This window comes from Pseudoxanthomonas sp. z9 (genome assembly GCF_006542425.1).
Classification (GTDB): domain Bacteria; phylum Pseudomonadota; class Gammaproteobacteria; order Xanthomonadales; family Xanthomonadaceae; genus Pseudoxanthomonas_A.
In genome coordinates this window covers 222,456-321,168 of the sequence record NZ_VFID01000014.1, presented here as the reverse complement: position 1 = coordinate 321,168, position 98,713 = coordinate 222,456, and the positions used below count along the sequence as shown (strand labels likewise).

Here is a 98,713-nt window from a genome sequence, read left to right as displayed (position 1 = left end):
CCGCGACTTCAACCAGTCGCTGGTGCGCATGCTGCAGTTGCGGCTGGGCTCCTACGACGACGCCTGGGAGGTCGCGCAGGAGGCCTATGCCAAGCTGCTGAACCTGGGCAACGAAACCACCATCAGTTTCCACCGGGCCTACCTGTTCCGGATCGCGCAGAACCTGGCCACCGACCTGCTGCGCCGCCGCGCCCATACCGAGCAGCCCGCGCCGGACGGCGTGGACCTGTGGCCGGATCCGGGCACCAACCCGGAACGCTCCGCCAACGCGGCGCAACTGGTGGAACGGCTGCCCGCCCTGCTGGCCGAGCTGCCGTACAACTGCGCCGAGGCTTTCCGGCTGGTGAGGGTGCAACAATTGAGCTTTGCCGATGCGGCCGGCGTGCTGGGTCTGACCGAACGCATGGTCCGCATCCATGTGGCGCGCGCATTGACGTACTGCCAGGAACGCCTGGACGGCATCACGGACGAGTGGGAGGAAGAACAATCATGAACCCGACATCCACGGAGCCGCGCAAGACGGCCCTGCGCGAGGCCGGCCACTGGCTGCTTCGCATGCAGGAAGAGGATGTTCCGTCGACGGAACTGGAAGCCTGGTGCGACTGGATGGCCTCGCCGGCCAACGCCGCGGCCTTCGACGATCTGGCCGCGTTGTGGGAAGCGGCGGGAACGCTGGATTCGGACACCGTGTTGCGCGCGCGGGCCGCGCGCAGCGTCCAGCCCGCGGCCTCCCCGTCCCGGTCCGCGCCTTCCGTCACGGCGCCGGCCCGGCCCTTGCGTCGCCGCTCACGTCGCGGCTGGGCATGGGCCAGCGCCGCCTGCGTGGCGTTGGCCGTGACGCTCGCCTGGTTCCTGATCCCGCGCGGTGCGCCGGAAGACCCGTCGCAGTCCTTCGCCACCGGCATCGGCGAACGCCGCCAGATCACCCTCGCCGACGGTTCGATCCTGGAACTGGATGCGGCGTCCGAAGTCAGCGTCCGCTACCACCCCGACCGGCGCGACATCGAACTGCGCAACGGCCGCGCCTACTTCCAGGTCGCGCACGCGCCCGATCGGCCGTTCGTGGTCGATGCCAAAGGCGTCCTCAGCCAGGCGCTGGGTACCCGCTTCAGCGTGGCCGAACATGGCGATCGCGAAGTGACGGTGGTGGTCGACGAAGGCCGCGTCCAGGTCAGCGCAGCCGGGGACGGGCATGTTCGCCGCTACCTGGCCACCGGCAACCAGCGGATCCGCTACAGCCTTGCCAATGGCCTCCAGCCCCCGCAGGCCGTCAACGCGCCGCTCGCCACTGCGTGGCGGCAAGGCGCCGTGGTCTACCAGGGCGAACCGCTGGACAGCGTGATCACCGATCTCAACCGCTATTCGCGCGTCCCGATCCGCCTGCAGGATCCCGCCCTGGGGCAACTCAAGGTCACCGGACGCTGGGAGGTCGCCAGCATCGACCGCTGGATCGACGGCCTGGCCAAGGCGCTGCACCTGGACGTCCGGCGCAGCGAAGGCGAGATCTTGCTGTCCAGCGACGAACCGCAGAACAATCCGGTGAAGCGTCCCGCAGTGCCTCCCGGAGACGGCGCTCCCTGATCCGGAACACAGTCCTTGCCAGCCGCCGTTGCCGCCACTGTCCGCCATTGCATGCGCCCTCCGGCGCCGGCGTGGTGGACGGAGCTTTCCGGCTGGCGGCGGCGGGGCGGACTGGCGCTGCTGTGGCTGGGCTTCTGCCTGTCGGCGTGGGCGGCGCCCTCGCCACGCGTGGCCTTCCGTATTCCCGCGCAACCGCTGGACGAGGCCCTGCTGAGCTTTTCACAGCAAGCCGGCCTGCCGCTGGCGGCCGTCGGCGATCTGGGTGGCGCGCGCCGCAGCCCCGGGGTCAGCGGGGTGATGACGGTGGAGGCGGCGCTGGAACGCCTGCTGGAAGGCAGTGGCTACGCCTTTAGCGTGGAAGGCGGGGTGATCACCGTGTCGCCGCGCGCACCGGCACGCGCGGAACAACCCGCACCGCAGCCGATCGCGCTGGTCGCGCCCACCAGCACCCTGGCGCCGCTGGTGGTGTCGGCGCGCAAGCGCGACGAGCGCTGGATGGACGTGCCGATGGGATTGTCGGTGCACGAGGGTGAACGCATCGAGGCGCTGGGCCTGCAGAACGCCACCGACGTACTGCGGCTGACGCCCGGCGTGGCCGCGGTCGACGCCGGCGCCGCCTTCACCCAGGTGCAGATCCGCGGCATCTCCAGCTCATTGGGCGGCAACGACAACGGCTACTACCTGGACGACATTCCCTTCACCGGCGTCACCGTGCCGTGGCATCCGGACACGCGCGCGTTCGATCTGGAACGGGTGGAAGTCTTGAAGGGCCCACAGGGCACGCTGTTCGGCGAAGGATCGATGGGCGGCACCGTGCGCATCCTCACCCGCGCGCCGGAACTGGATCGGTTTTCCGCCGCTGTGCAAGTGGGAGCATCCAGCACCGAAGGCGGCGCCGACGGGGGCATGGGCAAGGCGATGGCCAACCTGCCGCTGGTGCCGGACCGGCTCGGCCTGCGCCTGATCGCCACCCGCGAAACGCTGGCCGGCTGGGTGGACACGCCCGACGGCGGGCGCGACATCAATCCGCAGCGCGTCACCACCCGGCGCGCGCGCCTGCGCTGGTCGGCCAGCGACACCTGGATGACCGATTTCAGCCACATCGGTTCCACCACCCTTGCCGAGGGCGGCGGCTACGCGGCCACCGATGTCCTGCAGACCAACGCCTATCAGGACACGCGGTCCCGCTGGCGCGCCAACAGCATCAACAGCAGCCTGGAACTGCCCGCCTCGCGGCTATTGCTGGTGGTGTCGGATGCCCGGCTCGAATACCTGATCGACGGGATGCTCACGCCGACGTCCACGCTCGGGGGGACCCTCGACATCAACGTGGACAGCGCGGAGCTGCGCTGGAGTTCGCACGGCGCCGGCCCGCTGGAGTGGATCGTCGGCTATTCGCATCGCGAAGCACTGCGTCGCGATGCGCTGTTCGTCGATGGCGAATACGCGGTGGCGCGGCAGTCCAACCGTGCGGACGCATTGTTCGGCGAACTCACCCTGACACCCCGGGATTCCGCCTGGTCGACCACCGCCGGATTGCGCTACTTCACCGACGAGGTCAACGGAACGGCACTGTCCTCGACACGCGACACGCGCCTGCGCTCGACCTTCCATCGGCTTACGCCGCGGATGAGCGTCAACCGACGGTTTTCGGATCAACGCACGGTTTATGCCAGTGTCGCTGGCGGATTCCGCTCGGGTCAGTTGCAGCCGGCCGACTCGCAGGCCGCCGCGCTCGCCGCCGGGATCACCCTGCCCTCCACGCTGCCACCCGATTCGCTGGTGTCCTACGAAATCGGACTCAAGCAGATCACCGCCGGTGGCCGCCTGCTGGTGCAGGGCGCTGCGTTCCACACCCGTTGGCATGACCTGCCGGTGCGGGTTCCGATCGACGGCACACATAACGGATTGATCAATTCGAACGGCGCGATCGTGCGGGGCGTGGAACTGGGGATGAGCTACGCGCCCGCGGCGCAACTGCGGCTGGAACTGGGTGCGACCTGGCTAGACGCCCACTATGCCGCCGACGTACCGGGCACGCCGCTGCACCGCGGCACCCAGATCTACAACGTGCCCCGCACCAGCCTCTCGGGCACCGCCACCTATGCCTGGCCGATCGGGCCGGACATGAACCTGACCGCGGCCAGCCGCGCCAGCTATCACTCGCGCCGCCAGACCGGCCTGGTCGAAGGCGATGAAGGCGACGCGATCCTGGATCTGGGCCTGCGCCTGGGCCTGGAATCGGCGCGCGGATGGAGCAGTTATCTGTACGCGGACAACCTGCTCGACGAACAGGGCGCGGTGGATGGCCGCGCCCCGTACGGCAATGCCACCCGCCTGCGTCCTCGCAGCTACGGCATGGAACTGCACTACCGCTTCTGACCTCCCGCCGCCGGTGCGTGCGCGCCGTGCCCATTTCACTTTTGTTGCACCGGTTCGTCATGGCGAAGAGTGACCTGCAGGCGCGAGGGGATATCCGCGCCTGCCGGCCTCGCCGACCGTCATCAACCGGAGCCCATCCATGTCGTCCACGAAGCCACGTGCCACGTCGCGTCCCGTTTCCCCGATCCGCAATCATCTGGCCGCCGCGATCCTGCTGTCGCTGATCGGCGCGCCCGTCCACGCCCAGCAGGCCACCGCGACGCCCGATGGACAGGCGTCGGCGCAAACCTCCGAAGCGGTCGATCTGGGCGCGGTCACGGTCACCGCGCGCAAGCGCGACGAGCGCCAGATCGACGTGCCAATCGCCATCACCGCGGTGACCGGCGAGCAGATCGATGCGATGGGCCTGCGCAACGTGGTGGATGTCATCAACATCACCCCCGGCGCTTCCTCCATCGATAGCGGCGGCGCCTTCACCCAGGTGCAGATCCGCGGCGTTTCCAGCTCGCTGGGCGGCAACGACAATGGCTACTACGTCGACGAGACGCCGTTCACCGGCGTGACCGTGCCCTGGTATCCGGACACGCGATCCTTCGACATCGACCGGGTGGAAATCCTCAAGGGTCCGCAGGGCACGCTGTTCGGCGAAGGCTCTATGGGCGGCACCGTGCGCATCCTCACCCGCAAGCCGGAGTTCAACCGTTTCGGCGCCGGGGTGGAACTGGATGGTTCGCGCGTGAGCGGCGGCGGCGATGGTCGCGGCGCCAAGGCCTACGTGAACATCCCGCTGGTGGACGACCGCCTGGCCCTGCGCCTGGCGATCACCGACGAGCGCACGCCCGGCTGGATCGACAACACCAACACCGGTGCGAAGAATGTCAACGACAACGACATCCGCACCTGGCGCGCCAAGGTCCGCTTCGCGCCGACCGAACGCTGGAACATCGACCTCGCCTACTGGAAGTACCGCTCCGATTCCGAGGCCGCCAGCAACAGCGCCTACGACGACGGCACCAACAACTCGTTCCTGGCCAGCCACAACGAATGGGACTCCGCCAGCCTGACCAGCACCTACGAACTGGATACCTCGCAGATCGTCTACACCTTCTCCGACGGCAACCTCAGCTATCCGCAGACCGGCGAGCTGGCGGCGGGCATTCCGCTGGACGCGGCGATCGACATCGGCGTGCGCACCCATGAGCTGCGCTGGGCCTCGACCGGCGAGCATCGGCTGGATTGGACGGTCGGCTATTACCTGCGCAAGGCCGATCGCGCGGACGTGCTGGACATTCCCGGCATCCTGACCAGCAACTCGCGACAGACCAACGACGCCCACGCGATCTTCGGCGAGGCCACGCTCAAGCTGCCCAATCCGGCCTGGGCGGTGACCGCCGGCCTGCGCTACTTCAAGGACAAGGTCGACGCCGCCGACGCCGCTTCCGATGGCAGCGTGTCCACGCTCAACGCCACCTTCGACAGCTGGAATCCGCGCCTGAGCCTGTCCTACAAGCCGTCGGACAGCACCACCTTCTATGCCTCGGCCGCGCGCGGATTCCGTTCCGGACAGTTGCAGCCGATCGGATCCATCAAGCTGGCCGAACAGTACGGGATCGCCCTGCCCTCGCAGATCTCCGCCGACTCGATCTGGACCTATGAACTGGGCGCCAAGTCGGTGCTGGCCGATGGCAAGTTGCTTCTGGAAGGCGCGGTCTTCTACAGCGACTGGGAGGGCGTCGCGGTGCGCGTGCCGATCACGCCGGAGATCAACGGCCTGACCAACTCCGACGGCACCCGCAACAAGGGTGTCGAACTAAGCGTGACCTACAACCCGGTCCGCGCGTTGACCCTGCAGTTCGGCGGCAGCTGGGTCGACGCGACCTACTCGGCCGACGTGCCCGGCACGCCGCTGCATCGCGGCACGGCGGTCTACAACGTACCCAAGACCAGCCTGAATGCCTCGGCCGCCTACAACTGGGACGTCGGCGCGAACCTGCGCGGCGTGGCCTCGGTCAACGTGCACCACGACTCCGCGCGCGAAACCGCGCTGACCGCCGGCACGCCGGGCGACGCGCTGACCCTGGCCGGCGCGCGTATCGGCCTGGAATCGCCCGCCGGCTGGGGCGTGTACCTGTACGGCAACAACCTGACCGACGAGGACGGCGCGATCAACGCGCGCGGCGCGAGCGAGTTCGATTCGGACGGAAATCTGATCCGACTCGGTGCATCCAATCGCCCGCAGCCACGCACCTTCGGCGTGCTGTTCCGCTACGACTACTGATGCGTCCCATTTCCCATCACACACTCGCTCACCGGAGATCCGATCCCATGACGATCACGCAACGAATGCTGCCCGCGCTCGCGCTGGGCCTCGCGCTTTGCCTGCCCGCGGCATCCCGCGCCGCCGATGCCGACGCGCTGCAATGGCTGGAAGACCCGCACGGCGCCCAGGCGCTGGCCTGGGCCCGCCAGGCCACCGATCAGGCACGCACCCGCCTGGGCGCGCTGCCCTCGCACGCCGCCGTCAGCCGCGAACTCGGCTCGGCGCTGGCGCAGGCGCCGGCCGAACCGGACCAGTACCTGCTCGGCGAACGCGCGGTGCGCCTGTATCGCGACGCCGCGCATCCCTATGGCCTGCTGCAGACCGCCGCGCGCGATGCGCGGGGCGTGGCCGGCGCGTGGAAGACCGTGCTGGATGTGGCCGAGCTGCGCAAGCGCGAAGGCATTCCGTTCGAGCTGCAGGTCTACAGCTTCGGCTCCAGCTGCCTGGCGCCGGAATACGCACGCTGCCTGCTGCGGCTCTCGCCCGGCGGTGGCGACGAAGTGGAAATCCGCGAATTCGATCTCGCCACCGCGCGCTTCGTCGACGGCGGTTTCCGGGTCGGCAAATCGCGCGCGTTCGCCGAATGGATGGACGCGGACCAAGTGCTGGTCGGCCACACCCTGGGCGACCAGCCCAAGTCGCTGGCTGGATGGCCGGCGGCGTTCGGCCTGTGGAAGCGCGGCCAGGCGCTGGCGGACGTGAAGCCGGCGTTCCAGGGCCAGCCGGGCGATGCGATCGTGCAGGCCACCACCGTCGGCACCGATCAGGTGCAGGCCGTATTGACCCGCGCAATCGACTATTCGACCTTCGAGGTCAGCCTGGTGGACGCCAGCGGCGCGGCACGCACGCTGCCGCTGCCACAGGCAATCAAGCCGTTCGGCGTGCTGGCGACCTCCGCGCGCCACATCGTGGTGCAGTTGGCCAAGGACGCGACCATCGAAGGCCGGCCATATCGCGCCGAAACCGTGATCGCCTATGACGCCGATCCCGCCACGCCGGAAGGCAAGCGCGTGTCGGCGGTGTACGTGCCGGCGGCGGACGAGTTCGTCGACGCCGGTTTCGGCGGGCTGGCGGCCACGCGCGACGAGGTATTCCTGATCATCAACCAGCACCTGCGCCAGCGCGTGGTCGCCGCGCGCGACGACGACGGCGATGGCCGCTGGACCACCCGCAAGGTGCTGGACGTGGCGGCCGGCGACACCGTGAACCTGCGCGCGGACGAACGTGATCGCCGCGAACTGGCGATCTCGGTCGCCGGCTTCGTCACGCCGCGCAGCCAGTACCTGCTGCGCGACGACGAGCCGCAGCGCCTGCTCGCCCAGGACCCGGTGCTGATGGACGGCGCCGGCTTCGTCACCGAAATCGGTTCGGCCACTTCGCGCGACGGCACTTCGGTCGACTATTTCCTGCTGAAGCCGCGCCATCCCAAGTCCGGTCCGCAGCCGCTGCTGATGACCGGCTACGGTGCCTTCGGTATCTCGGTGCGTCCGGGCTACTTCGACGCCACCGTCGGCGGTCCGGCCTTGAAACTGTGGCTGGAGCGCGGCGGTTCGCTGGCGATTCCGGCGATGCGCGGCGGCGGCGAACGTGGCGCAGCCTGGCACACGGCGGCCATCCGCGAGAAGCGGCAGAACTCGTACGACGATTTCATCGCCGTCACCGAGCACCTGATCCGCAGCGGCTTCACCGCGCCGGACCGGATCGGCATCTTCGGCATGTCCAACGGCGGCCTGCTCACCGCGACGCTGGGCACGCAGCGACCGGATCTGTTCGCGGCCGTGGTCAGCGACGTACCGCTGACCGACCTGGTGCGGATGCGCCACATGGGCATGGGCGCGGCATGGATGAACGAGTACGGCAATCCCGACGTGCCGGAACAGCTCGCCGCGATGCTCAAGTATTCGCCGTACCAGAATATCCGCGCGGGCACGCGCTATCCGCCGTTCCTGGTCACCATCTCGACCGAGGACAACCGGGTCGGCCCCGGCCATGCGCGCAAGCTCGCCCACCGGCTGGCCGATGCCGGCGCCACCACCTACTTCTACGAGGACGAGGAAGGCGGGCATGGCGTCAGCGACGCCCTGCGCAATCCGGAACTGATGGCGCTGCGGATGAGTTTCCTGATTGACCGGCTGATGCCCGCGAACTGACGGCGCGCACCGCACTCATCCGGAAAAAAAGGGGCCCGCGCGATGCGGGCCCCTTTCTGCATTCACCGCAGGAACCGGCTTGCCTCACACCACCGGCGTACGCACCAGCAACTGCTTGGCCAGCCAGCCATGCACCTTGCCCACGCCGCGCGCCAGGTGCAGGGTCGCGAACAGCAACAGCACACCGGAAGCGCAGACGAAAGGCAGCAGCCAGGGAGCGTCGTAGGCCAGGTTCCAGTCGTCGAACCAGATGCCGGCATGCGGCAACAACAGCGCCAGCGGCGCGGCGGCCAGGCCCAGCGACAGGCTCAGCAGGGTCACCGCCACGGTGAAGTACAGCACGCCCAGCGGCTGCATCAGCAGGAAGTACAGCATCGCCGTCCAGGTGCCACCGTCGGTGAACATCTCCTTGATCCGGGTCAGCCAGGGCTTGTCGCGCTGCGTGTACAGCGGCCGGCGCGGCATGCGTTCGCCCAGCAGGGCTTCGACGATGCGGCCTTCCACCAGCGACAGCACCCGCACCGAGGCCAGGAACAGCATCAGCAGCGGGATGCCGATGATCAGGATCAGCAGGCCGACCGACAGGCTGGCGCCGGTGACCACCCAGGTGAAGTAGAAGATGCCGGTCGCCAGCGACAGCAGCATGTAGAACAGCGCGCCATAGGTGCGCGGATCCGCCGCCACGCCGAAGAAGCGGCCAATCGCCGAGCGGCGCTTCGGCGGTGCGGGCGGCTTGAGCGCGCGGGTGACCGTCACTTCGGTTTCCCGGTAGATATCGGCGACTTCCTCCGGGGCACCGTAGCTCCCCGCGACCGAGGCGATCACCTCGGCTTCGCTCTTGCCGGCCTGCTCGGCCAGTTCCGAACGCAGGTACTCCTCGGCGTCATACAGGGCGTCCTGGATCAGCGCCGGATCGGCGCCAGCCAGCGCGGCCCGCAACTGCTCCAGGTATTCGGGGATGGAAGTGGGAAGACGCGGCGTGGTGGTGGTGTTCATGCGGATATCCCCGACAGGACGGAATCGACGGAATCACGGGTGGCGCGCCAGGCGGCCGCCCAGGTCTGCAGGGTCTCCCGCCCTGCCTCGGTGATGCGGTAGTAGCGTCGCGGCGGACCGGCGATGGAAGGCTCGACGAAACTGTCGAGCAGCGCGGCCCCCTCCAGGTTGCGCAGCACCGGATACAACGCGCTCTGCTTGCCGCTGAGCACGCCGTCGCCGACCCGCTCGAGTTGCTTGGCGATCAGGTAGCCATACATCGGTTCGCTGGCCTGGGCCAGCACCGCCAGCAGGGCGAGCGACACCGTACCGGCGCTCAGCTCCTTCTGGAACTTCTTCAGGTAGGTATCGGCTTCCACCATGGCGGTCTCCGGGTACTAGCGTGGAGACGATGCTATTGCGAAGTTGACTATAGTGAATGTGCTATTAGTCATTGGGCCGGATGGAGCCCCTGTCGTGCCACGCCGACCGGCGCTGCCTCAGGTCCGGCGGCGCCATGTCCGCCCGCAGGCCCGGCATACGCTGGCCCGGCCACCCCGTCCGTCCATTCGTTCCGGCCCCAGCAGGCCGCCGCACTGGCACAGCAGTCCGGTCGCCTCGCGACGTCGCCACAAGCGGAGCGTCGCTCCCGCCCCCAACAGGCAGGCCAGCGCGAACAGGGCGTAGGCCGCCCAATTCCAATCGGCGCTCGCGTCCACACGCGTCGCGCCGGCCCGGACCTCCGGCATCGCCAGCGATGCCAGGAACGCGGTCATCAGCGCCAGCGCGGTCGGCAGGTAGGCCCGCACCACGCTCCAGTCCCATCGTTGCATCCCGCTTCTCCTTCGCGAACCGGATGCCGATTCTCCGCAGGCGGGTCGCGCGAGTTGAGACTGGATGCTCGCACCGACCACCGGGACAGGCCGCCAAGGACAACCGCTGTGCGTAGAATCCGGACATCCCATTACCGGAACGGATCGCCCATGTCCCTGCGCACCACCCTGCTGGCCTCCGCCGTGGCGCTGGCCGCCGCCCTGCCGCTGTCGGCCGCCGAACCGGCCAAGTACCGCAGCGCCCAGGAAATCCTCGACGCCTCGCCGGCCGGCGACTGGCGGACCCTGGATCCGGCCAACACGCTGTACATGGAACTGGAAAGCGGCCGGGTGATCATCGAGCTGGCGCCGGCGTTCGCGCCCGAGCATGTCGGCAACATCCGCACGCTGGCGCACGAGGGTTTCTGGAACGGCCTCAACATCTACCGCTCGCAGGACAACTGGGTGGTGCAGTTCGGCGATCCGACCGAGGATGAAGCCAAGCGCAAGTCGATCGGCACCGCCAAGGCCAAGCTGCCGGCGGAGTTCGAACGCAAGGCCGAAGGGCTGCGTTTCGATCGCCTGCCAGACGCCGACGGCTGGGCGCCGCAGGTCGGCTTCGTCGACGGCTTCCAGGCCGGCCGCGATCCGGCCACCGGCCAGGCCTGGATGGCGCATTGCTACGGCACCCTCGGCGCCGGCCGCGACACCGCGCCGGACAGCAGCAACGCGACCGAACTGTACGTGGTGATCGGCCAGTCGCCGCGCCAGTTGGATCGCAACATCACCGTGGTAGGCCGGGTGGTGAAGGGGATGGAACTGCTGAGCGTGATCAAGCGCGGCCCGGATCCGATGGGCATGTACGACAAGCCCGCCGACTACACGCCGATCAAGGCGATCCGCCTCGCCAGCGACGTGCCGGAAGCCGAGCGCACCGCGCTGCAACTGCTGCGCACCGATTCGAAGACCTTTGCCGAGGCCACCGAGGCGCGCCGCAACCGCCGTGACGCCTGGTACGTGCGGCCGGCCGGCCACATCGATCTGTGCAACGTGCCGCTGCCGGTGCGCGCGCCGAAGCAGGGCTGAGGTTTCTCCGGCGCCGGCTGACGCCGCCCGCCGATGGCCCCTCTCCCTTCCGGAGAGGGGCTTTGCATTTCAGGACGGGACGCCGCGCCGGCATCCGACCAACGGCCGGGAACAGGCTTGACAATGCCGGTGGGCGCACCCGATATTTAACCAATACGTTAATTGGTTAAATCATTACATGGCCGTCGACCGCATCTTCGAAGCGCTGGCTTCCCGCCCCCGCAGGGAAATCCTCGCCTACCTGTCCGCGCAGGAACTGACCGCCGGCGAGATTGCCGAGCGCTTCGAGATGAGCGCCCCGGCCATCTCGCGGCATCTGTCGGTACTCGAGAACGCCGGGCTGGTCAGCAGCGAGCGGCGGGGCCAGTACGTGTTCTACCGGCTGGTGCCGGACAGCCTGGTCAATACCCTCACCGGCTTCGCCTTCGAGATCTGCCCCACCGCCGGGCCGCTGAAACGCGAAGCGCGCCGGCGCACCACCAAGGCCCGCTGAGTTCCCCTCGCCCGCAGCACGACAGGATTTCACACCATGGCCAGCCCCCCCGAACCGGTCGCCACCTTTCCCCATGCGCGCATCCGCTCGCGCACGGGAGGACTTCCGGTGGAGGTGTTCCTGATCGCGCAGCTCGGTCACGGCGCCGGTGACCGCATGTATGCCGAAGCCGCCGCGCGCCAGCGCGCCCATCCCCATTTCATCGACGAACTCGACGAACCCTCGACCAAGCTGGCCGGCACCGATTTCGACAAGGGCGACGCCACCGCGCTCTATACCTTCGCGGTGGGCCCGCAGGGCCATCCCTTCCACCGCCACGCCGGCCACCGGGTGTTCACCGCGGTCACCGGCAGCGCCGGCGCGCTGCTGCGCTTTTCCACCGCTTCCGACACGCAGATCGCCGCCGATCCGCACAGCTTCATCGACGCGCTGCATCATGTCCGGCTGCCGCCGGACAGCCTGTTCACCGTCCGCTTCGGCGATGGCGCCTGGCACCAGTTCGCCGCGCCGCACGCCGGTTCCACCCACCCGGTGTTCTTCGCGCTGTCCTGCCATACCGACGAACTGGGTGGCCCGTTGCCGCAGGCCGAACGCGAACGCGTACTGAGCGGCGAGGCCAATCTCGCTTCGCTGACCGAGTTGCTGCCGGATGCGGTGCTTGCATTGCTGGAGGACATGCCGCCGGACACCACCACCATTCCTACCGTCGCGCTGGCCTTCGACGCCGCGCCCGGCAGCTCCCGGCAACGCCTGTGCGCGCGGTTCCGCGGCGTGCTGGGCAACCTGCGTGGCGCGCTCTCCCGCTGGCGGCATGCACGCGGCTACATCGCCGGACGCGGTCCGCGCGTGAGCGCGCTGGCGGAACCTCCCCCGCACTCGCTGCTGCGCGGGGAGCTCGCGGATGAATTCCACCACCAGGACACCTTCGTGCTGAGCGTGCGTGGAGAGGGATTCATGGGCCTGCGTGCGTCGCGGGTGCTGGCCGATGTGCTGGACGGCTTCCTGCAGCATCGGCCTGCGGGCGTCAGCGCGTTGATGACACTGCGCAACGTGCTGGTCAGGCCGCTGCGTCTGCGCACCTCGCCGCTGGGCTGCCCGGTGTCATCGCTGCTGTCGCCGCAGCGTGATCGATTGTTCCTGGACCGCTTCCCGGTGCTGGCGCAGCAGGTGATACAGGGCGACCGCCTCGCCGAAGTGGTGCTGGGCGCGGACGATCGCCATCTGGTGTTCCGCTCCTGCGTGGGTGTGCGGATCGTGTCCGACGATCGCATCGACATCAGCCTCGGCACCCGCGTCCGTTGCAGCAACCTGTTCGGCCATGCGTACCTGACCTTGATTGACCGCGTGCACCGCAACTACGTGGCACCGGCGATGCTGCGCGCGGCGGTGGAGAAGGCGGCCGAGCGCAGTGAAGTGCTGGTCGCCAGCGATGGGTTGTTTGCCTGACTTCCGGTCCAGGCCGGGTTACTTCGCCAGCGCCTCGTCGATGGCACGCTGCGCCAACGGCGCCATCACCGCATAACCTGCAGGCGTGGGATGCACGCCATCGGCGGCCAGGCGCGCATCCATCCCGCCTTCGGCATTGCTCATCGCGCCGTGATAGTCGAGGTAGACCGCGCCGATGTCGCGCGCATAGCTACGCATCCAGGTGTTGAGATCGCGGACCTTGCCGGCCGGATGCAGGCCGGGTCGCCACGGATAGTCGCTGACCGGCAGCACCGAGGCCAGTACGACGCGAATGCCGTTGGCCCGCGCCAGTTCAGCCATCGAACGCAGGTTGTCCTCGATCATGTCCAGCGTGGCCGGGCCGGTGTTGCCGGCGATGTCGTTGGTGCCGGCAAGGATGACGACAGCAGCCGGCTTCAGGGCGATCACGTCCTGGCGGAACCGCACCAGCATCTGCGCGGTGGTCTGCCCGGAGATGCCACGATTGAGATAGGGCTTGCCGGGAAAGAACGCGGTGCCGTCCACGCGTCCCCAGCCATCGGTGATCGAGTCGCCATAGAACACCACCCGCTGTTCGCCAGATGCCGGTAGCGGCAGCGCCGCGTTGTCCTCGCGGTAGCGCGCCAGTTGCGGCCAGTCGACCAGGCGCTGCTGGAGCGAGGCGATCTGTTCCAGATTCAAGGATGCCGATGGCGCCACGAACAATGGATCAACCGCCTGTGCGGTTGCGTCCTTCCCGTCCTGCGCGCTCACCGGCACCTGCGCCAGCAAAGCGAGCGCGAGCACCGTCCATCCCCCTGCCAGCCAACGTTTCATCGCATGTCCCGGAAACCGATTCCGCCGGCAGTGTACGCCGGCACAGCCGGAACCGGTCGGGCCTGTTGTCAGGCGTCGCCTTCGGCCCGCTTGTGCGCTTCCCGGATGATGCGTTTGTTGCGGATGCGCACCGCGCCAACCATCAGCAGGCGCAGATCGCGCACGATGTAGTCGGCCAGCGCGGCGTCCTCGATGTCGTCGCCGTGTAGATCCAGGCGGAAGTCCTGCCCTTGCAGGCCACCGCCATTGCTGAAGTCGATCTCGAAATCGAACACCACCCGCTTCTGCGCGGCCGTCGCGATGTCGTTCATGGCTTCGGCGCCCGCTGGCTGAAAGCGACGCTGCCCAGGATCAGCAGGCCGGCGGCCAGCATCGCCGGGGTCACCGGCTCGCCCAGGAACAGCCAGGCGAAGGCCGCGCCGAACAGCGGCACCAGGTAGGTCACGGTCGCCGCGCGGGCGGCGCCGATGCGCTGGATCAGGCGGTAGTACAGCAGGAAGGCATAGCCAGTGCAGAGCACGCCGATCGCGATCGCGCTGCCCCAGGCCAGCGGCGAGATGGCGTTGGTCGGCCAGTGGGTGGCGGCGAACGGCGCCAGCAGCAGCGCCGAGCACCCCAGCGTGGCCGCGGCCGCGGCCGCTGGCGGAATGCCGCCCAGGTGGCGGCGGACCAGGTTGACGCCCACGCCATACAGCAGCGCGGCGGTCGAGCCGGCGATCACCGCCATGCCGACACTGATGCCGCCCGCCTTGCTGGTCGCCAGCAACACCACGCCACCGAAGCCGACCAGCAGCGCGATGGCACGGCGGGTGCCAATCTTTTCGCCGAAGAACAGAAAGCCGATCAGCGCGGCGAACAGCACCGTCATCGCGTTGCAGATCGCGCCGATGGCGGCCGGCGAACGCTGCGCGGCCCAGGCGAACAGCAGGAACGGGATGGCCGAGTTGATCAGCCCGATGATCGCCAGCTTCGGCCACATCGCGCGGGTGAACACCGCGCGGTCGCGCCACAGGAACGGCAGCAGCACCAGCGCGCCCAGGGTCAGCCGGATATCCACCAGCGCGAACGCGCCGAAGGGTTCGGCCGCGATCCGCATGAACAGGAACGAGCTGCCCCAGATGGCGCCCAGGACCAGCAGTTCGATCGGAGTCCGCCAGTCACGTGCCATCCCGCCTCCCAGCGAACCCGCCTTGCCCGCGTCCGCCACCGCGCCGTCGCCCGCCATCGCCGTTCACCTGTTTTGTGTCTCGGCCATTCTGGCGCGTCCCACATCGCCCGCAAGCGCATATTATGCGAGTGAGCCACAAATCTGGTTGATGCCTCCCATGAACCTGCGCCCTGCCCTGTTGCCCGCCCTGGGCGTGTTCGCCGCCGCCGCCCGGCACCAGAACTTCGCCCATGCCGCGGAGGAGCTGCACCTGACCGCCAGCGCGGTCAGCCACCACATCCGCAAGCTGGAATCGCTGCTGGGCGTGGCGCTGTTCCAGCGCCATGCACGCGGGGTCAAGCTGACCCAGGAGGGCCGGCAACTGGCGGACGCGGCCACCGCCGCGCTGACCGATATTGAAGGGGTCGCGGCCAACCTGCGCCATGCGGACGGCGTCTCGGTGCTGCGGGTGACCACCCTGCATTCGCTGGCCTATTGCTGGCTGGTGCCGCGGCTCCCGCGCTTCACCGCCCTGCATCCGCATATCCGCCTGCAACTGGACACCGGCACCGCGCTCACCCGCTTCGACGAGGGCGGCCCCGACCTGGGCATCCGCCACGGTCCGGGCCAGTGGCAGGGGCTGACCGCGCACCATCTGATGGATGACGAGTTGTTCCCGGTCGCCTCGCCGGGCCTGCCGGGCGTCGATGCGGTGAAGACGCCGCGCGACATCGCCCGCCTGCCGCTGGTCACCGACCTGGCCCTGCAAGGCTGGCGCGACTGGTTCCGCGCAGCCGGCGTGCGTGGCCTGCATCTGCCGGAAATGCACAGCTTCAGCGACAGCACCGACGTGATGCGCGCCAGCGTCTACGGCGTGGGCGCGGCGCTGGCGCGCAGGATCATCGCGCAGCCCTACCTGCAACGCTACGAACTCATCCGCCTGCCCGGTCCGGCGCTGAAGGCGCGCTTCGCCTATTACGTGGTGCATCCCTCGCACAAGACGCCGCGGCCGGCGGCGCTGGCCTTCATCGATTGGCTGAAAGCCGAGGCCGAGGACGAGCGCACGCCGTTGCCGCCGATTCCGGCGGATCTGCTGGGCCGCTGAAATCCACCCGCCCGCTCCGGCTCAGAAGCGGTACCAGAAGCGCGCGAAGTAGGACGCACCGTTGAGGCCGAACTGCACGCTCTCGTAGATGTGCCCATTGTCGGTCTCGTTCGGGTCCTGCCGGGTCGGGAACACGTCGAACACATTGGCGCCGCCAAGGGTCAGCTTGGCGTTGTCGGTGAAGCTGTAGGTGATGCTCACATCCGCCGAAGTCTTCGCCTTGTAGTGCTGGTCCGGCACCGGCGGGCCGGAGAACGTGCCCAGGGTCTGCGAGCCGAAGTGGATGATCTTCATCCCGAAGTCCCAGCGATCCAGCGCGTAGTCGAATCCCAGCACCGCCTTGTTGCGCGGCGCGCCGTTCTCCACGAACAGGCGATCCCGTGGCGACAGCAGCACGTCCTCGCGACCGGCCAGCGAAGGCGGCGTATGCACCTGGGTCACCTCGGTCTTGCTGTAGTTGGCGGCCAGGTAGGTGCTGAGCTTGCCGGCGCCCGCCTGCGCCTCCCACGACAGGGTCAGGTCCACGCCGGTGGTGCGGGTGTCCACCGAATTGAAGAAGAAGCGCGCCAGGCCCACGTCCAGCGCTTCCAGTGCGGCGCCGATGACCGGATCGCTGTTGTCGAACTCGCCGCTCAGCACCACCCGATCATCGATCTCGATGCGATAGGCATCCAGGGTCATCGACACCGCCGCGCTAGGCGACCAGGTGAAGCCCAGGGTGCCGCCGCGCGAGGTTTCCTCCTTCAGCGCGGGAATCCCGGCCAGGTTGGCGAGCGCGCCGCCGTTGGGCGCGATCACCACGTCCACCGGTTCGCCGCTGATGAAATCGGTGATGGTGGAGGAGAAATATTTCTGTTGCAGCGAGGGCGCGCGGAATCCGGTGCTCACCGAGCCGCGCAACAGGAACGCGTCGCTCACCCGGAAAGCCATCGCCAGCTTGCCGTTGAGGGTGTTGCCGAAATCGCTGTAGTCCTCGTAGCGCGCGGCCAGGCCGAGCATCAAGCGCTCGGTGAAGTCGATTTCCACGTCGGCGTACGCGGCCCAGCTGTCGCGATGCTTGTCGGTCACGTCGCCCGGCTGGAATCCGGGGAAACCCTGGCTGCCCGGATTGCCGCCCTCGCCCGCGCCGTCCACGTCGAGGTAGGAGCCCGGTTCGCCCGCGCGGATACGGTAGTCCTCGCGCCGGTGCTCGGCGCCGAAGGCCAGGTTGAGGCCATGCAGCACGTTGTCGAAGTAGCGCGACACGTCCGCGTTGATGGTCTTCTGCTTGAACGAGAAACCGCCGGCGTCGAAGCGGCTCGGGCTGATACCGGCGCCGCCGTTGAGCAGGTCCTGGTTGGCGATGGACGCGTTGAGGGTATGGTCGATGGTGTAGCGCAGTTCGTTGTAGCCGTAGGTGTGCGAGACATCCCAATGCCACTGGCCGATGTCACCGCGCAGGCCGGCGATGCTGTAGCGATCCTGCAGATCGCCGTTGATGAAGGGCACGAAGCCGTCCGGATACATCGCCGCCGAATTGCGCGAGGGAATGTCCTCCGAACCGATGCCCTCGCGCGCGAACGCCGCCGATGACGCGTCGCGATCCTGCATGCCGGCGGTGAAGTAGAACTCGGCCGATTCGGTCAGCGGCAGATCGCCGTTGAGGTAGAGGGTTTTGTTCTTGACCTGGCTGTCGCCGATGATGCGCAGCGGATTTTCGGCGGTGGCGCGGTTGGAGCGATCCCGGTCCTGCCATTCGCCGGTCACCGCGAAGTGGCCGCCGTTGGACAGGGCCAGGCCGCAGTAGGCCGAAGCGATCCAGTTCTCGCCGTCGCCGCGCGAGTACTGGCCCCAGCCGGCGATCGCCTCGCAACCGGGACGACGCTTCAGGGCGATGTTCATCACCCCGGCGATCGCGTCGGAACCATACTGCGCGGCCGCGCCGTCGCGCAGCACCTCGACCCGGTCGATGGCCAGCATCGGCAAAGAGTTCAGGTCGGTGCCGGTGTTGCCGCGATCGCGCGCGCCGTAGATGTTCACCAGCGACACCGTGTGCCGGCGCTTGCCGTTGACCAGCACCAGGGTCTGATCCGAACCCAGCCCGCGCAATGCGGCGCCGTCGATCAGGTCGGCGCCATCGGCGCCGGTCTGGCGCGTGGAAATCAGCGAGGGGGCGGTGTATTGCAGGGTCTGGGCGAGGTCGAACTGGGCGCCCTGCTCGGTCGCCTGCGCCATCGGGATCACGTCCACCGGCACCGGTGACTGCGTATCCGAACTACGCACCACCCGGCGCGAGCCGAGCACGGTGACCTGATCCAGGGTGGTTGCTTCCGTCTGTCCGGCGTCCGGCGGCGCCTGCTGTTGCGTGGTGGCGTCCTGTGCGGCGACGCCCTGCGTGGCCGCCATCAACACCAGGGAACAACGCACGAAGAAGGACAGACGGTTCCGTTGCATAGGCGATCCCCGGTTGGCGTATGGAAGCGCGTTGCGCGCCTGCCCGAATCTACGCCCGGGTCCGCATGAGCGACCAGAGACAAAACCGTTTACACGCGAGAACGTAACCCGCGCTACCGCACCGGCGCGGCGCACCTCACAACCTGAGCGCGACCGGCTTGGCGAACTCACGCCGCCTTCACGGCACCGCCTTGATCCCCGCCACCACCGCCGGCTTGAGCGCCTGCACCTTCGCATCGGCGGACTGATCCGCTTCCAGGTAAAGACTGCCAAGGAAGGCGATCAGATCATGCCGGCGCGCCAGCCAGGCGACGTCGCGATACGCCTGCTCGGGATTTCCCAGGCGCTGCGGCAGGCCGGTGAACCAGGCCTGCCATTCCGCATCGCTCAGTACGCCGCGACGGGCGATGAAGATCACCGGCCGGGCCAACCGCCCGGGTTCGCCGAACACGTAGGCATGCGGTTGCTCGGGGACGATCTGCAAGGTGAGCGCCGCCAGGATCTGTTCGACCTGATCGCGATTGACCTGTTCGTTGGACGCCAGTTGCAGCAGCCAGTCGGCGCCGTGCGCCACGCCATGGCGCCAGCCTTCCTTCGCGTCGTAGCCGCGATAGTCGTTCACCGAGGCCAGGTAGCGGGTCGCGCGCTTGACCATGTCGGCGCGCTCGTCCGCGCCCAGCCAGGGTTGCAGGCGATCCGTGCGCGCGACCTCGGACAGCATCAGCGCCGCGAACGGATGGGTGAAGCCTTCGGGATCCTTGCCGTCCAGTTGCGCATACAGCCGCTCCAGCAGTTGCCGGCGCACCGGCTCGGCCAACTGGTCGCCGCGCAGCCAGGTGGTGATCGTCTCGTAGGCGATGCCGTCGCGCACCTCGGGATCCGGATCGGACAGGCAATCGACCAGCCCGATCGCCAACGCATCGCGCGCGGCCGCATCCTCCATCGCGAACTTCTGTTCTTTCAGCAGCCGGAGCGACGCCGCGTCGGTACCCTCCGGCGGGCAGTCGGCCCAGGCCGGCGCGGACACGAGGAATGCTGCCGTCAATGCGATGCGGTGCCACATGTCCAGTTCTCCGTGAGTATTTGAAAAGCGAAGCGGTGCCCTGATCAGGCTTTCCTGCGCCGCCAGCGCCGCACCAGGCCGATCAGCACCCACAGCACCAGCCCGACCGGGATCAGGAACGCCACCGCCCGGATCGTCCACGCGGTGCCGGTGGACAGGGTGGCGGTGAAATCGCGCAGCGCCTGGCGGATCTCGCCGCGCCCGCTCTGTCCGCCGGGCGGGACGAATCCGAGGGTGACACGCTGGGTGTCGATGCGGTGGCGATGCTGGGCGCCTTCCTGCTGCGCTGCCTGCAGCTGCGCCTCGACCTGGGCCAACTGCTGCGACAGCGCGATCATGTCGGCCACCGCCAGATCGCGGCGCTGCTGGAATTCAATCAGGCGCTCGCGCTCGCGGCCAAGCCGATCCTGCAACAGGTGGTTGTCGCCGACCGCACGGGCCAGATCCTCGGCGCGGGTATTGCGGCTGCCGATGTCCGCGCCCTGCGCCGCCTGGGCGATGAAAGGCTCCACGCCCGCAGGCGCTATCCGCACGGTCAGGCTGGCGCGCGGATGATCTCCACCCTGCTGGCTCACCTCCAGCACGCTGCAATCGCCGAACCTGCCGCTGGCGCAGGCCTGCTGGCTGGCCTTGAGTCGCGCGGGGATCGCCTGTTCCTCCAGCAGGATTTCCAGGTCGTGCTCATAGGCGAGCATGGCGCCGTCGGGATTGCGCACGGCCGGCGCCGCGGCCGCCACGCCCGTGCTTTCCTGGCGCGCGCATCCGGTCGCGAGCAGCAGCGCCAGCATCGCTCCCGCGCCCACGCGCAGGACAGGTTTGCCGGTGATCATGGGTGTCCTCAGAAGCTCGCGCCGTCGATCGGCACCACTTTCAGCGTCGCCAGCTCCACGTCGGGCAGGCAGCGCACGTTGATGGCGATCATCGGCCCGCTCTTCGGGTTGTCGCCCTCGCCGTAGACGGCGATGCCGCAGTTCGGGCAGAAGCGGTGCTGGATGGCGTGCTTGTTGAAGGTGTAGGTGCCCACGTCGCCTTCCCCGCGGGTCAGCTGGAACGCGGACCGCGGTCCGAACCACAGCAGCCCGCCGCGGCGGCGGCACATCGAACAATTGCAGTCGTAGACCTCGGCGATGTCGCCTTCCACCTCGAACGCGATGCGGCCGCAATGGCAACTTCCCTGGTGTTTCATCTTTCGTTTGCTCCTGCTGGTGGGCATCGGAGCCACAAGGGTAATCGAATGGCAGATGCGGCGGGGCGGCCCAGCGGCTAAGGTGTCGGCCCCGTCCTTTGTGCACTGCCGCGAGAATGTCGATGCGCCACAGCCTGCTTGCCCTTGCCCTCCTGACCAGCCTGGCCGCCTGCCAGAAGACCGATGCACCCGCCCCCGGCGATGCCCCCTCGGCCACGGCCGCCGCCGCCGACGCGCAGGCCGACGCGCGTTTCGCCGACCTGTCCAAGCGCGCGCTTGAAGGCTGGCTGCAGTTGTCGCCGGTCAGCGCCACGCAGATTGGCGAGCACCGCTACGACAGCGAGGTCGATGATCTGAGCGCCGAAGGCCGGCAGAAGAGCCTGGACTTCAGCCGCAAGATGCTGGCCGAACTGGGCGCGATGGATGTCTCGAAGTTGTCACGCGAGAACCAGGTGGACGCGGCGATCCTGCGCAACCAGCTGGAGTACGACGCCTGGGGCAACGAGACCCTGCAGTCCTGGGCCTGGGATCCGCAGGTCTACAGCGGCCTGGCCGGCGGCGCCCTGTACAACCTGATGGCGCGTGAATTCGCGCCGCTGCCGGAACGCCTGAAGTCGGCGATCGACCGCATGGAGAAAATCCCGACCCTGCTGGCGCAGGCCCGCGCCAACCTGGATCCGGCGCGGGTGCCGAAGATCCACGCCGAGACGGTCGCCAGGCAGAACGCCGGCATCCTCAGCATCGTCGACAGCTTCATCACCCCGCACGCGAAGGAACTGCCGGAAGCCGAGCAGCAGCGATTGGCCGCGGCCACCGGGACCCTGAAGAAGGCGGTGGAGGAACACCAGCAATGGCTGGACAAGACCCTGGTGCCCAACGCCAAGGGCGATTTCCGGGTCGGCGAGAAGATCTACGACCAGAAGCTCAAGTTCGCCCTGCTCTCCTCGCTGTCGCGCGCGGAGATCAAGCAGCGCGCCGAGGGTGAGCTCAAGCGTGTGCGTGGCGAGATGTACGCGATCGCGCAGCAGGTGCTGAAGGACAAACCGGGTGCGCCCGCGCTGCCGGCCTCGCCCAGCGACGAGCAGCAGCAGAAGGCCATCGAGGCGGCGCTGGAACTGGCCTATGCCGAGCGCCCGGCGCGCGACAAGGTCGTGCCCGATGCCGAGGCCGCGCTGAAGTCGGCCACCGACTTCGTCCGCGCCAAGGATCTGGTGACCCTGCCGGACGCGCCGGTCGATATCATCCCGATGCCGGAATTCCAGCGCGGCGTGGCGGTGGCGTACTGCGATTCGCCCGGTCCGCTGGACAAGAACCTCAAGACCTTCTACGCGATCTCGCCGATTCCGGAAGACTGGAGCCAGGCGCAGGTCGACTCGTTCCTGCGCGAATACAACAGCCGGATGATCCACCTGCTGAGCATCCACGAAGGCACGCCGGGGCACTATCTGGAAGGCTGGCATTCGGCCAAGTTCCCTTCGACCCTGCGCGCGGTGCTGCGTTCGGGCCTGTTCGCCGAAGGCTGGGCGGTCTACACCGAGCGGATGATGGCCGACGCCGGTTACCTGGACAACGATCCGCTGTTCCGGCTGGTGCAGCTGAAGTTCTACCTGCGCACCATCGGCAACGCCATCCTCGATCAGGGCGTGCACGTGGACGGCTGGAGCCGCGAACAGGCGATGGACCTGATGGTCCGGCAGACCTTCCAGCAGGAACGCGAGGCCGCCGGCAAGTGGACCCGCGCGCAGCTCAGCTCGGCGCAGCTGCCGACCTATTTCGTCGGCGCGCAGGAGCATTTCGATCTGCGCAAGGCGATGGAGGCCAAGCTCGGCGACAAGTTCAACGCCAAGGCCTATCACGATCAGGTGCTGTCCTACGGCGCGCCGCCGGTGCGTTTCGTGCGCGAGCTGATGCTGGACGAACCGATCCAGTGATCGATGGCGGGCGGGAGGATGCCCCTTCCGCCCGCTTCTCTCCCTGTAGGAGCGACGTAAGTCGCGACCGTATCCTATGCAGTCTCCTTGGGGCGACGGTCGCGACTCACGTCGCTCCTACAGGGGAATCAGGAATTTTTTCAGGTCAGCGCACGAGTACTGACAATCACGCCATTGGCATCCGCATACAGCCAGTGGCCGGGATGGAAATCGACGCCGGCGAATGTCACCGGCACGTCCACCTCGCCCAGGCCGCGCTTCTCGGTCTTCATCGGATGCGCGGCCAGCACCTGCACGCCCAGATCCAGCTGCGCCAGCACTTCCACATCGCGCACCGCGCCATGGATCAGGAAGCCCGCCCAGCCGTTGCGCGCCGCGTTCGCCGCGATCTGATCGCCCAGCAGCGCGCGGCGCAGCGAGCCGCCGCCGTCCACCACCATCACCCGTCCCTGCCCCGGCGTGCCGGCCAGTTCGCGCACCCGCGAATTGTCCTCGTGGCAGCGCACGGTGACGAGGGCGCCATGGAAAGCCACCCGGCCACCGAATCCGCGGAACAGCGGTTCGGCGATCTGTACGTGGGGGTGGGTATCGCAGAGATCCGGCGTGGTCCAGTCCATCGCTGTCTCCAAGGCGCCGCTCAGAAGGTGCGGCTGATGGTGAAACTGCCGAACACCGGCCGTTCCTTCTGGCCGTCGAATTCACGGGTGCTGTGGTAACGCGCCAGGGCGAATTTCCAACGGCCGTACATGAAGGCCAGGCCATAGCCGTACTCGCCGACGAAGGCCCGCTTGTCCACGCTGTGGCTGTCCTTGAAGGTGTTGCCGTCCAGGGTGATGTCGCGCAGCACCCAGCGCGCGTCGGTGGTCAGGAACATGTGGAAGCCCAGCACGTCCGGCGGAATCCGGCTGCCGGTGGGCGCGGTGTTCTCGCCGGCCGGGCGCAGCGGCGTGCTGCCGAAATCGTTGGGCAGGTAGCGGCCGAAACGCACCTCGCCCCCCACGTTGGCATAGGTGGTCAGCGTGCCGAGCGTGCCGCCGTAGTGGCCGACCGCGTCCCAGCTCCAGATGCCTTCCTGTTCCGGGGCGAACCGGCGCATGCGCTCGTGCACGATGCGGAACACCGGCTCGTCGCGCAGCTGGTTGTCCCAGCCTTCGAACTTGTCGCCGCCGGTGATCTTGTGGACCTCGTTCTGCACCTGCTTGCCCAGGGCGGACGGGCCGACGATGCCGAACTGCAACTGGGTGGTGCGCAGATGATCGCCATTGCGGGCGTTGTAACCCAGGCTCGCCAGCAGCACGCCGGCATACGGGCGATCATCGGGGATTACATCGCGGCGGGTCGGATCGGTCGGGGTGAAGATGCCGTGGGCGAAGCTGACCACCATGTTCTGCTGCTCGAAGCCTTCCGGCGTCAGCGCGTCCAGGTGGCGGTTGATCCAGCGGGCCAGCCGCGGCAGGCAGGGATCATCGGTGTAATCCTTGAGGTTGGGCGAGACCAGCGTGAGCATCACGCCGTTGCTGTAGCCCTGGTCTTGGTGGCCGAACAGATCGTTGTCGACCCGGAAGTTGACCGTGGGCGGAAGATCGGTGGATTCGTTGCAATAGTCGCGGGCGGCGGCGGAGAAGCTGCACAGTGCCATCGCAGCCAGCAGGAGGGTTCCTGTCGAGCGCATGGGGAGTTCCGGTACGGGAGGGAGACCGGGCGATGGGTGGGGGCGTCCGGGACGGCGACACGATAACGCAAACTGAATGCTTTCACAGGGGTCCCGGCGGCACGGACTATCCTGCCGGTCGACCCTTGTCCCCGGAGCACCGCATGAGCCTGGCAGCCTCCACGAACTCGACCATCATCCCCTGCCTGCGTTACCGCGATGCCCGTGCCGCCATCGACTGGCTGTGCGAGGCGTTCGGGTTCGAGCGCCAGGCGGTCCATGCCGATGGCGACACCGTCCACCACGCCCAGCTGACCTTCGGCAACGGCATGATCATGCTCGGCTCCGCCTCCGGCGGCGGCGAGTGGGGACGGCACATCGTCCAGCCCGGCGACGCCGGCGGGCGGGAGACCCAGAGCCCCTGCGTGATCGTCGCCAATGCGGACGCCCACTACGCCCGGGCCAGGGCCGCCGGCGCCGAAATCGTCATCGAACTGGCGGATCAGGACTACGGCGGGCGCGGCTATGCCTGCAAGGATCCGGAGGGTCATCTGTGGTGGTTCGGCAGCTATGATCCCTGGAAGACCTGACCGGACCGACTGCCCGCATGACTGATCTGTTCTCCGCCGCCGACGGCGCGCCCCAGGCCATCCGGGTCGGCATCGGCGGCTGGGTGTTCGCACCCTGGCGCAGCAACTTCTATCCGGCCGGCCTGGTCCAGCGGCGCGAGCTGGAGTTCGCCAGCCGCCACGTCACCGCCATCGAGATCAACGGCACCTACTACGGCGCGCAGCAGCCGGCCACCTACGCCAAGTGGCGCGACGAGACCCCGGACGGCTTCCTGTTCTCGGCCAAGGCACCCAAGCGCATCGTGCAATCGCGGGCGCTGGCGAAGACCCGGGTGCAGGTCGAGGACTTCATCGGCGGCATCGCCGAACTCAAGGACAAGCTCGGCCCGCTGGTGTGGCAGTTCGAAGCCGGGCGCAAGCTCGAGGCCGACGACTTCGCCGCGTTCCTGGACCTGCTGCCGCGCGAGGCCGCCGGCCGGCGCCTGCGCCATGTGCTGGACGTGCGCGATCCGGCCTTCATCACCCCGGACTTCCTCGCCCTCGCCCGTCGCCATGGCATGGCGACGGTGTTCACCGACTCGCCGGATTATCCACGCTTCGCCGACCTCACCGCCGACTTCGTCTACGCGCGCCTGATGGGTACCCGCAGCGACATCGCCAGCGGCTACCCGGACGCGGAACTGGACACCTGGGCCACGCGCGCGCGGCAGTGGGCCGATGGCGGCGATCCCGCCGAGCTGCCGCATGTCGAAGCGCCCGGTTCCGGCGATGCGCCGCGCGACGTGTTCGTCTACTTCATCAGCGCCGCCAAGGAACGCAATCCCGCCGCCGCGATGGCGTTGATGGCGCTGATCGAGCGGCTGTAGCAACGTCTTGCTCGTGGGAGCGACGTGAGTCGCGATACCCCACCGATTCGCGACTTACGTCGCTCCCACAAGAAGGTCAGCCACGCCGCATCGACAGCCACGCCATCAGCACGCCGACACAGTTGCAGCGCGCCGCCTGCATTGCCTGTAGGAGCGACGTGAGTCGCGACCCGGCCAGGTTTCCGATCGCGACTCACGTCGCTCCTACAAAGGCCTTCGTCAAACACGCCGCATCGACAGCAGCGCCACCAGCACGCCGACGCCGCAGGCAAAGGCCACGTAGTGCGCCGGCGCGGTCTTGCCCAGGTGGGTGGACAGGTAGGCCACCAGCGGCGGGGTCAGGCCGCCGAACAGCGCGTACGCGACGTTGTAGGAAAACGACACGCCGGAGAACCGCACCGCCGGCGGGAACGCCGCGATCATCAGCGCCGGCACCGCGCCGACCACGCCGATGCAGAAACCGGCCAGCGCATAGCGCGGCACGAACTGCGAGGCATCCCCCGCCGCCAGCGGCAGATACAGCGCATAAATCGCCGCCGCCAGCGCGAGTGAACCGAACAACAGGGTGGCCGCCACGCCGAAGCGGTCCACCGCCCAGCCCGCCGCCAGGCAACCGAAGATCAGCGCGGCCGTCGCCACGCTGCCCCCCTGGAACGCCAATGCCGGCGGCAGTCCGAACGAGGACTGCACCAGGTTGGGCGTGAGCAGCACGCCGACCACGATCGCGGCGGTCAGCAGCCACGAGGCGAGCATCGAACGCAGCACCGCGCCCGCGTGTCCGGCCAGCGCCTGCCGTACCGGCAAACCCTCCGCCAGCTGCCGGCGCGCGCGCATCTCCACGAACACCGGCGTCTCCTGTAGCCAGCGGCGCAGGAACACCGCGAACAGGCCGAACGCGCCACCGAGCAGGAACGGCAGCCGCCACCAGCCGCCGGCGACCTCGGCCGGGGTCATCGTCGTATTGATCCAGGCCGCCAGCAGCGAACCGATCAGGATGCCGGCGGTGAGTCCGGCGGTCAGGCTGGCACAGGCGAAGCCCACGTGCCGCGCCGGCACGTGTTCGGCCACGAACACCCACGCGCCCGGTACCTCGCCGCCCACCGCGATGCCCTGCACGATGCGCAACAGCAACAGCAGCAGCGGCGCCAGCAGGCCAATCTGCGCATAGGTCGGCAGCAGGCCGATCAACAGGGTCGGCACCGCCATCAGCAGCACGCTGAGGGTGAACATGCGCTTGCGCCCGCCGCGATCGCCGAAATGCGCCATCACGATGCCGCCCAGCGGCCGCGCCAGGTAGCCGGCGGCGAAGATGCCGTACACCTGCAACTGCGTCAGCCACGGCGCGGTCCCCGGCGGGAAGAACAGTTCGCCCAGGATGCGGGTGAAGAACACGAACACCACGAAGTCATAGAACTCCAGCGCGCCACCGAGCGCGGCCAGCCCGAGCGTCTTGCCGTCCTGCCGGTTGAACGCCCGGTGATGCTGCCCTTCGATGGAAGTCATGCGCGGTCTCGCGTTCGCCGAAGGCGGCGAACATGGCATGCCCGGCGGCCGCTCGTCCACCGCCTCCACAAGGACGGAAACACGCCCCTCCTGTAGGAGCGACGTAAGTCGCGACCCTTTCGAAGGGTCAACTCGAAAGCCAGGAGCATCGCGACTGACGTCGCTCCCACAAGGGCGGGGACGGGCGAATTCCTCTCCTGTGGGAGCGACGTGAGTCGCGAGCTTTTGCCTTTCGCGTGTTGTCCCGTCGCTACCTGGAATGAGGCGGTCGCGACTGACGTCGCTCCCACAAGGGATATCAGGTATCCGGGCGCCGCGACAGCAGGCGATCCAGGGCCAGCAGGATGCCGCCCAGCAGCAGGAAGACGGCCAGGATGCCGGTCGCGTTGATCGCAGTGCGGGCGTAGCCCAGTTCGCCCGCGTTGACGAAGGGATAAGGGTATTCGCCCAGCCAGGCGCCACGCAGCAGCACCCAGGCCAGGTACAACAGCGGGAACAGCAGCCAGGCCACCGCGTCGCGCAGGTTCAGGCGGCCATGCGGCGCGGCCAGCAGCCACCAGGCCACGTACAGCAGCGGGGTGGCGTAATGCAGTCCGGTGTCGGCCCACCATTGCAGTCCCTGCGGCTGCCACAGGTGGCGCAGGATCAACAGGTAGATCAGCCCGGTCACGCCGATGTACAGCGCGATGGCGCCACGCACGCGCGGCCGCGAAAAGAATCCGTCGGCGCCGCGCAGCGCGGTCACGCACACCACGACCACGCCCAGGTTGCTGAGGATGGTGAAGTAGCTGAGGAAGCGCAGCGTGCCCAGCGCCACCCCGACATTGTCGCGGGTCAACTCGAGCAGCAGCAGGTACTGCAGCACCACGGATGCCGCCGAGACCGCCGCGACGATGGCGGCGAACGCGCGTCCTTTCGGGGTTGGGCCAGGTTCCATCGGCGAAGTGGTATCGGGAGACGGGCGACAGCCTGTCATGAAACCGGGCGGAACTGTGCGGCTTGGCGTGCGTTTGCGGGTTGGGAGCGCGGGCCTGTCCGTCTTTTGGATGAAGGATGCGGGCTTCGGATTGTTGTCCGGTTGTCAGGGGGTATCGGCTTCGGTTGCCCCCGCCCAGCCCTCCCCGCTTGCGGGGGAGGGGCGGGCGGGATGTCGGCGGTCCGCCGGCTGGCGGGATCAGCGCCTTCGGGCGGGCCGTCGCCGCGCGGCTTCCAGCGCCCGCTGCGCCCACGGCCGCATCGCCGCCGCCGACTCCAGTGCCTCGGCCGGGGGCGTCCAGTAGCCGGGCACATGGCCGTCCCGCACCGGCCGGTAGACGAAAGGTTCGCCGCCGGCGTCGCGGAACGCGTCGACGCTGGCCGGATCGGTCTTCAGATACAGGGTTTCGTCCATGACCAGGCCGAACATGCAGTCGTCCAGGTAGACGCCAAGGCCGCCGAACATCGGCCGCAGCCGCACCGTGCCCACGCCGGCCAGCAGTTCGCGCAGGTGTTCGGCGAATTCGTGATGCGCGTGCATGGTGCCTCGTGCGGGTGCGGGCGCGGCGGCGTCGCCAGTGCGTGCCGCTTCGGCCACAATACGCGCATGCCGATGACCCCGCACGCCAGAGCGCAACTGCAAATCCACTTCTGCGTGCTGCTGTGGGGCTTCACCGCCATTCTCGGCAAGCTCATCACCCTGCCGGCGCTGCCGCTGGTGTGGTGGCGCATGTTGCTGGTGGTGCTCGCGCTGGCGCTGCTGCCACGGGTCTGGCGCGGACTGCGCGCGATGTCCCCGCGGCTGATGCTGGCCTATGCCGGCATCGGTGCGCTGGTGGCGCTGCACTGGTTGACCTTCTACGGCGCGATCAAGCTGGCCAATGCCTCGGTGGCGGCGACCTGCATCGCGCTGGCGCCGGCGTTCACCTCGGTGCTGGAACCGTGGCTGGCGCGGCGTCCGTTCTCCGCGCGCGAACTCGCCTTCGGCGTGGCCGTGCTGCCCGGGGTGGCGCTGGTGGTCGGCGGCGTGCCGGACGGCATGCGCCTGGGCGTGGCGGTGGGTGCGGTGTCGGCGGTGTTCGTGGCCCTGTTCGGCTCGCTCAACAAGCGCCTGGTGGAACATGCGGATCCGCTCACCGTGACCGCGCTGGAACTCGGTGCGGGCACCTTGCTGCTGACCGCGCTGGCACCGCTGATGCCGCTGCTGTTCCCCGCCTTCGCCGGTGATCTGCTGGTGGTGCCCGGCCTGCGCGACGGTGCCTATCTGATCGCCCTGTCGCTGCTGTGCACGCTGTTGCCGTTCGCGCTGTCGCTGGTGGCGCTGCGCCACCTGACCGCCTACGGCGTGCAACTGGTGACCAACCTCGAACCGATCTACGCCATCCTGCTGGCCATCCTGCTGCTGGGCGAACAGCGCGAGCTGACCCCACTGTTCTATCTGGGCGTGGCGATCATCCTCGCCGCCGTGTTCCTGCATCCGCTGCTGGAACGGCGCAAGGCCACCGGCGCGGTGCATCACCCGGAAGTGCTGGGGACCTCCGAGGCCAAGAACCTGGTGGATTGAGTAACCGCCTTTGCATTCGATAGCCCCTCTTTTTCAAAGGGGGCGGTCACCTGCGAAGCAGGTGACCGGGGATTTGCTTTTTCGGGTCACTCACCCAGAAGGATCATTCAGACACAACAGCAAGGCGCAGGCCGAACGAACCCTCAGCGCACCACCATCACCGGTACCGTGGCGGTAGCGATGACCTTGCTGGCGACGGAACCCAGCAACAGATTCTTCAGGGTGCCGCGGCCGTGGCTGCCCATCAGGATCAGATCGGCGCGATCGGCTTTGGCCAGCCGCACCAGGGTCTCGGCCACCGGCCCCACCGCGCGGTGTTCGGTGAACGGCAGGCGATTGCGCTTCATCGCCGCGCGCACCTTGCGCAGCACCGCCGCGGCGGTGTCGGCGTAATAGGCTTCCGAACCATCCACGCCCAGTTCCTTGGCCACCGCCTTGGGCAGCGGCAGGTTGACATAGACCAGGGCGATCGACGGCGGCGCCGACAATTGCTTGGCCAACTGCGCGGCATGCTTGACGACCTGCAGCGCGGTCTCGCTTTCATCGACGGCCAACAGAATCTTCATCGCGCGGCTCCTTGGAAAGATGCCGGTGGGATCCCGGCCCATCCAAGCTATCGGGTCCGCGCCGGCGCGACCTTGATCGCGATCAAGCGGCGCCGCATGTATTCAGCGCTCGGGCCAGTGCCAGGCCGGCCGGTCCAACAGGCCCTGTCCGGCCACACCGGTCTGGCCCAGCGCCTTTTCAAGCTGGACCGTATGGCAGTCCTCGTGTTCCTCCAGCGCGGCGATCAGCCGCGAGGCGTGCGACACCACCCACACCTGACCACGTTGCGCCGCCTGCGCGATCAGCCGCGCCAGCGCCGGCAGCAGGTCCGGATGCAGGCTGGTCTCCGGCTCGTTGAGCACCATCAGCGGCGGCGGGCGCGGCGTGTGCAGGGCCGCGATCCACAGCAGGTAGCGCAGGGTGCCGTCGGACAGTTCGGCCGCCGACAGCGGCCGCAGCAGGCCGTGCTGCGCGAACACCAGCTGGAACCGTCCGTCGCGGACGTCCACCTCCACCTGCGCGCCGGGAAAGGCATCCTCGACCGCCGCATCCAGCGCCGCGCGATCGCCGATCTCGCGGATGGTCTGCCAGGCCGCCGCCAGATCGTGGCCGTCGTGGCTCAGCACCGGCGTGCGGGTGCCCAGTTGTGGCAGCCGCGCCGGCGCTTCGGCGTCGGTGCGGAAATGATCGTAGAAGCGCCAGCCGCGAATCCGCTCGCGCAGGTCCAGCACTTCCGGCGCGCTGACCGGATCGGCGATCTGGGTGAACAGGCTTTCGAACGGGGTCAGGTGTTCGGCCACGATCCGCCATGCGCGCCCTTCGCGGATCCGCGCCATCGGCCCGCGCCGATCCACCAGCGCGTTGGCCTCGCGCAGGAACGGCCCGCTCCAGATCACCTCGCGCTTGATTTCCGGATCCAGCGCGAACGCCGACATCGACGGAACCGGCAGGCCCAGATCGATGGCATAGCCGAAGTCCTCGCCGGCGAATCCCAGCCGCAGCGCCACCGGCGCCTGCCGGGGGCCGCCCTGCACCGGCACCTCGCCGCGTCGCATGCCGGCACTGAACTGTTCCGGCCCCGCCCACAGCACCGAAGGCAGGCCGCCTTCCCGCGCCAGCGCGCGCACCACCCCGCCCTGCGCGGTCTCGGCCAGCAGGCGCAGCGCGCGATAGAGATTGGACTTGCCGCTGCCGTTGGCGCCGGTGATCAAGTTGAGCCGCGCCAGCGGCATCTCCAGTTCGCGCAGCGAACGGTAGTTGCCGATGGCCAGCGTGCGCAGCACGGCGCTACCAGTCCTGGTGCTGCGGCAGCAGGCCGCGCAATTCGGCGTCGGTCAGGTTGCGCCACTGGCCGGGCTTGAGCGCGCCCAGCTTGAGGTTGTCGATGCGCACGCGGCGCAACTGGGTGACCCGGTAGCCGAACTCGGCCGACATCAGCCGGATCTGCCGGTTCAGGCCCTGGGTGAGGATGATGCGGAACCCGAACTTGGCGATCCGGCTGGTCCGGCACGGCAGGGTCATCTGCCCGTGGATGCGCACGCCGCGCGCCATCCCGCGCAGGAACTCGTCGGTGACCGGCTTGTTCACCGCCACCAGGTATTCCTTCTCGTGGCGGTTCTCCGCGCGCAAGATCTGGTTGACGATGTCGCCGTTGCTGGTCATCAGGATCAACCCTTCGGAATCCTTGTCCAGGCGACCGATCGGGAAGATGCGCTGTTCGTGGCCGACGAAGTCGACGATATTCCCCTTCACCGAGCTCTCGGTGGTGCAGGTGACGCCGACCGGCTTGTTGAGCGCGATGTAGACATGCCTGCGCTTTCCGGCCTTCACCGTGCGCGCCTTCAGCGGCTGGCCGTCCACCCGGACCTCATCGCCCTCGCCGACCACCGCGCCGACACCCGCGGGCTGGCCGTTGACGGTGACGCGGCGCTCGGCGATCAGCCGGTCGGCCTCGCGGCGGGAACAGAAGCCGGTTTCGGCGATGTGCTTGTTGAGGCGGGTGGTCATGCGCGAATTATCGACGATTCCCGGCCCGGCCACAGCGGTTCAGCCGGACATCGCCCCGATCGGATCCGGCCGGGTCGCCTTCCACTCGCGGATCAGGCCCGCCAGCGGCATCGGCGCGTGGATGGCGTAGCCCTGGGCGTAGTCGATGCCCACTTCCGCCAGCCGCACCATTGCCGCCTCGTTCTCCACCCATTCGGCGATGGTGCGCTTGCCCAGCGCCCGGCCGACCTGCGCCATCGAGCGGACCAGGGCGAGATCGACGTTGTCCCGGCCCAGGTCGCGGATGAAGGCGCCGTCGATCTTCAGGATGTCCACGTCCAGGCTCTTGAGATAGGCGAACGAGGACAGGCCGCTGCCGAAGTCGTCCAGGGCGATGCGGCAGCCACGCGCGCGCATGGCCTCGATGAACAGGCAGGCATCGGTGAGGTTGCCGATCACCGCGGTCTCGGTGATCTCGAAGCACAGCTTGTTGGCCACGCCGGGATGGCGATCCAGCTGCTCGCCTGCGAACTGGCGGAACAGCGGATCGGCGATGGACTGCGCCGACACGTTGACGTGGCACAGATCCAGGCTGAGCAGGTGGCGGGTGTCGCGGCTGATCAGTTCCAGGGTGGACGCCAGCACGTGGCGATCCAGCATCATCGCCTGGCCGTAGCGCTCCAGCGGCGGCAGGAAATAGCCCGGCCCGTGGATGCGGCCCTCGTGATCGATCATCCGCACCAGCACTTCGTACTGCAGCCGTTCCTCGCCGCGCAGCGGCTTGATCCGCTGGGCGTACAGCAGCAGGCGATCCTCGGCGATGGCCAGCTGGACGTGCGCCACCCAGTCCAGTTCGGTCTGCCTGCGCGCGAACGCCTCGTCGGTCTCGCGGTAGCAGCGGATGCGGTTGCGGCCTTCCTCCTTGGCCAGGTAGCAGGCGGTGTCGGCGGCCCGCAGCAGCCAGTCGGCGTCGCTGGTTTCCGGATTGATCTCGACCACGCCGATGCTGCAGCCCAGGCCGAACTTGCGATCGTTCCAGTGGAAGGCCGACTGCGCCAGGCGCGCGTGGATGCGCTGCGCGACCCGCTCGGCATCCTCCAGGGTCGCGTGCGCCAGGAAGATCGCGAACTCGTCGCCGCCCAGGCGTCCCACCCAGTCCTCGCCACGCAACTGCGAGGCCAGCGCGTGCGCGAACTGGCGCAGGAAGCGGTCTCCGGCGGCATGTCCACAGGTGTCGTTGACCAGTTTGAGTTGATCCAGATCGACGAAGCACAGCGCATGCCGGGCCTGCTGGCGCTGCACCGCCAGGGTGATCTGGCCCAGCCGGCGCTCGATTTCACGCCGGTTGATCAGGCCGGTGAGATCATCGTGGCTGGCCTGGTGGGCGATCTCGCTGGCCAATTCGCGCGCTTCGGATACGTCCTCCACCACCGCGAAGATGCGTTCGCCCTCGCGGTCGCCGCCTGTGATCATCGAGGCGCTCCAGCGCACCCAGCGGCTGCTGCCATCGCTGCGGCGCAAGCGGCGTTCACCCGGTTCGATCATCCGCGTCCAGTCGGGACGGCCGCCGGCATCGACGTGCAGATCCTCGGCGTGCAGCAGATCCTGCAGGTGTCCGCGTCGCAGTTCCTCCACCGGCCGCGCCAGGATCTGCGCCAACGCTTCGTTGGCCTGGGTGATGCGGCCCTCGCGATCCAGCTTGAGCATGCCGACCGCGGCCTGGTGGAAAGCGGCGCGAAACTCGGTTTCCGTGCGGCGGATCCGGCGCAGGGTGTGGCGCATGACCGCCAGCGCATATGCCGCCAGTGCGAAGAAGGCGAGCACCGCCAGCGCGGTCAGCGCGCCCCGCAGGAAGCGCGCGCCATCCACCAGCGACTGCGAGAACGCGATCTCGGCCACGCGCAGGCGCGCGTCCATCGCCAGCAGCGTGTGCTGGTGGCGGCGGATTTCGGCGTCGTCGATGCGGCCGGCACGGCGGCGGCGCTCGATGTCGTCGGCCAATGCCTGCAGGTGCAGGATGTCCACTTCCGCCTGCTTCCACAGGCGCACCGATTCGCGGAAGTAAGGCGCGCGCGCGAACAGCCGGTACATCCGGATCAGGCGATCGATGTCGGCCGGCGCGTTGCCGCCTTCGAGGAATCCGCGCCGCGCGGCGGGAATATCGATCGGCCGCCGATCCAGCGCCTCGCGGCCGGCGCGATCGCCCAGTGGCACCCGCAGGGCCTGGCGGACCCGGGCCAGATCCGACGGTTCGCCGTGCGCCGCGTAGCGGTACAACGCGGACACCGCGGTCTGCTGGGCCTTGGACCAGTGGCTTTCGCCGACGATATAAGCGGTGGCCCCGGCCTGGACCTCGAGCACCATCGCGGTCAGCAGCGCGCCCAGCGCGGCGAACAGGATGATCGCGCCCACCCGCGCGGGCAGGCCCTTGCCACCGTCGTCCCTGACCATCTCGTGATTCGCGCGCGAACGCCCCTTCACCACATCGCTTCCCCTACGATGCCCGTCCCGACCTTACGTGCCACGATCACGGCACGCAAGCTCGCCCCCGGCCATGCCGCCTCGCCTGCGCCGCGGACTCGGGATCCGCCGGCGCCGTCCCCTGGCGACGGCGGTACGGTCGCCAAGACATCGGCGTCCGGAGCCAGGACTTTAACCGTGTCGCCATCGCCGGGGAGGATCGCGCCCCCCGCCGTGCAGACCGCTCATCGGAACGCCGGCGGCGGACGGGTGCAGCGACGGTCCGCCTGCCCCTGCAGGCTCAGCAGCGCCTCGCCTTCGCTGACCACCCAGAACAGGTTGCCGGCCCCGTCGGCGTAGCGCGCGCCCGCTCCCGACGGCCGGCGCGGCAATTCCAGCACGCGGCCGTTGAACGAAATGTCGACCCTCTCCTCGCCGTCGAAGTTGGCGGTGACCTGCCAGTCCCCGCATTGGTACAGGTAGGTGGTGGTGGCGTCCGCGTCGGCCGGCGGCTGCGCCCGCGTCGTCACCGGCGGCACGGGTGTTGCCGGCGCTTCCGCATGCACCGCCTGCCGCGCCTCCCGGTCCTGCCCGCAACCGGTGAGCGCCAGGGCGGCGGCGAGCAGGACCGGTGGAAAGGTGCCCGTATGCATCGCGACCTCCTGGAGGGATGCCCGACGCAGGAGGGTATGCGGACGGCGTTCGCGTGAAGTGAAGGCGGGCGTGAGGGGGATGCGATGGCCGGAGCGCGGATGTGCCCGTCCACGGTTCGGCGCAAGCGCCTACCCGTTGACCGCATACCGCCCGCCAGGCCCTGCCGTCGCCGGGCGCCTGCCCGTGTAATGGCACGTCCTTTCCTCGCGCCGGAACCGCCCATGATCCTCCCACGCACCTGCCTCGCCTGCCTGCTGTCGCTGGCCGCCCTTGCCATGCCCCCCACTGCACATGCCCAGGCTGCCCCGGCGGCGGTGTCCATGACCGGGTCCACCCCGATGTCCGCCGCCGACAGGGCCGCGATCGAGCAGGTGGTCGAACGCTTCCGCACCGCCATCATCGCCAAGGACAAACCGGGTTTCCTCGCCCTGTTCCTGCCCGGGACCGTGGCGTGGGAAAGCGCGATCGGCGATGAAAGCCTGCAACGCCTGCGCGGCAAGCGGCCCGAAACGCAGAAGGTCAAGCCAGACCCGCGCCACAATCCGGTGTCCTTCATCGACGGCATCGTCACCGAACCCCAGGCGACCGAGGAGACGTTCCGCAACCTGCGCATCGACGGCGATGCCGATGTCGCCTCGGTGGTGTTCGACTACGCCTTCCACGAGGGCGGCCGCGAAACCAACAGCGGCGTGGAGGCGTGGCATCTGGTGCGCACCGAACAGGGCTGGCGCATCGTGTCGGTGATCTGGTCGATGAATCTGCCGCCGAAGCCGGCGAACGCCGGCTGATGCCGGAGCGCGGCGGTGGCATGATGGCGCCGCCCGCCTCCGCAACATTTTCACCATGGCCGTCGCCGAGCCAGTGACCAACCGCCCTTCCGCCGAACCGCCTTTCTGGCTGCCGCTGCTGGCCGGCCTGCCGATCGGCCTGTGCCTGGTGGTGATGGCGCTGCCGGCGCTGGGCCACGGCCACGCTACCGCCTACCGGACGCTGTACCTGCTGGCTTTCCTGGCCTGGCTGCCTCCGCTGGTGGCGCTGCAACGCGGACTGTGGCGGCGGCGCCTGCCGATCGCCCTGACCGCCGGCGTCCTGCTGCTGGCGACCTACGCGATGTCGGTGTTCAACAACCTGCTCGGCGACCTGATGGCGTTGTCCGCCGGCTGGACGCGCACGGACGAATTCCGTTTCACGGCCCTGTTCAATGGACTGGAGAGTTGCTGGCTGGCACTGATCGCGTTCTGCGCGATGCACGCGGTCATCGCCTACTACGTGGAGCTCAAGCACGAGAAGCAGCAGCGCGAGCAGGCGCATCTGCTGGCGCGCGACGCGGAACTGCGCGCGTTGCGCTACCAGCTGCATCCGCACTTCCTGTTCAACACCCTCAACGCCATTTCCACCCTGGTGACCGAGGAACGCGGCCATGACGCGCGCCGCATGATCAACCAGTTGGCCGAATTCCTGCGCGCGACACTGGCCGGCGACAACCGGCATGAAGTCAGCGTGGCCGAGGAAATCGCCCTGACCGAGGCCTATCTGGAAATCGAGAAGGCGCGGCTGGGCGAGCGCCTGCAGGTGGTCTGGCGCATCGAAGCGGAGTTGCTGCATGCAGCCATGCCCTACCTGCTGCTGCAGCCACTGGTGGAAAACGCGATCCGCCACGGCATCGCGCCGCGGGCGACCGCCGGCCGGCTCGACATCCATTTCTCCCGCCGTGGCGATCGCCTTCTGCTGCGATTGGACAACGACGTCGCGGCGCCTCTTCCTGAAGCGTCGGCACGCGATGGCGCCGTCGGCCAGCGCAATGTCGCCGAGCGGCTGGCGCGGCTGTATCCCGCCGACCATCACTTCCAGGCCGGCCCGTGCGCGGACGCCGGTGGCTACCGCGTCAGCCTCGATCTGCCTTTCCGGGTATCGGTCATTCCCCGGGCCTCCACACGGGAGGCCGCATGATGCGGGTCGCGGTGGTGGATGATGAGCCGCTCGCCCGGCGCGGCGTGATCGCGCGCCTGGCCGCGCATCCCGACATCGTCCTGGCCGGCGAGTACGCCGATGGGCGGGTCGCCCTGGAGGGCCTGCGCGAACACCCGGTGGATCTGGCCTTCGTCGACGTGCAGATGCCGACCCTGGACGGTTTGTCGATGCTGGCCGCGCTGCCCGCCGAACAGCGGCCGCTGGGCATCCTGCTGACCGCCCATGACCGCTTCGCGCTGCGCGCGTTCGAACTCAAGGCGATTGATTATCTGCTCAAGCCGATAGACGACGAACGCTTCGCCGACGCGCTGGCCCGCGCGCGCCAGTTCCACCAGTGGCGGCAGTCGGGCCATGCGGCGGGTCCGGATCCGGGAAGCGGATCGGCCGATGACGACGCGATCGGACCGGTACACCGATTCTCGGTGCGCATCGGCCGCCGGCTGGCCTTCGTGGAAGCCGGCCAGGTCGAATGGATCCAGGCCGATGGCGACTACGCCGTGCTGCATGTGCGCGGGCAGCGCCATCTGCTGCGCGAGTCGCTGCAACGTCTGGCCGGACGCCTGGATCCGCAGCGGTTCCTGCGCGTGCACCGCTCGGCGATCGTACGCATCGACTGCGTGGCCGAGTTGCAGGCGCTGCCCAACCGCGACGCGCTGCTGCGGCTACGCGACGGCACGCCTCTGCGTGCCAGCCGGACCTATATCGACGCGCTGCTCGCCCACCTCCAGCCCGCGCGCTAAGTCCGTCACCCACGACGCGGCGCAACCACGGCACGGTCCGGCGCAGCGGCGCACCGCATGCGGGCGCCGCCGCCTACAGTCAGGTTTCCCCGCATTGGAATCCCGACCGCATGCGTATCACCATCCTCCCCCTCGCGCGTCCCTACCCGCGGATTTTCCGCTCCGCGTCTGCCATCGTCCTTCCCTTGCTGGCGATCCTGGCGCTGCTCGCCGCGCCGGTCCGCGCGGCCCCGCCGGCGATGGGGTCGGATGCACCATCCAGTCCATTGGCGGCGCTCGCGCACGGCCTGCGCCCCAACCTGCTGGCCAGTGGCGAGCCGCTCCCGCGCTGGTCCCTGCGCGAACGCATGGCCCATCACCAGGTGCCGGGCGTGGCGGTCGCGCTCCTTCGCGATGGCCGAGTGGTGGCCGCCGCGGGCTACGGCCAACTGCGCGCGGGCCATGCGGGCGCCGTCGACGCCGACACGCTGTTCAATGTCGGTTCGATCAGCAAGGTGGTGACCGCCGCGACCTCGCTGCGCCTGGTCGCGCAGCGACGCCTGGATCTGGATGGCGACGTGAACCGGACCCTGACGTCGTGGCGGCTTCCGGCGCGGCCCGGCCACCCGCGCGAGACGGTCAACCTGCGCATGCTGATGTCCCACACCGCCGGCCTGAACGTACACGGGTTCCCCGACTATCTGCCTGGCGAAGCGACACCCACCCTGCTGCAGACACTGGAAGGACAGACGCCGGCGCGCACGCCGGCGATCCGGCTGAAACACCGGCCCGGCACGATGGTCGACTACTCCGGCGGCGGCACCGTGATCGAGCAGTTGATGATCGAGGACGCCACCGGCGCGCCGCTGGAAGCCGCAGCGCGCGCGGAGGTGTTCAGCCCGCTCGGCATGGCGCGCAGCACCTTCCAGGATCCGGCGGAGGCCGCGCGCGCCAATGTCGCCTACGCACATGACGCACAGGGAAACGCGGTCGCCCTGCCGCGCGGCTGGCAGCGCTTTCCACAGCAGGCTCCTGCGGGTCTGTGGACCAGCGCGAACGAACTCGGCGCGTTCGTCGGCGCGCTCATCCGCAGCTATCAGGGCCGCGATGACTACCTGCCGCGCGCACTGGCGATCCAGATGATGACCGAAGTGGCGCCGGGCAATTTCGGCCTCGGGCCACGCTTGGAGGGCGAAGGCGAACAACGGGTGTTCCATCACGGGGGTTCCAACGACAGCTACCACGCCTGGATCGAAGGCTATCCGGAAACCGGCGACGGCTTCGTCATCCTCACCAACGGTGAAAACGGCTGGGCGTTGCGCGGCGAAATCCGCAACGCGCTGTCGGATGCCATCGGGCGCGGCGTCAATCCGTTGGTGCGCACGATTCCGCTGGACGCGGCCAGCGGGCGGTTCGGCGACTATGCGGGCCACTATGTCCGCGACGCCGGAACCGTGGAAGATCTGCGCGGCGCCCAGGCGGATGCCTTCGACGACGGCGCCGCCACCCTGGACATCCGCTTCGACGGCAAGGCGCTCTCCGTGGTCCTGCCGGACGAGACCGGCGTGCTGCGCGCGCTGGCGCCCAACCGCTTCATCGCGCTCACCGTGTTCTCCACCGGCTACACCTTCCATCGTGACGCCGAAGGCAACGTCCGCGCGCTGACCCTGTCGCTGGGTGAATCGCGTGTCTACTACAAACGTTCCGTACCCGCTCCCCCCGTCGCGGGCGCGTCTCGATAGGCGCCCCCCGCCCGCCTTCGCCTCCACACCCCTGCGACGTTCGGCGCGTCCGGGGCATCCCCTTCGGGGAATTCCCTGGAGTCCGCGCATGACCGTTCGAATCCTGCTGCTGTTCGCCTGCCTGTGGGCGACCTCCGCCAGCGCGTCCGAAACGGAGCGCTGGCGGGTGGTGATCGATCTGTGGGGCAATCCGGTCCACCAGACGCTGGAACTGAATCGGGACGGCGCGCGGCTCAGCGGCACGCTCGACGGCGATCCGCTGACCGGCCGCGCGGAAGGAGCGCAGTTGCGGGTGACCGCCACCGCCAATGACCGGCACTACCACCTGCACGGCACCCGTGACGCCGACGCACTGATGGGCACCGCCGATTTTCCGGATCCCAACCAACCCGAACGCCGGGCCGAACATGCCTTCACCGCGACCCGGCTGCCGTCGCGCCCGCCGGGCCCTCCCCGGCTGATCGACTTCGTTCCGCGTGACTACGCCAACCTGTTCAGCGCGGACCGCGCGCCCGTTCTCACGATCTGGCCCGGCGACACAGTGCGCACGCGCACCCTGGATTCCGGCGGCGTGGATGAGCACGGCGTCACCCGCGCGCTGTTCGGCAATCCGCAGGTCGGTCCCTTCTACGTCGATGGCGCCGAACCCGGCGATGTCCTCGCCGTCACCCTGCATCGGCTCCGCCCCAATCGCGATCATGCGGACAGCCTGGACGCACTGGTCGGACGCGCGCAGGGCCTGGGGCTGGCGACGCAGGCCGGCGCGCTCGGCAAGCCGGTGCGCTGGCGCCTGGATCGCGTGCGCGGCATCGCGCTGCCGCCACCTGGCAGCGGCCTGGATGGCCTGACGATTCCCCTGCGGCCGATGCTCGGCGGCATCGCGGTGGCGCCGGGCTTCGGTTTTCCGCCGATGTCGGCCGGCGACAGCGGCCGCTTTGGCGGCAACATGGACTTCAACCAGATCGTCGAGGGCACGACCGTCTACCTGCCGGTCGCGCAACCCGGCGCGCTGCTCTACCTGGGCGATGCGCACGCCGCGCAGGGCGATGGCGAGATCTCGCAGTACGGACTGGAAACCTCGATGGACGTGGAATTCAGCGTGGCCGTCATCAAGGAGCGGGCGCTGGCCACGCCACGGGTCGAGTCGGCCACCCGCCTGATGGCGATCGGCCAGGCCGGTTCGCTGGACGAAGCGGTGCGCGCCGCCACCCAGGGCCTGATCCAGTGGTTGCAGCAGGACTACCGGCTCAGCCTGTCCGAGGCGAGCCAGTTGCTGGGCGCGGCGGTCGAATACCGGATCATCACCCTGGCCGGCCGCAACGCGGGCGTGGCGGCGATGCTGGACAAGACCAGCCTCGCCACGCTGCGAGCCTCGCCAAAGCGCGAGTGAAGGACGGCGCGGTCGCCGCGTTCAATCGTCGCGCGCCAACCCCGCCAGGTTCTGTCGAATCCGTTCGATGCCGGCCCAGGGGTGTTGCTTGAGCCGGCGCAAGCGCGCCGGGACCGAATCGATATCGAAGGCGTTGCCGCCTTTCACCCGCCCCAGTTCCTCCCAGCGCAACGGCATCGCCACCGGCGCGCCGGGACGCGCACGCAGCGAAAACGAGGCCACGCTGGTGGCGCCGCGCCCGTTGCGCAGGTAATCGATGAAGATGCGCCCCTTGCGCAGCCGCTTGCTGGAGGTGGCGACATACTTCAGCGGTTCCATCCTCGCCATCGATTCGGCGAAGGCATGCGCGAACGGCTTGACCTGTTCCCAGTCGCAGGCCGGCTTCAGCGGCACCACCACATGCAGGCCCTTGCCGCCGGACGTGCGCACGAACGATTGCAGGCCCGCATCCTCCAGCAGGCCGCGCAGCCGTCGCGCGGCGGCCACGGTTTCAGACCACGGCACGCCGGCGCCGGGATCGAGGTCGAACACCACCCGGTCCGCGCGATCCGGATCGTCCGCGTGCGCGCCCCACGGATGGAACTCCAGCGTGTTGAACTGGACCAGTTCGCGCACCGCCCGCGCGTCGCGCACCACCAGGTAATCCTCTGTCTGGCCGCTCTCCTCCACCAGCGGCACGCTGTCCACGTAGTGCATGCCGGCGGCCAGATGCTTCTGGAAAAAGCATGGCCGCGTGGACCCCTGCGGGCAGCGGATGATCGACAGCGGGCGCCCGCTGATTTCCGGCAGCAGCCACGCCATCACCGTGTCTTAGTAGTCGGCCACGTCCTGCTTGGTCCTGCCACTGTCCGGATAGACCTCGCGGTCAGGATGGGTCAGTTCGATACGCTCGTCCGTGGCCGAGGCGCGTCCGGTACTTCGCTTGCCCGCCGTCTTGCCGTTCGCCTTGTCCGCCATGTCCGCCCTCCGGTCCGATGAGCGCAGATCCGCCGCGATCCTGCCCGGCCGCGGCATTTGGGTGACGGCCTTGTCGAGTGCCGTGCAGGGGTCCACGCGCTTGAACAACGGCCACCGCGGTCTGACCGAGACATGCCCGGTACGCACCGGGGTCGGTACGCGGACGCCCGAAGTGCCGCTGGCGCGGGTACTCCACCAGACTCATCGGTGAACCTGATCATCACACGGGGTCCACTATGGTCGGGATTCCGTCAACGGGATGTATGAAGATGACTCCACTGGACAAACCCCTGCGCCGTGAGTTGCTCCTCAACGATGTCACCTACACCCTGGTGATCGATCCGGTCGGACTGAAGCTGACCGAGAAGGGCCGCAGGCGCGGGGTCGAACTGCGCTGGACCGAACTGGTGTCCGGCGATGCCGGCCTTGCCGCCGCGTTGCAGGCATCGGTGGAAGACGAACGCGGCTGACCGCCGCGCGGCGCCCCGGGCGTGCCGCGCATCCGGAGCGATCAACGCTTGCGCGTGGCCGTCTTCTTCGTCGCGCGCTTGCTGGCGGCCTTGGTCGCCGTCTTGCGTGCGCGCTTGCGCGCGGGGGCCTTCTTCGCCGCCGATTTCTTCGCCGGCGTGCGTTTCTTGTCCGCCAGGCTTTTCTGCAGCAGGGCCATGAAGTCGACCACGTTGGTGGCGGCCTCTTCCTCGCGTTCCGGTTCCTCCACGCGCGCGGTCGCGCCCTTGGACTTGATCCGCTTGCGGATGATCGCCTGCAGGCGCGCGCGGAACTCGTCGTGGTAGTCGTCGGGTGACCAGTCGCCGGCCATCGATTCCACCAGTTGCCTGGCCATCTCCTCCTCCTTGGCCGAAATGCGATAGGACGAGGCGCTGCCGGTGGGCAGCTTGTATTCGTCCGGTTCCACCAGTTCCTGCGGATAGCGCAACAGCATCAGCACCAGCGCGTCGCCCAGCGGCATCACCGCGGACAGGTATTCGCGGGTGCGGATCACGACCCGGGCCACGCCGATCCGGCCGGTCGACTCCAACGTGCAGCGCAGCAGCACGTAGCCCTTCTCGGCCTTCTTGCCGGGCACCAGCACATAGGGTTTCTCGAAGTAGCGCGGATCGATCGCGTCGCGCTCGATGAAGGCCTCCACCTCCACCGTCTCGTGGCTCTCCGGCGCGGCGGCGCGGATGTCCTCTTCCTCCACCACCACGTAGTTGCCCTTGTCGTACTCGTAGGCCTTGACGATGTCCTTCCATGGCACTTCCTCGCCGGTCTCGGCATTGACCCGCTCGAACCGGATCGGCTTGCGATCGCGCGAATCCAGCATGCGGAAGTGCAGATCGACCTTGCGCTCGCCGGACATCAGCGAAACCGGAACGTTCAACAGGCCGAAGGAAAGCGTGCCTGTCCAGATGGGGCGTGCCATGACGCGTCCTCGCGGCGGGTATCCATTCCTTGTTAGTGCCTGCGCGATGATGGGCAAGTGAACGCAAGCCCGCGCTGGGGCAGTGCAAAAACGCGACGTCCGTCGAGACTTAATGTTTTCTCCATGCGGCGTTTACATTCGTGACGAGCGCGACGGCCATGATGGGCGCTCTCGTCAGAAAGGAGGACATGCATGGGCAGCATCCATCGGTATCCCCCGCGGCAGGCCGTCCCCGGCAAGTGCGAGGTGGTGGACGTGAAGGCCGAACTGGAAGAATGGCGCGAAGGGATTCCTTCATCCGGGTTCTATCAGCCGGGGACCTCGTTCAGCCGCTACGAACCCAGCCTCATGTTCGCGTACGACTGCTATCTGCAATACCACCAGGTCCCGCTGGCGGGCTTGCTGCATACGCTGGAACAGCGCTACGAGGAACGCTTCGATCATTTCGAGCGGCTCGACTGGCACCACATGGAAAACCTGCTGCGCGAAGTCTGGCAGCGCATGGGGGCCCCGCTAGGCGATGTCGGACAGGCCCGCGCGGCGGGCGGGCGTCCGCTTCCACTGCGCCAGCCCTACGGTTGACCCGCCTTACGGTTGATTAGACCCGCCGATGCCGCGGCGATCAGTCGCGGCGCGGCGCCGGCTTTCCCTTGCGGTGCGGTTTCGGCGGCGCGCCGTCGCGCGCCTTCTTCGCGAAACCGCCGCCCAGCTTACCCGGCGGGCGTCCTTCCGGACGCTGGCGACGCGGCGGCGCGTGGCCGCTGTCCTCGCCCATCCGATGGATGCGCAGTTGCTGGCCGGACACCCAGACCTTCTTCAGGTGCGAGAGGATCTCCGACGGCATGCCTTCGGGCAGATCCAGCACCGAGTGATCGTCGTGGATGTCGATGCGGCCGATGTAGCGCGCTTCCAGGCCGGCCTCGTTGGCGATCGCGCCGACGATGTTCGCCGGCTTGACGCCGTGCATGTGCCCCACCTCGATGCGGAAGGTCTCCATGCCGACCTCGGGTTCGGCGCGCGGCGGCTTGTCGAAGCGCGGGCGCTCGATGCGCGGCGGGGCCGCCTCGTCATGCGCGCGCTCGTACCCGCCTTCGTGGTGCTCGCGGCGGGCCGGACGCTCGCTGCGTTCACCCCGTTCCGGGCGCGGCTCGCGCACCGGCCGTTCCTCGCGCACCGGCCGATCACCACGCGCGCGCGCGTCGCGCCGCTGTTCCGGCGGCAGCAACAGCGGCGTGTCGCCCTGCAGCAGGCGCGCCAGCGCGGCGGCGATGTCCACCGCCGGTACGTTGTGCTCCTGCTCGTAGGCCTCGATCAGGCCACGGAACTCGCCCGCGTCGCCGGCGGCCAGGGTATCGGTGATGCGACCGAGGAATTTCTGTACCCGGCGATCGTTGACCGCCTCGACGCTGGGCAACTGCATTTCCTGGATCGGCTGGCGGGTGGCGCGCTCGATGGCGCGCAGCATGCCCTTCTCGCGCGGCGTGACGAACAGGATCGCGTCGCCACTGCGGCCGGCGCGGCCGGTGCGGCCGATGCGATGCACGTAGCTTTCGGTGTCGTACGGGATGTCGTAGTTCAGCACGTGGCTGATGCGCTCCACGTCCAGGCCGCGCGCGGCCACGTCGGTGGCCACCAGCACGTCCAGCTTGCCGTCCTTCAACTGCTGGATGGTCTTCTCGCGCTGGGCCTGCTGCATGTCGCCGTTGATGGCGGCGGCGGCCAAGCCGCGCGCCTGCAACTTGCCGGCCAGTTCCTCGGTCGCCGCCTTGGTGCGGGCGAAGATGATCATGCCGTCGAACGGCTCGGCTTCCAGGATGCGGGTCAGCGCATCGAGCTTGTGCAGGCCGCTGACGAACCAGTAGCGCTGGCGGATATTGGCCGAGGTGGTGGTCTTGGCCGCGATGGTGACCTCGACCGGGTCCTTGAGGTAGGTCTGGGCGATGCGCCGGATCGCCGGCGGCATGGTCGCCGAAAACAGCGCGACCTGGCGCGATTCAGGAGTCTTCTTCAGGACCGTCTCGACGTCGTCGATGAAGCCCATCCGCAGCATTTCGTCGGCTTCGTCCAGCACCAGCGTGGTCAGGCCGGACAGATCCAGCGAGCCGCGCTCCAGGTGATCGATCACCCGGCCCGGCGTGCCCACCACCACGTGCACGCCGCGCTTGAGCGCCTGCAACTGCGGGTAGTAGCTCTGGCCGCCATAGATCGGCAGGACGTGGAAACCGGGCATCTTCGCCGCGTAGCGCTGGAACGCCTCGGCGACCTGGATCGCCAGTTCGCGGGTCGGCGCCAGCACCAGCGCCTGCGGCTTGTCGGCTGCCAGGTTGATGGAGGACAGCAGCGGCAGCGCGAACGCCGCGGTCTTGCCGGTGCCGGTCTGGGCCTGGCCCAGCACGTCGCGGCCGGCCAGCACCGCCGGGATGGTGGCGGCCTGGATGGGGGACGGGGTTTCGTAGCCCACTTCGGTGACCGCGGCCATGACCGGCGCGGACAGGCCGAGATCGGCGAAAACGAGCGAAGACGGGGAAGGTTCGGGGGACATGGAGGACTCCGGGCGTCGCGGAGTGCGCACGCAAGCAGCATATTGTGCGCTTTCCGGGCCCCTCCTGTCCTGTCGGTCCGCGGGTTGTCCCGCCTCGCCGTTCAGGCAACCCCTTGATTTGGCGGGGCTTCCGGCCGATTTTGCCCCCTTGGGGCGGTCCCGCGTGATTTTTTCCCCGCCGCCGCGAATCACCCTTCCGACACGCACAATCGGCACGGGCGGGAAATGGAACACGTGGCAGTCATGGCGGAACACGCGCGGCAGGGGTTCGCGGAACAGCTGGAACGGCACCGGGGCATCGTCTTCAAGGTGGCCGGCACCTATTGCCGCAATCCAGACGACCGCGCCGAGCTGGCGCAGGAAATCGCCAGCCAGCTCTGGCAGGCCTATCCGCGTTTCGATCCCGCCCGCCAGTTCTCCACCTGGATGTACCGGATCGCCTTGAACGTCGCGATCTCGTTCGTGCGCGACAACAGCCGGCGCCACCGCCACGCGGTGCCGCTGGACGACCAACTGCACGACATCGCCGATCCGCACGCGGCGGACCCGCAGGCCGAGCAGCAGATCCGTGCCCTGCACCGCTTCATCCACATACAGGCGCCGCTCGATCGCGCGCTCCTGCTGCTGTACCTGGAAGACCGCGGCTACCGCGAGATGAGCGAGATCCTGGGCATCAGCGAAACCAATGTCGCGACCAAGATCAGCCGGCTCAAGCAACGCATTCGCAATGAACTCTGACCCCACATGGACACGCTCATGGAAACCGACGAACTGAAGGCCGCCTGGCAGGCGCTGGAGCGCCGCATGACCCTGCAGGATCAACTCAGCCTGCACCTGTTCCGCGAAGGACGGCTGGAAAAGGCACGCAGCAGCCTGCGTCCGTTGTTCTGGGGACAGATCATCCAGATCGTGTTCGGCGTGGCGATGATCGTGCTGGGCGTGGCCTGCTGGACCCCTCACCGCGACCTGCCGGTGCTGCTGGTGTCCGGCATCCTCGTGCACGCCTACGGGGTCGCGACCACCGCGATGGCCGGGCTGACGCTCGGCCTGCTCGGCCTGCTCGACTATTCCGCGCCGGTGCTGACCATCCAGCGCCACCTGGCCCGGCTGCGGCGCTTCTACATCTGCAACGGCATGATCGCCGGCCTGTCATGGTGGCTGCTGTGGCTGCCCTTCGTCATCGCCCTGGGCGCCGTGGTCGGCGGCAACCTGACCCCGGCCGCGCCCGGCATGCTGGTGGTGTGCCTGGCGATCGGCATCCCCGGCCTGATCGCCTCCGCCTGGATCCATCGCTGGCGCCGCCGGCGCGCCGGGTCGGATGCCTGCTTCGAGGACGCACTGGGCGGCGGCAGCATCCAACGCAGCCAGCGGGTGCTGGACGAGCTGGCCCGCTTCGAACGCGAGTAAGGCGGAGCGGCCGGGATTGCGACTAAACTGCCGCGATGCAGATATTCGATTTCGAACTCGACGGCGAATACGTCGAACTCAACCAGTTGCTCAAGCTGATCGGCGTGGTCGACAGTGGCGGCGCCGGCAAGGCATTGGTCGCCAGCGGCGCGGTGCGGGTGGACGGCGCGGTCGAACTGCGCAAGACCTGCAAGATCAGGGACGGACAGGTCGTCACCCTCGACGGCGTCGAGATCCACGTCCGCGCGAGCTGACCGGATGACGCGGCGAGCCAAACGACCGCCCCGGCCTGCTGCTCAGTCCCTTGGCGAATCCATCGCCGCGACCATCGCCCGGATCTTCACCGCTTTCTCGAAGTGATCCAGCCGATGGGTGCGTATCCACCACTCCGCGGCTTCCATGAGCCGCTCGGGATCATCGTTGCGATTGGCGAAGAAAGCGTAGAACGACAGACCCACCTCCGGCCCCTTCTGCGCGATCTTCCGATCGCACACTTCGATGATTTTCCGCCGAAGCTCAATCCTCACGCCGTTTCCCTGTCCTGAACACCGCGCCCCTACAGCACGCCGGAAGCGTCGCGGTCGAACTCGGCCATCGGGCTTTCCATCGGACAGGTGCCATCGGGGAAACCGAAGCTCTTGCGCAGTTCCAGGCCGCAGGTGTTGATGTCCTCCAGCGCGGTCTCGGTCTGCCCGCACTGGCGATCGAACGCCAGCATGAAATCATCCTTGCGGCGCACGAATTCCTCGCCGCACTTGCGGGTCAGCTGGATGCGATCCAGATCGTCCTGCGCCGCATTGGCGCCCTGCAGGCCGTACTCCTCCAGTTCGGTGGCGGTGAGCAGGCGCAGCTTGCGGTTGGGCACGGTCATCATCAGGTCGGCCACCGTCACCGCCGCGCCGTTGCGCTCCAGATAGTCCTTGAGCTGGCCATAGACCTGGCGCAATTCCTCCGCCAGTTCGGCACGCGAATTGGCGCCTGAATTGATCCGCATCATCCGGTGGATGCCGACCTTGCCGGCAATCACCCGGTTGTCGCCGGCGGCCAGTATCAGCAGGCAGGAGCTGTGGCAGATCGCGCCGTCGCGTACCCACAGCGTCCAGTGCGAGGCGCCGATGATGTCGCCGGCACGGATGCCATCCTCGACCCGACCACCGCTGGAATCGATGTCCAGCACGCGCTTCTCGATCGCCAGCCGGTTGGCGACGTTGGACATGCGCTCCATCAGCGCGGTGAATTCGGCGTTGATTTTTCCCGTGTAGCGCACCCGCATCACCCCGGCGGCCTGGCACGGCTTGACCGCATCGAGCAGGGTCTGGAAGTCGAGCTTGTCCAGGGCCACGCCGTCACCCTGCTCCGCGTAGTCGAGTTCGCAACTGACCCAGGTGACCCCGGCCGTCAGCGGCGCCTCGGGCCAGTCCGTCGTGCGTGCCAGATCGATCTTGCGCGGCGCCGGCTTGACCGGACCGGCGCTGATGGCGCCGTTGTCCTCGCTGCTGGCGGTGGTCTCGGTACGAGGTTTCTCCGGTGCTGGCGGCGCAGGCGACTCGGCCTGGCATCCGGCCAGCAGGACGGCGCACAGCACACACCAGGACAACAGGGACACGGAACGCATGGGCACGGATGGCGGCGGGGCGTGGGGAAGAGCCGCTAGTCTAGGGCCCGGGACGCGCCGGGGGCCGAATCGGCCGTGAATGCGACCTCGACCGGTTCAGGTCGCGGGCGCAGATCATGAGTTCAGGTCACGAGTCCCCACAGCATCTGCAGCAGTCCCCACAAGCCGATCGTCCATACCAGGCTACGCAGGTACGGAACGCCCAGCGCGTACAGCGGCACGTAGACCAGGCGCGACCAGAAATACAGTTGCGCGCCGATCGCGGTGGTTGCATCGCCGCGTCCGCCGGCGACCGCCGCCAGCGCCAGCGCGGCGAAGAATGGAAAGGTTTCCATCAGGTTGCGCCACGCCCGCTCCATACGCCCGGCCACGCCGGTCAACGGCGCCGCCGTGCCATCGCGTGCGCTCACGTTCCAGCCGACGCCGCGCTGCGCGGTGGCGAGCGCGGCCGCCAGCAGCAACTGGGCGATGCCCAGCGCCGTGGTCCACAACAGCATCCGCATTTCGATCGACATTCCGGTTTCTCCCGACAGACGTTGGGTTGCCGCGATCTCAGGCGAAGGTCACCGCGTGGACGGGAGGCAGCCGGGCCGGCAGCGCCTGCCAATGCTGGCCCTGATCGTCGCTGGTCCAGAAACCGCCGGTGGTGGAACCGAACGCCAGCCGATCACCGCTGGTGTCGACGGCCAGCCCGTGCCGGTAAACCAGATCGTAGGCCTGCTCCGCCGGCAGTCCGGTGCGCAAGGTCTGGAAGCTGCGCCCGCCGTCGCGGGTGCGGGCGACCACCAGTCGCGCGTCCACCGGATAGCGCTTCTCGTCCTTCACCGCCGGCACGAACCACGCGGTATCCGCGTCGCGCGGATGCACCGCCACCGCGAAGCCGAACACCGAGGGCGGCACGTCGGTGATCTCGTGCCAGTCGCCGCCATCGGCGGTGCTGCGGAACACGCCATTATGGTGCTGGGCCCAGAACACTTCCGGCGTGGCGCGCGCCTGCACCAGCCGATGCACGTCCTGGATGTTGGGATCGCCCTGCTGCCCTTCCGGCATGTAGCGCGCGATCATGCCCTGCGCCGTCTGGCGCCAGCTGTCGCCGCCGTCGTCGCTGCGCCATACGCCGCCGCTGGAGATCGCCACCCGCAGGCGGCGCGGATCGCGCGGATCCACGCAGATGGAATGGATGCCGGGATGATCGTATCCCCCGCCGAACCACTGCCCGCGCTCGGGGCGATCCCACAGGCCGCGCACGAGTTGCCAATTGCGTCCGTGATCGTCGGAGCGGAACAACCCACCGGGAATGGTGCCCGCCCACAACCGGCCTGGTTCGTCCGGTCCACCGGCCTCCAGCGACCAGATCAGGCGCAGTGTCGCCGGTTGCGCCGGCTTGCCGTCGCCCGGCACCACCTGGTCGCCTTCGCCATAGGCCGGCACGCCCACCTCTTCCCATTGCCGGCCCTGGTCGATGGAACGATGCAGCTTCGCGCCGAAGTGGCCGAGATCCAGCGCGGCGTACCAGCTGCCGTCGCGCGGATCGGCCAGCGCCAGCGCCACGTTGTCGCCGAGGAAGGCGGTATCGGCGATCCGCCAGCTGCCGTTGTCGCGCGCGAGCACGAACAATCCCTTGCGTGAAGACACCAGCAATCGATCCGACATGTCAGCCTCCCGACAGCGCCTGCATCACGTAGAGTTCGGCATCGTCGCCGACGGCCTGGCCGAGATCGCGCTTGTCGCGCAGGCACTGGCCATCGACGAACACCGCGACGTGGTGGCGCACCGCGCCGTGCTCGTCGAGCACGTAGCCACGCAGGGTGGGGTGCAGGTCGAACACGGCCTGCAGCAGTTCACCCACGCTGCCGCCGGCCAGCTGCATGCACAGCTCGCCGCCAGAATGTGCTGCGGTCTGCGGCAACCAGCGCGTCAGCGCCGGCGCCAGCACCACCCTGGCCATCGCGGGGTCCTTGCCACCCAGACAGCCACGGAGGATAGCGCCCCGCCCGCGGCGCGGCATGGCGCAGCGCCGCGAGAAGGCATCGCGTGAAAACGCCAGACGCCGGTTTCGCTGCATCGCAGCAGCGCTCCCGGTCGCTTCCACCCGTTTCTCGCTCCAGGAACGGAGCAACCCCACCCGGCGGCACACTGGCCGCTCAAGAAGCGGTCACGCGCGCCGATACCGGACACCAGACGTGCCCATTGAGGAGACCCCATGGGGCCCAGCCAATCGGCCTGCCATCGGGGAATCCGCCGGTCCGGGGTCGACAGCCACATTCCTCCGTTCCACACTGCGTCCGCGCGCACGCGCACGGCCCGGTGCGCGGGAGCGCGCACCTTTCCGATGGACAGGTGGATTCCGTGATCGACCCGTCACCCCATCCGTCGTCAGCGACGGCGGTGCATTCGCCTGCGGAGCATGCACGACCGGGCACGGGTGCCTGGCGTTGGGCGCTGGCCGTGCTGCTGGCCGGACTGGCCTTCACGTCCTGGCTGGCCCTGAGCGAGTGGCGCGATCTGAACGAGCGCACCGATGCGCAGCGTCGCGGCCTGGCCCAAGTCGCGGCGCGACAGCTGCGCGCGCCGCTGCAGACCGTGGCCTCGGAACTGCGCGCGATGCAGACCGTATTCCTCGCCAACGACCGGATGGACCAGACCCGTTTCACCCAGGTCACCGAAAACCTGCAGCGCCAGCGCATCGGCCCGGCGCGGGTGGCCACCGCGTTCGCGACCCGGACCGACGGCGGCGCGGGCGGGCCATCGGCCTACCGCTACCAGTTCATCACCCCGCTCCACGGCAACGAGGTGCTGCTGGGCCTGAACATCGCCAGCCAGCGCGAGAACCTGCTGGCGCTGGAGCGCGCGCGCGACAGCAACAGCGTGGTGCTGTCCGCCCCGTTCGTGCTGCGCCAGACCGTACCCGGCAGCCACCAGCGACTTGGCGTGACCGTGCGCCTGCCTGTGTATTCCGATGGTCCGGAACCGATCGGCGTGGCCGCGCGGCGCGCGCGCGCGATCGGCGCGCTCGCGGTCAGCCTGCGGCTGGATCCGCTGGTCAATGATGCGTTGCAGGGTCCGGTGCTGGACACCTTCCGGGTCAGCGTCCGCGACCTCGAAGCCACTGACCTCGGCCCGTTCTACGAATCCGGCACCCGCGCCGAGAAGGACGCCCGGCTATACCGGCAACTGCTGGAATTCGGCGGGCGACGCTGGGAATTGCGCATGTGGCCGCGCCCGATCGCGCTGGATAGCGAACGCCTGCGGGTCATCCTCACCGCAGGTCCGGTGATCAGCCTGCTGCTCGCGGCGCTGCTGTGGTCACTGGCCACCACCCGGCAGCGCGCGATCACGCTCGGCCACGAGATGAGCGCACTCTATCGCCAGAGCGAGGCGCAGTTCCGCGCGCTCAACGAACTGCTGCCTGCGCTGGTGCTGTTGTCCGATGGCGACGGACGCATCCTGTACGCCAACCAGGCCGCGCGGCAGCGGCTGGGCGACGTGGTATCGGCCGGCGTGCCGCTCACCGCGCTGTTCGCCGATCCGGCCTTCCGCGAACGGGTGCGCCAGCCGGCCCGCACCGGCGACTACTGGGGCAACGTGGAGGCACTGCTGATCGGCCTGGGCGGGGAATTCTGGGCCAATGCCTCGATTGCGCGGGTAGAGATGGAGGACGAACCCCGCCTGCTGGTGGTCGCCACCGACATCTCCGAGCAGCGCGAACTGACCGAACGGCTCAGCTACCAGGCCACCCACGATGCGCTGACCGAACTGTGCAACCGGCGCGAGTTCGAACGGCGGATCGAACAGGCGCTGGCCGATCGCCGTCGCGGCGGCCGCTCCTGTGCGCTGCTGTATATCGACCTGGATCAATTCAAGCTGATCAACGACGTGTCCGGCCATACCGCCGGTGATCAGCTGCTGGCGCAACTGGCGCTGGCGATGCGGATGCAGCTGCGCGGCGACGATCTGCTGGCGCGGCTGGGCGGCGACGAGTTCGGCCTGCTCGCGTTCGACGTCGACACCGCCAGCGCGCGCACCCTGGCCGAACGGCTGCGCATCGGCATCGAATCGCAGATGTTCGTCTGGCAGGAACGCACCTACACGGTCAGCGCGAGCATCGGCGTGGTGGTGGTGGATCAGGACAATCCCACCCTGAAGGATCTGCTGTCGTGGGCCGACACCGCCTGCTACGTGGCCAAGGAGAACGGCCGCAACCGCATCCATGTCTACAGCGACGACGACGAGGCCACCCGCCGCTACGGCGAGATGGAATGGGCCAACCGCCTGCGCTGGGCGATGGAAGAACAGCGCCTGTTGCTGGACTACCAGGAAATCGTGCCGCTGGACGGCCGCCGCGAGGACGGTGCGCGGGTGGAACTGCTGCTGCGCCTGCGCGACGAGGACGGGCGGATCGTCCTGCCCGGCGCGTTCCTGCCGGCGGCAGAGCGCTACGGCCTGATGCCGATGGTGGATCGCTGGGTGATCCGCGCCGCGCTGACCCACTTCGGCCAGTTGCACGCCGACGGCCGGCCCTTGCAGCAGTGCGCGATCAACCTGTCCGGCGCCAGCATCGAGGACGATGACCTGGCCGACTTCATCCTGGCGCTGATCGCCGAGCACCGGGTGCCGCCGTCGCGGCTGTGCTTCGAGATCACCGAGACCGTGGCGGTGCGCAACCTGCTGAAGGTGGTGCAGGTGATCGAGCGGCTGCGCAAGGCCGGCTGCCGGATCGCGCTGGACGATTTCGGCGCCGGCATGTCTTCCTTCGGCTACCTCAAGAACCTGCCGGTGGACGTGATCAAGATCGACGGCAGTTTCATCCGGGATCTGGAAACCGACGCGATGAGCCGCACTATCGTCAGCGCCATCGCCCAGATCGGCCATCAGCGTGGGCTGAGCGTGGTCGCCGAATGGGTCGGCAATGCCGGAATGATCGCCACCCTGACCGGACTGGGCGTGGATTTCGGCCAGGGCATGGCGCTGCACCGACCCGAGCGGGTGCTGTTCCAGCGCCACCGCCACGCGGCGTGATTCCATCGTTCCGGCTCCGGTGGCGCTAGAATCGGCGCGTCGCTCTTCACGCGTCTTTTCACGAGCTGTCCGACATGTCCGACTCCTGCTGTGGCTGCGGCAAGACCATCGACGTCGCCGCGCTGGAAGCGCGCCAGCGGCGGGTGCTGTCGATCGTATTGGCGATCAATCTCGGCACTTTCCTGATGATGATCGCGGCGGCGCTGTACAGCCGCTCCACCTCGCTGCTGTCGGGCAGCCTGGACAACCTGGGCGACGCCGCCACCTATGCGCTCAGCCTGATGGTGGTCGGCGCCGGCGCGCGCGCCAAGGCGCGGGTCGCGCTGTTCAAGGGCCTGCTGATCCTCGCGGCCGCGGTCGCGGTGGCCGCACAGATTGGCTGGCGGCTGGCACATCCGACGGTGCCGCTGTTCGAGACCATCGGCGTGGTCGGCCTGCTCAACCTGGGCGCCAACCTGATCTGCCTGCGCCTGCTGACGCCCTACCGTTCCGGCGACGTCAACCTCGCCTCGGCCTGGGAATGCTCGCGCAACGACGTCTACGAAGGACTGGCGGTGCTGGTCGCCGCCGCCGGCGTGTGGCTGTTCGGCGCGGGCTGGCCGGACCTGCTGGTGGGCGCGGCGCTGTTGCTGCTGTTCCTGCGATCGGCCTGGCGGGTACTGTCCGGCGCCTGGGCGGCCTGGCGCGAGACCGCGCCGGGGCATGCCTGAAACCCGGCGTCAGCGCTAGGGCGCCGCGGGCAACCGGCTGGCGTGGCTGGCCGCGAGCTTCCAACCATCCGGATACCGGATCCAGGTATCGGTGAAACGGAAGTCGGCGGTGAACGCCTGGCCCTGCGAGTCACCCTCGATATGGGTCACCCCGGTGACGATCGCCGCATCGCCATGCAGCCGGATCCGCTGATCCTGGTTGCGGAACACGCGATAGCGCGGCTCGCGGCTCGCCACTTCGGCGAGATTGGCGGCGAGGTCGGTGACCACGCCGCGCGAATCGACCAGAGTGAAGCCCGGATCCAGATGGCGCTCCAGGGTTTTCGTGTCGGCCTCCTCGAAGGCCCGGCACAACGCAGCCTCCACCGCCAGGATGTCGTGCCGATCCTCGGTCTCGCCGGCCTGCGCCCAGGAGGACGCCGCGAGCAGCGCCCACAGCACGTTCGCCCTTTTCCACATTGCCTGTCGCATCGCCCTGCCCCGATCCGGGATTGCGGGATGGTAGCGCGCCGCTACAGGCCGTGGCCGTCCTCGGCGCGCAGTACCGGCTCCGGCTTGACCCGCACCGCCCACAGCACACCGCCGATCAGCAGGCCGATGCCGATCAGGGTCAGCGGGCGTGGCATCTGCCCGCGCAGCATGAACGCATAGGCCAGCGCCGCCAGGGTCTCGAACACGATCAGCTGCCCGACCAGCGCGGTCGGCAGGCGCTGGCTGGCCTGGTTCCAGCACAGCGTGCCCAGCCAGGAGGCGAACAGGCCGATCGCCACCATCAGCGCGACGAAGAACTCAGGACGCGGTCCCAGCGGCATCGGGAAATCCGCGCCACGCCCGCGCATGTAGATCCACAGCAGCGCGTAGCCCAGCAGCGCCAGCGGCAGGATCGCCACGCCCTGCGCGGTCGCCCACGCGCGCGGACTGCGATCCGGATGCGCGCGCAGCCAGTCGGCATTGCGCAGCGGATACCAGGTCCAGCAGGCCACCGCGATCAGCGCCAGCAGCGCGCCGCTGGCATAACGCCAGGGGTTGGCCTGCGGATCGTCTCGCAGTGCCTGCAGTTCCACCTGGTTGACGCAGGCGATGCCCAGCACGATCAGCACCAGCGAAGGCGCCAGCCGGCCCCAGGGCAGGCGCCCGTCGCGATGGCCGTTGCGCAGGTTGGCGCTGATCGCAATCACCACCGGCAGGGTGCCGATGATCATGGTCGGCACCGGCGCGCCGGCGCGCTGGATGGCGCTGGCCAGGCACAGGTAGTACAGCAGGTTGCCGATGGCCGCGAGTTTCAGCGCCTCGCGCCAATCGGCGGCGCGCAGCCGGCGCAGTTCGGCGCGATCGAAGGCGGCCAGCGGCAGCGCGATCAGGCCGAATGCCAGGTAGCGTCCCACCGATTGCAACGCGGCGGGATACTCCGGCAGCAACAGCGGCCCCACGAACACCAGGCCCCACATCAACCCGGCCGCCAGCGCGTACAGCGTTCCCACCCACATCGTCGTGTTCGTCCGTCCGGAAAACCCCGACTCTAGGCGGCGTTCCCGGTCCCGTCTTGCACCAGATTGCGCCGGCTCAGCCGCGCACCTGGCGCTGGTAGCGCGCCGGGGTGACCCCGTAACGTCGCGCGAACGCACGGGTCAGGTGGGCCTGGTCGGCCATGCCGGTGGCGGCGGCCACGGCGGCCGGCGACTCGCCCGCGCCCAGGCGCCGCTTGGCCTCGTGCACGCGCAGGGCCATCAGCATCTGCTGCGGGGTGACGTGGTACTGGTCGCGGAACCGGCGCAGGAAATGGAACGGGCTGAGCCCGGCAACGGCCGCGAGCGATTCCAGGCTGACCCGCTGGTCCAGGTGCGCGTGCAGGTAGTCGATGACGCCGCCGAAGCGCTTCGCGCGTTCCGCGCCCTCGGGCCGGCCGACGCGGGCGTGATCGCGCAGGGTCTCCAGAAGTTGCAGCAGCAGGCCATCGAAGGCCAGCGGCTCGGCGCGTGCGCGCCACAGCGCATCGAGCAGCGCGGTGACCCGCGACGCGCGCGTGGGGTCCGGGCGCACGGCATCGACGAACCACCAGCCGGATTCGCCGGTGACGTCCTCCAGCGCCGCGCGATCCAGATAGATCATCCGGTAGCGCCAGCCATCCTCGGTTTCCGCGCGCCCGGTATGCAGCGTCTCGGGGTTCATCAGCACCAGCGAACCGGCCGACGCCAGATGATCCGCACCGGCATAGCGGAAGCGTTCCGCCCCGGATTCGATGGCGCCCAGCCCGAACGCCTCATGGGTATGCGGATCGAAAGCGTGCCGGACGATATGCGCACGGTACAGCTCCACGCCCGGTCGGTGCGGCGGGTGCAGGAACTGCGCCGCGTCGCGGGGGGATTCGAATTGTTCCGGCACGCCTTGCATCGGCCCATCATGCCACCGGTCGGCCACCCTCGCCGCCTTTGGCCGCCGCCGCCCCCGTGCGGCGTTGGTGCGCATACAGGGGCCACGGAAAGGCCGCGGCCGACCCTGCCGGAGTCGGCACCGGGAGATTCGATGAAAACCTTCTACATCCGCTCGCTGCATTGGCTCGCGATGCTGGGTTTCCTGCTGCTCGGCGCTGCGGTGAGCGCCAGCCTCGGCGCCCTGCTGGGCTGAGCGCCCGCGATATTCCGGAGCGCCCGGGGGTCAGGCCGGATCATTGCCCTCGGGCGTGACCTCGGCGGCCCACGCCAGCGCCTGCTCCGCTTCGGCGGGCTCGAACGCGCGCACTTCCGTTGCCGGCAACAGGTGCCCGGCGAACTCGGAAATCCGGCCCAGCCATTGCTTGTCGGTCACCACCGCCGCCCTCGCGAAGCGCGAATACTCGCCCAGTTTCTGCACCGCGTAGCGCAGGTCCTTGGCCATCGCCTCGGCACTCAGGCCGGTCATGCCGGCGAGATCGGTGAAGATGCCGATGCGGCGGTACTCGTGCAGGCGCGCCTCGATCTCGGCGATGCACCGGTCGTAGTCCTCGCCGGTGAGCTGGCCGCTGAAGCGGAAGGCCGCCACGTGCGGCGGAGCGGGAATGCCTTCGATCATCCGTGGACTCCTGCGATGGGCTTCATCGCATGCTCGCCGCGGGCGCGTCGCGAAAACGTCAACGCCCGGCGAGGGCCTCAGTCGATCCGGTAAACCCGCGCCTTGGGCGTGTCTTCCTCGACCTGCAGGAACCAGCGTCCGGCCACGCCGGGCACCACCACGATTTCGGGCGATTGCAGCGGGCGCGACAGTTTCATCTTGCCCTTCAGCACCTTCCACTGCTGGCCGTTGTCCAGTTCGAACACGGTCCCCGGCTCCCAGCCGGCCACGGTGCCCTTGAGGCGCGCGTGGATGGGCTCGTCGTTGAGGCCAATCAGCGAACCTTCGTCGCGTGGCCGGCGCTCCGGCGCCTGCGTGCGGGCGATGACCTCGGCGCGCTCCTGCGCGCGCGCCTCGACCTGTTCGCCGAGCAGGCGGTTGAGCAGTTCCAGTTGCGCCGGGGTGAGCTGGTCCAGGCCGGTGGCGCGCATCTGCTCGGCGGTGAGCCGCTGCTCGATGTTGACGTGCGGGGCCAGCCCCTGTTGCGCGAACGCCGCCGGCATCCATGCCATCGCCAGTCCTGCCAGCAGCCAAGCCTTGATCTTCATGCGTCCACCCTTGCCCGGCGCGTCCGGCATGGGCGCGCTTTACGGTTTCGTGAAGATCCTGCTGCGATGAAATGACAGGAACATGACAGCGGCCGGGTCAGGCGTCGTGGGTGTCGCCGGACAGCGGCGTGGCCCGCATCGATGGACGCTGCGCGAAGGCGTCGAACCAGGTCGCCAGATGCGGCCGTCCCGGCCGGAACGGTGGCAGTTCGCGAAACGCCAGCCAGTCCAGGGCAGTGGCGACCGCGATGTGTCCCACATGCGGCGGCGCCTCGACGTCCAGCTCCTGTTCCAGCCAGTCGTAGCTGGCCAGCAGCTTGTCGATGTAGCCGTCGCGCAGCGGCGGGTAGCGCAGCGGTTCGGGACGGCGCACGGTCTCCCAGCGCACCGCGATGCCGGCCTCGCACAATCCCTGCGCCACCGCCTGCGCCCGCAGCGCATGCCAGCGCGCTTCGCCGTCGGCGGGAATCAGCCGCGCGCCGGTGTGCAGGGTGTCGAGGTAGGCGCAGATCACGTCCGAATCGAAGATCGCCGGCTGGCCGGGACGCAGCAGCACCGGCACCTTGCCCAGCGGATTCTGCCGGAACACCGCCTCGTTGCGCAGCACCGGGCTGGTCTCGTGGTGGATCACCTCCAGCCGATCGGCCAGGCCGGCCTCGTGGGCGAACACCAGCGCCTTGCGCGCATAGGGCGAATGGGTCTGGTAGAGCAGTTGCATGGATACCCCGCGTGCCGGAGAAAGGTGAATCCTCCGGATTGGGACGACGGGAGAACCTTTCAACCGTGGCGTTTCGATCGCCGCGTTCAGGCCCGCCGCAGCGACCAGAATCCGATGTCGCGCCGATGCCAGAAACCCAGCCGCTCATACAACTGCAGCGCGCGCGGATTCTCGTGGCTCACGTGCAGGAACGGCAGCGCGCCACGCGCCAGCGTGTCGTTGACGAGCATGGCGGTCAGCCGGCCGGCGTAGCCTCGCCCGTTGAAATCCGGATGGGTGCAGATCGCGCTCATCTCGCGGCATTCCCCCGTCCCCAGGCGCTCGCCGATCATCGCGGCCAGGCGTCCTTCCTGATAGATGCCGAAATAGCGGCCCATGTCCATGGTGCGTTCGCGGAAGTAATGCGGATACACGAGCGCGGTCAATGCCAGCACGTCGCCGCGATGCGCATCGCCCAATGGCAGGATCTCCGGCCCCTCCGCCACCGGCAGCGGCGTCGTGCGGATCATCTGCGCCAGTGGCCGGAACGCCTCCAGCCGCCAGCCCGGCGGTGCTTCCGGTACCACCCCGATCAGGTAGACGGATTCGCCGGGCGCGACCAGCACCTCCAGCTCCGCGCCAATGTCCCCGTCGGCGGCGCTTGCCACGCCCAGGAACGGTGCATATCCGGCGGGGTAGCGCGCCACCGCGCCCGCGCGCAGCGCGATACCGCTGTGCAGGCTTTGCAACGCGGACCAGAACGGATTGTCGAGCGCGGCCTGGACGCGCGGTTCGAGGACGTCGGTACTCATCATCATGCGGTCGGTGCATTCGCGGCGATGCGGCGGACGCATCCCCGGCGGCCGCCCATGTTAACCGCGTCGTCACATCAATACCCGGGTCCCTCCGGCATATCTCTGATGGCGCCGCATGGACCGCCGTCTTCGCGGCGCTTGCCTGAACAGGGCCCCGGCCATTGTCGAATTCCGGCTTGCCCGTTCGTCGACACCAAGAAGGCCCGTATCCCGGACCTTTCATTCCTCTCAAAGCACAGGAGCTCCACCATGTCGTACATCGACGGTTTCCTCATCGCCGTGCCCAACGCCAACAAGGAGAAGTTCATCGCCCACGCCGGCGAATTCGATCCGATTTTCATGGAGCTCGGCGCCATCCGCGTCATCGAATGCTGGGGCGACGATGTTCCCGACGGCCAGGTCACCGATTTCCGCCGCGCGGTGAAGGCCACCGACGAGGAGACCGTGGTGTTCTCCTGGGTCGAATGGCCGGACAAGGCGACCCGCGACATCGGCATGAAGAAGATGATGGAGGATCCGCGCATGGAGGCCGCCAATCCCATGCCCTTCGACGGCAAGCGGATGATCTTCGGCGGCTTCGTGCCCGTGGTGGATCTGAAAAAGTAATCCCCGAACAGACGTGGGGCGGCGTTTGCACCGCTGCTCCCGCGCGCGGTGTCTGCCGTGGCCGGGCAGCAACCCCGGCGCCGTCGTGCCCCAACCCATGCGTCCGCTCAGGGCACACCCAGCCGGGTGTGCCCGGTGGCGATGCGTCGCTCGATCACGACGGGAGTGACGCCCTTGCGCTGTCCTTGTTCCCAGATCAGGAAAAAAGGCGCGCCGCGGTTCTCAATTTCCAGTTCGGTGCGATTGGCGATGCTGCGCCAACGCAGATCGACGCGGCCATCTCCGACACGGACATTCTCGACCGTCACCTGGTCCCAGCCGGCCGGCGGCTGCGGTGCGAACCGCAATCGTTTTGCCGCCGCATCCACGTCCAGCCCGAGCATGCCGTGGACGGCCGCGGACAGGAACGCCGCCGAGGACCAGGTCTGCTCCGGCACCGATTCGCGCTGCGGCTCCGGACGATCGCCGCGCATGACCTCGTGCATGTGCCCCGGCGAATCCGCGTCGGCCCACGACACCAGGCTGCGCCACAGCGTCGCCGCCTGCTCCGGCCGGCCCGCGCGCCACAGGGTCTCGGCCGCCATCGCGGTGCCCAGCCCCCACACGCTGCCGCGCGAGTAGGCTTCCGGATCGTAGTCGGCGGCCGTCTCCGGCCGGCTGCGCAGCCCCCACGCGGTGAGGTAGGCCGGAAGGGAGAACTGGCCGAGCGTGGCCACGACTTCCGCATTCGTCGCCGCCCCGGAACGGATGACCGCCAGATCCGCCGGAGAGGTGCTTTCGCCCGCCTTGCCGGCATGGGTGAAGCCGCTGATCCAGCGCTGCCCGACCTCGTCGCGGTAACGCCTGCGCAACTGGATGCGCGCCTGCTCGGCGGCGCCGGTGGCCTCACGTGCCAGTGCTTCGTCGCCCTGCATCCGCGCCAGCATCGACATGGCCTGTGCGGTTTCGACCCAGGCCGCCGACAGGGTCAACTCGTCGGTCAGGCGATCCTGCTCGTTCGCACTCATCTTGTCGGCCGGCACGCGCGGCAGGCCGTCACCGGGATCGCGCGTGGACAGGCAATAGCGATAGGCCTTGAGCACGGCGGGCCAGTGCTCGCGCAGGAACGCCGTGTCGCCGCTGGCTCGGACATATTCGGCCAGCACGCCGATGAAATCGAACGCGATGTCGACATGCACGTACATGTACGGATAGTCGCCGGCCCAGTCCAGGAACCCCGCGCTCTGCGACATCTCGTGCCAGATCATGCCGTTGTCCGGATGCTGGTAGCGCAGGATGAACGCCAGTTCCTCCGCCGCACGCTCGAAGCGGCCTTCATGGATCAACGCGCGCGTGCCGACCAGGCCGTCACCGGCGAAGTACCACGCGTACTGAGGACGCCGCGCGCCATGCGATGGTCCATAACCGGCGACCAGGCCGCAGCCCAGCCGGGCGTTGCAGGTCCACGCCTGCTCCAGCGCGATCTGGGCCCAGTCCAGCGCGCGATTGGCATCGGCATCGGGCGTGGTGATGCGCAGCCGGTCGGAGGAGACGAAACGCGCTGCGTCTTCCGCCGACGCGGGCTGTTGCAATGCCACTGTGGTGGCATGCACATCCTCGTCCGACTCGCTCTGGCCGGCGAACACCAGTTCCGCACAACGTTTCGTGCCGCAGGCTTGCGGTTGCAGGCGCAGGAACAGGGGCAGGCCGAACTCGCTGCCACGCCGATCGTTGTTCGGCTCGCTGTGCTCCGTCGCCTGCGGCGAGGACACCAGTGCACGGAACTGCCTGCGGGGTTCGCTGATCAGGAATCCCTTCGCCCGCGCGTCCCAGGCCAGCTCCTGCCCGCCCACCGCCGCCGGCCACATCAGGTTGAGCGAGGGCCGGAAACGAATTTCCAGTCCGATGCCGTCGCCTTCCAGTTCGTAGCGCACGATGACACCGGGCAAACGGCCACGCGCCTCCACGCGTTCGCGCAGCGAAAAACCCGGCCCCGCGTAGTGCCGGGTCATCCCCAGCGGATCCACTTCCGCCGAGGCCAGATAGGCCAGCCCGTCGTGGGTCTTTCCGTCGATCACGAATCCGGGTCGATAGCCCGACGCGATCTGCAACGGAAACGTCCATAGTTCCAGCCCGTCCTCGGAATACCCGCCGGCGAAGGCGCGCAGTCCGTGCGCCGAGAGGTAGCGGTTCTCGCGTGGTTGCTCAATCGACCAGCGCGGCAATCCGGGTGGCGCCGATGGCGATTCCGCCGCGGGACTCGGCATCGACAGGAATGACAGCAACAGGCAGAGCAGACCCGGCCAATGGCGCATGGAAAACCTCGTGGGGGAGCGCGTCCTGCGGCGGATGTTCCTGGATCGCACCCTAAGCCATGACCCGACATGCGGCCAATTGCAGCGCAGCATCGTCTCCACTGAAACCATCCGGCCACCGTGGCAGACTCGCCGCATGATGCCGCGAATCCTCCTCCGCGCCCTGGTGCTGGCGATGTGCTGCATGGTTTCCGGGGCGGCCCTCGCCGCTGCCCCGCCCCCGCGCGTGCTGATCTTCAGCAAGACCGCCGGTTTCCGCCACGATTCCATTCCCGTGGCGGTAGCCGCGCTGCGCGACATCGTCCGCCGGCAGTCACTGGACGCGGACGCCAGCGAGGACGCATCGGTGTTCGCCCCCGAACGATTGCAGCGCTACCGTGCGGTGATCTTCGTCAACACCACCGGCGACATCCTGGATCCCGGGCAGCAGCGGGCGCTGGAAGGTTTCATCCGTGCTGGCGGCGGTTTCATGGGCGTGCACGCGGCGGCGGATACCGAGTACGACTGGCCTTGGTACGGCGAACTGGTCGGCGCGTGGTTCCTCGGCCATCCGCCCGGGCTGCAGACCACCCACGTGCGTTTCAGCCATGACGGCATCGCGGCGCGTGGACGCCAATGGCGGGTCACCGACGAAATCTACAACTACCGGCGCAACCCGCGCGGTTCGGTCGAAGTGATCGCGACGGTGGACGAGCACGATTACACCGGCGGCACCATGGGCGAGGATCATCCGATCGCCTGGTGCCGCGTTTTCGATGGCGGCCGCGCCTGGTACACGGGACTGGGCCATGACGCGGCGATGTATTCGGACGCGACCTTCCTGCGCCATCTCCGGCGCGGACTACGCTACGCGACCGGACGCGCGGATGCGTGCTGATCAGGCGGCCGGGCAGGCCTGGCGACGGCCGGTCTCGAACGCCTTGACCCCCGCATCGTCGACCGGCACCGGGCGCACGCCGTCGTCGAAAATCACCCGCCACTGACCGTCGCGGTCCTGCTGCCACACCGACCCGAAGCGTCCCAGCCGATGGCTGCCGTCCTTCGGATTGCGGTACAGCGCCGGACCGCTGGAGTAGGCCGTGCGGCCGTCGCCGCCGACCGACACCCGTTCCGGATACCAGCGCAGTTCCAGCGCCTTGCCTTCAATCAGCGGCATCCAGTCGGCCACGATCGCGTCGCGGCCCCGGGTGGGCTGGTGGCCCACGCCGAACACCGCGTCGGCGTGGAGGAAGCCGGCGAAGGCGGTGGCGTCGTGCCGTGCGAGGGCCTCTGCGAAGCCGAGTTCCCGCGCCCACACCGCGCAGCGTGCGTCGTCCTGCGTCGCTGGCGCCGGTGGGCCCTCCGCGGCCGCGACGCCCGTCGCCAGGCCCGCCAGCCCCAGCAGGGCCGAAAGTCGTAGACCGCCTGTCATGCGAAGTTCTCCGAAACCTGCCAAGCTTTGCGACATTCCATTCCCATCCGTCCTTCCATGCGCCTGCCATTCGTCAGGGCCGCGTGGCTGGCCGCCGCATTGCTGCTGTCGGCCGGCTGCGCGACCCGCGCTCCGCACTCCGCCTCCGCTCCTCCCGGGGAACCCGCCACCCTCCTGCTGATCTCGCTCGACGGCGTCCGCGCCGAATACCTGCAGCGCGGCATCACGCCCCATCTGGCACGCCTGGCCGAGGGCGGCGTGCGGGCCGAGTGGATGAATCCCTCCTATCCCTCGCTGACCTTCCCCAACCACTACACCCTGGTCACGGGCCTGCGCCCGGATCATCACGGCATCATCAGCAACACGATGTTCGACGAGCACCTGGGCAACTTTTCGCTGAGCGACCGCGAAGCGGTGGGCGACTCGCGCTGGTGGAGCGGTGAACCGATCTGGGTTGGCGCGGAGAAGGCCGGACTGCGTACCGCGACCATGTTCTGGCCGGGTTCCGAAGCCGCCGTGCAGGGCGTCCGCCCCACCCAGTGGTTCCCGTTCGACAAGGCCTTCGCCATCGATGATCGCGTGCGCCAGGTACACGCATGGCTGGATCTGCCGGCCGCCGAACGGCCGCGCCTGATCACGCTGTATTTCGAACACGTGGACACCGCCGGCCACGACAACGGCCCGGCTTCGCGAAATGTCGAGGACACCCTGAAGGCGATCGATGCCGCCATCGGCCAGCTCGTCGACGGCATCGATGCCCGCGGCGAACGCAATCGCGTGAACCTTATCGTGGTCTCCGATCACGGCATGACCGCGACTTCGCCCGAGCGCGTGATGGTCATCGAGGATCGGGTTTCCCCGGATGATGCGGATGCCATCACGGTCGGCCAGGTGGTCGGGTTCAACCCACGCCCCGGCCACGAGGCCGCCGCCGAGCGGCAGTTGCTCGGCCGCCGCGATCACGCAGAATGCTGGCGCAAGCAGGACATGCCCGCGCGCTGGCATTACGGCACCCATCCGCGCGTGCCCGCCATCGTCTGCCAGGCCGACGAAGGCTGGCTGCTGGTAAAACGCGAGGCGGTCGAACGATGGCGCCGCAACGGCTGGAAGGGTGGCGGCTCGCACGGTTACGACCCGGCGCTGCCGTCGATGCGCGCGATCTTCCTGGCGCGCGGACCGGCATTCCGGCAAGGCCTTGTCGTGCCAGGCTTCGACAATGTCGACGTCTATCCGCTGCTGGCCCGCCTGCTGGGCGTCACGCCCGCGCCCAACGACGGCAATCCGCGGACCCTGCTACCGATTCTGAGCACCGCAGAGGTCGCTTCGCCGCCGCTGCATTGATGTCCGAAAACGGTGAGTCGGTGGCCCTGGGCGGTGCTAGCCTGCACCCATGTCCTCCGCTCCCCTCCCCGCGGGCCTGCCCGATCACCGCGTCTGCGAACACGCGCGGCTGAGCCGCGACCCACGCTTCGACGGCCTGTTCTTCACCGCCGTCACCAGCACCCGCATCTACTGCCGGCCGGTCTGTCCCGCGCCGGCGCCGAAACCGGCCAACGTCACCTACTATCCGAACGCCGCCGCGGCGGAAGCCGACGGCTTCCGCCCCTGCCTGCGTTGCCGGCCGGAACTGTCGCCCAGCGACGGCGCCTGGCGGCGGGGCGATGAAACCGTCGCACGGGCACTGAAGCTGATCGACCAGGGCGCGCTGGCCGATCGTCCGCTGGCGGATCTGGCCGGTTCGCTGGGCCTGGGCGAACGCCAGCTGCGGCGCCTGTTCAATGACCGACTGGGCGCCAGCCCGATCGGCGTGCATGGCACCCGCCGGCTGCTGTTCGCCAAGCAGTTGCTCACCGAGACACGCCTGCCGATCACCCAGGTCGCGCTGGCGGCCGGCTTCGGCAGCCTGACCCGGTTCAACACCACCTTCCGCGAGGCCTACCGGATGGCGCCGCGCGATCTGCGCAGGCGCGAGTCGAAGGTGGAAGACGAAGGCGTCGCGCTGCGGCTTGGGTACCGCCCCCCCTATGACTTCGAGGCCATGCTGGACTTCCTGCGCGGCCGCGCCCTGCCCGGCGTCGAGTCCGTGGATGCGGACAGCTACGCGCGGGTCATCGGCAACGCCGAGTCACCGGGCTGGCTGCGGGTCAGCCGCTGGAGCGCGAAGCCCGACGAGCATGCCCTTCGGCTGGAACTGCATGGCGCCGCGCCGGCGCAGTTGCTCGCCATCGTCAACCGGATCCGCCGCATGTTCGACCTGGACGCGGATCCGCAGGCGATCGCGCGGGCGCTGGGCGCCGATCCGCGCCTGCGCCCATTGCTGCGCAAGCGCCCCGGCCTGCGCCTGCCCAGCGGCTGGGATGGTTTCGAGATCGCGGTACGCGCGATCATCGGCCAGCAGGTCAGCGTGGCCGCCGCGCGCACGCTCACCGCGCGCCTGGCCCAGCGGCATGGCACCCCGTTGCCGGTCCCGTTCGGCACCGGACTCGCGCACCTGTTCCCCTCCGCCGAGGCATTGGTCGACGCCGATCTCACCGCGATCGGCCTGACCCGTGCCCGCGCCGCCACCATCAACACGATGGCGCGCGCGCTGCTGGAAGGCCGCGTGGATTTTCGCGGCGAACGCACGCTGGAGGATTTCACCGCGCGCTGGGTCGCCCTGCCGGGCATCGGTCCGTGGACGGCCAACTACATGGCCATGCGCGCGCTCGGCCATCCCGACGCATTTCCCGCCGACGATCTGGTACTGCAGAAAGCCGTGCCCACCGACGGCAGCCGGATGACCGCGAAAGCCCTCACCGCCCGCGCCGAGGCGTGGCGCCCCTGGCGCGCCTACGCGGTGATCCAACTGTGGCGCGACAGCATGCCCGCTCCCAAACCCTTGCCCGCTTCACCATTGCCCGTGTCCACGCCATGAACACTCCCCTGCACTACCGCCACATCGACAGCCCGGTCGGTCCGCTGCTGCTGGTGGCCGATGACACCGCGCTGCGCGTGATCGAGTTCGACAATCCGCGCCATCCGTACAAGCGGTCGCCGGACTGGCAGCCGGGCGACAACGCGGTGATGCGCGCAACCGCACGCCAGTTGGACGAATACTTCCGTGGCGAGCGCCAGCAGTTCGATCTGCCGCTCGCGCCGCAGGGCACCGATTTCCAACGCATCGTCTGGCACACGCTGGCCGACATTCCCTACGGACAAACCATCAGCTACGCGGAACTAGCGCGGCGCGTGGACAAGCCGACCGCCACCCGCGCGGTCGGCGCGGCGAACGGCCGCAATCCACTGCCCATCGTGCTGCCCTGCCATCGCGTGATTGGCGCGGACGGCAGCCTGACCGGATTCGGTGGTGGCCTGCCGACCAAGCAGTACCTGTTGACCCTGGAAGGCGCGTTGCCGGCGGGCGATCTGTTCGGTTGAAGGCCGCGGCATTCTAGAATGGCCGCATGAGCGCTTCTTCCATGCATCCTTCCGACGGCGTCCTGCTGGACGCGAACCTGATCACACTGGATGGCGACACCGGCTACGGCGTCATCGAACAAGGCGTGCTGGCCTGGCGCGACGGCGCGCTGGATTTCGTCGGATCCCGCGCGGATTGGGAGCGTCACGGCAACGCTGACGATCGCCCGGCACTGCGTGCCGAAGGCCAGTGGGTGAGCCCGGGCCTGGTCGACTGCCATACCCACACCGTATTCGCCGGGGATCGCGCCGGCGAGTTCGAACAGCGCCTGCAGGGCGTCAGTTACGAGGAAATCGCGCGCACCGGCGGCGGCATCGTGTCCACCGTGCGCGCCACCCGCGCCGCCAGCGAGGACGAACTGCTGGCGCAGTCGCTACCGCGCGCACGCGCCTTGCTGGCGGACGGCGTGACCACGCTGGAAATCAAGTCCGGCTACGGCCTGGATCTGGCCAACGAACGCAAGATGCTGCGGGTCGCGCGCCGGATCGGCGAGCAGCTCGGCGTCACCGTGCGCACCACCTTCCTTGGCGCGCACGCCTTGCCGCCGGAATACAGCGGACGCGCCGACGCCTACATCGATGCGGTCTGCGAATGGCTGCCGCAGCTGCATGCCGACGGGCTGGTCGACGCGGTGGACGCCTTCTGCGAGCGCATCGCCTTCGATACCGCGCAGACGCGTCGGGTATTCGAGGTCGCGCGATCGCTCGGCCTGCCGGTCAAGCTGCATGCGGATCAGTTGAGCGATGGCCATGGTGGCGCGTTGGTCGCCGAGTTCGACGGCCTGTCGGCGGACCATGTCGAATACACCTCCGAGGACAGCGTGCGCGCGATGGCGCGGCACGGCACGGTCGCCGTGCTGCTGCCGGGCGCCTTCCACGTGCTGCGCGAAACGAAACTGCCTCCGCTGGAAGCGTTCCGTGCCCACGGCGTGCCGATGGCGGTGGCGACCGACTGCAATCCCGGTACCGCGCCCCTGCAGTCGCTGCGACTGGCGATGTCGCTGGCCTGCACGCACTTCCGGCTCACCCCGGAAGAAGCGCTGCGCGGCGCCACCACGCAGGGCGCGCGCGCACTCGGCCTGGCGGATCGTGGCGTGCTGGCGGTCGGGCGGCGCGCGGATTTCGTGCTCTGGAACATCGCCCGGCCCGCGCAGTTGAGCTACTGGCTGGGCGGCGAGCTGGTGACGGGCGTGTATGCCGGCGGCCGGCGGGTACGCTGACGATTCACCGCCATCCTCTGCTCCACCCGCGACGCAGCTCTGCCTTCCACGCAGGCTCCACGCTTCCCTTTCCGAGAACACCCCATGCCGCAAGCATCCACCCTGGTCGCCTTCGCCCTCATCTGCCTGGGCATGGTGCTGACACCGGGCCCGAACATGATTTACCTCGTGTCCCGCTCGATCTCGCAGGGACGCATGGCCGGCCTGGTTTCGCTGGGTGGCGTGGCCCTGGGTTTCGTGTTCTATGTGCTGTGCGCCGCGTTTGGCATCACCGCGTTGATGATGGCGGTTCCCTACGCCTACGACGCATTGCGAATCGGCGGGGCCCTGTACCTGTTGTATCTCGCATGGCAGGCCATCCGGCCCGGCGGACGCTCGCCGTTCCAGGTGCGTGACCTGCCCCGGGATGGCCCCCGCAAGCTGTTTGCGATGGGGTTCGCCACCACGCTGCTCAATCCGAAGGTCGCGGTGATGTACCTGTCGCTGCTGCCGCAGTTCATCGATCCGGCGCAGGGCAGCGTGCTGTCGCAGTCACTGTTGCTCGGATTCACCCAGATCTCGGTGAGCGTCAGCGTCAACGCGTTGATTGTTCTCATGGCCGGCTCAATCGCCGTCTTCATCGGCCAACGTCCGCTGTGGCAGGTGGCGCAACGCTGGCTGATGGGCACCGTGCTGGCCGGCCTGGCCACGCGCATGCTGGTCGAAGGCCGCCGTTGATCGGTCCACCACGGGAGTCCGGCGCAAAGAAAAACCCCGGCGCGAACCGGGGTTTTCTTTTCCTGCGGCCGGATCCAAGGATCCGGCGCGGAAGGCTTACGCCTTGGCGACGGCCTTCTTGGCCACGGCCTTCTTGACCGGGGCCTTCACCACGGTCTTCTTGGCGGTCGCGGTAGCGGCGACGCCAGCCTTGACCACGGCGCTCTTGCGCGCGTTGCCATAGCTGGACACGTAGCGCTTGCCCTTGGCGGTCTTGCGGTCACCCTTGCCCATCGTCGTTCTCCTGATTCATTGAATTGCCGCGCTGGCGAAACGACCCGGGCGGGGTCGTGCGCGAGGCCGCAAAGCCTATCACAGCGGGGCCTGAAAGCCTTGCCCCGTATATCTCAGTGCGCGCAGCTGGCGTCATGGATGTGCCAGTGGTTCAGGCGCAGGTTGACCACGTGGGCCAGCCCCACCAGGGTGCCACCCAGGGTCATCACGATGGCGTGGACGATCGCCGACTCGTGCAGGGGCGGGTAGAGCACGCCCGCCCAGAGGGTGACAAGACCCACGATCAGGAGACCGAGCGCCCGGAACGCGCGATGGCGACGGTAACCCCAAAGCAGGCTGAACAGGCCAAGCACGGTCACGAAGACCACGAACGCACGTTCGAAACCGTCACCCAGCCAGGCGGACAGGCCCAGCGACGGGATCGCCGCGAGCAGGAACGGGGTCAGCGCGCAATGGACGGCGCAGATCAGGGAACCGGTGGCACCAAAGCGATCCAGCAGGCGGCGGAAACGTTCATTCATGGCGGCAAGTATGACTTCCGGGAGGGGTACCTTTTCGGTATTGGTATATTATAACATCCGTCAAGTCCCCCTCCATTCATTCGGACCGCCTCCCCACATGAAGCCATTCCGCTCCCTCCCCCGCCGCCATCTGCTCGCCCGTGCCCTGGCCGTCGTCGTCCTCGTTCCGGCCGGCGCCACGGCAATCGCCGCCGACGCCGACACGTCCCGCACTCCCCGGGACCTGGATGCCGTGGTGGTGACCGCCTCGCCGCTGAAGGGCAGCGCCGAATCGCTGGCCAAGCCGGTGGAAGTGCTGGTCGGCGAGGAACTGGACCGCAGCAAGGCCGCCACCCTGGGCGACACCGTCGCCAAGCTGCCGGGCGTGCAGACCACGTTCTTCGGCACCGGCGTCGGCCGCCCGATCATTCGCGGCCAGGAAGGCCCACGCGTGCAGGTGCTTTCCGGCGGCATCGGCTCGATGGATGCTTCCACCGTCAGCGCCGACCATGCGGTCAGCATCGAGCCGTTCCTGGCCGATCAGATCGAAGTGCTGAAGGGCCCTGCCACCCTGCTGTTCGGCAGCGGCGCGATCGGCGGCGCGGTCAACGTGGTCGACGGCCGCCTGCCCGACACCCTGCCGGAAGATCCGTTCAGCGGCCGGGTGGAAGTGCGCGGCAACACCGTCAACGACGAGCGCAGCGGCATGTTCCGGCTCGATGGCGTCAACGGCAACTGGGTGCTGCATGTGGACGGACTGGTGCGCAATACCGACGACTACGACATCCCCGGTTACGCGGTGCTCGAACACCATGACGAGGGCGAAGAGGATCATGCGCACGAGGAAGATCAGCCCAAGGGCACGCTGCCGAACAGTTCGGTGCGCACCCGCGCCGGCGCGGTCGGCGCGACCTGGCTGGGCGAAAAGGCGTACTTCGGCCTGGCCGCCAGCACCTATCGGAACAATTACGGCATTCCCGCCGGCGCACACGTGCATGACGACGGCCATGGTCATGGCCACGAGCACGAAGGCGAGGAAGAGGAAGCTCACGAGGAAGAAGGCCCGGTCCGCATCGACATGGTGCAGAACCGCATCGACGTGAAGGCCGGTGTCTACGATCCGTTCTCTTTCCTGCAGGCGATCAACCTGCGCGGCGCCTACAACGACTACGAGCACGTCGAACTGGAAGGCGGCATGCCGGCCACCCGTTTCACCAACCGCGGCCGCGAACTGCGCCTGGAAGCCGTGCAGAAGGAGTTCCACGGCTGGCGTGGCGCGTTTGGGCTGCAGTACGGCCGCAGCGATTTCGGCGCGGTCGGCGAGGAAGCGTTCGTCCCGGACACCCTCACCGATACCCTCGGCGTGTTCGTGGTGCAGGAAAGGGACTTTGGCCCCTGGAAACTCGAACTCGGTGGCCGTCATGAGCAGGTCAAGCTGGATCCGCAAGGCCATGCGGACCGCGACTTCAACGTGACCAGCCTGTCGGGTGCGGCCATCTGGCGCATCAACCCGATGTTCGATCTGCGCTTCGGCCTGGACAGTTCCGAGCGCGCGCCCACCAACGAGGAACTGTTCGCCGGCGGCACGCACGTCGCCACCCAGTCGATCGAAGTCGGCGACGCCAACCTGGACAAGGAACGCGGCCGCCGCGCGGAAATCGGCCTGCACGCGCATACCGATCGCGTGGACTTCAAGCTGGCGGTCTACCAGACCAACTTCAAGGACTTCATCTATCTCGCCGACACCGGCGTCGAGGAAGGCCTGCCGGTGCGCCTGTGGACGCAGCAGGACGCCAAGTTCAAGGGCCTGGAAGCCGAGGCGCGAATCAAGCTGCTCGATTCCGACACGGCAGGTGCATGGGATCTGCGCCTGTTCGGCGACCGCGTGCGCGCGGAACTGGACGGCACCGGCACGCGCCGCGTGCAGCTCGCCGTGCCGCACGACGATCACTTCCATCGCTACACGATCGACCTCGCCCAGGGCGGCAATCTCCCCCGCATCGCGCCGGCCCGCCTCGGCGCCGACCTGAACTGGTCGCTGGGTGGCTGGCGCGCGTCGGTGGGTGCGGTTCGCTACGCCAAGCAGGACGACGTCGCGCAGAACGAGGAGCCCAGCCCAGGCTACACCCTGGTCGACGCGCACCTGGCGTATCGCTGGGACCGGCCGGAAACGAGCTGGGAACTGTTCCTGGACGGAAGCAACCTGACCGACAAGGAAGCCCGCCCGCATACCTCGCTGCTGCGCGATTTCTCGCCGCTGCCGGGGCGTGGCGTGGCATTCGGCATCCGCGCCTACTTCTGACGGGCCTCTCTCCGCCTGTGCGAAGCACGGCCACCCGCAAGGGTGGCCGTTTTGCTTGGGGCATGGCGGCATCGGGCACTCATGTAGCGCCGAGCTTGCTTGGCGACTCCCTTGCTCGCTGGCTTCCCCCGCGAGCGGATCGGAACAGCGGGGCCAGTTCGGCTCCATAGGTGCGTGGGCTGTTGATTTACGTGCATATGCACATATAATCCAGCTCCCGTCCCGGGCCCGCGTCCATGTCCTCTTTCCGCAGCCCCTGCACTTGTTTCCACCTGCGCCGGGCGACCCGCCGGGTCACCCAGATCTACGACCGCGAACTGGCGGCGGTCGAGCTGAGCCTCAACCAGTACAGCATCCTGCGCCGCGCCGGTGAATCACCGCGCACGCTCGGCAGTCTGGCCGATGAGCTGGGCATGGACCGCACCACCCTCACCCGCAACCTCAAGCCGCTGCTGGTCGCCGGCCTGCTGGCCGAGACACGTGGCGAGGATGCGCGCCAGCGCCTGCTGCAATTGAGCGATGCGGGCCGCCGGCGACTGGCGTCGGCACGTCCGCACTGGCAGCGCGCGCAGGGAGTCATCGAGGAGGCGTTCAGCGCCGATGCGGTCGCCCGCCTGCATGCCGATCTCGACACCCTGACCGAACGCCTGCATGCCCACGAGGCCGCACAATGACCACCAGTTCCCGCATGCCCTGGGCCTTGCTGCTCGCTGCCGCAGCGACGCTCATGATCACGATGGGCGCGCGCCAGACCACCGGCCTGTTCGTCGCGCCGATCCACGAGAGCACCGGTGTCGGCATCGCCGCGATCAGCTTCGCGATGGCGGTCGGCCAGTTCACCTGGGGCGCGGTGCAACCGGTATTCGGTGCGATCGCCGACAAGCGCGGCTCGACCGGTGTCCTGGTCCTCGGTGCGGTGTTGCTGGCGATCGGCCTGGCGATGACGCCGTGGATGAAATCGCAATGGGGCCTGATGTTCACCCTCGGCCTGCTCACCGCGGCGGGTGCCGGCGCAGGCAGTTTCTCGATCCTGATCGGCGCCACCGCCCAGCAAATGGCGCCGGAACAGCGCTCCTTCGCCGCCGGCTTCATCAATGCCGGCGGTTCGATGGGACAGTTCGTGTTTGCGCCGCTGGTGCAGTTGATGATCAGCATCGCTGGCTGGGCCACCGCGATGTACGGCCTGGCGCTGGCCTCGCTGGCGGCGATTCCGCTGGCCTGGCCGCTGCGCCGGCGGGCGGAGCCCGCACCGGCGGCAGGCGCGGCCGGCGCATCCGCACCCGCGGAAATCACCCTGCGCGAACAGGTCGGCATCGCCCTGCGTGATCGCAGTTACTGGATGCTGCATCTGGGCTTCTTCACCTGCGGCGTGCACATCGCCTTCCTGGTCACTCACCTGCCCGGCGAGATCGCGCTGTGCGGTTTGCCGGCCAGTGTTTCCGCCGCTTCGATCGCGCTGATTGGCCTGTTCAACGTCGCCGGCAGCCTCGCCGCCGGGGCGCTGGGCCAGCGCTTCCGGATGAAGTGGATCCTGGCGGTGATGTATGCCAGCCGCGCGGTGATGATCGCGCTCTACCTGCTGTCGCCGCCCACGCCGATCACCTTCTACGTGTTCGCCGCCGCGCTGGGCTTCACCTGGCTGGCGACCGTGCCGCCGACCGCCGGCCTGGTCGGCAAGCTGTTCGGCCCGCGCTACCTGGGCACGCTGTTTGGCCTGACCCTGCTGTCGCACCAGTTGGGCGGGTTCTTCGGCGCCTGGCTGGGCGGCGTGGTGATGGAGCGCTTCGGCGACTATTCGCTGATGTGGTACGGCGACATGGCGCTGGCCCTGCTGGCCGCCGCGGCCAACCTGCCGATCCGGGAGAACGCGCCGAGGCTCAAGCTGGCGACGGCCTGATCATGTTCAACGCTCCTGTAGGAGCGGCGTAAGCCGCGACCGCCATGGCCAAAGATCGCGTTGATTCGGCATCGCGACCATCAAGGTTCCCGGTCGCCGCAATTTTCGGTCGCGACTTACGTCGCTCCTACAAGAGTATCCGGCATCAATCCGCGCTGGCGGCTTCCGCGCAGCGGGCGCACAGGCCGTGCACTTCCAGGGTCTGCGCCTGGGGCTGGAAGCCCAGCGCCTTGGCGCGTTGCTCCAGTTGACCCACCACCTCACGATCCTCCAGCTCGACCGCGCTGTGGCAGCGATCGCAGATCAGGAACGGCACCGAATGCTGGGCGCTGTTGGGATGGTGGCAGGCGACGAAGGCGTTGACCGATTCCAGCTTGTGCACGAAACCATTGGCCATCAGGAAATCCAACGCGCGGTACACGGTCGGCGGGGCGTCCGCGCCCACGCCCTTGGTGGCGCGCACCCAGTCCAGCAGTTCGTAGGCCTTCACCGGCTTGCCGGCGTCGGCGATCAGTTCCAGCACGCGCGCCCGGATCGGGGTCAGCCGCAGGCCGCGCTCCTGGCACGCGTGTTCGACCGCGCGCACGAAACCGCGCGCGTCGCTGACATGGTGCTTCGGATCCGTACAACTATGCGTCTTGGGCATGGGGTCCCTCGTTTCAGGCCGCTCCGCCTGTCTTGATAAGCGCTGCATCGATGCGTTTCAAGGCCTGCTCGCGGCCGGCCAGGTAGACCGTCTGGGAAATGTCCGGGCTGACCTGGGTACCGGTGATCGCCACCCGCATCGGCTGGGCAACCTTGCCCATGCCGGTTTCCAGCGCGGCGGCGGTGTCGTGCAGGGCGGCGGACACCGACTCCACGCTCCATTCCGCCGCAGCGGCCAGCAGTTCCCGCGCCTTGGCCAACGGCGCATGCGCGGCGGCGGTGAGGTGCTTGGCCACCGCGGCCTCGTCGTAGCTCTCCAGCGGCAGGTACCAGACGGCGGCGCGCTCGGCCATTTCCTTCAGCGTCTGCACGCGATCGCGCATCGCCACCACCACCTCGGCCGGACGCGGACCCTGCCCGACATCCAGGCCCAGCTTGCGCAGTTGGTATTCCAGGTGCGGCGCGATGGCCTCCGGCTCGTCCGACTTCAGATAGTGCTGGTTGACCCAGCCCAGCTTGGCCATGTCCAGGCGCGCGGCCTTGGAATTGACATCCTCCACGGAGAACAGGTCGATCAGTTCCTGCCGGCTGAAGATCTCCTGGTCGCCGTGCGACCAGCCCAGCCGCGCCAGATAGTTGATCAGCGCGTGCGGCAGGTAACCCGCGTCCTTGTACTGCATCACGTCGGCCGCGCCGGTACGCTTGGACAGCTTGGCGCCCTGCTCGTCCAGGATCATCGGCATGTGCGCGAACTTCGGCACCGGCACGCCCAGCGCTTCATAGATGTTGATCTGGCGCGGGGTGTTGTTGATGTGGTCGTCGCCGCGGATCACGTCGGTGATGCGCATGTCCCAGTCATCGACCACGACCGCGAAGTTGTAGGTGGGGAAACCATCCGGTCGGAAGATCACCATGTCATCAAGCTCGCTGTTGCTGATCTCGATGCGGCCCTTGATGCGATCGTCGAACACCACGCTGCCTTCGGTGGGATTCTTGAACCGGATCACCCGGTTGGGATCCTCGCGGTACGGCAGGTTCAGATCGCGGGCGCGGCCGTCGTAGCGCGGCTTCTGCTGGGCGGCCATGGCCGCCTCGCGCATCGCGTCGAGTTCTTCCTTGCTCTCATAGGCGTAGTACGCCTTGCCATCGGCGACGAGCTGCTCGGCGACCTGGCGGTACCGTTCGATGCGCTGGGTCTGGTAGATCGGGCCTTCGTCGTAGTCCAGTCCCAGCCAGTCCATCGCTTCCAGGATCGCATCGATGGCGGCCTGGGTGCTGCGCTCGCGGTCGGTGTCCTCGATACGCAGGATGAAGTCGCCGCCACGGTGCCGCGCCTCCAGCCAGCAATACAGCGCGGTGCGCGCACCACCGATATGCAGATAACCGGTGGGACTGGGAGCGAAACGGGTACGGCAGCTCATGGACGGACTCGGAAAACTGAATGGGGCGATTTTACCTTGAAGGCGGGGATTGGGGATTCGGGATTGGGGATTCGGAAAAAGCTCGACCGCATGAAAACTTCGGTTTCCCTCCGCGAGTGGCTATCCCTCCAATCCCGAATCCCCACCCCCCGCTGCCTTATCATCCCCCCATGACCACGCTCTTCATCTCCGACCTGCACCTGGACGCCGAACGCCCGGCCATCACCGAACTGTTCGGCGCCTTCATGCATCGCGAAGGGCGCCAGGCCGAGGCGGTGTACATCCTGGGCGATCTGTTCGAAGCCTGGGTCGGCGACGACGATCCGTCCGAAACCGGCGCCTACGTGGCCGACCGCATCCGCGAAGTCGTCGATCTGGGCGTACCGGTGTTCTTCATCCGTGGCAACCGGGATTTCCTCGTCGGCGACGCCTTCGCCCGCCGTGCTGGCATGCGCATCCTGCCGGATCCTGCGGTGGTGACCTTGTACGGCCGTCCGACCCTGCTGATGCACGGCGATTTGCTGTGCTCCGACGATGTCGCCTACCAGCAGTTCCGCGCGCAGACCCGCGATCCGGCCTGGCAACAACAATTCCTCGGCCAGCCGTTGGCCGCGCGTCTGGCATTTGCGGCGCAGGCCCGCGCCGCCAGCCAGGCGCGCCAGCAGGGCATGATCCAGGCCGACCGCGTGCAGTTCGAAACCGTCACCGACGTGACCCCGGCCACGGTGGAGGCGACGCTGCGTCGTTTCGGCGTGGACACGCTGATCCACGGGCATACCCATCGTCCCGCCCTCCACGACCTCGATATCGATGGGCACGCCCGCCGACGCATCGTGCTGGGCGACTGGTACGAACAGGGCTCGGTGCTGCGGGTGGACGCGAACGATTGGATTCTCGAATCCCTGCCCTTCACCCCGTAGAGCGGAGCTTGCTCCGCTAGCGCGGTGCTTCCGCCTGCAGGGCGAGCAGCTCGTCTTCGTCGAAACCCGCCAGCAACCGCGCCTGCAGATTGAACGGGCCGTGCAGGTAGCCGCCGGCGTACTCCTTCAGCAGTTCACGGAAGCGTTGGCGCGGTTCGATGCCGGCGCGCTCGCAGTACCAGCGGTACCAGCGCGATCCGGCGGCGACGTGCGCGATTTCCTCGCGCAGGATGATGTCCAGGATGTCGGCGGTGGCGTCGTCGCCCAGTTCACGCAGCTTGAGAATCATCCCCGGGGTGACATCGAGCCCGCGCGCCTCCAGCACGCGCGGCACCAGCGCCATCCGGGCCAGACCGTCGTGCGCGGTCTTCTCGGTCATTTCCCACAGGCCATTGTGGGCGTCGAAGTGGCCATACTCGTGGCCATACTCGCGCAGGCGATCGCGCAGCAACACGAAGTGCCGCGACTCGTCGCTCGCCACCCTCACCCAATCGACGTAAAAGTCCGCTGGCAGGCCACGGAACCGATACACCGCATCCCAGGCCAGATCGATGGCGTTGAGCTCGATATGCGCGATGGCATGGATGAACGCCGCCCTGCCCTGCGGATTGCCCAGGCCACGGCGCGGCAGATCGCGCGGATGCACCAGCGTCGGCCGCGGCGGCCGTCCCGGCATGCGGATCGGTTCCGGTGCCGGCGCTTCCGCCGGAACCGCCAGTTCACCTCTCTGGAAAGCCTCGCCGAACCGCTGGGTCAACGCCACCTTGTCATCGACGTCCGCCGCATCCAGGCAGATGCGCGCGGCGTCAAACAGATTGCCCGGCAAAGCACTCATGACAAGTCTGGATGCTTCAGGTAATTCGGCCCCGGCTTTTGCCAATCCCGAATCTCCAATCCCCAATCCCCGCCCTCAAGACACCCGGCGCTTGCGCTTGGCCTCGTCCGAACGCGCCTGCTGGATGCGCTCGAAGTAGCCGGACTCGATGCCGGTGACGTACTCGCCATCGAAGCAGGACGAATCGAACCGGGTCAGCTGCGGATTGCCTTCGCGCACCGCCGCTTCCAGGTCTTCCAGATCCTGGTAGACCAACCAGTCACAACCAAGCAGCTTCTCGATTTCCTCGACGCTGCGATCATGCGCGACCAGTTCGTCCACCGCCGGCATGTCGATGCCGTAGATGTTGGGATGGCGCACCGGTGGCGCCGCCGAGGCCAGGTAGACCTTGCGCGCGCCCGCGTCGCGGGCCATCTGCACGATCTGCTGCGAGGTGGTGCCGCGCACGATCGAGTCGTCGACCAGCAGCACCACCCGGTTGCGGAACTCCAGATGGATCGGATTGAGCTTGCGGCGCACCGATTTCACCCGCTCGCTCTGGCCCGGCATGATGAAGGTGCGGCCCACGTAGCGGTTCTTGATGAAGCCCTCGCGGTACTTCACGCCCAGCACGTTGGAAATCTCCAGCGCGGCGTCGCGCGAGGTGTCCGGGATCGGGATGATGGTGTCGATGTCGTGATCCGGGCGCAGGCGCAGGATCTTCTCGCCCAGCTTCACGCCCATGCGCATACGCGCCTTGTGCACCGACACGTTGTCGATCATCGAGTCCGGGCGGGCGAAGTAGACGTATTCGAAGATGCACGGCGCGTGCTGCTTGGCGTCCGCGCAGATCTCGGAGAACAGCTCGCCGCGCGCGGTGATCACCAGCGCCTCGCCCGGGAGCACGTCGCGCACCCGCTGGAAGCCCAGGATGTCCAGCGCCGCCGACTCGGAGGCGACGATGTACTCGAAGCCCTCGTTGTGCTCGCGCTTGCCCAGCACCAGCGGACGGATGCCGTTGGGATCACGGAACGCCACCAGGCCCAGGCCCAGCACCACGCTGACCACGGCGTAGCCGCCGCGCACGCGGCGATGCACGCCGGCGACCGCGCGGATCGCCGTTTCCGGCGACAGCGTGCGCTGCAGGTCCAGTTCGTGGGCGAACACGTTCAGCAGCACTTCGCTGTCGGATTCGGTGTTGATGTTGCGGCGATCCTGGGCGAACACTTCCTGGCGCAGCGCCTCGGTGTTGATCAGGTTGCCGTTGTGCGCCAGGGCGATGCCGTAGGGCGAATTGACGTAGAACGGCTGCGCCTCGTCCATGCCCTCGGAACCGGCGGTCGGATAGCGGCAATGGGCGATGCCCACGCGGCCTTCCAGCACGCTCATGGCCTTGGCGTTGAACACGTCGCGGACCAGGCCATTGTCCTTGTGCACCCGCAGGCGGGTGCCGTCGGCGGTGGCGATGCCGGCGGCGTCCTGCCCTCGGTGTTGAAGGACGGTCAGCCCGTCATAGAGCTGGCCGGCAACATTCTGGTTGCCGACGATGCCGACGATACCGCACATGGATGACGCTCTCCGGTTCGATCAGTTCGAAGCTGGCGGGGAATCTGGAGCTTGCTGCGCGCCGGTTTCGTCCAGCGGCGGGGGCAAGGCGGGAAGGACGCCATTATCGCCTGCCGGGGCGCCGAAGCCAAAATCCAGTTCCGATACGGTCCATTCCGGCAGCCAGCGGCTCAGCCATTGCGCGCCCGGCAGCAGCATGGGTACCAGCCGCGACTGCGCCCAGGACGGCTCGCGCGGCAGGTCGGTGAAACCGGCCAGCAGGATCAGGATGCAGGCCACCAGCGCGCCGCGCGCCAGGCCCAGCGCCAGCCCGAGCATGCGATCCAGCGCCGACAGGCCAATCGCCTTCACCAGCAGCCGGACCAGCCAGCCGACCAGGCCGACCACGATCATCACCACGATGAAGCTGAGCGCGTAGCCACCGAACAGTTCGGTCGCGCCCGGCGTACCGCCCTCGGCGAGGATGCCGGCGACCCGTGCGCCGTAGTGGAATGCCACCCAGCCGGCCAGCAGCCAGGCGAGCAGCGACGCCAGTGCGCCGATGAAGCCGCGCAGCAGGCCGAACAGGGCCGACGCGCCGATGACGGCGGCCAGCACGAGGTCGATCATCGGCATCCGTCAGGCATCAGGGATGCGGACGGACCATGCCGCTGATGCCGAATTTGGCCGCCACCTGCGCCTTCAGCTGATCGGCGTCGGCGCGGCTGGCCACCGGTCCCACCCGCACGCGGCTGAGGGTGCCCTTGTCGGTGCGGACCTGTTCGACGAAGGCGCTGAAGCCGCCGGCGCGCACCTTGTCGCGCAGCGCGGTGGCTTCCTCGGCCTTGGAGAACGCCCCCAGCTGCACGGCGAAGCCAACGTTGCCGGCGGCCGGTTTGGGTGGCTCGGGCTTGGCCGCCGGCTTCTCGGCCGGCGTGGTCGCGGGCTTGGCCGGGGCGGTGGCGGCCGTCGTGGCCGGGGCCGGCTTGGCCGGCGCCGGTCTGGCCGGTTCCGGTGGCAGTGCCTGGGTGGTCACCGCCGGCGCCGGGGCGGCGGCCTGGGCCACCGAAGGCGTGGTCGTCGCGGTGGCCGGAGCCGCGGCGGTGCCGGTGCCGGCATCGAGCACCACCACCTGGGCCTTCACGTCGCTGCGGATCTTCACCGCTTCCAGCCGCTGGGATTCGGCGATGGCGCGATCCGGATAGGGTCCGATACGGACCCGGTAGGCGCTGCGGCCATTGATGGTGGCGGCCTCGCGGTACCCGGGTAGGCCGCCCTGCTTGAGCCGGGCGATGACCGCGTCGGCATCGGCGGCGGTTGCGTAAGCGCCGAAACTGACCGCGTAGTTGCCACCGGCGGTCGTTGCCGGCATCAACCCGCGATCAGCCGGGGCGGCGGCGTCGGGCGAGGCCGCCGGAGTCGCGGCAGGCAGGCCGACCGCGCCGTTGGCAGGCGCGCCGTCGGGCGTGACCAGCGGCAATTCGCGGGTTTCATACTGCCCTTCGGGTGCATCGGGCACCTTCAGCGGCACATCCGAAACGCCGCTGTCGGGAGCCGGTCCCTTGACCAGCATCGGCAGGAAGATGACCGCCAGCGCGACCAGGACAATCGCGCCGATCAGACGCTGTTTCAGAGCAGTATCCATCAGAACCCACGCTTCGCCGCGGCTAAAATGCCGCAGGGATTATACGGTGCCGATCCCGGGCTTCCCGTCATTCGGATGAACGCAGGGCGAGCACCGCCTCGGCGGCGGTGTGGAAGGAACCGAACACCAGGACGCGCGAGCCGTCGACCGCCGCGTCCCGCGCCGAGGCCAGCGCGTCGGCGACGGTCGCGTGACGGCTTCCCTTCGCGGCGGCGGTGTCTCCCAGCCGCGCGGCAAGCGCGTCCACATCCTGGCCGCGCGCGGTTCCGGGCTCCAGTCCCGCCAGGTGCCAGCGAACATCGAGTCCGTCGAACGCGGTCACCACGCCCACCGCGTCCTTGTCGGCCAGCGCGGCATAGACCAACTGCGTCGCCACGGGCGGCTGCGCGCGCAGCCATGCGGCCAGTTCGCGCGCGGCCTGCGGGTTGTGGCCGACGTCGACGACGATGTCGACGCCGTCGCGTACGAAGGACTGCAAACGGCCCGGAAGACGCGCCGCGGCGATGCCTTCGGCGAACGCGGCTTCCGGCGGCGGAGTGCCGAGCGCGCGCAGCGCCGCGATCGCCGCAGCGGCGTTGTTGCGCTGGATCGGAGCGGCCAGGGAGGGATTCGGCAGTTCCAGTTCCGCACCGACCTCGCGCCAGCGCCAGCGCTGCCCGTCGATCGGCTCCTGGAAGAAATCGCTGCCCAGCCGCAACGCGTTGGCGCCAATCGCGTAGGCATGCCGCAGCACGCTGGACGGCGAATCGATTTCGCCCAGCACCAGCGGTTTCCATGCCCGTGCGATGCCGGCCTTCTCCTGGCCGATGCTCTCGCGATCCGGTCCCAGCCAGTCGACATGATCGATGTCCACCGTGGTGATCACCGCGACGTCGGCATCGATCAGGTTCACTGCGTCCAGGCGTCCGCCCAGGCCCACTTCCAGCACCGCCAGATCCAGTGGCGCCTGCTGGAACAGCCACAACGCTGCCAGCGTGCCGAATTCGAAATAGGTCAGCGGCACCTGGCCACGCGCGACCTCCACCGCGGCGAACGCGGCGACCAGTTGCGCGTCGCCGGCCTCGTCGCCATCGATGCGCACGCGCTCGTTGTAGCGCAACAAATGTGGTGAGGTGTACGCGCCCACCCGCCAGCCGGCGGCGCGGGCGATGGATTCGATGAAAGCGACCGTCGAGCCCTTGCCGTTGGTCCCGCCCACCGTGATCACCTGCGCGGCCGGCCGGGCCAGATCCAGCCTGTCAGCCACCGCACGCACGCGCTCCAGGCCCATCTCGATGGATTTCGGATGCTGGCGCTCGATGTAGGCGAGCCAGTCATCGAGGGTCTGCGGAAGAGAGGAAACCATGTTCAGTCCTGGGAGTAGACGTGCTGGATGCTGAAACCCAGCGCGGAGCGGCGGCCGGCCAATACCACTTCGACCTGCTGATTCGGGTGGCGATCGTAAAACGCTTCGCGGACGCACAGGTAGGCGGGGAACGCGCCTTCCATCGGGCCACCGTACAGCCGGTGATCGCAGGAACGGCGGCTGCGGCTGTAACGGGTTTCCATCATGTGGATTTCGCTGACTTCCCTGCCGAACACGCGGGTGTACGTCCACGGCAATGTCTTGATCGCGATGAGCCAGGAAACAAAGCCCAGCATCAACGGGATGGCCAGCAGCAGGAACAGGAACCGGAGCAGGCCCCGATCCACGAATTGGCCCATGCGTCCCTTGCGGCTGGCATGGGCGAACAGCAGCGCGGTCTCGATCACGCCGACGATCAGGAAGATCACCGCCATGTGGATACCCCGCAATACCGGGGCCGGCGCGAAGTCGACGAATATGCCGGCGAACACGAGGATCAGCACCGCCACCGCCGCCGACGTGCCGATCCACTGCTCGCGGGTCGGCTGTCCGGTGCCGAACGCGGCCTGCTTCCAGCCCATGCCGGACGCCCTGCGAGCGGGTTACAGCGCGCGGTGCTTGGCTTCGCCGAAGAACGGCGTGTGGTGGGCGCAATCGTTCAGGCGCACCACTTCCAGCCGCTCCACGTCCGGGCCTTCCAGCAGGTTCAGGGTGGTCGGCGCCTGGCGGAAGGTCCACAGCTTGGCGATCGGCAGGCCGAGCACGCGGCACAGGATGACCCGGTTCACCGCATCGTGCGCGACCACCAGCAGGGTGTCGCCATCGCCCAGGCCTTCGGCCGCGCGCGCCAGCCCGCGCCAGGAGCGGTCCAGCACCTGCCGCAACGATTCGCCGCCCGGCATCAGCACGGTGTCCGGTTCCTCGCGCCACGCCCGCAGGCGCGCCGGATCCTTCTCGTGGATTTCGCTGGCCAGCAGGCCCTCCCACTCGCCGTGGGCGATTTCCTGCAGATCCTCGTCGGTGGTCAGCATATCGGCACGCGTCGCACCCAGTGCGTAGCGGGCCGTGGTGGCGGCGCGGGTCAGCGGCGAAGCCACCGCGCGGGTGATCGGAAGATCCTGCAGCCGTTGGCCCAGCGCCTGCGCCTGCGATTCACCGATGGGTGAAAGGGGAATGTCGATCTGGCCCTGGTAGCGGCCTTCGGCGTTCCACGGCGTTTCGCCGTGGCGGGCAAGCAGGATGCGCATGCGTGGGGGATTCCGGCTGGGGGAGCGCCATTTCCAACCCCGGAAACGGCGACGGGAGCGGATCATACCGCTCCCGTCGCCCGGTTCCGCCCTTTTTTCGAAGGTCAGACCATTTGGTGACCGCTTACTTCGCCGCAGGAACGTTCATTTCCTTCAGCAGCTGCGGCGCCGGATAGACCTCCTGCATGATCCAGCGCAGGTAACGGCCGTCCACCGCGATCATGCGGGTCATCTTGGGATCGAACACCCAGTTGGAGCTGACCGATTCCCAGTTGCCGTCGAAGGCCAGGCCGACCAGCTTGCCGTTGGCGTCCAGTACCGGCGAGCCGGAGTTGCCGCCGGTGATGTCCAGATCCGACAGGTAGTTCACCGGCACCGAGCCGATGCGCTTGTCTTCCAGGCCTCCGTAGCGCTTGGCCTTGACCGCGTCCAGCAGCGCCTTCGGCGAGTCGAACGGATCCTGCCCGGTTTCCTTGGCGACCACGCCTTCCAGGGTGGTGAACGGCGTGTAGGCCACGCCGTCCTTGGGCTCGTAGCCCATCACGTTGCCGAAGGTGATGCGCAGCGACAGGTTGGCATCCGGATAGACGAACTCGCCCTGGCTCTTCTTGTAATCGGCCAGCGCCTGCAGGAACACCGGACGCGCGACCAGCGCCTCGCCCATGCGGGTCTTGCGCTCCTGCTCGAGCTTGAGCAGGGTCGGCATCACCGCCACGGCGTACTGGATGGCCGGATCGTTGCTGGCCTCGAACGCCTTGCGATCGGCCTTCAGCCACTTCAGGCGTTCCTCGGTGTTGCCCAACTGCGTGCCGGCCAGTTTGTCGAGCGCGCGATTGACCGCCGCCGCGTCGTTGCCGCCCAGCCAGGCGTCGACCGCGGCCACGTGCTGGGCGGCCGGAAGCTTGACGTACTCGTTGAGCCAGTACTGCTGGATCTGGCGATCCATCGCCGGCACGTAACGACGCTCCATCTGCTTCATCGCGCCTTCGATGCCCGGCAAATCGCGTTCCTGGTAACCGGATTCGCGCTCGCCGTTGGGCTTTTCGTTTTCGATCGCCAGCCGGTACAGCGTTGTCGCCACGCCGATCACGCCGCTGTTGCCGAACTGGCCGACCACCAGATCGCGATCACGGGTGCTCTTGGCCTGCTCGGCCAGCGCCACCAGTTTGGCGTGGGCGTCCAGCGCCGCCTTGCCCTGCCCGCCCTGGCCCTTGAGCCAGTTCAGCACCGCGGTTTCCTCGGCATGCTTCTGGCCGGCGGCGTCGATGCGCTTGAAGCCTTCCAGTTGTCCCTCGAAATTCTTGCTGGTGTTGTTCCAGCCGGCCATGCTGCTGGCGTACTTCACCGCGATGTCCGGGTTGGTCTTGCCGGCCGCCTTCACCATCTCGATCAGCGCCTTGTAGTGGCGCGCGACGGTCGGATAGGTCCAACTGGCGGTGCTGTCGAATTCGGTGGCCAGCGCATAGCGGTTGGTGGACCCCGGATAGCCGGCCACCATCACGAAGTCACCGGCGCCCAGCGGCTGGTCGGCGAACTTCAGCCAATGCTTGGGCTGGTACGGCACGTTGTCCTTGGAAAACGCGGCCGGCTTGCCGTCCTTGCCGACATAGGCGCGGTAGAACGAGAAGTCGCCGGTGTGGCGCGGCCACATCCAGTTGTCGATGTCGCCGCCGAACTTGCCGACGCTGCCCGGAGGCGCGTACGCCAGGCGCACGTCCTTGATTTCCAGGTTCTTGAACAGCCGGTAGGTGTTGCCACCGGAGAAGCTGTACAGGCGGCAGCGGAAACCGCCTTCGGCCTCGCAGTCGGCGACCAGCTTCTTGTCGAACGCTTCCAGCGCCCGGGTACGCGCCAGCGGATCGTTGCCGGCGGCGGCGATCGCGGCCTTGGCCTCGGCGGTCACGTCCTTGATGTCGTCCAGCACGTAGACGCGCGCGTTCGGACCGGCACTGACCTCGTCGGCCAGGGTCGGGGCGTTGAAGCCGTCCTTGATCAGGTTCTTCTCGGCGGTGGAATTGAGCTGGATGGCGCCGTACGCGCAATGGTGGTTGGTCACCACCAGCCCCTGCGGGGAGACGAAGCTGGCGGTGCAGCCGCCCAGCGCGACGACGGCGCCCATCGGGTCGCCGGTCAGGTTGGACAACTGCTCCGGCGACAGTTTCAGGCCGGCCTTCTTCAGCGGGCCGGCAATCTCCGGCAGTTGCTGCGGCACCCACATGCCCTCTCCGGCATGGGCGAGGCCGGCCGGCGCGAGGCAGGCCACGGCGAGTGAGGCAGCAAGCAGGTTAAGGCGCATGGGTACATCCCCTCGGAAAAATGAGCGTTAGATTGTAACGGTCGGGGCCGCCGGGCCGACCATGACTTTCGGCCTAGGTCCGTGGGCGCCCGCGCGCGCGCCGGCACCCGACGGAACGAAAGCCCGCACGGGCGGCGCCTTACCATACGGTTCCGGCCGCCCGCGTATAATCCGCGCCCTCACCGTCCCGGTCCGGAACACATTCCATGACGCAAATGATGAAGGCGCTGGTCAAGCGCGAAGCGGCCAAGGGCATCTGGCTGGAAGAGGTGCCGGTGCCGCAGCCCGGCCCGAACGAAGTGCTGATCAAGCTCGAGAAGACCGCCATCTGCGGCACCGACCTGCACATCTACCTGTGGGACGAATGGAGCCAGCGCACCATCCGTCCGGGCCTGGTGATCGGGCACGAGTTCGTCGGCCGCATCGCCCAGATCGGTCCCGGCGTCACCGGCTACACGGTTGGCCAGCGCGTCTCGGCCGAAGGTCACATCGTCTGCGGGCACTGCCGCAACTGCCGCGGCGGGCGCCCGCACCTGTGCCCGAACACCGTCGGCATCGGCGTCAACCGCGACGGCGCATTCGCCGAGTACATGGTGATGCCGGCCAGCAACCTGTGGCCGATTCCGGACCAGATCCCCAGCGAGCTGGCCGCGTTCTTCGATCCCTACGGCAACGCCGCGCACTGCGCGCTGGAGTTCGACGTCATCGGCGAGGACGTGCTGATCACCGGCGCCGGTCCGATCGGCATCATTGCCGCGGGCATCTGCAAGCACATCGGCGCGCGCAACGTGGTGGTCACCGACGTCAACGACTATCGCCTGAAACTGGCCGCCGACATGGGCGCCACCCGCGTGGTCAACGTCGCCAACACCTCGCTCAAGGAGGTGATGGCCGACCTGCACATGGAAGGTTTCGACGTGGGCCTGGAAATGAGCGGCAACCCGCGCGCGTTCAACGACATGCTCGACTGCATGTACCACGGCGGCAAGATCGCCCTGCTCGGCATCCTGCCCAAGGGCGCCGGCGTGGACTGGGATCGGATCATCTTCAAGGGCCTGACCGTGCAGGGCATCTACGGCCGCAAGATGTACGAGACCTGGTACAAGATGACCCAACTGGTGCTGTCCGGCTTCCCGCTGGGCAAGGTGTTGACCCATCAGTTGCCGATCGACGAGTTCCAGAAGGGTTTCAACCTGATGGAAGCCGGCAAGGCCGGCAAGGTCGTACTGAGCTGGACCTGATTCCTTCCCCCGCGAGCGGGGGAAGGTGCCGAAGGCGGATGGGGGCAAGCACCGAAGGTGCTTCGCAACAACCAACGGCAAAAAAGGGCGCCTCGCGGCGCCCTTTTTCTTTTCCCGCATGCGACAAACTTAGTTGCCGATGCTGATGGTCAGCGCGACCCGGTTGTCGTAGATGTCGCCATCGGCCTTCAGCACGTCGGCATCGGAACCGAAGGTCGTGTAGTAACCGAGGGTCGCGGTCGCCGGACCGAAGGTCTTGTTCAGCGTCAGCGCGCCATCGAAGTAATCGGTGACGCCATAGTTGAAACGCTCGCCATCGATCCACTCCTCGCCATTGTCGATCGAGGTGTAGCCCACCGAGGCGCCCACCGAGAAGCCGCTCTCGCCAATGTCGTAGGCGGCGGCCAAGTTGGCGTAGCTTTCCTTGGCCTTCGGGGTCAGATCACCGTAGTCCGGCGCGTAGGCGAGCATGCCGGAGATTTCCACCGGGCCGGCCCAGGTGAGCTTGGCGATGTACTCGTTGTAGTCGCCGCTCGGCACGCCGGAGCTGGCGCCGTGGTACGTGTAGCGGACCGCGCTGACGTCGAGGTTCCAGCTGTCGTTGAAGTCGTAGCTGTAGCCGACGAAAGCGTCGAGTTCGAAGTTCGGGCCACGCAGGCCGGCTTCCGGGTCAGGATCGCCGAAGTCGACGTTGGAACCCCACACGCCCACGTACAGGCCGAACGGCGCGGTGTAGGTCAGGCCGGGCTGGAATGCCGGGCCTTCATCGGTCTGGGACACGCCACGGAACACGTAGTCGGTGGTGACGGCGACCGACCAGGTGACAGGGGACTCGGGCTCGGCCTCGACTTCCGCCGCGGCCTCCTGCGCAAACGAAACAAACGGAACCGCCGCCAGCAGGGCGACGGCAAGGGCGGTGCACAATTTGACTGGCTTCATCCGGGCTCTCTCCAGGTTGGTATCGGCGTGTTGATCGCGCAGGCCGGTCCCACTCCGACCTTGGACACGTGCATGCAGCACGTGTTTACGGTTTTTTAACCGTCAGCCGGATATTGCGATGCAACAATCGTCGCCGTCAAGTGCCCGAAGCGCCCTCCTCCCAGCCCGCCGGCGTCGGAAACCAGCCGAATCGCGCCGGCACCAGGTGCAGGTGCTCACCGACCGCACGTGCCTGCTCGTGGGCCGGCAGTTCCACCTCGACTTCCTGGCGGGAAGCCGTCAATTGCGCCCGCAGGCGCAGGCGCGGTCCGTTGCGCTGGCCCGACACCACCGTGGCCGGCCAGCCACGGCCGGCTGCATCGATGCGCAGATCCTCCGGACGCACGAACACTTCCGCCGGGCCTTCTCCGCGTGCGTGCCCGGCTACCGGCAAGGGGACGCCTTCCGCGTGCAGTTCTCCGCCCTGCCAGCGCGCCGGCAACCGGTTCACCGCACCGACGAAGGAATAGATGAAGGGCGATGCCGGCGCGTCGTAGACCTCTGCTGGCGTACCCACCTGCTCCAGCTTGCCGCCGTTGAGGATCGCCACCCGGTCCGCCAGTTCCAGCGCCTCCTCCTGATCGTGGGTCACGAACAGCGTGGTCAGGCCGGTGCGATCGTGCAGTTCGCGCAGCCAGCGGCGCAGATCCCGACGGACCTGCGCGTCAAGCGCGCCAAACGGTTCGTCCAGCAGCAGCACGCGCGGTTCGATCGCCAGCGCGCGCGCCAGCGCCACCCGCTGCCGCTGGCCGCCGGACAACTGCGCGGGATAGCGCCCGGCCAGTCCTTCCAGTTGCACCAGCGCCAGCAATTCCTCGACGCGCGCCCGGATGCGCGCTTCCGGCCAGCGCTGCGCCCCACGCCGGACCCGCAGGCCGAAGGCGATGTTGTCGGCCACGTCGAGGTGGCGGAACAGCGCATAGTGCTGGAACACGAAACCGGCACGCCGCGCCTGCACGCTCAAACCAGCCGCATCTTCGCCGTCCAGCAGCACGCGTCCGCGATCGGCATGTTCCAGTCCGGCGATGATCCGCAGCAGCGTGGTTTTTCCGGATCCGGAGGGGCCCAGCAGCGCCAGCAGTTCGCCCTGCCGCACCTCCAGCCGGATGTCCTGCAGCGCCGCGTAATCGCCGAATTGCTTGCCCACGTGTTCGATGGTGATGCCCATGCTTCTGCCTCAGTGCCGATGATTGGCGGCCAGCGCCTCGCCGTGGCGCCATTCCAGGTACGACTTCAGCGCCAGCGTCACCAGCGCGGACAGCGCCAGCAGTGACGCGGCGGCGAACGCGGCGCTGTAGGCGTATTCGTTGTAGAGGATTTCCACGTGCAGCGGCAGCGTGTTGGTGCGCCCGCGGATATGCCCGGACACCACCGACACCGCGCCGAACTCACCCATCGCGCGCGCACTGCACAGCAGCACGCCATACAGCAACGCCCAACGGATGTTGGGCAGGGTCACCCGCCAGAATGCCTGCCAGCCGCTGGCGCCAAGGCTGAGCGCGGCCAGCTCCTCGTCGGTGCCCTGTTGCTCCATCAACGGCATAAGTTCGCGCGCGATGAAGGGAAAGGTCACGAAGATCGTCGCCAGCACGATGCCCGGCAGGGCGAAGATGATCTTCGGCAACTGCAGCGTCACCTCGCCCACCAGCGGCAGCGAGAAACGCCAGCCCTCGTCGATCAGCGGCCAGGCCCAGCCCTGCGCACCGAAGATCAGCACGAAGATCAGGCCTGCCACCACCGGCGAGACCGCGAACGGCAGATCGATCAATGTCACCAGCCAGCGCTTGCCGGGAAACTCGTGCTTGCTGACCGCCCAAGCCGCAGCGACGCCGAACACCAGGTTCAGCGGTACCACGATGGCGGTGACCAGCAGGGTCAACCGGATCGCCGCCAGCGCATCGGGCTCGCGGATCGCGGTGAGGAACGCTGTCCATCCGCCGCGCAGCGCTTCCACGAACACCAGCAGCAGCGGCAGCAGCAGGAACGCCAGCAGGAAACCCAGCGCGCCGGCGATCAGCAGCAGCAGCGCCCAGCGCGGTTCGGTGGTTGCCGATCGCCTGCGGTGCGCCCTGGCTTCGGACGAAACCTCGGCAAGGGAATCATGCGGCAGCGGGATCACGGCGGATATGGCCTCGCTCATCCCTGGCTCCGCGCGGTGCGCGCCAGCCGCGATTGCAGGCTGTTGATCGCCAGCAGCAGGACGAACGACAGCAGCAGCATCGCCGCGGCGATCGCGGTCGCGCCGGCGTAGTCGAATTCCTCCAGCTTGATGGTGATCAGCAACGGCGCGATCTCGGATACGCCAGGCAGGTTGCCGGCGATGAAGATCACCGAACCGTACTCGCCGACCCCGCGCGCGAACGCCAGCGCGAATCCGGCCAGTACCGCCGGCCACAGGCCCGGCAACACGACGCGGCGGATGGTCTGCCAGCGATTGGCGCCCAGGGTCGCGGCGGCCTCCTCCAGTTCGCGCTCGGTTTCGGCCAGCACCGGCTGCACCACCCGCACCACGAACGGCAGGCCGATGAACACCAACGCCACGGTGATGCCCAGCGGGGTATAGGCCACTTTCACTCCCGCCACTTCCAGCCAGCGGCCCAGCCAACCGGTGGGTCCGTACAGCGCGGTGAGCGCGATGCCGGCCACCGCGGTCGGCAGCGCGAACGGCAGATCGATCATCGCGTCGAACAGGCGCTTGCCGGGGAACCGGTAGCGCACGAATACCCATGCCACCCACGTCCCCATCACCGCGTTGAACGCCGCCGCCGCCAGCGCGGTGCCAAAGCTCACCCACAGCGCCGACAGCACGCGTGGCTCGGTCCAGATCCGCCACAGGCCATCCAGGCCCAGGCCGCTCGCCTTGACGAACACGCCCACCAGCGGAATCAGCACGATCAGGCCCAGCCAGGCCAGCGTGTAGCCGAGACTGAGGCCGAAGCCGGGGATGATCCGGCGACGGCGCACCGGCCTCGTCCGCGCGTCGATCACCGCGGCCATTCATCGTCTCCGCGCGGCTGGCACTCCCGCTGCATGCTCACTTCGCCTGGATCTGATCGAATACCCCGCCATCGGCGAAGTGGGTGGCCTGGGCCTTGGCCCACGAACCGAACACCTTGTCGATGGTCACCAGTTCCAGCTTCGGGAACCGCGCCACGTCGGCCGGCGCCGCGTACTGCGGATAGCGGGGCCGGTAGTAGTGCTTGGCCGCCAATCGCTGCCCGGTCGGCGAGTACAGGAACTGCAGGTAGGCCTGCGCGGCCTCGCGGGTACCGTGCTTGTCGACATTTTTGTCGACCAGCGCCACCGGCGGCTCGGCCAGGATAGACAGCGACGGCACCACGATGTCGAACTTGTCCGGACCCAGTTCCTCGATCGACAGGAAGGCTTCGTTCTCCCACGCCAGCAGCACATCGCCGATGCCGCGCTGGACAAAGGTGGTGGTGGCGCCGCGCGCGCCGGTGTCCAGCACCGGCACGTTGCGGAACAGTGCGCGCACGAAATTGCGGGTCTTGGCTTCGTCGCCCTTGAAGATCTTCAGGCCATAGGCCCAGGCCGCGAGGTAGTTCCAGCGCGCGCCGCCCGACGTCTTCGGGTTCGGCGTGATCACCGAGGTGCCCGGCTTCACCAGATCCACCCAGTCCTTGATTTTCTTCGGATTGCCCTTGCGCACCAGGAACACGATGGTGGACGTGTAAGGCGCGCTGTTCTCCGGCAAACGCGATTGCCAGTTGGCCGGAAACAGGCGCGCACGCTGGGCGATGGAATCCACGTCGTAGGCCAGCGCCAGCGTCACCACGTCGGCTTCCAGCCCGTCGATGACCGCGCGCGCCTGCTTGCCGGAGCCGCCGTGCGAGGTCTCGATTTCGACCTTCTGGCCTTTCTTCTGCTGCCACTCCTTGGCAAAGGCGGCATTGAACTCGCGATAGAACTCGCGGGTGGGATCGTAGGAAACGTTCAGCAGTTTCACGTCGCGCGCGCCGGCCACGGCGGCCACGGTCAGGCCGAAGGCGATCAACAGGGTGCGCAGGTGGCGTCGCAGGGAATGGTGGCTCATGGGAATCTCCTGATCAGAAGGCGACCTGTAGGCGAGAGAAGATTGCCTTCTCGTCCTCGCGGTCGGCGGCATTGGCGGTGCCGCCCTTGAAAGTGGTGTCCAGGTAGTTGAAGACGAGCTTGAGATTGCTGGTCAGGTACCAGTTCAGGCCCAGCGTCCAGTTGCGCGCCTGCCGCGCCGACGTGGCAGCATCGGCGAACAGCGGAAACGCATCGTCATCGATGTCGAGGGCGCCGTAACGGGCAACCAGTTCGAACGCGCCCCAGCCCTCCTCGCCCGGACGGAACGGACGCGATGGTTTGACCACCCCGCGGTAGCTGGCGTCCTCCCCGGTCAGCACCCACTGCGCGGTCGCCTGCCAGGCGGTGTTCTCCAGCTTGTCGCGGCGTCCCGCGTTCACCCCGCTGGCGACCACGACCTCCTGGCGCGACTGGATGTATTCGCCCAGCAGACCGAAGCGACCCAGGTAGTAATAGGCCTGAGGCGACAGCCGGAAGTGCTCGCCGTCCGCATTCACGACCGAACGGTAGGCGAAGAACTGCGCCTGCCCCGCCGTGCGATAGCGCGGCAGGAAGTTGTTGCCGGCGCCGCGCTTGTCACCGATGCTCGCGCCCAACCCGAAACCCAGCCCGGACAATGCGCTGGCATCGTTGCGGAACGGCTCGAAGAACACCCGGCCTGCGTACTCGAACTCGTTGTCCGGATTGCTGGTGACCGCGTCGCGGCCATCGACTGTCCCGTTGAACACGCCCAGCGCATAGCTGAAGCGGCCCTCGGCGACTTCGCCCTGGAGCTGTACGCCAATGTCGCGGTTGGGCGCCAGTTCGCTGGGGAGCGAACGTTCCACCGCCGAAAGCGCAGAAGACGATTGCAGCCGTTCCAGGCCCACCGGCGAGGTGAACTTGCCGACCCGCAGGGTGTAGGCGGGGTTGAAGCGAAGGTCCACGTAGGCATCGACGATGCTCGCGTTGTCGCCCGCGAACTCCGGCGTCAGCCGGAACCCGACCAGCCTGCCCAGCGAGCCTTCGATCGTCGGCCGCGCGGTGCGCAGCAGGAAGGTGTCGTTCTGCGTCGGCGCGTGATCATCGAGGAAGAACCGCCCATCGCCCTGGATCAGCCCGCGCAGCCGGATCTCGTAGTCGCCGCCGGCGGACTTGAACGAGGCGCCCTTGTCGTTGACCGCGATGACCGGCGCCTCCTTGGTCTTGGCCACCTGTTCTTCCTGTTGCAGTTCCAGGCGCCGCTCCAGCACCCGCAGGCGCTGGTCCAGATCCGCCAGCCCCACCTCGCCCACGCCGGCTTCCGCGGTGGTACTGCCCAGCCGGCGCTCCAGCGCCTCCAGGCGTTGCTGCAGTTCCTCCACCGTGGGTGTGTGCTGCTGCGCGACCGCCGGCAGCGCCAGCGAACACAGCAGCGCGGCCGTCAACCGCGTGAGCCGCCTGTCCGTCCGCACCGCCTGCCCGTGTCCGCGCATCGCAAGGTTTCCGTGTGTGGTCTTTCGACCGGAACCGTTGATGCTGCGGATGCACAACGCGCCCGGGAAATGACTTGCGGACCGGTTCTTATGCCGCATAGGCATGACACCGGCAGGGACGCGGCGGAGACCGGTAAAATGGCGGCTTCCTCCGTCCCCGAGCCGTCCATGTCCGAATCGCTGACCGCCCGCTACGCCGCCGAGCTGGAGAACCTGCAGGCGCAGGGCCTGTTCAAGTCCGAGCGCATCATCACCAGTCCGCAATCGGCCGAGATCACTCTGGCCGATGGACGCACGGTGCTGAATTTCTGCGCCAACAATTACCTCGGCCTGGCCGATCATCCCGACGTGATCGCCGCCGCCAAGCAGGCGCTCGACAGCCATGGCTTCGGCATGGCCTCGGTGCGCTTCATCTGCGGCACCCAGGATCTGCACAAGCAACTGGAAAAGACCATCGCCGATTTCTTCGGCACCGAGGACACCATCCTTTACGCGGCCTGTTTTGATGCCAATGGAGGCCTGTTCGAACCGCTGCTGGACGAGAACGACGCCATCATTTCCGACGCGCTCAACCACGCCTCGATCATCGATGGGGTGCGCCTGTGCAAGGCCAAGCGCTTCCGCTACGCCAACTGCGACATGGCCGATCTGGAGGCGCAGTTGCAGGCCGCCGATGCCGCCGGCTGCCGGACCAAACTGATCACCACCGACGGCGTGTTCTCGATGGACGGCTTCATCGCCCCGCTCGACGAGATCACCGCGCTGGCGAAGAAGTACAACGCACTGGTGCACATCGACGAATGCCACGCCACCGGTTTCCTCGGCACCACTGGCCGTGGTTCGGCCGAGGTGAAGGGCGTCCTGGACCGCATCGACATCTTCACCGGCACCCTCGGCAAGGCGATGGGCGGTGCGCTGGGCGGATTCACCACCGCGAAGAAGGAAGTGATCGAGCTGTTGCGCCAGCGCTCACGCCCCTACCTGTTCTCCAACTCGCTGCCGCCGCACGTGGTCGCGGCCGGCATCAAGGCCTTCGAGATGCTGTCCTCGGCCGGTGACCTGCGCGAGCAGTTGCAGGAAAACACCCGCTATTTCCGTGAGCGCATGGGCGCCGCGGGCTTCGACATCAAGCCGGGTGTGCATCCGATCTGTCCGGTGATGCTGTACGACGCGCCGCTGGCACAACGCTTCGCCGCGCGCCTGCTGGAAGAAGGCATCTACGCCATCGGCTTCTTCTTCCCGGTGGTCGGCAAGGGCCAGGCCCGCATCCGCACCCAGATGAGCGCGGCGCATACCCGCGAGCACCTGGATCGCGCAATCGAGGCGTTCACCCGCATCGGGCGGGAGCTCGGGGTGCTGAAGGACTGAGGCGGCCGCCGCCAGGAACAGCGGACCATGCTGGGCCGAAACCTTCCTGATGACAGCGGAGCACAAGCTCCGCTCTACGAAAGGGCTGCGACTTCGTCGGTGGTGAGGGGGCGCCATGCCCCCTTCGCCAGATCGCCAAGCGCCAACGGGCCGATCGCGACCCTGAGCAAACGCAATACCTGGATGTCGAACGCTTCCAGCAGGCGCCGGATCTGCCGGTTGCGGCCTTCATCCAGTTGAATTTCCAGCCACGCGTTCTTTTCACCGGCGCGCAGCAGCACCGCCGATTTGGCCCGCAGGACTTCATCGCCCGCGACGACGCCGCTCCGAAGGTTCTCCAGCAGTGCATCGCCCGGAATGCGATTGATCTGGACGTGGTAGGTCTTGTCGAGCCCGTGCGCGGGATCGGTAATGGCGGCAGCCCATTGGGGATCGTTGGAGAACAACAGCAGGCCTTCGCTGGCCTTGTCCAGCCGCCCGACCGGGGCGATCCAGGGCAGTCCCGCGCCATCGAAGCAGCGGTAAACGGTATCGCGTCCCTGCTCGTCGCTGGCGGTGGTCAGCAGCCCCCGTGGCTTGTTGAGCATGAGATAGAAACGCTCGCCGGCACCGACGGGCACGCCATCGACGCTGAGGCGGTGCCTGTCCTGGAGGATCGGGAATTCGGGATCCCGCGCAATCCGACCGTCGACGGCGACGCGCCCGGCCAGGACCCAGCGGGTGGCTTCACTGCGGGAACAGATGCCGAGCTTGGAAAGGACGCGCGCCAACCCATGGCGCGGCTGCGTGGCGCGACCGCCGGCAACCGGCCCGTTCGCTGCATTGCGTGGACGCGCGCGGGCGCCATGGTCATGCCGGGCCATGGCCGCCGCTGCGCAGGTGGGGATTACTTCTTGGCTTCGGGCGCGGGTGCGGCCGGTGCCGCTGGCGCGGGAGCGGCGGCGCCGGCACCCTTGGCCACGCGCACGCCGCGTGCCTTCATCCAGGCGTCGAATTCCTCGGCGGTCATCCGCTTGCCGTTCTGGTTCATGTCGAAGCGCCACGGCGTGTTGTCGTACTGGGTCTTCGGCTTGTAGGCCGAGGGGTCGTTCGCGTTGGCCGCCGCGGGCAGCGCGGGCATGGCCTTGGCCACGTTCTGGCAACCCTCGATGCGCAGACGCATCAGAACGCGATCCACCGACAGCGCTTCATCCAGCGCCTGGGTCAGCACGCCGCTGGGCGCGCCCAGTTGCGACACCGTGGGCGTGAATTCGGACGCCACCGGTTCCAGCACCGTGGCACGCACCGGCAGCGGGGGCTGGACCAGGCTGCCACTGCAGTTCTGGGCGGCGTTCGCAGCGGGGATGGCGACAAGGCCGGCCAGGCCGGCAAGGAGAAGATGGCGCATGCGGATATCCCGGCTATCGAACGAATCCGCAGTGTAAGAAGCGGAGTTCGCGATATCAAGAAAAGCCTCACCTGTTTCCGCCAAGTGGTTGACGCTTCTGTGGCTGTGCGCACGAATGAGGCGGCGGAAGAGCTCGCTGGCGGGGCTGCCGGCGATGCAAAAACAAAGCCCGGCACAAGGCCGGGCTTTGGGTGTTGCGGGAAGCGACGTCCGATTAGTTCTGGACGTTCAGTTCCGTACGACGGTTGCGCGCACGGCCTTCCTTGGTGTCGTTGGTGTCGATCGGACGGCTCTCGCCGTAACCGTTCGGGCCAATCAGACGCGAAGCGTCAACACCATTGCTGGTCAGGTACTCGTACACGGCCTTGGCGCGACGCTCCGACAGACCCTGGTTGTAGGCGTCGGTACCGACGGAGTCGGTGTGACCGGCGACTTCGACCTTCAGGTCGGGGTAGCGCTTCAGGATTTCGACGGCTTCGCCCAGGATGGCGACCGCGTCCGGACGCAGCACCGACTTGTCGAAGTCGAAGTTCACGCCCTTCAGGTCGATCGAAACCGGGACCGGGCAGCCGTCCGGACCGATGGTCTGGCCAGCCTGCGAACCGGGGCACTTGTCGTCGCAGTTGTTGACGCCGTCGCCGTCGTCATCCAGGTCGGCGCAGCTCGGAGCCGGTGCCGGAGCCGGGGGAGCCGGCGGAGCGGCTTCCGGGCCCAGCGGGATGATGATGCCGACCGAAGCCAGCAGGTCAGCGAAGTCGTCGCCATCATCGATGGAACCGTCGTACGACGGGCCGATGGCCTGGTCGTCGAAATCGATGCGGTAGGCGAGTTCGGTGCGGACGCCGACGCGGCCCAGCTTGGCCTGGATACCACCACCCAGCTTGGCGGCGAAGTTGTTGTCCTTGCGCTCACCCGGCGAGTTCGCGTTCGGGAACGCGTCGAACTCTTCTTCCGAACGCTGCAGGCCAAGGCCGGCCAGCAGGTACGGATGCCAGTTGCGGTCCGACAGCCAGAAGTGGCGGCGCAGATCCAGCGAGATGCCGTACTGGCTCCAGTTCAGGTTGACGTTCTTTTCGAACTGGGTGTTCTGGTAGTTGATTTCGCCATCCAGCGACCAGTTCGGGCTGATGAACTTGCCCAGACCGATGGCACCGAACGGGGCGTCGTCGGTGTTGCGGTCGTTGTCCTGGACGTTGATGCCGGCGGAACCGGTCAGGTACCAACGGTCGTCGAACTCCTGGGCGGAAGCAGCCTGCGCCAGGCTCAGACCGCTCAGCAGCGCGGCACAAAGCAGTTTCTTGTTCATTTGCAG

At 68.1% G+C, this 98,713-nt stretch carries 94 protein-coding genes and 2 pseudogenes; 38 read left to right on the top strand and 58 right to left on the bottom strand.

Annotation, left to right across the window (positions count from 1 at the left end; all coding sequences use genetic code 11):
• The 5 genes from FG323_RS17640 to FG323_RS17620 all read left to right on the top strand — a co-directional run.
• Positions 1-493 (top strand): RNA polymerase sigma factor (locus tag FG323_RS17640; RefSeq protein WP_141456013.1); only part of this gene is annotated, 493 nt, incomplete at its 5' end.
• Entirely contained in the window at positions 490-1,581 is a 1,092-nt protein-coding gene (locus FG323_RS17635; protein WP_141456012.1) for a FecR domain-containing protein, read from the top strand. The genes FG323_RS17640 and FG323_RS17635, both read left to right, overlap by 4 nt.
• Positions 1,582-1,596: 15 nt before the next feature.
• Positions 1,597-3,963: a TonB-dependent receptor gene (locus tag FG323_RS17630; protein ID WP_141456011.1), complete on the top strand. Its 2,367-nt coding sequence runs from the start codon at positions 1,597-1,599 to the stop codon at positions 3,961-3,963.
• A 139-nt stretch (positions 3,964-4,102) separates the two neighbouring features.
• A complete protein-coding gene (locus FG323_RS17625) occupies positions 4,103-6,241 on the top strand; it encodes a TonB-dependent receptor (protein ID WP_141456010.1) in 2,139 nt (712 codons plus the stop codon).
• A gap of 47 nt (positions 6,242-6,288) precedes the next feature.
• Positions 6,289-8,433, top strand: coding sequence for a prolyl oligopeptidase family serine peptidase (locus tag FG323_RS17620; protein WP_141456009.1), 2,145 nt, complete (start codon positions 6,289-6,291; stop codon positions 8,431-8,433).
• 84 nt (positions 8,434-8,517) lie between these two features.
• Here the strand turns inward: FG323_RS17620 and FG323_RS17615 are convergent, their stop codons facing one another.
• From FG323_RS17615 to FG323_RS17605, 3 genes are all read right to left on the bottom strand, one after another.
• Entirely contained in the window at positions 8,518-9,429 is a 912-nt protein-coding gene (locus FG323_RS17615) for a sensor domain-containing protein (RefSeq protein WP_141456008.1), read from the bottom strand.
• Positions 9,426-9,791, bottom strand: a complete 366-nt coding sequence (locus FG323_RS17610) for a PadR family transcriptional regulator (protein ID WP_141456007.1) — start codon at positions 9,789-9,791, stop codon at positions 9,426-9,428. The genes FG323_RS17615 and FG323_RS17610 overlap by 4 nt, the downstream gene beginning before the upstream one ends.
• 117 nt (positions 9,792-9,908) lie before the next feature.
• A complete protein-coding gene (locus tag FG323_RS17605; RefSeq protein WP_141456006.1) occupies positions 9,909-10,241 on the bottom strand; it encodes a hypothetical protein in 333 nt (110 codons plus the stop codon).
• A gap of 150 nt (positions 10,242-10,391) precedes the next feature.
• On the opposite strand from FG323_RS17605, the gene FG323_RS17600 reads away from it, so the two are divergent.
• The 3 genes from FG323_RS17600 to FG323_RS17590 all read left to right on the top strand — a co-directional run bounded on the left by FG323_RS17600 (position 10,392) and on the right by FG323_RS17590 (position 13,245).
• Positions 10,392-11,306, top strand: a complete 915-nt coding sequence (locus FG323_RS17600) for a peptidylprolyl isomerase (protein WP_141456005.1) — start codon at positions 10,392-10,394, stop codon at positions 11,304-11,306.
• Positions 11,307-11,484: 178 nt separating this feature from the next.
• Complete coding sequence (locus FG323_RS17595) at positions 11,485-11,799, top strand: metalloregulator ArsR/SmtB family transcription factor (RefSeq protein WP_141456004.1); 315 nt, start codon at positions 11,485-11,487, stop codon at positions 11,797-11,799.
• A 36-nt stretch (positions 11,800-11,835) separates the two neighbouring features.
• On the top strand, positions 11,836-13,245 hold the full coding sequence (locus FG323_RS17590; protein WP_141456003.1) for a DUF2867 domain-containing protein: 1,410 nt from the start codon (positions 11,836-11,838) through the stop codon (positions 13,243-13,245).
• Positions 13,246-13,263: 18 nt separating this feature from the next.
• Here the strand turns inward: FG323_RS17590 and FG323_RS17585 are convergent, their stop codons facing one another.
• The 3 genes from FG323_RS17585 to FG323_RS17575 form a co-directional block, all read right to left on the bottom strand.
• Positions 13,264-14,061: an SGNH/GDSL hydrolase family protein gene (locus FG323_RS17585; RefSeq protein ID WP_141456002.1), complete on the bottom strand. Its 798-nt coding sequence runs from the start codon at positions 14,059-14,061 to the stop codon at positions 13,264-13,266.
• A gap of 68 nt (positions 14,062-14,129) precedes the next feature.
• Entirely contained in the window at positions 14,130-14,372 is a 243-nt protein-coding gene (locus FG323_RS17580) for a cyclase (RefSeq protein WP_141456001.1), read from the bottom strand.
• A complete protein-coding gene (locus tag FG323_RS17575) occupies positions 14,369-15,229 on the bottom strand; it encodes a DMT family transporter (RefSeq protein ID WP_181444279.1) in 861 nt (286 codons plus the stop codon). Before FG323_RS17575 ends, FG323_RS17580 begins: the two co-directional genes overlap by 4 nt.
• 157 nt (positions 15,230-15,386) lie before the next feature.
• Between FG323_RS17575 and FG323_RS17570 the strand changes: the two genes are divergently transcribed.
• The gene (locus FG323_RS17570; protein WP_141455999.1) at positions 15,387-16,313 is read left to right on the top strand and encodes a LysR substrate-binding domain-containing protein; all 927 of its coding nucleotides are present in this window, start codon (positions 15,387-15,389) and stop codon (positions 16,311-16,313) included.
• Positions 16,314-16,334: 21 nt separating this feature from the next.
• Here FG323_RS17570 and FG323_RS17565 read toward each other — a convergent pair whose 3' ends face one another.
• The 4 genes from FG323_RS17565 to FG323_RS17550 all read right to left on the bottom strand — a co-directional run bounded on the left by FG323_RS17565 (position 16,335) and on the right by FG323_RS17550 (position 20,995).
• Entirely contained in the window at positions 16,335-18,746 is a 2,412-nt protein-coding gene (locus FG323_RS17565) for a TonB-dependent receptor (RefSeq protein ID WP_220094202.1), read from the bottom strand.
• Between the two features lie 178 nt (positions 18,747-18,924).
• Positions 18,925-19,809 (bottom strand): DUF2785 domain-containing protein, encoded by an 885-nt coding sequence (locus FG323_RS17560; protein WP_141455998.1) that lies wholly within the window; start codon positions 19,807-19,809, stop codon positions 18,925-18,927.
• A 44-nt stretch (positions 19,810-19,853) separates the two neighbouring features.
• A complete protein-coding gene (locus FG323_RS17555; protein WP_249888471.1) occupies positions 19,854-20,639 on the bottom strand; it encodes a DUF4349 domain-containing protein in 786 nt (261 codons plus the stop codon).
• A gap of 8 nt (positions 20,640-20,647) precedes the next feature.
• Entirely contained in the window at positions 20,648-20,995 is a 348-nt protein-coding gene (locus tag FG323_RS17550) for a GFA family protein (RefSeq protein ID WP_141455997.1), read from the bottom strand.
• Between the two features lie 122 nt (positions 20,996-21,117).
• Between FG323_RS17550 and FG323_RS17545 the strand changes: the two genes are divergently transcribed.
• Positions 21,118-22,926: a DUF885 domain-containing protein gene (locus FG323_RS17545; RefSeq protein WP_141455996.1), complete on the top strand. Its 1,809-nt coding sequence runs from the start codon at positions 21,118-21,120 to the stop codon at positions 22,924-22,926.
• A 140-nt stretch (positions 22,927-23,066) separates the two neighbouring features.
• Here FG323_RS17545 and rraA read toward each other — a convergent pair whose 3' ends face one another.
• Together rraA and FG323_RS17535 are read right to left on the bottom strand one after the other, a co-directional pair.
• Positions 23,067-23,543: a ribonuclease E activity regulator RraA gene (gene rraA / locus FG323_RS17540; protein WP_141455995.1), complete on the bottom strand. Its 477-nt coding sequence runs from the start codon at positions 23,541-23,543 to the stop codon at positions 23,067-23,069.
• A 20-nt stretch (positions 23,544-23,563) separates the two neighbouring features.
• Positions 23,564-24,565, bottom strand: coding sequence for a lipid A deacylase LpxR family protein (locus FG323_RS17535; protein WP_141456031.1), 1,002 nt, complete (start codon positions 24,563-24,565; stop codon positions 23,564-23,566).
• Positions 24,566-24,741: 176 nt separating this feature from the next.
• Between FG323_RS17535 and FG323_RS17530 the strand changes: the two genes are divergently transcribed.
• Entirely contained in the window at positions 24,742-25,167 is a 426-nt protein-coding gene (locus tag FG323_RS17530) for a VOC family protein (RefSeq protein WP_141455994.1), read from the top strand.
• A gap of 17 nt (positions 25,168-25,184) precedes the next feature.
• Positions 25,185-26,012 (top strand): DUF72 domain-containing protein, encoded by an 828-nt coding sequence (locus tag FG323_RS17525; protein ID WP_141455993.1) that lies wholly within the window; start codon positions 25,185-25,187, stop codon positions 26,010-26,012.
• A 219-nt stretch (positions 26,013-26,231) separates the two neighbouring features.
• On the opposite strand, the gene FG323_RS17520 is transcribed toward FG323_RS17525, so the two are convergent.
• The 3 genes from FG323_RS17520 to FG323_RS17510 all read right to left on the bottom strand — a co-directional run bounded on the left by FG323_RS17520 (position 26,232) and on the right by FG323_RS17510 (position 29,031).
• A complete protein-coding gene (locus FG323_RS17520; RefSeq protein ID WP_141455992.1) occupies positions 26,232-27,515 on the bottom strand; it encodes an MFS transporter in 1,284 nt (427 codons plus the stop codon).
• 298 nt (positions 27,516-27,813) lie between these two features.
• Complete coding sequence (locus FG323_RS17515; protein WP_141455991.1) at positions 27,814-28,452, bottom strand: Pr6Pr family membrane protein; 639 nt, start codon at positions 28,450-28,452, stop codon at positions 27,814-27,816.
• Positions 28,453-28,689: 237 nt separating this feature from the next.
• Positions 28,690-29,031, bottom strand: a complete 342-nt coding sequence (locus FG323_RS17510) for a TfoX/Sxy family protein (protein WP_141455990.1) — start codon at positions 29,029-29,031, stop codon at positions 28,690-28,692.
• 66 nt (positions 29,032-29,097) lie between these two features.
• On the opposite strand from FG323_RS17510, the gene FG323_RS17505 reads away from it, so the two are divergent.
• Complete coding sequence (locus FG323_RS17505; protein ID WP_141455989.1) at positions 29,098-30,054, top strand: DMT family transporter; 957 nt, start codon at positions 29,098-29,100, stop codon at positions 30,052-30,054.
• 143 nt (positions 30,055-30,197) lie between these two features.
• Here the strand turns inward: FG323_RS17505 and FG323_RS17500 are convergent, their stop codons facing one another.
• The 5 genes from FG323_RS17500 to FG323_RS17480 form a co-directional block, all read right to left on the bottom strand.
• A complete protein-coding gene (locus tag FG323_RS17500) occupies positions 30,198-30,620 on the bottom strand; it encodes a universal stress protein (RefSeq protein ID WP_181444277.1) in 423 nt (140 codons plus the stop codon).
• A 102-nt stretch (positions 30,621-30,722) separates the two neighbouring features.
• Positions 30,723-31,883: an AAA family ATPase gene (locus tag FG323_RS17495; RefSeq protein ID WP_141455987.1), complete on the bottom strand. Its 1,161-nt coding sequence runs from the start codon at positions 31,881-31,883 to the stop codon at positions 30,723-30,725.
• 4 nt (positions 31,884-31,887) lie between these two features.
• Positions 31,888-32,607 (bottom strand): pseudouridine synthase, encoded by a 720-nt coding sequence (locus FG323_RS17490; protein WP_141455986.1) that lies wholly within the window; start codon positions 32,605-32,607, stop codon positions 31,888-31,890.
• 39 nt (positions 32,608-32,646) lie between these two features.
• Positions 32,647-35,037, bottom strand: coding sequence for an EAL domain-containing protein (locus tag FG323_RS17485; RefSeq protein WP_141455985.1), 2,391 nt, complete (start codon positions 35,035-35,037; stop codon positions 32,647-32,649).
• 254 nt (positions 35,038-35,291) lie between these two features.
• Positions 35,292-35,699, bottom strand: a complete 408-nt coding sequence (locus FG323_RS17480; protein ID WP_141455984.1) for an MliC family protein — start codon at positions 35,697-35,699, stop codon at positions 35,292-35,294.
• A 222-nt stretch (positions 35,700-35,921) separates the two neighbouring features.
• On the opposite strand from FG323_RS17480, the gene FG323_RS17475 reads away from it, so the two are divergent.
• The 5 genes from FG323_RS17475 to FG323_RS17455 all read left to right on the top strand — a co-directional run bounded on the left by FG323_RS17475 (position 35,922) and on the right by FG323_RS17455 (position 41,522).
• The gene (locus FG323_RS17475) at positions 35,922-36,488 is read left to right on the top strand and encodes a nuclear transport factor 2 family protein (protein WP_141455983.1); all 567 of its coding nucleotides are present in this window, start codon (positions 35,922-35,924) and stop codon (positions 36,486-36,488) included.
• Positions 36,489-36,543: 55 nt separating this feature from the next.
• Complete coding sequence (locus tag FG323_RS17470; RefSeq protein WP_141455982.1) at positions 36,544-37,650, top strand: histidine kinase; 1,107 nt, start codon at positions 36,544-36,546, stop codon at positions 37,648-37,650.
• On the top strand, positions 37,647-38,411 hold the full coding sequence (locus tag FG323_RS17465) for a LytTR family DNA-binding domain-containing protein (protein WP_141455981.1): 765 nt from the start codon (positions 37,647-37,649) through the stop codon (positions 38,409-38,411). Before FG323_RS17470 ends, FG323_RS17465 begins: the two co-directional genes overlap by 4 nt.
• A 110-nt stretch (positions 38,412-38,521) precedes the next feature.
• A complete protein-coding gene (locus FG323_RS17460; RefSeq protein ID WP_220094200.1) occupies positions 38,522-40,132 on the top strand; it encodes a serine hydrolase domain-containing protein in 1,611 nt (536 codons plus the stop codon).
• Between the two features lie 88 nt (positions 40,133-40,220).
• The gene (locus FG323_RS17455; RefSeq protein WP_141455980.1) at positions 40,221-41,522 is read left to right on the top strand and encodes an acetamidase/formamidase family protein; all 1,302 of its coding nucleotides are present in this window, start codon (positions 40,221-40,223) and stop codon (positions 41,520-41,522) included.
• Between the two features lie 21 nt (positions 41,523-41,543).
• Here the strand turns inward: FG323_RS17455 and ligD are convergent.
• Positions 41,544-42,401: pseudogene (ligD, locus tag FG323_RS17450) on the bottom strand (non-homologous end-joining DNA ligase); the annotation flags it as partial.
• A gap of 347 nt (positions 42,402-42,748) precedes the next feature.
• Here ligD and FG323_RS17445 point away from each other — a divergent pair.
• Complete coding sequence (locus FG323_RS17445) at positions 42,749-42,949, top strand: hypothetical protein (RefSeq protein ID WP_141455979.1); 201 nt, start codon at positions 42,749-42,751, stop codon at positions 42,947-42,949.
• 41 nt (positions 42,950-42,990) lie between these two features.
• On the opposite strand, the gene FG323_RS17440 is transcribed toward FG323_RS17445, so the two are convergent.
• Positions 42,991-43,905 carry a Ku protein gene (locus FG323_RS17440; protein WP_141455978.1) on the bottom strand — a complete coding sequence of 305 codons (915 nt, stop codon included), beginning with the start codon at positions 43,903-43,905 and terminating at the stop codon, positions 42,991-42,993.
• A gap of 192 nt (positions 43,906-44,097) precedes the next feature.
• On the opposite strand from FG323_RS17440, the gene FG323_RS17435 reads away from it, so the two are divergent.
• On the top strand, positions 44,098-44,487 hold the full coding sequence (locus FG323_RS17435; protein WP_141455977.1) for a hypothetical protein: 390 nt from the start codon (positions 44,098-44,100) through the stop codon (positions 44,485-44,487).
• 169 nt (positions 44,488-44,656) lie between these two features.
• Here the strand turns inward: FG323_RS17435 and FG323_RS17430 are convergent.
• Positions 44,657-46,447 (bottom strand): annotated as a pseudogene (locus FG323_RS17430) (DEAD/DEAH box helicase); the annotation flags it as partial.
• A 243-nt stretch (positions 46,448-46,690) separates the two neighbouring features.
• On the opposite strand from FG323_RS17430, the gene FG323_RS17425 reads away from it, so the two are divergent.
• From FG323_RS17425 to FG323_RS17415, 3 genes are read left to right on the top strand one after another with little or no spacing between them, the layout of a single operon-like run.
• Positions 46,691-47,185, top strand: coding sequence for a sigma-70 family RNA polymerase sigma factor (locus FG323_RS17425; protein WP_255470226.1), 495 nt, complete (start codon positions 46,691-46,693; stop codon positions 47,183-47,185).
• A 6-nt stretch (positions 47,186-47,191) separates the two neighbouring features.
• Positions 47,192-47,854: a serine/threonine protein kinase gene (locus FG323_RS17420; RefSeq protein ID WP_141455974.1), complete on the top strand. Its 663-nt coding sequence runs from the start codon at positions 47,192-47,194 to the stop codon at positions 47,852-47,854.
• A gap of 35 nt (positions 47,855-47,889) precedes the next feature.
• Positions 47,890-48,108: an RNA-binding S4 domain-containing protein gene (locus FG323_RS17415; RefSeq protein ID WP_141455973.1), complete on the top strand. Its 219-nt coding sequence runs from the start codon at positions 47,890-47,892 to the stop codon at positions 48,106-48,108.
• 42 nt (positions 48,109-48,150) lie between these two features.
• Here the strand turns inward: FG323_RS17415 and FG323_RS17410 are convergent, their stop codons facing one another.
• The 5 genes from FG323_RS17410 to FG323_RS17390 all read right to left on the bottom strand — a co-directional run bounded on the left by FG323_RS17410 (position 48,151) and on the right by FG323_RS17390 (position 51,417).
• On the bottom strand, positions 48,151-48,381 hold the full coding sequence (locus FG323_RS17410; RefSeq protein WP_141455972.1) for a DUF6500 family protein: 231 nt from the start codon (positions 48,379-48,381) through the stop codon (positions 48,151-48,153).
• Between the two features lie 29 nt (positions 48,382-48,410).
• Positions 48,411-49,469: a hypothetical protein gene (locus FG323_RS17405; protein ID WP_141455971.1), complete on the bottom strand. Its 1,059-nt coding sequence runs from the start codon at positions 49,467-49,469 to the stop codon at positions 48,411-48,413.
• A 122-nt stretch (positions 49,470-49,591) separates the two neighbouring features.
• Positions 49,592-49,984 (bottom strand): MAPEG family protein, encoded by a 393-nt coding sequence (locus FG323_RS17400; protein ID WP_141455970.1) that lies wholly within the window; start codon positions 49,982-49,984, stop codon positions 49,592-49,594.
• 37 nt (positions 49,985-50,021) lie between these two features.
• On the bottom strand, positions 50,022-51,122 hold the full coding sequence (locus FG323_RS17395) for a glycoside hydrolase (RefSeq protein WP_141455969.1): 1,101 nt from the start codon (positions 51,120-51,122) through the stop codon (positions 50,022-50,024).
• A gap of 1 nt (position 51,123) precedes the next feature.
• A complete protein-coding gene (locus tag FG323_RS17390; protein WP_141455968.1) occupies positions 51,124-51,417 on the bottom strand; it encodes a MoaD/ThiS family protein in 294 nt (97 codons plus the stop codon).
• Positions 51,418-51,809: 392 nt separating this feature from the next.
• Here FG323_RS17390 and FG323_RS17385 point away from each other — a divergent pair, with 392 nt between their 5' ends.
• Positions 51,810-54,488 (top strand): EAL domain-containing protein, encoded by a 2,679-nt coding sequence (locus FG323_RS17385; RefSeq protein ID WP_255470224.1) that lies wholly within the window; start codon positions 51,810-51,812, stop codon positions 54,486-54,488.
• Positions 54,489-54,562: 74 nt separating this feature from the next.
• On the top strand, positions 54,563-55,198 hold the full coding sequence (locus FG323_RS17380; protein WP_141455967.1) for a cation transporter: 636 nt from the start codon (positions 54,563-54,565) through the stop codon (positions 55,196-55,198).
• 15 nt (positions 55,199-55,213) lie between these two features.
• Here FG323_RS17380 and FG323_RS17375 read toward each other — a convergent pair whose 3' ends face one another.
• The 7 genes from FG323_RS17375 to FG323_RS17345 form a co-directional block, all read right to left on the bottom strand.
• Complete coding sequence (locus tag FG323_RS17375) at positions 55,214-55,657, bottom strand: nuclear transport factor 2 family protein (protein ID WP_141455966.1); 444 nt, start codon at positions 55,655-55,657, stop codon at positions 55,214-55,216.
• Positions 55,658-55,710: 53 nt separating this feature from the next.
• Positions 55,711-56,685: a DMT family transporter gene (locus FG323_RS17370; RefSeq protein ID WP_141455965.1), complete on the bottom strand. Its 975-nt coding sequence runs from the start codon at positions 56,683-56,685 to the stop codon at positions 55,711-55,713.
• Between the two features lie 76 nt (positions 56,686-56,761).
• Positions 56,762-57,589 (bottom strand): AraC family transcriptional regulator, encoded by an 828-nt coding sequence (locus FG323_RS17365; RefSeq protein ID WP_141455964.1) that lies wholly within the window; start codon positions 57,587-57,589, stop codon positions 56,762-56,764.
• A gap of 264 nt (positions 57,590-57,853) precedes the next feature.
• Positions 57,854-58,246 carry an STAS/SEC14 domain-containing protein gene (locus FG323_RS17360; protein ID WP_141455963.1) on the bottom strand — a complete coding sequence of 131 codons (393 nt, stop codon included), beginning with the start codon at positions 58,244-58,246 and terminating at the stop codon, positions 57,854-57,856.
• 77 nt (positions 58,247-58,323) lie between these two features.
• Positions 58,324-58,833 (bottom strand): hypothetical protein, encoded by a 510-nt coding sequence (locus tag FG323_RS17355; protein ID WP_255470223.1) that lies wholly within the window; start codon positions 58,831-58,833, stop codon positions 58,324-58,326.
• A 97-nt stretch (positions 58,834-58,930) separates the two neighbouring features.
• On the bottom strand, positions 58,931-59,551 hold the full coding sequence (locus FG323_RS17350) for a glutathione S-transferase (protein WP_141455962.1): 621 nt from the start codon (positions 59,549-59,551) through the stop codon (positions 58,931-58,933).
• Positions 59,552-59,637: 86 nt separating this feature from the next.
• Complete coding sequence (locus FG323_RS17345; RefSeq protein WP_141455961.1) at positions 59,638-60,342, bottom strand: GNAT family N-acetyltransferase; 705 nt, start codon at positions 60,340-60,342, stop codon at positions 59,638-59,640.
• A 252-nt stretch (positions 60,343-60,594) separates the two neighbouring features.
• Here FG323_RS17345 and FG323_RS17340 point away from each other — a divergent pair, with 252 nt between their 5' ends.
• Positions 60,595-60,951, top strand: coding sequence for a DUF1428 domain-containing protein (locus FG323_RS17340; RefSeq protein ID WP_141455960.1), 357 nt, complete (start codon positions 60,595-60,597; stop codon positions 60,949-60,951).
• A gap of 107 nt (positions 60,952-61,058) precedes the next feature.
• Here the strand turns inward: FG323_RS17340 and FG323_RS17335 are convergent, their stop codons facing one another.
• Positions 61,059-63,245: a hypothetical protein gene (locus tag FG323_RS17335; protein ID WP_141455959.1), complete on the bottom strand. Its 2,187-nt coding sequence runs from the start codon at positions 63,243-63,245 to the stop codon at positions 61,059-61,061.
• Positions 63,246-63,384: 139 nt separating this feature from the next.
• Here FG323_RS17335 and FG323_RS17330 point away from each other — a divergent pair, with 139 nt between their 5' ends.
• On the top strand, positions 63,385-64,122 hold the full coding sequence (locus tag FG323_RS17330) for a ThuA domain-containing protein (protein ID WP_141455958.1): 738 nt from the start codon (positions 63,385-63,387) through the stop codon (positions 64,120-64,122).
• Here FG323_RS17330 and FG323_RS17325 read toward each other — a convergent pair whose 3' ends face one another.
• Complete coding sequence (locus FG323_RS17325; RefSeq protein ID WP_181444276.1) at positions 64,123-64,656, bottom strand: nuclear transport factor 2 family protein; 534 nt, start codon at positions 64,654-64,656, stop codon at positions 64,123-64,125.
• 57 nt (positions 64,657-64,713) lie between these two features.
• Here FG323_RS17325 and FG323_RS17320 point away from each other — a divergent pair, with 57 nt between their 5' ends.
• The 5 genes from FG323_RS17320 (at position 64,714) to FG323_RS17300 (ending at position 70,049) form a co-directional block, all read left to right on the top strand.
• Positions 64,714-65,997, top strand: a complete 1,284-nt coding sequence (locus FG323_RS17320) for an ectonucleotide pyrophosphatase/phosphodiesterase (protein ID WP_141455956.1) — start codon at positions 64,714-64,716, stop codon at positions 65,995-65,997.
• A gap of 49 nt (positions 65,998-66,046) precedes the next feature.
• Positions 66,047-67,570, top strand: coding sequence for a DNA-3-methyladenine glycosylase 2 (locus FG323_RS17315; protein ID WP_141455955.1), 1,524 nt, complete (start codon positions 66,047-66,049; stop codon positions 67,568-67,570).
• Positions 67,567-68,073, top strand: coding sequence for a methylated-DNA--[protein]-cysteine S-methyltransferase (locus FG323_RS17310; RefSeq protein ID WP_141455954.1), 507 nt, complete (start codon positions 67,567-67,569; stop codon positions 68,071-68,073). Before FG323_RS17315 ends, FG323_RS17310 begins: the two co-directional genes overlap by 4 nt.
• A gap of 26 nt (positions 68,074-68,099) precedes the next feature.
• Entirely contained in the window at positions 68,100-69,332 is a 1,233-nt protein-coding gene (hutI, locus tag FG323_RS17305; protein ID WP_255470222.1) for an imidazolonepropionase, read from the top strand.
• Positions 69,333-69,416: 84 nt separating this feature from the next.
• A complete protein-coding gene (locus FG323_RS17300; protein ID WP_141455953.1) occupies positions 69,417-70,049 on the top strand; it encodes a LysE family translocator in 633 nt (210 codons plus the stop codon).
• 96 nt (positions 70,050-70,145) lie between these two features.
• Here FG323_RS17300 and FG323_RS17295 read toward each other — a convergent pair whose 3' ends face one another.
• Both FG323_RS17295 and FG323_RS17290 read right to left on the bottom strand, forming a co-directional pair.
• Positions 70,146-70,322, bottom strand: coding sequence for a 30S ribosomal protein THX (locus FG323_RS17295; protein WP_141455952.1), 177 nt, complete (start codon positions 70,320-70,322; stop codon positions 70,146-70,148).
• Between the two features lie 113 nt (positions 70,323-70,435).
• The gene (locus FG323_RS17290) at positions 70,436-70,843 is read right to left on the bottom strand and encodes a MerC domain-containing protein (protein WP_141455951.1); all 408 of its coding nucleotides are present in this window, start codon (positions 70,841-70,843) and stop codon (positions 70,436-70,438) included.
• A 97-nt stretch (positions 70,844-70,940) separates the two neighbouring features.
• Between FG323_RS17290 and FG323_RS17285 the strand changes: the two genes are divergently transcribed.
• The 3 genes from FG323_RS17285 (at position 70,941) to FG323_RS17275 (ending at position 75,021) form a co-directional block, all read left to right on the top strand.
• Entirely contained in the window at positions 70,941-73,124 is a 2,184-nt protein-coding gene (locus FG323_RS17285; RefSeq protein WP_141455950.1) for a TonB-dependent receptor, read from the top strand.
• Between the two features lie 236 nt (positions 73,125-73,360).
• Positions 73,361-73,798, top strand: coding sequence for a MarR family winged helix-turn-helix transcriptional regulator (locus tag FG323_RS17280; protein ID WP_141455949.1), 438 nt, complete (start codon positions 73,361-73,363; stop codon positions 73,796-73,798).
• Entirely contained in the window at positions 73,795-75,021 is a 1,227-nt protein-coding gene (locus FG323_RS17275) for an MFS transporter (RefSeq protein WP_141455948.1), read from the top strand. Before FG323_RS17280 ends, FG323_RS17275 begins: the two co-directional genes overlap by 4 nt.
• A gap of 145 nt (positions 75,022-75,166) precedes the next feature.
• On the opposite strand, the gene FG323_RS17270 is transcribed toward FG323_RS17275, so the two are convergent.
• Both FG323_RS17270 and gltX read right to left on the bottom strand, forming a co-directional pair.
• Positions 75,167-75,667: a transcriptional repressor gene (locus FG323_RS17270; protein ID WP_141455947.1), complete on the bottom strand. Its 501-nt coding sequence runs from the start codon at positions 75,665-75,667 to the stop codon at positions 75,167-75,169.
• A 13-nt stretch (positions 75,668-75,680) separates the two neighbouring features.
• The gene (gene gltX / locus FG323_RS17265) at positions 75,681-77,087 is read right to left on the bottom strand and encodes a glutamate--tRNA ligase (RefSeq protein WP_141455946.1); all 1,407 of its coding nucleotides are present in this window, start codon (positions 77,085-77,087) and stop codon (positions 75,681-75,683) included.
• A 170-nt stretch (positions 77,088-77,257) separates the two neighbouring features.
• Here gltX and lpxH point away from each other — a divergent pair, with 170 nt between their 5' ends.
• Positions 77,258-78,007, top strand: a complete 750-nt coding sequence (lpxH, locus tag FG323_RS17260; protein WP_141455945.1) for a UDP-2,3-diacylglucosamine diphosphatase — start codon at positions 77,258-77,260, stop codon at positions 78,005-78,007.
• Positions 78,008-78,023: 16 nt separating this feature from the next.
• Here the strand turns inward: lpxH and FG323_RS17255 are convergent, their stop codons facing one another.
• The 8 genes from FG323_RS17255 to FG323_RS17220 all read right to left on the bottom strand — a co-directional run bounded on the left by FG323_RS17255 (position 78,024) and on the right by FG323_RS17220 (position 86,899).
• On the bottom strand, positions 78,024-78,842 hold the full coding sequence (locus tag FG323_RS17255; RefSeq protein WP_141455944.1) for a ferritin-like domain-containing protein: 819 nt from the start codon (positions 78,840-78,842) through the stop codon (positions 78,024-78,026).
• A 75-nt stretch (positions 78,843-78,917) separates the two neighbouring features.
• Positions 78,918-80,387, bottom strand: a complete 1,470-nt coding sequence (gene purF, locus FG323_RS17250; RefSeq protein WP_141455943.1) for an amidophosphoribosyltransferase — start codon at positions 80,385-80,387, stop codon at positions 78,918-78,920.
• A gap of 21 nt (positions 80,388-80,408) precedes the next feature.
• Entirely contained in the window at positions 80,409-80,996 is a 588-nt protein-coding gene (locus FG323_RS17245) for a CvpA family protein (RefSeq protein WP_255470221.1), read from the bottom strand.
• Between the two features lie 16 nt (positions 80,997-81,012).
• Positions 81,013-82,011, bottom strand: coding sequence for an SPOR domain-containing protein (locus FG323_RS17240; protein ID WP_141455941.1), 999 nt, complete (start codon positions 82,009-82,011; stop codon positions 81,013-81,015).
• Positions 82,012-82,078: 67 nt separating this feature from the next.
• Entirely contained in the window at positions 82,079-83,356 is a 1,278-nt protein-coding gene (gene folC, locus FG323_RS17235; RefSeq protein ID WP_141455940.1) for a bifunctional tetrahydrofolate synthase/dihydrofolate synthase, read from the bottom strand.
• Between the two features lie 2 nt (positions 83,357-83,358).
• A complete protein-coding gene (locus FG323_RS17230) occupies positions 83,359-83,937 on the bottom strand; it encodes a hypothetical protein (protein WP_141455939.1) in 579 nt (192 codons plus the stop codon).
• A 21-nt stretch (positions 83,938-83,958) separates the two neighbouring features.
• On the bottom strand, positions 83,959-84,603 hold the full coding sequence (locus tag FG323_RS17225; RefSeq protein ID WP_141455938.1) for a histidine phosphatase family protein: 645 nt from the start codon (positions 84,601-84,603) through the stop codon (positions 83,959-83,961).
• A 124-nt stretch (positions 84,604-84,727) separates the two neighbouring features.
• Positions 84,728-86,899, bottom strand: a complete 2,172-nt coding sequence (locus FG323_RS17220; protein WP_141455937.1) for a S46 family peptidase — start codon at positions 86,897-86,899, stop codon at positions 84,728-84,730.
• 206 nt (positions 86,900-87,105) lie between these two features.
• On the opposite strand from FG323_RS17220, the gene tdh reads away from it, so the two are divergent.
• Entirely contained in the window at positions 87,106-88,140 is a 1,035-nt protein-coding gene (gene tdh, locus FG323_RS17215; protein ID WP_181444275.1) for an L-threonine 3-dehydrogenase, read from the top strand.
• Between the two features lie 129 nt (positions 88,141-88,269).
• Here tdh and FG323_RS17210 read toward each other — a convergent pair whose 3' ends face one another.
• From FG323_RS17210 to FG323_RS17185, 6 genes are all read right to left on the bottom strand, one after another.
• The gene (locus FG323_RS17210) at positions 88,270-89,079 is read right to left on the bottom strand and encodes a TorF family putative porin (protein WP_141455936.1); all 810 of its coding nucleotides are present in this window, start codon (positions 89,077-89,079) and stop codon (positions 88,270-88,272) included.
• Positions 89,080-89,215: 136 nt separating this feature from the next.
• Positions 89,216-90,286 (bottom strand): sulfate/molybdate ABC transporter ATP-binding protein, encoded by a 1,071-nt coding sequence (locus tag FG323_RS17205; protein WP_141455935.1) that lies wholly within the window; start codon positions 90,284-90,286, stop codon positions 89,216-89,218.
• Between the two features lie 9 nt (positions 90,287-90,295).
• Positions 90,296-91,258, bottom strand: coding sequence for a sulfate ABC transporter permease subunit CysW (gene cysW / locus FG323_RS17200; RefSeq protein WP_141455934.1), 963 nt, complete (start codon positions 91,256-91,258; stop codon positions 90,296-90,298).
• The gene (gene cysT / locus FG323_RS17195) at positions 91,255-92,115 is read right to left on the bottom strand and encodes a sulfate ABC transporter permease subunit CysT (protein WP_141455933.1); all 861 of its coding nucleotides are present in this window, start codon (positions 92,113-92,115) and stop codon (positions 91,255-91,257) included. Before cysT ends, cysW begins: the two co-directional genes overlap by 4 nt.
• Before the next feature lie 37 nt (positions 92,116-92,152).
• Positions 92,153-93,172 (bottom strand): sulfate ABC transporter substrate-binding protein, encoded by a 1,020-nt coding sequence (locus tag FG323_RS17190; RefSeq protein WP_141455932.1) that lies wholly within the window; start codon positions 93,170-93,172, stop codon positions 92,153-92,155.
• Positions 93,173-93,185: 13 nt separating this feature from the next.
• Entirely contained in the window at positions 93,186-94,646 is a 1,461-nt protein-coding gene (locus FG323_RS17185) for a porin (protein ID WP_141455931.1), read from the bottom strand.
• Positions 94,647-94,814: 168 nt separating this feature from the next.
• On the opposite strand from FG323_RS17185, the gene kbl reads away from it, so the two are divergent.
• Positions 94,815-96,014 carry a glycine C-acetyltransferase gene (gene kbl / locus FG323_RS17180; protein ID WP_141455930.1) on the top strand — a complete coding sequence of 400 codons (1,200 nt, stop codon included), beginning with the start codon at positions 94,815-94,817 and terminating at the stop codon, positions 96,012-96,014.
• 74 nt (positions 96,015-96,088) lie between these two features.
• On the opposite strand, the gene FG323_RS17175 is transcribed toward kbl, so the two are convergent.
• The 3 genes from FG323_RS17175 to FG323_RS17165 form a co-directional block, all read right to left on the bottom strand.
• Positions 96,089-96,877 carry a pseudouridine synthase gene (locus FG323_RS17175; RefSeq protein WP_141455929.1) on the bottom strand — a complete coding sequence of 263 codons (789 nt, stop codon included), beginning with the start codon at positions 96,875-96,877 and terminating at the stop codon, positions 96,089-96,091.
• A gap of 23 nt (positions 96,878-96,900) precedes the next feature.
• Positions 96,901-97,401, bottom strand: coding sequence for a hypothetical protein (locus FG323_RS17170; protein ID WP_141455928.1), 501 nt, complete (start codon positions 97,399-97,401; stop codon positions 96,901-96,903).
• A gap of 214 nt (positions 97,402-97,615) precedes the next feature.
• Entirely contained in the window at positions 97,616-98,707 is a 1,092-nt protein-coding gene (locus FG323_RS17165) for an OmpA family protein (RefSeq protein ID WP_141455927.1), read from the bottom strand.
• Positions 98,708-98,713: the final 6 nt, after the last annotated feature.

What these genes read in the sequence shown, in the direction of transcription:
- FG323_RS17565 (WP_220094202.1), bottom strand. Translation starts at nt 18,746, where the DNA reads ATGCAACGGAACCGTCTGTCCTTCTTCGTGCGTTGTTCCCTGGTGTTG.
- lpxH (WP_141455945.1), top strand. Translation starts at nt 77,258, where the DNA reads ATGACCACGCTCTTCATCTCCGACCTGCACCTGGACGCCGAACGCCCG.
- FG323_RS17190 (WP_141455932.1), bottom strand. Translation starts at nt 93,172, where the DNA reads ATGAGCCACCATTCCCTGCGACGCCACCTGCGCACCCTGTTGATCGCC.
- FG323_RS17475 (WP_141455983.1), top strand. Translation starts at nt 35,922, where the DNA reads ATGATCCTCCCACGCACCTGCCTCGCCTGCCTGCTGTCGCTGGCCGCC.
- FG323_RS17390 (WP_141455968.1), bottom strand. Translation starts at nt 51,417, where the DNA reads ATGGCCAGGGTGGTGCTGGCGCCGGCGCTGACGCGCTGGTTGCCGCAG.
- FG323_RS17370 (WP_141455965.1), bottom strand. Translation starts at nt 56,685, where the DNA reads ATGTGGGTGGGAACGCTGTACGCGCTGGCGGCCGGGTTGATGTGGGGC.
- FG323_RS17395 (WP_141455969.1), bottom strand. Translation starts at nt 51,122, where the DNA reads ATGTCGGATCGATTGCTGGTGTCTTCACGCAAGGGATTGTTCGTGCTC.
- FG323_RS17275 (WP_141455948.1), top strand. Translation starts at nt 73,795, where the DNA reads ATGACCACCAGTTCCCGCATGCCCTGGGCCTTGCTGCTCGCTGCCGCA.
- FG323_RS17530 (WP_141455994.1), top strand. Translation starts at nt 24,742, where the DNA reads ATGAGCCTGGCAGCCTCCACGAACTCGACCATCATCCCCTGCCTGCGT.
- FG323_RS17220 (WP_141455937.1), bottom strand. Translation starts at nt 86,899, where the DNA reads ATGCGCCTTAACCTGCTTGCTGCCTCACTCGCCGTGGCCTGCCTCGCG.
- FG323_RS17600 (WP_141456005.1), top strand. Translation starts at nt 10,392, where the DNA reads ATGTCCCTGCGCACCACCCTGCTGGCCTCCGCCGTGGCGCTGGCCGCC.
- FG323_RS17440 (WP_141455978.1), bottom strand. Translation starts at nt 43,905, where the DNA reads ATGGCACGCCCCATCTGGACAGGCACGCTTTCCTTCGGCCTGTTGAAC.
- gltX (WP_141455946.1), bottom strand. Translation starts at nt 77,087, where the DNA reads ATGAGCTGCCGTACCCGTTTCGCTCCCAGTCCCACCGGTTATCTGCAT.
- FG323_RS17380 (WP_141455967.1), top strand. Translation starts at nt 54,563, where the DNA reads ATGTCCGACTCCTGCTGTGGCTGCGGCAAGACCATCGACGTCGCCGCG.
- FG323_RS17465 (WP_141455981.1), top strand. Translation starts at nt 37,647, where the DNA reads ATGATGCGGGTCGCGGTGGTGGATGATGAGCCGCTCGCCCGGCGCGGC.
- FG323_RS17485 (WP_141455985.1), bottom strand. Translation starts at nt 35,037, where the DNA reads ATGGTCAGGGACGACGGTGGCAAGGGCCTGCCCGCGCGGGTGGGCGCG.
- FG323_RS17165 (WP_141455927.1), bottom strand. Translation starts at nt 98,707, where the DNA reads ATGAACAAGAAACTGCTTTGTGCCGCGCTGCTGAGCGGTCTGAGCCTG.
- FG323_RS17185 (WP_141455931.1), bottom strand. Translation starts at nt 94,646, where the DNA reads ATGCGCGGACACGGGCAGGCGGTGCGGACGGACAGGCGGCTCACGCGG.
- FG323_RS17355 (WP_255470223.1), bottom strand. Translation starts at nt 58,833, where the DNA reads ATGAAGATCAAGGCTTGGCTGCTGGCAGGACTGGCGATGGCATGGATG.
- FG323_RS17595 (WP_141456004.1), top strand. Translation starts at nt 11,485, where the DNA reads ATGGCCGTCGACCGCATCTTCGAAGCGCTGGCTTCCCGCCCCCGCAGG.
- FG323_RS17295 (WP_141455952.1), bottom strand. Translation starts at nt 70,322, where the DNA reads ATGGGCAAGGGTGACCGCAAGACCGCCAAGGGCAAGCGCTACGTGTCC.
- FG323_RS17610 (WP_141456007.1), bottom strand. Translation starts at nt 9,791, where the DNA reads ATGGTGGAAGCCGATACCTACCTGAAGAAGTTCCAGAAGGAGCTGAGC.
- FG323_RS17435 (WP_141455977.1), top strand. Translation starts at nt 44,098, where the DNA reads ATGGGCAGCATCCATCGGTATCCCCCGCGGCAGGCCGTCCCCGGCAAG.
- FG323_RS17350 (WP_141455962.1), bottom strand. Translation starts at nt 59,551, where the DNA reads ATGCAACTGCTCTACCAGACCCATTCGCCCTATGCGCGCAAGGCGCTG.
- FG323_RS17245 (WP_255470221.1), bottom strand. Translation starts at nt 80,996, where the DNA reads ATGATCGACCTCGTGCTGGCCGCCGTCATCGGCGCGTCGGCCCTGTTC.
- FG323_RS17570 (WP_141455999.1), top strand. Translation starts at nt 15,387, where the DNA reads ATGAACCTGCGCCCTGCCCTGTTGCCCGCCCTGGGCGTGTTCGCCGCC.
- FG323_RS17360 (WP_141455963.1), bottom strand. Translation starts at nt 58,246, where the DNA reads ATGATCGAAGGCATTCCCGCTCCGCCGCACGTGGCGGCCTTCCGCTTC.
- FG323_RS17285 (WP_141455950.1), top strand. Translation starts at nt 70,941, where the DNA reads ATGAAGCCATTCCGCTCCCTCCCCCGCCGCCATCTGCTCGCCCGTGCC.
- FG323_RS17460 (WP_220094200.1), top strand. Translation starts at nt 38,522, where the DNA reads ATGCGTATCACCATCCTCCCCCTCGCGCGTCCCTACCCGCGGATTTTC.
- FG323_RS17210 (WP_141455936.1), bottom strand. Translation starts at nt 89,079, where the DNA reads ATGAAGCCAGTCAAATTGTGCACCGCCCTTGCCGTCGCCCTGCTGGCG.
- FG323_RS17515 (WP_141455991.1), bottom strand. Translation starts at nt 28,452, where the DNA reads ATGGAACCTGGCCCAACCCCGAAAGGACGCGCGTTCGCCGCCATCGTC.
- FG323_RS17580 (WP_141456001.1), bottom strand. Translation starts at nt 14,372, where the DNA reads ATGAACGACATCGCGACGGCCGCGCAGAAGCGGGTGGTGTTCGATTTC.
- FG323_RS17300 (WP_141455953.1), top strand. Translation starts at nt 69,417, where the DNA reads ATGCCGCAAGCATCCACCCTGGTCGCCTTCGCCCTCATCTGCCTGGGC.
- FG323_RS17625 (WP_141456010.1), top strand. Translation starts at nt 4,103, where the DNA reads ATGTCGTCCACGAAGCCACGTGCCACGTCGCGTCCCGTTTCCCCGATC.
- folC (WP_141455940.1), bottom strand. Translation starts at nt 83,356, where the DNA reads ATGGTTTCCTCTCTTCCGCAGACCCTCGATGACTGGCTCGCCTACATC.
- FG323_RS17280 (WP_141455949.1), top strand. Translation starts at nt 73,361, where the DNA reads ATGTCCTCTTTCCGCAGCCCCTGCACTTGTTTCCACCTGCGCCGGGCG.
- FG323_RS17590 (WP_141456003.1), top strand. Translation starts at nt 11,836, where the DNA reads ATGGCCAGCCCCCCCGAACCGGTCGCCACCTTTCCCCATGCGCGCATC.
- FG323_RS17470 (WP_141455982.1), top strand. Translation starts at nt 36,544, where the DNA reads ATGGCCGTCGCCGAGCCAGTGACCAACCGCCCTTCCGCCGAACCGCCT.
- FG323_RS17575 (WP_181444279.1), bottom strand. Translation starts at nt 15,229, where the DNA reads ATGGCACGTGACTGGCGGACTCCGATCGAACTGCTGGTCCTGGGCGCC.
- FG323_RS17375 (WP_141455966.1), bottom strand. Translation starts at nt 55,657, where the DNA reads ATGTGGAAAAGGGCGAACGTGCTGTGGGCGCTGCTCGCGGCGTCCTCC.
- FG323_RS17345 (WP_141455961.1), bottom strand. Translation starts at nt 60,342, where the DNA reads ATGAGTACCGACGTCCTCGAACCGCGCGTCCAGGCCGCGCTCGACAAT.
- FG323_RS17255 (WP_141455944.1), bottom strand. Translation starts at nt 78,842, where the DNA reads ATGAGTGCTTTGCCGGGCAATCTGTTTGACGCCGCGCGCATCTGCCTG.
- FG323_RS17330 (WP_141455958.1), top strand. Translation starts at nt 63,385, where the DNA reads ATGCCGCGAATCCTCCTCCGCGCCCTGGTGCTGGCGATGTGCTGCATG.
- FG323_RS17490 (WP_141455986.1), bottom strand. Translation starts at nt 32,607, where the DNA reads ATGACCACCCGCCTCAACAAGCACATCGCCGAAACCGGCTTCTGTTCC.
- FG323_RS17335 (WP_141455959.1), bottom strand. Translation starts at nt 63,245, where the DNA reads ATGCGCCATTGGCCGGGTCTGCTCTGCCTGTTGCTGTCATTCCTGTCG.
- cysT (WP_141455933.1), bottom strand. Translation starts at nt 92,115, where the DNA reads ATGGCCGCGGTGATCGACGCGCGGACGAGGCCGGTGCGCCGTCGCCGG.
- FG323_RS17290 (WP_141455951.1), bottom strand. Translation starts at nt 70,843, where the DNA reads ATGAATGAACGTTTCCGCCGCCTGCTGGATCGCTTTGGTGCCACCGGT.
- FG323_RS17240 (WP_141455941.1), bottom strand. Translation starts at nt 82,011, where the DNA reads ATGGATACTGCTCTGAAACAGCGTCTGATCGGCGCGATTGTCCTGGTC.
- FG323_RS17500 (WP_181444277.1), bottom strand. Translation starts at nt 30,620, where the DNA reads ATGAAGATTCTGTTGGCCGTCGATGAAAGCGAGACCGCGCTGCAGGTC.
- FG323_RS17425 (WP_255470226.1), top strand. Translation starts at nt 46,691, where the DNA reads ATGGCGGAACACGCGCGGCAGGGGTTCGCGGAACAGCTGGAACGGCAC.
- FG323_RS17365 (WP_141455964.1), bottom strand. Translation starts at nt 57,589, where the DNA reads ATGCAAGGCGTGCCGGAACAATTCGAATCCCCCCGCGACGCGGCGCAG.
- FG323_RS17400 (WP_141455970.1), bottom strand. Translation starts at nt 49,984, where the DNA reads ATGTCGATCGAAATGCGGATGCTGTTGTGGACCACGGCGCTGGGCATC.
- purF (WP_141455943.1), bottom strand. Translation starts at nt 80,387, where the DNA reads ATGTGCGGTATCGTCGGCATCGTCGGCAACCAGAATGTTGCCGGCCAG.
- FG323_RS17520 (WP_141455992.1), bottom strand. Translation starts at nt 27,515, where the DNA reads ATGACTTCCATCGAAGGGCAGCATCACCGGGCGTTCAACCGGCAGGAC.
- FG323_RS17445 (WP_141455979.1), top strand. Translation starts at nt 42,749, where the DNA reads ATGACTCCACTGGACAAACCCCTGCGCCGTGAGTTGCTCCTCAACGAT.
- kbl (WP_141455930.1), top strand. Translation starts at nt 94,815, where the DNA reads ATGTCCGAATCGCTGACCGCCCGCTACGCCGCCGAGCTGGAGAACCTG.
- FG323_RS17585 (WP_141456002.1), bottom strand. Translation starts at nt 14,061, where the DNA reads ATGAAACGTTGGCTGGCAGGGGGATGGACGGTGCTCGCGCTCGCTTTG.
- FG323_RS17545 (WP_141455996.1), top strand. Translation starts at nt 21,118, where the DNA reads ATGCGCCACAGCCTGCTTGCCCTTGCCCTCCTGACCAGCCTGGCCGCC.
- FG323_RS17415 (WP_141455973.1), top strand. Translation starts at nt 47,890, where the DNA reads ATGCAGATATTCGATTTCGAACTCGACGGCGAATACGTCGAACTCAAC.
- FG323_RS17560 (WP_141455998.1), bottom strand. Translation starts at nt 19,809, where the DNA reads ATGTGGCACCGCATCGCATTGACGGCAGCATTCCTCGTGTCCGCGCCG.
- FG323_RS17170 (WP_141455928.1), bottom strand. Translation starts at nt 97,401, where the DNA reads ATGCGCCATCTTCTCCTTGCCGGCCTGGCCGGCCTTGTCGCCATCCCC.
- FG323_RS17270 (WP_141455947.1), bottom strand. Translation starts at nt 75,667, where the DNA reads ATGCCCAAGACGCATAGTTGTACGGATCCGAAGCACCATGTCAGCGAC.
- rraA (WP_141455995.1), bottom strand. Translation starts at nt 23,543, where the DNA reads ATGGACTGGACCACGCCGGATCTCTGCGATACCCACCCCCACGTACAG.
- FG323_RS17480 (WP_141455984.1), bottom strand. Translation starts at nt 35,699, where the DNA reads ATGCATACGGGCACCTTTCCACCGGTCCTGCTCGCCGCCGCCCTGGCG.
- FG323_RS17535 (WP_141456031.1), bottom strand. Translation starts at nt 24,565, where the DNA reads ATGGCACTGTGCAGCTTCTCCGCCGCCGCCCGCGACTATTGCAACGAA.
- FG323_RS17315 (WP_141455955.1), top strand. Translation starts at nt 66,047, where the DNA reads ATGTCCTCCGCTCCCCTCCCCGCGGGCCTGCCCGATCACCGCGTCTGC.
- FG323_RS17615 (WP_141456008.1), bottom strand. Translation starts at nt 9,429, where the DNA reads ATGAACACCACCACCACGCCGCGTCTTCCCACTTCCATCCCCGAATAC.
- FG323_RS17505 (WP_141455989.1), top strand. Translation starts at nt 29,098, where the DNA reads ATGCCGATGACCCCGCACGCCAGAGCGCAACTGCAAATCCACTTCTGC.
- hutI (WP_255470222.1), top strand. Translation starts at nt 68,100, where the DNA reads ATGAGCGCTTCTTCCATGCATCCTTCCGACGGCGTCCTGCTGGACGCG.
- FG323_RS17620 (WP_141456009.1), top strand. Translation starts at nt 6,289, where the DNA reads ATGACGATCACGCAACGAATGCTGCCCGCGCTCGCGCTGGGCCTCGCG.
- FG323_RS17175 (WP_141455929.1), bottom strand. Translation starts at nt 96,877, where the DNA reads ATGGCCCGGCATGACCATGGCGCCCGCGCGCGTCCACGCAATGCAGCG.
- FG323_RS17555 (WP_249888471.1), bottom strand. Translation starts at nt 20,639, where the DNA reads ATGATCACCGGCAAACCTGTCCTGCGCGTGGGCGCGGGAGCGATGCTG.
- FG323_RS17340 (WP_141455960.1), top strand. Translation starts at nt 60,595, where the DNA reads ATGTCGTACATCGACGGTTTCCTCATCGCCGTGCCCAACGCCAACAAG.
- FG323_RS17225 (WP_141455938.1), bottom strand. Translation starts at nt 84,603, where the DNA reads ATGCGCATCCTGCTTGCCCGCCACGGCGAAACGCCGTGGAACGCCGAA.
- FG323_RS17320 (WP_141455956.1), top strand. Translation starts at nt 64,714, where the DNA reads ATGCGCCTGCCATTCGTCAGGGCCGCGTGGCTGGCCGCCGCATTGCTG.
- FG323_RS17635 (WP_141456012.1), top strand. Translation starts at nt 490, where the DNA reads ATGAACCCGACATCCACGGAGCCGCGCAAGACGGCCCTGCGCGAGGCC.
- FG323_RS17420 (WP_141455974.1), top strand. Translation starts at nt 47,192, where the DNA reads ATGGACACGCTCATGGAAACCGACGAACTGAAGGCCGCCTGGCAGGCG.
- FG323_RS17405 (WP_141455971.1), bottom strand. Translation starts at nt 49,469, where the DNA reads ATGCGTTCCGTGTCCCTGTTGTCCTGGTGTGTGCTGTGCGCCGTCCTG.
- FG323_RS17550 (WP_141455997.1), bottom strand. Translation starts at nt 20,995, where the DNA reads ATGAAACACCAGGGAAGTTGCCATTGCGGCCGCATCGCGTTCGAGGTG.
- FG323_RS17325 (WP_181444276.1), bottom strand. Translation starts at nt 64,656, where the DNA reads ATGACAGGCGGTCTACGACTTTCGGCCCTGCTGGGGCTGGCGGGCCTG.
- FG323_RS17525 (WP_141455993.1), top strand. Translation starts at nt 25,185, where the DNA reads ATGACTGATCTGTTCTCCGCCGCCGACGGCGCGCCCCAGGCCATCCGG.
- FG323_RS17310 (WP_141455954.1), top strand. Translation starts at nt 67,567, where the DNA reads ATGAACACTCCCCTGCACTACCGCCACATCGACAGCCCGGTCGGTCCG.
- FG323_RS17230 (WP_141455939.1), bottom strand. Translation starts at nt 83,937, where the DNA reads ATGGGCTGGAAGCAGGCCGCGTTCGGCACCGGACAGCCGACCCGCGAG.
- cysW (WP_141455934.1), bottom strand. Translation starts at nt 91,258, where the DNA reads ATGAGCGAGGCCATATCCGCCGTGATCCCGCTGCCGCATGATTCCCTT.
- FG323_RS17605 (WP_141456006.1), bottom strand. Translation starts at nt 10,241, where the DNA reads ATGCAACGATGGGACTGGAGCGTGGTGCGGGCCTACCTGCCGACCGCG.
- FG323_RS17510 (WP_141455990.1), bottom strand. Translation starts at nt 29,031, where the DNA reads ATGCACGCGCATCACGAATTCGCCGAACACCTGCGCGAACTGCTGGCC.
- tdh (WP_181444275.1), top strand. Translation starts at nt 87,106, where the DNA reads ATGACGCAAATGATGAAGGCGCTGGTCAAGCGCGAAGCGGCCAAGGGC.
- FG323_RS17205 (WP_141455935.1), bottom strand. Translation starts at nt 90,286, where the DNA reads ATGGGCATCACCATCGAACACGTGGGCAAGCAATTCGGCGATTACGCG.
- FG323_RS17455 (WP_141455980.1), top strand. Translation starts at nt 40,221, where the DNA reads ATGACCGTTCGAATCCTGCTGCTGTTCGCCTGCCTGTGGGCGACCTCC.